Origin of the sequence: Neobacillus niacini (assembly GCF_000759675.1) — a bacterium.
Lineage (GTDB): Bacteria > Bacillota > Bacilli > Bacillales > Cytobacillaceae > Neobacillus > Neobacillus niacini_A.
Genome location: NZ_BAWM01000020.1, coordinates 455,197 through 570,539, shown reverse-complemented (window position 1 = coordinate 570,539; position 115,343 = coordinate 455,197). Strand labels below are relative to the sequence as shown.

Below are 115,343 nucleotides of genomic sequence, written 5' to 3'. Positions count from 1 at the left end.
ACAGAGTATTCTTATCGAATAAGAGCAACGAATACAAAAGGGTCATCCGGCTGGAGTGATGAGATCAAAGTAAGAACAAAGCTTGACCGATACAGAAATGTCCCTAAGGATATTACGGCAAAAGCAAATAGTGAGCAGCCAGGGGAAGAAGCATCTCTAGCTGTCGATGGAAAGGATGAAACAATGTGGCATACAAGATGGGGAGATGAAGGGAATAAACTGCCACATACCTTTGAGATTGATATGAAGTTAGCTTATGAATTAGATAAGCTTGAGTATCTTCCAAGACCAAATGCAGGGAATGGGACAATATTAAAATACAATTTAGACGTAAGTCTAGATGGCAAAACGTATAAAAATATCATCACTGATGGAACATTTGAGAGAAATAATGAAACAAAAGTCATCGATTTTATGGATAATATTACGGCAAGGTATATTAAGTTAACCATTACAAACTCTGTAGGCGGCTTTGGCAGTGCACAGGAATTCAGACCATACAAAAAGGATAAAACAGAAGGGTTTGTTGTAGGAGAGAACATACCTAATGGTGTCATTGATGAAGATGACCTACTCTTCTTTGCAAGCTATATGGGTGTCGATCAAACAGATACTGCTTGGGGACAGGTATCAAGGGTTGATATTAATTTCAATGGTGTAATAGACGCATACGATTTAATGTATGTATCATCACAATTGGGTCAAAACCCACTTCAAGCAACAGGCAGACCGGTTGCCGGATTATTGGATATTAGACCTAGTAAGCTAGAGTTAAAAGCAGGAGAGGAATTTTTAGTAGAAATAATCGGGGTAGGATTAAAGGATATTAATGCATTCAACTTAGAGCTAAAGCTAGACCCGAACAAGTATGAATTAGTAAAAGAGTGTAAGCCTGACGGGACCTGTGGTGAAAATATAGTTTCAGCTTCCAATGAAACTGCTAATATGTTAAATTACTCCTCACTTGCGGGTATTGGAAAACCTGAACAACGAATTATGGCTGCATTTTCCAACAAAGGAACTCAAAATACTTTAGAAGGTACGAAGACTTTAGCCACGATTAAGTTGAAGGCTAGGAAAGATATTCAATTTGATATCCCGATCACCAGATCCTTACTGATTAATACAGCCTTTAACACCATTGATAAAATCGGAGAGGTTTTAAATCCTGGCCAAGAACCTGGAGAGGTTGAACAACCACAAGAGCCTATGGAACTACAATTATCGGATAAAGATATGACGGTTACTGGTGAAGAGGAAAAGATGCAGAGCGGTGCAGAAGCTTTTGCCAAGCTGATTGACGGTGAGATAAGTGAAAGTTCATTGGCGGAATTGAAATGGAGTCTCACTGGAAATGAAGGAATTTCACTGCCGTTATCCATTGATTTTAACTTTACTAAACCACAAGAATTGACTAAATTTATCGTTTATAATCGCCCGCAATATACGAACGGCAAAATTAAAACACTAAGTGCCAAAGCCTATACTGAAGCAGGAAAGGAATATGATTTAGGCGCAAAAACTGTTCAATTTGACGATAAATCGGTCATTTTCGACCTTGCTGAAGCTGCGATACCTACTGGAACTAAATTTACAAAGTTATCGATTAACTTTGAGGAATCGCACAGCGGGCCGCTTATGCTGTCTGTTGCAGAAGTAGAGGTTTTTGCAAAGAATCCTGCTTATGTAGCTAAATAAAAATAAAAGTCTCTTATTACTTTAGTGATGTTAGGGTTAACCCATTAACCCTAACACCCAATCTTTATTATATTCAATTTTTGGGTTATTCAATTCGATTCATTTGGGAATAGCTCCAGATAACCCATCACCATCTGGAATGGTAAACCGGGTTGTTAAAGGAGTTAATATATATCCAATTCATCAATCATTTTACTAGGGGGTAATATCATGCCGAATATTTTGCTAACAAGAATCGACAACCGATTGGTTCATGGTCAAGTAGGAGTTACATGGGTTAATCATTTAGGAGCTAATTTAATTGTCGTTGCAAATGATGAAGTGTCTGAAGATGAGGTACAGCAGGATTTAATGGAAATGGTTGTTCCGGGGTCAATCGGAATTCGCTTTTTCTCAATCCAGACAACCATTGATGTGATTCACAATGCAGCAGATGAACAGTATATCTTTTTAGTTGTAAAAACACCACAGGATGTGTTGCGGCTTGTGGAGGGAGGCGTGCCAATTGACGAGGTAAATATTGGGAATATGCATTTTTCCCAAGGGAAAACACAATTATTCTCCACCGTTTCCGTTGATGAAGATGATAAAGAAGCCTTTAGTAAGCTCCGTGACTTGGGAGTGAAACTTGAGGTACGCCGTGTTCCGGATGAAAGACCAGATGATATTTATAAACACTTAAAGAAAGAAGTGAGAAAGAATGGATAATCACATACTGCTTCAAGCTTTATTAGTTGCCATATGGGCTGGAATTGCAGGAATAGACCTGTTTAACGGGTTGTTCCACATTCACCGGCCAATTGTAACCGGTGTTATTATTGGCTTGATTTTTGGGGATTTAAAAACAGGGGTTATGACAGGTGCTGCCATTGAGTTAGTGTGGGCCGGAATGGTGCCGCTCGCTGGGGCACAGCCGCCAAACGTTGTTATTGGGGGAATAATCGGAACGTCGTTTGCAATTCTGACAGGACAAGAGCCAAAAGTGGCAATCGGTATTGCTGTTCCGTTTGCAGTTGCCGTTCAGGCATGTATCACCCTTATGTTTACTGCTTTTTCGCCGGTTATGCATAAAGCTGACCAATATGCACAAGAGGCGAATACAAAGGGAATTGAACGAATCAATTATTTAGGAATTCTTACATTATTTGTATTCTATTTCGTTATTGCTTTTTTACCAATTTATTTTGGCGCAGATGCTGCCAAAGGGGTTGTAGAGACTTTACCAAAATGGCTTATTAGCGGCCTTGGTGTTGCTGGTGGAATGATGGCCGCAATTGGTTTTGCGATGCTATTAAAAATTATGTTGAAAAAACAATATGTTGCCTTTATGATCGTTGGATTTATTTTAGTCACATATATGAACATGCCAGTCATTGCTGTTGCTTTAATTGGGATTGCCATCGCGCTATACGATTACTTCAAAGCAAATTCTGGTGATGGATCAGTGAGAGGGGTTGCAAAACGTGGAATCTAAACAAGTAGTAACGACAATAAACCATACGAGCAGTCCGGATTATTATCAAAACGGTGCCACAGAACAGGTCGTGACCAAAAAAGATTTAAACAAGATGGTATGGCGCTCCCTTTTACTTCAAGCGTCATTTAACTATGAAAGAATGCAGGCCGCAGGATGGTTATATTCGATTTTGCCAGGTTTGAAAAAGATTCACAAAAATAAGCACGATTTAAGTGAATCGATGAAAAGTCATATGGAATTCTTCAACACGCATCCATTCCTTGTAAACATTATTATGGGGATTGTCCTCGCAATGGAGGAAAAGAAGCAAAACCGAAATACGATTAGAGCTATTCGGGTAGCCATGATGGGACCGCTTGGAGGAATTGGTGATGCCCTTTTCTGGCTGACCCTCCTTCCCATTTGCGTTGGTATAGGTGCTTCACTTGGGCAAGATGGAAACCCAATGGGGGCAGTGATCTTCCTATTAATCTTTAACGCAGTTCATTTTGCGCTCCGATTTGGATTAATGCATTACGGTTATAAAGCCGGAACAAATGCGATCAGTTCTTTAAAGGAAAATACTAAAAAAGTAGCACATGCAGCATCAATTGTAGGGTTAACAGTTGTTGGCGCATTGATTGCCGCATTCGTAAGGTTAGAATCAAGTTTAGTGATCCATGCTGGTAAGGCAAAAATTGCCCTGCAAAAGGATTTACTCGATAAAGTCATGCCAAACCTATTGCCTTTAGCCTATACCTTATTAATGTACTATCTATTAAAAAAGGGATTTTCTCCAGTTAAGCTAATTATCATTACCGTTATCATCGGTATTATTGGTAAAATTCCATTTCCTTTTGGAACCATTTTATAAAATTTGGCATGTTAGGAGGCTTTTTAAAATGAATGGTTTGATCATTAGCGGTCATGGATCGTTTGCAACGGGTCTTCGATCTTCGGTAAAACTAATCGCTGGAGATCAACCCAATGTGGAATACGTGGATTTTCTTGAAAGCGATTCAACAGGCGACCTTGAGAAAAAGCTGTTTGAGGCTTTTTCAAGATTACAAGAATGTGAATCTATCTTAGTCTTATGTGATTTAGTTGGCGGTTCACCGTTTAAAACGGCTGTTTCGCTTACGAATGGGAAAGAAGGTTCTGCTGTGGTTGGCGGAACAAATCTTGCGATGGTCATCGAAACTGCTTTACTAAAGGACGGACTCCAAATCGATGGATTAAGAGATTTAGCGATCAATACTGGTAAAGAAGCGATTAAAGGTTTTCAAAAGTCGGAACGTCCAAGAGTCAAAGAGTCGGGCATATAATGAAAGCGATAAAGGGTAGAACAATCTATAAGTCTAACAATTGTGACTCCCACGCACCGATAAGGAATATGATAGAACGGAACTACAACTGAATATTGTAAGGGTGGATAGGTTGTCGGTCTTCTTTCCTTGAAAATTAAAACATTTAATGCGGACGGATTCGGCCGCATTAAACGTTTTAATATTGTTGGGTTAACCCTTCAATTTACGGTGATATAATAGAATTACTTAAAACAATCTAACTTTTATTCTCATAATCTAGCTTCTATGAGTTTTTCTTTTGTTTTAACTTATACCAACAACCCGACGTTACAATTGGTTTTTTGGAAGAAAAACTCGTCTTCCTGATTACATCAATTTTTTAAAACAGATGAGCAGGAAGCAAGGAGTCAATAAAAAACCTTAGAAGCTGTAATTGCAAAAGCTGAGGCAATAAAGCTTGCTGCTGCAAAAGCAGTTGCTGCCAATACAAATGCTACACAAACTTAGGTAGACAAGACACTGACAGAATTGCAGGAAGCCATTAATGGTTTACAGAAAAAAGTACAATCAGGCGATAAGGTTAATGCCAAGGAGTTAGAAGCGTTAATTAAAAAAGCAAAAACTATTTTAAAAGAAACAGCTATATCTTGCTAATAAAAGAAAGAGAATAATTTAATGAAGTGAGCACTGTCAAGTAGCCAGTAAAAAAAGCGAATTAAGTAGCCTGAGTCTTCTAAATTCAATAGGACTCAGGTTGTTTTATTTTTTCTGGAACCGTTCGTGATTATAGAATTTTCTATATTGTTTTACGGCAGATATAACTTCTTCAGCTGTACGGAAAGAGTAAAGAGTTTTTGACCATTGAAAATTAAGTAGGTAAAAATAATTTCAAAGATCTATATGCTTGTTGGGTTGACACTACAATCGGCGGTGATATAATTTGTTAAAAGAATGTAAGTATGTTTGAAAGGTGGGCTAATTATATGAAACCACTGCAGCATGAAAGTGTAATCCCGCTTTATCACCAACTAAAGGAACGGTTAACGGATTCGATTGATAAAGGACATTGGACACCTGGAGATAAAATCCTATCGGAAAATCAGTTAATGGACCACTTTGGTGTGAGCCGTAACACGGCCAAAAAAGCGATTGAGGAGCTTGTGCAGGAAGGAATCCTATACCGAATCCAAGGAAAAGGAACCTTCGTGGCAAAACCGAAATTGCAGCAGTCATTGATGGGTTTCTACAGCTTTAGCAAAGTATTAAAAGAAAAAGGATTAAATCCTAAGGATATCATTTTGAAAATAGAAGAAGTCAAACCGACTTCAAAAATACGCGAAGCGCTTCAACTTGGAGAAGATGAGTATGTCATTGAAATGAAACGCCTTCGCTGTGCAAATCATGAACCGTATATTTTGGAATCATCTTTCATTCCGAAAAACGTGGTTTCAGATACGGAGCAGCTTAAAAAAGTTGGCGAAATTTCCTTATATGATTTGTTTTCACAACAGTTTAATATCGTAGTAACGAGAGCAAAAGAGGCATTTGAACCCGTCCTAATTCGTCCTGACGAAAGTGAGTACCTTCAAACGGAAGAAGGACGCCCAGCACTGTTACTTGAACGAACAGCCTTTGATGCTAATGGTTTGCCTGTTGAATTTTGCATATCCATTGTACGAGGCGATCGCTGCCGTTTTTATACGGAACTAACATAATTGTTTTAAAACTCATAGCATATGTCTATGAGTTTTTTTTTAATTTTATAAAAATAAAAACTCATTTCAACTTGATGGGTTGACAGGTCATTATATTCTGGTTCAACTAAGTCTCGCGCAAATGAGAAAATGGAAAATTATTGTTCTGTAATTAAAAAAGCAATATTTCTAAAAATTTGGACAATATATTTATTGTTTCAGGGTTTCAATAATAGTAATCTATAAGAATAAGTAGATGGTAAATACTTGCCTCTAATTTTGGTTTATCTTGCCTATTTGCAGATATCGCTTCTGAATATGCCGCTAAGCTAACATAATACGTTGAATCACTCATAGTATTTTGTCTATGAGATTTTTATAAAGTCTACTTATACCAACAACCTGTTAACCACTTGAGTAACATAGAAGAGAAAATTAAACTTCGGATAAAAATCATTTGCCATTTGAATTAGTCATTCGCGAATCATCTAAAATAAAACGGAACTAAGAGGTTCTTTTTTTAATTACTTTCAGGAAAACGTTTAGATGAAAAAGTGGAAAACAACCATTAAAAAGAGGAAAGACATTTTCTAAATTAGGGGAAAAGTGTAAATATAATCAAGAAATCACGCAGAATTCTTATTTGCTAAATGATAATCTGTAAGATTAGAAAATGGATAACTAGTTATAAAAGCGATTATAAAGAAATAGTCTTCTTAATTCGTTTTCCTTTTTTTTAGGAAAACGTTTAGATATTAATAGGAAAATAATTTGCTGATGCTCTAGGGAAGTGGATCACCTAGAGTAAACCATCAAAAGTAGCAAGTCAAAAAATAGGAGTGAATTACAAATGGAAACTGTAAGAATTGGTATCATCGGTGCGGGACTTCGAAGTGGTATCGCGAAGTACTGGCACAATCCTGGTGGGAAATCTGTTGTTGTCGCTGCTGCCGATGTTTCAATGGAAAGATTGAAGACATTTCAAGAAAAGATTAATGAACATGCTTACATTACTACAGATTATAAAGAGCTTTTAGCCCGCACGGATGTGGATGCAGTCGCTATTCTTTCACCAGATCATTTGCATGAGGAGCATGCTATCGCGGCCCTTCAAGCAGGAAAACATGTCTATTGTGAAAAGCCATTAGCGATCACAGTTGAAGGCTGCGATCGGATTATTGAACAAGCAGAAAAATCAGGAAAACATTTAATGGTTGGTTTCAATATGCGCTATATGAGCATGTATCAAACGATGAAAGAGATTATCGACTCCGGTGTGATTGGCGATCTTAAAGCTGTTTGGGTAAGGCATTTTGTTGGATTAGGCGGCTACTACTATTATCATGACTGGCATGGAACCGCCCAAAACACTACTTCACTGTTGCTGCAAAAGGGTTCACATGATCTCGATGTCATCCATTGGATTACAGGAAAATATACAAAAAGAGTTTCTGCTTTTGGCGGTCTTGACTACTTCGGAGGGGATAAGCCCAATCACCTAACTTGCCCTGCTTGTGAAATAAAAGACACTTGCCCGGAAGCGAGTCTACATACGTTAACACAATGTGCTTTCCGTGAAGAAATCGATGTTGAGGATAATAATATGCTAATCATGGAGCTTGAAGGCGGGATTAAAGCATCGTACTTACAATGTCATTTTACACCAGATTATTCTAGGAACTATACCTTTATTGGGACTAAAGGCAGAGTTGAAAACGATGATGTAAATGAAAAGGTATACGTCAAGACAAGAAAATCCAACTCCTGGAACGAATTTAGCGATATCACCTATGACATGAAAAAAGAACAGGGCAGCCACGGCGGCGCCGATCCGAAAATCACGAATGATTTTGTTAATCTCGTGTTATACAACAAACAACCTTTAACCTCACCTATTGCAGGAAGAATGAGCGTTGCAGTTGGCTGTGCAGCAACTGAATCCATCCGCTCCGGTGGTAAAGTGGTAGAAATCAGTCCAGATCCAAGCATAACGATTGTTTAAACTTCTATCCTTAAGAAAAGGAGAATGATAGATGGAAAGTAACAGTATGATAGGGAAAATTTTTCATTTTGCTGAAAAGGTCATGAGAATCGCACAATTTCAATTACTCTGGGTAGTATTTTCTCTTTGCGGAGGAGTGGTCTTAGGGATCATGCCCGCTACCGCAGGTCTATATACGGTATTACGCAAATGGATGCAGGGAAATGATGAACAACAATCATACGTAAAAGTATTTTGGACTGCCTTTCGGAAGGAGTTCTGGAAAACCAATGTATTAGGCCTCATGCTTACGATTATTGGTTATCTCATTTACTTAAACTTTTCGCTAATTCGCATATCTCAAGGCGTGTCCTATTGGCTTCTATTAATCTTTGTTTTTATGCTAAGTATTTTATTTTTTATTCTTCTATTATATATCTTCCCTGTTTATGTACATCTTGAAACTAAGTTTAGTAGATACTTTAGCCTTTCAATATTAATAGGTATTGCATTCCCTTTTCATACACTTCTTATAGCAATTGGGTACTATGTAATATATTTGTTGTTCATAAACGTACCAGGGCTTATTCCATTCTTCGGTATTAGCCTGTTCTCGACACTTTCCATGTGGGTGTCAATGAAGGTATTTAACAGTATGGAACAGACAAAGGAAAGCGATTCAATGAACAAACAATTAAGTTTAAAAGGGTTATTTCAGAAAAATTTAAAGCCTGTAACAAATAACAAATGAAATTTATGGTCAAATACTTGAGCCAAAAATATTTGAAAGGAAGTGAAGGAGAGAATGGAAGATTTACAAAGAACACCAGAATTAATAGGGGATTTAAACACAAATGTAACCATCCAACCAAAGAAAAGTATCCTGAAAAGAATGTGGAAAGAACGTTATTTATATCTATTGTTATTGCCGGGTCTTCTCTATTTTATTATCTATCGGTATATCCCTATGGCTGGGAACATTATTGCTTTTCAAGATTTTAGCGCTTTTCAAGGTTTCTTCAATAGTGAGTGGGTCGGACTAAAGCATTTTAGAACGATTTTTGAAGATCAAGAAGTGATTCGGGTACTGTGGAATACGTTATCCCTATCTTTTCTTCAAATCATCTTTGCCTTTCCCATTTCTATTATTCTAGCAATTATGCTAAATGAAGTGAGATCCAGTATATATAAACGAGTCATCCAATCGATCGTTTATCTTCCTCACTTTTTATCGTGGGTCGTTGTGATCGGTATTGTAACGATTTTATTAAAATCAGACGGAATTGTTAATAAAATCATTGGCAGCGCTTTCGGTATGGAACCGATCGCCTTTTTACAGGATCCCAGCTGGTTTATGCCATTGGTAATTCTTGAGGTCATCTGGAAGGAGTCTGGATGGGGGACCATCATCTTCCTTGCTGCATTATCTGGAATTAGTCCAAGTCTTTACGAAGCTGCTGCTGTTGATGGAGCCAACCGCTGGCAGCAGATATGGCATATTACACTGCCTGCGCTAAAAAGCACCATCATAATTCTATTAATTCTACGATTAGGTAGTGTACTAGATGTAGGTTTCGAACAAATTTACTTAATGTTAACTCCTTTCACAATGGAAGTTGGAAACGTGCTTGATACCTTCGTCTATTTAAAGGGGATTCAAAATTCTGACTTCAGTTTTGCAACAGCAGTAGGATTGTTTAAATCTGTGATTGGATTAATCTTAATTGTCGGTGCGAACCGATTAGCAAAACGATTCGGCGATCAAGGAGTCTACTAAGAAATGAGGGAGTATTCGTGCTAAATAGTAGAAAACCATCAGAGAAAATAGTTGATATGACCAATGTCATTCTTCTTGCTCTTATCGCACTGACCATGCTGTTTCCGTTTTATTATATGTTTGTTGTTTCCTTTGCAACATATGAAGAATTTGTAAAAACGGATTTGCTGCTATTTCCAAAGACATGGGTGCTAGATGCATATGAATATATTTTAGGTTCTAAAGAATTCATCCGTTCTCTTGGAGTGACCATTTATGTTACGGTAGTTGGAACATTAGTTAGTTTAATGCTGACGGCTATGATGGCCTATGCACTCTCTAGAAATATTCTTGGCCAGAAATTCTATGTATTTCTCGTATTATTTACTTTTGTATTTGGTGCGGGAATGATTCCAACCTATATGATTGTTCAGGCAACAGGTTTAATGGACTCATTATGGGCCTTAATTATTCCAGGCGCGATAAGCTCATTTAATTTAATTGTCATGAGGCAATTTTTCATGGGCTTGCCGATGGATTTAACGGAAGCTGCTATTATCGATGGAGCCAATGATTTGCAGATTTTCTCAAAGATCATTCTCCCATTATCGAAGCCTGCATTAGCCGCCTTTGGCTTGTTCTATGCTGTTGGAATTTGGAACTCCTATTTTACCGCACTTCTTTATTTGAGTGATCCGGCTAAATGGACAGTTCAAGTCGTACTCAGGCAGATTGTCATTTTAAACCAAGGAAATTTACTTGACGCTGGTATGCAAGCGGGTATGGATAATCCTCCGCCGGCAGAGACAGTTGGTATGGCTGCCATTCTCATTGCAACGATTCCGATCTTGATAGTCTATCCATTTCTTCAAAAGCATTTCGCGAAAGGAGTGATGCTTGGTTCGGTAAAAGAATAGCATTCATTCTGTTTGAAAGTTTTTAAAAGAATAATAGTACAAGGGGGAAATACTTAGATGAAACGTTTCATGTCCATTACTTTATCTACTGTTCTGTTAGCAGGTGCACTTGCTGCCTGTTCACCAGGCGGTGAAAAATCTTCAACTAGTACAAAAGATGGAAAAGATAGTAAAATTTCAATCAGTTGGTTTGATGGGACGTGGGAGACACCTGTACCGGAGCCTGGAAACGAAGCAGTGAAAAAAGTAAATGAAAAGTTCAACGTGGATTTTCAGCCACAATACATTCCATTTGATTTGTATACAGATAAGCTAACCGTAAAAATGGCTTCAGGCGATATCCCTGATGTTGTCGGGACAGAAGCGGCAGATGCAAACTTTGTGAAGTGGTCGAATCAAGGTGCCTTTTTACCATTAAATGATTATGTAGATAAGTATGAAACCTTTAAAGATATTCCACAATCTGTCTGGGACGTGGTATCCGTGGATGGGAAAAAATACGGAATCCCTCTTTATTTCCCATCTAAAGGGGGCAAAAAGCCGGTTATTAGACAAGACTGGCTTGATAAGCTAGGGCTAGAGATGCCGACGAACTTTGAAGAATTAACAGAAGTAGCGATTGCTTTCGCAACGAAGGATCCTGATGGTAATGGCAAGAATGATACAGTAGGGCTGGGACTTGCGAAAGGGTTGGTATATGACCCAAGCTTTGGCGTTTACTGGGGCAACTCTTGGTATCATGAAAATAAAGATGGTCAATTAATTCCAGGACAAATTTCCGATGGAAGTAAAGAAAAGGTTACCTATTTGAATGAAATGTTTAAAGCAGGAGCCATTGATAAAGACTGGGCGATTAAACCTTATAATGATGTATTTAAAGAATTTAATGCAGGGAAAGTCGGAATTTGGTATGAACAACCTGGAAATGACAAAGGTTCACAACCACAAAGTCTGGATTTAGCTACTTTAAGAAAATCTGTTCCAGATGCTAAAATTGCAGGGATTCCTCCTTTTACGGCTCCTGATAATTCCCAAGGTTTTGCAGGAGGAAGCGGGTATTATCGGATTTGGATGCTAAGCGCCGAACTGAAGAACGATCCGAAAAAGGTCGAGAAAATATTAGAAATGATGAATTATATGGCTAAGTATGTACCAGCAGAAGAACAAACAGCTGATAACGAGTATTTTGATTGGATCATGGGTGGATCTGGTAAAGGTTATAACATTGTCGATGGTGCCCCGCAGTTAACAGAGGAATTTAGCCAAGTTGCTCCAATTGCTCTTTTCAACCAGAAACAAGGCGGATGGGACATGGATGATCAATCCATGCAGGACTATGTTAAACAATCCAAGGCACCAGAAGCAAAGGAATTCAATACACTTATGGGTGAAATGTTAAGTAATACTGATTTTTATATCAGTCCTGTAGGTCGTATCCATTCTGATGCTTATAATGAAAAGAACGCTGCATTAACTGAATTTGCAACCAATGAGTTAACAAAGATGGTTGTTGGACAAAGACCTATTTCCGAATGGGATAAGTATGTTGACGAGTATTTAGCTAAAGGCGGAAAAGATGTCATTGCGGATGTTAACAAACTGATAAAAGAAAACAAAATTAAAGGTGAATGGGTTAAAGCAAAATAATCAAGGTGCAAATGGTCCCCTGAAAAGTTTCGGGGGATTGTTTTCATAAAAATATACATACAGATTCAATCTGCTATCAAGGTGAAACTAAGGTGATGGAAATGACAAAAGTCCAACTAATGAAAGCGTTAGACAACATTTGGTACCATTATAAGCCTCATATCTTAATAGGAATTCTAGTTTTTGCGGCATTAATTCCCCTCATCTTTTTTGATAAAGATCAAAAATCATCCGCATTAAATGTTACCGTTATTGGAAATACAATTGGACAAAAGGAACAGCAAGCTCTTCAAAAGGAAGCATCTTCAAAAATTCTAAAGGCAGATTCGAAATCGGAAATTAAACTTAATTTTTGGCAAATAAGTGGACAAATCACCTCGTCAACGAATGTTGATTTATATCAAAAGCTTCTTGCTCAGATTACAGCAAAAAACATAGATATTATTCTTATTGATAAAAGTGACTTTTTATTAATGTCCCAACAAAGGGCTTTCATAGAATTGGATTCAATTAAGAAATCGAACAATGACAATACTTCTAATAAATATGGACTGGATATAACCGGAAATGAAATACTCCGCAATGCCGGATACGATACGGAAAATAAGATGATGGTCATTTTATCCAACACTGAAAAGGAAGAAACCGCCATTAAATTTGTTCAATGGATTGCAAATCAGAACCCATAATTTGTGAGTAGGTATGTAAGAAGGATTCGTAAAAAATAGCAAGGGAGGCAGTTCAGTGAATAGACCTAATATATTGCTGATTACAAGTGACCAGCAGCATTGGAATACAATTGGTGCCTGGAATGATGAGATTTCAACTCCTAATTTGGACCGTTTAGTCCAAGAAGGGACCACATTTTCCCGGGCGTACTGTCCAAACCCTACCTGTACACCCAGTAGATCATCCATCATTACGGGAATGTATCCTAGTCAGCATGGAGCATGGTCATTAGGTACGAAGCTAGATGAAGAAGTCCGAACCATCGGTGATGAATTAAAGGATGGAGGCTATCAGACTGCTTTAATCGGAAAGGCTCATTTCCAGCCATTAAAATCTACTGACGAATATTCTTCGTTGGAATCCTATCCTATATTGCAAGATTTAGAGTTTTGGAGAAATTTTAATGGGCCATTTTATGGCTTTGATCATGTGGAATTAGCGAGGAACCATACGAATGAAGCACATGTCGGGCAGCATTATGCTTTATGGATGGAAGAAAAGGGCTGTGAAAATTGGAGAGACTACTATTTGCCGCCGACAGGGACGATGGATCGTTCGATTCAGTATCAATGGGCGATACCCGAAGACTATCATTACAATGCTTGGATTGCCGAGCGTTCGAATGCGGCACTTGAAAACTATACAGATCGTAATGAGAATTTTTTCTTATGGGCAAGTTTTTTCGATCCTCATCCTCCTTATCTTGTTCCTGAGCCGTGGGACACAATGTACGATCCTGAAAAATTGACTGTTCCCAAGGTTGTGCCGGGAGAGCATGATCATAATCCGCCCCATTTTCAGATGACCCAAGAAAAGAATCCGGATTTTTCCGGCTATGTGGAAGAGGGAATCGGAAATATTGGATTTTCTTCACATGTAAACATTTCTGAAAAGGAAGCTAGATATAACATGGCTGTTTACTATGGGATGATTAGTATGATGGATAAGTACATTGGCAAAATTCTCGATAAATTAGATGAACTAGGGTTGGCTGAGAACACGATTGTCGTGTTTACAACAGATCACGGACATTTTTTCGGACAGCACGGACTCCATGATAAGGGCGGTTTTCATTATGAAGATTTGTTAAAGCTTCCGTTTATCGTTCGTTACCCGGGTAAAGTACCTACTGGTCAAATTTGTCACTCGATGCAATCGCTTGTGGACTTAGCTCCTACCTTTTTAAGTTTTTCAGAAATTCCAATCCCAAGAAAAATGACAGGAATGGATCAAAAAGAAGTATGGTTAGGTCAAAATGAAAAAGTAAGGGATCACGTGATATGTGAATATCGCAATCAACCAACAAAGGTTCATCAAAAAACATTTATCGGTGAACGATATAAAATCACCTTGTATTTTAACGAAACCCACGGTGAATTATTTGATTTACAAGAGGATCCCCAAGAAATTCGAAATTTATGGAATATCCCTGAGTATCGGGAACTACGAGAGCAGCTCTTATTTCAGTACATTTGGGCAGAGCTTAAAAAAGAACCGATGCCGATGCCCAGAATCACTGGGGCATAAAGAAAACTCACCGATTGGCGAGCCGTTAGGCGGTTCATGAGGCGTAGTTGCACTTATGCCTGATAGGAAAGTTATACTTTCCTATCGGCTAAAAATATTGGAGGCGATCCGATGATTACTTATGACCAAAAAAGCTGGAAGATTAATAATGAAAGAATCTTTATCTTATCCGCTGCCATTCACTATTTCCGCCTTCCAAGAGCGGAGTGGAGCGAAGTCTTAGATAAGGCGAAAGCAGGGGGATGCAATACAATCGAAACGTACATTCCATGGAATTTTCATGAAATGAATGAAGGGGAATGGGATTTCTGTGGCGACAAAGATTTAGCTCATTTTTTTCAGTTATGTGTTGATAAAGGACTGTATGTGATTGCGAGGCCAGGGCCTTATATTTGTGCGGAATGGGATTTTGGAGGATTTCCTTGGTGGCTTTCCACGAAAAAGGGGATTCAATATCGTTCGTCCGAACCTATCTTTTTACAATATGTAGATAAATATTTTGATCAGGTCATACCAATCATTGATGAATTCCAGTTGACAAAAAACGGTACCGTCATTATGGTCCAGGTAGAAAACGAATTCCAGGCTTATGGTAAACCGGATAAAGCGTATATGGAATACCTGAGGGATGGTATGATGGCAAGGGGAATTGAGGTACCATTTGTTACATGCTACGGAGCCGTTGATGGTGCTGTGGAGTTCCGCAATTTTTGGTCGCATGCCAAACACGCCGCTGAGATCTTAGATGAGCGGTTTGCCGATCAGCCGAAAGGGGTTATGGAGTTTTGGATTGGCTGGTTCGAGCAATGGGGCGGAAATAAAGCGAATCAAAAAACACCGGAGCAGCTTGAACGTGAATGTTACCAGCTGTTGAGTAATGGATTTTCTGCAATCAATTATTACATGTATTTTGGCGGCACCAATTTTGACCATTGGGGTGGCAGGACTGGTGGAGAACAGACTTTTTCCACGACATCGTATGATTATGATGTTGCGATTGATGAATATTTACAGCCAACAAGAAAGTATGAGGTATTAAAAAGGTTTCATTCATTTACTAAGTGGCTCGAACTAGTATTCACAAATGCAGAACAAACGAGTATGGAATTAAAGCTTCCTAGTTTTCTAAAGTCTCAGTTGGTTGTCAGTCCCCATGGTGAAGTGATATTTATCGAGAATCATAGACAGGAACGAGTTCAATCTCAGGTTTTACTTGATGGTGAAACGGTTCCGTTTACGATTGAGGCGAATGCGGTTTTACCGATTGTCCGCCATGTGGACGTAGGAAACAGCTTTTCCATTGTGACACTCACTGGTCAAACGACTGGGTTCGATACCGATAAGGCGGTCATTTATCATGAGGAAGGGCAGCGTTCATTTTTGAAATTACAGCTTAATAGAAAAGCTGAAGTTCATTGTCCAATGCCGAATCGCTTTGAAATCAGTGAAGATGGCATGGTTACGTTTAATTTATTCCATGGAAGCAAGCCGCAAACCGTTCAGCTTTCCTTTGAAGATGGTACCAGCTATTCGATTGAAGTGGTTTCAAGAAAATCTTTAGAAAAAGCGGTTCCTCATTTGGAAAAGAGCTCGGCAAATCATCCTTTACATTGGGAAGCGGCAGATGAAAAGCTTTGTTTTTTAAGCGGAAACGTGAAAGAGGCTGACAAACCGCTTGATTTTAGCAGCTTCGGACAGTTTAGCGGCTATTTAGGTTATGAAAGTGAATTTTATGCTGAGGAAACGAAGGATATGACCATTGTTTTTACGAGAATCGAGGATCCTGTCATGGTTTTCTGTAATGGTCAATATGTTGGCAAGCTTAGCATGATAGGGGCTGCAGCCATTGAAGTTCCTGTTAAGAAAGGGAAAAATACATTAGCATGCCTTGTCCAGAATATGGGGCGATATAATTTCTCCCAAGCGCTTGGCGAACCAAAAGGGATGAGTGAAGCGCCTGCTCTTAATGGAAAGTATGTATCATTACGGGAAGGATGGCAGGTGGAAGGGTGTGGTAAACCTCATCATTTATCCAGCATCCCAGTAATTGATGGGCGAATTGGTTTTTTGAAATCCTTCTTCAATGACGGCTATAACCGGGCGATTATTGTTGGTGAGGGAGTTTCACGAGTTCAGGTGAATGGAAGGTCCGTAAAAATGTTGATGGAAAGTCAAACGGCGTGGTCAAGAGGCAGTGCTGTCTATGGGATTGCCGATATCAGCGATGCCTTAAAGCAGGGGGAGAACATAATCGATTTAGATGCTCAGCATCTTTCTAGTATTCGCCGGTTTGATCTTTATTTATTTAATGAAGAGGAGCAAATTAGCAACTGGAAAACAAAATCATTTGCCCAGCTTCAAGAAGAAAAAGAATGGGCGGCCGCTAATCAACGGAATCAACAAACGATTTCTCCACGTTGGTATAAAAGTCGTTTTACCTGGGACCAAGAAAACGGCACCATTGTAAAGATTCGGTTTGATCATATGAGTAAAGGGTGTTTTTGGGTAAATGGCCAATGTTTAGGACGGTACTGGAACATTGGACCACAAGAGGAATATAAGATTCCAGCAACCTTGCTAACTAAACAGAATGAAATTGTCATTTTTGATGAAGAAGGTCTGAATCCAGAACATGTGGTTATTCATTCTTACATTCCATTGGTAAAGTCAGAAAAAAAAGAGTTTGTCACTAATTGACTATTAAGGCAAGAAGCGATCAACATAATGAATCGATTTGACAAACCATGAAAGCTGGTGGCATAAAATTTATGAAACCGAATGTATTGTTAATTATGGTTGATCAAATGCGCGGTGATTGTTTGAGCGTGTTAGATCATCCCGTCGTCGACACACCCAATCTTGACCAACTTGCCCGAAATGGGGTTCTTTTTAAAAATACCTATACGGCAACGCCCTCTTGCGTTCCCGCTCGAGCGGCGGTTTTAACCGGAATGTCTCAGACGGGCACTGGGCGAGTCGGCTACCAGGATAAGGTACCATGGAATTATGAACACACGTTAGCAGGAGAATTGACAAAAGCTGGGTATCATACACAAGCCGTTGGGAAAATGCATGTCTATCCTGCAAGAAATTTAGTTGGTTTCCATAATATTGTTTTACACGATGGGTATTTGCATTATAATCGCTTTAAACATAGTAATCTCGAGACAGAATCATTTAACTACGGTGGCGATGATTATGTTCCATGGTTGAAGCAGCAGGCTGGGGCGCAAGCGGATCTGATTGATTTAGGTCTTGATTGTAACGCATCTACAGTGGCGAGACCTTGGCATCTGCCGGAAGCGATGCACCCGACCAACTGGGTGGTCACGCAGTCCATTGATTTTTTAAGAAGACGTGATCCATCGAAGCCGTTTTTCTTAAAAATGTCTTTTGTCAGGCCTCATCCGCCGTTTGATCCGCCACAGGTGTTTTTTGATATGTATAAGGATTTGGAGCTCCCCGATCCGCCAGTGGGAGATTGGGCGGAAACAGAGGATGAGGATAAAAGCGGCTTCAATCCTGTTACCTCTACAGGAATCGTACCGAAGAATCGCTTGAAGCGTGCCCAAGCCGCCTATTATGCACTAATTACACATATCGACTATCAGATTGGCAGATTTTTAATGGCCATGGAGGAACATGGAGTATTAAACAATACAGTGATTCTATTTTGTTCTGACCACGGAGAATTGCTAGGGGATCACCATTTATTCCGTAAATCCTTGGCATACGAAGGAAGCGCAAAGGTTCCGTTTATTCTAGCTGATCCTGGGAATCTGTTAAAGCTTAAGAAAAATCGGATTGTCGATGAAGTAATTGAGCTAAGAGACATCATGCCAACTTTACTAGATGCCGCTAATGTTGAAATTCCCGCAAGTGTTGAGGGACGTAGTGTGGTCCCGCTTTGTCAAGGTGCTCCGGTTGTTTGGCGTGATTATATTCATGGGGAGCATACATTTGGCCTACAATCACATCACTATTTAACAGATGGGAAGGAGAAATATATTTGGTATTCACAAACGGGAGAAGAGCAGCTGTTCAATCTTGAACAGGATCCCAAAGAATTGACCAACCTCGCCCACAAAATGGAATATGCTCATCGATTACGCTATTGGAGAGAGCGGCTTATCGAAGAGTTACACGGACGGGAAGAAGGGTTTACAGATGGGAATAGACTTATTATTGGCAGAAAAACAAAGGCCTGTTTAGATCATTTGTTGTCTGTACCCCCGAAGGCATTATCCAAGTAAAAGGAAATGGTCAACATCACTTGAGAATATTTAACTTGTTGGGTTGACACAACAAGTGGTGGTGATATAATTTAATTAAGGAAATATAAGGTGCGAGGAAATTTCTGTCTCTATGTCAATATTTAAACTCATAGATTTTTGTCTATGAGTTTTTTTAAAAGATAATTTGTACCAACAACCCGTCTACATAGAGCTTTATTTTTCAAAAGGAGAAGATTGAATATGGTGCAAGGGTGTTTAACTTCCGAGAAGAATGGTCAGATCGGCGTGATGTGGAAAACGGTATCCGAGGCTTGTAATCTCGCATGCGATTATTGCTACTATAGCGGCTGCGGCGGGCAGCTTGGGAAAATAGACAAAATTGATTCGGACGTTCTCGAGAAATTTATCAAAGAATACATGTCACTTTCCAATGGTGTTGCATCTTTTGCTTGGCAAGGGGGAGAGCCGCTGCTTGCCGGTTTGGACTTTTTTCAACAGGTTGTATTTCTCCAAGCAAAGTATGCACCTAAAAATACCATCATTAGTAACGTTTTACAAACCAATGCGACACTTATTACGGAGGATTGGGCGAGGTTCTTTAAACAATACAATTTTTTAATTGGTGTCAGCCTCGATGGTCCGAAGGAAATCAATGATGCCAGAAGGGTCACTGGTCATGGAATGGGCAGCTATGACCGAGTCATGCGTGGAATCAATATATTACGAAAATACAAGGTAGAGTTTAATATTCTCACTGTCGTTCATGAGAACAATGTTGAACGGGCAAAAGAACTGATGAAGTTTTATCAGAATGAAGGTTTTTCTCATGTTCAGTTTATTCCATGCATGGATTTTCGGGCCCAAGAACCGAATAAGCCAGGGCGATATTTGATTACACCAGAGCAATATGGCCAGTTTTTATGTGAGGCCTTTGACATTTGGTATAACGATGGAAATCCGACGATTTCTCTTAGGTTTTTTGATAATATGCTGAGTGTTTATTTACATCAGGAGGCTGAATTGTGTGTTCACCGCCAATCATGCCCGAAAACGCTTATCCTTGAACAAAACGGAGATGCCTATCCTTGTGATTTTTATATCAATGATGAATATAAGCTTGGGAATGTTGGTAAAGATGCCCTTTCTGATCTATTAAATAGTCCGATATATTCTGAGTTTCTTAGTTTAAAGCCAAACTTGCCTGATAAGTGTAAGAGTTGTAAGTATTTGAAGTTATGCCATGGGGGCTGCCCGAGAAATCGGCAAATGGATGATACCATCCATCCAGATTATTTTTGCGAGAGTTATCTTCAAATCTATAATTATGCACATGAACGAATGGAAAGGCTCGCAGAAAATATAAAACGACAATGGCTGAGCAATCATCAGAAAGCAGGACATAGAAAGCCTGAAAGGAACGATTATTGCCTTTGTGGCAGTGGGAAAAAGTTTAAGAAGTGCTGTGAATCACTTATTTAGACGAAACATTAATAAGTAGAGGTGCAAAAAAATGAAAAAGGCAATCGGGCTTGATATCGGTGGGACAAAGATTGCAGCGGGAATCATTTCGGAATCGGGAGAATTGCTTCACCGTAAGGAAGTGAAAAGTGATCCCTCCGACGGCGAAAGCATGTTTAATCAAGTAGTAATAGCCTCGTATCATATTAAGCTAGTAATAGGGCCGGTTTCATCATGAACCCGGCCTTTCGCTATTAAAATAAGTATTTTCAAGAATAGAGAGTTACCCCCAACAGTCCGGAAAGTACAATCACGTAGATGGGATTCCAACGAAGTTTTAAAAAGGCAAATAAGGATAGTGCAAAGATGAGCCATAAGCTTATGGAACGAAAAGAGATATCGAAGGCAACAAGGTGATTGGATTGGGCAAAACTTATCGCTGCAAAGATAATTAAACTAGTAACAAGCGGCTTTAACCCATAAAATATGGCTTCTACCAAGGGATTGTGATGCCATTTTATAAAAAAGGTAGCTACCGTCAGGACTAAAATCACAGAGGGAAGCAAGATGGCAACAGCAGATAGAATGGCGCCACTGATTCCAGCTGTTGAATAACCTACTAGAATGGCACTATTGGCAGCAATAGGACCTGGGGACATACCGGCAATTGCGATCATATTGGTTAACTGTTCGGAGGACATCCAGCCGTATTTCGTAACCGCTGCATCGATGAAGGGCATCATCGCGTAGCCTCCTCCAAAGGAGAGAAACCCCATGGAAAAAAATGTGTGGAATAGCTCCCATAGCACCATGCTTACCCCTCCTTGTTCTTAGATTCCAGCCCCCATAAAATAATCAGGGTTCGCGGCAGGATCATTTTTCTTTTTTTGTTGGTAGCCCATTTTCTTCTTAATAAAGACGACTAATACACCGGTTAAGGCTCCGAGCAGGATTGAAACGATCGGATGGACGAAAAACAGTGCTGGAACCCCTGCAAGCATGATGCAGAAGGTGGTTTTGTCGACGATGGCAGTTTTGGCGATTTTGATGGCTGCATAGACGATAATCGCTACAATGGTGACCCTTATTGATACAAAGGCCGCTTCTAGCTTTGGATGATCATGAATGAAAAGGTAGGAAGCTCCTAAAGCGAGAACGATTAAAAAAGTGGGAACTGAAACCCCCATCATTGCGGCTAGTGCTCCTTTAACTCCTCCAATTCTATGACCAATAAAGGTGGCCGAGTTAATTGCAACCGCTCCGGGTATCGACTGCGATAAAGCAAACACATCAGCCACTTCCTCGCTGTCTAGCCATTTTCGTTTTTCTACAATTTCTTTTTCGATGAGAGGGATCATGGCAAAGCCCCCTCCAAACGTAACAGGGCTTATTTTGAAAAAGGTCCAAAAGATTTGAAACAGCGTTTTCCAAAGTTCCTTCATTGTTATCCCTCCTTCTGCAGGAATATGAATCTATATACTAAGTTATCAGACCAGGCTCGAAGGGTAAATTGCAATAAATTTATAGGCTATAACCAATACTTATAGCCTGTGGGATATAATACTAGTTAAGATAGATGTGTTGTGGAGGGTGAGTTTTCTTGAACATAGAGAGCCTGCAAATGTTTTGTTTGGTCGTAGATGAAGGAAGTATTAGTCAGGCTGCAAGATTAAGCTATGTCTCTCAGCCTGCTGTAACAAGACAGATCCACCAACTGGAAAATTTTTATGGTGCTTTGTTATTTGACCGGACGGATGGAAAGCTGAAGGTAACAGAGGCTGGAAAAATGTTATATCCGTTTGCCAAATCAATTGTTCATGATTTTCATCGTTCCAAGGAAAGCATCAAACAGGCTATGGGTGAGTATCATGCAAACCTTCATGTCGGTGCATCTTTTACGATCGGTGAGTATTTATTGCCAAGCTTGTTGGGGCGGTATAAAAAACAAACCCCCGACATAAAAGTGACCTTGACCATTAAAAATACGCCAGGCGTTTTGGAAGACTTATCTAATGATGTAATCGACATGGCCCTGGTGGAAGGGCTGGTTGAGAATAAGGAATTTATGGTTGAGAAATTCGCCGACGATGAACTCATTGTTGTTTGTTCGCCGGAACATGTGTGGGGAGAACAGATTTTTATTGAAGAGCTGATTAATGAACGGATAATCTGGCGGGAATCTGGATCTGGAACACGACTGATTGTGGAGAACTCCTTAAGAGAATACGGGATATTAGAAAAAATGGAAAGCTATATGGAATTAGGCAGTACGCAAGCGATCAAAAGTGCCGTCGAAGCAGGACTTGGAATCAGTATCCTGCCAAGACTAACTGTTGCTAGAGAACTAAAGCTTGGACTATTACGAGAAGTAGACATTGAAGGAGTAACCATTTTCAGGAACCTATGGCTAGTAAAAAAACAACAACGCTTCAATAAAATCGGCGTCTCCCAGTTCTTAGAATTCATCCAAAATGGTGCCTGTCACTCCTCGAAGTTAAAGACGAAAAAGTAAAACCAGATCAGTATGCTATTGAGTAACTTTATTCATTGAAGGGAAAGAGGAAAATGGAATATTTATGTTAAAATATACTAAAATAGGAAAATTAGTATAGGAGGAAATGAAGGATGGTCGTTGATTATTTTAGGCCGATTTTGATTGCGATAATTGTACTTTTATTGATTTTTTTGTTAGCTTCCATAATTTATAAAGGGAAACACAAATTAGTAATTGGAGCATCTATGGTTATTGTGTCCTTGATTTGTACAATATTATCTGCAAATTATATGTGGGATATAGGGATTATAGCAGATGAAAAAGGTATGGCGGGAGACCCTGTATCATTTGTTTTGTTTTTATTCATCGTAGGATTATCATTACTTAACCCTATTATTCTTACATCAAGAAAATAATAAAATATCCCCTCCTTAAACGAAGGCATAGTTGAATGACAATAATAACGCTGAAAAAACGCTTGGAGAAATCTCCAAGCGATTTTATATACTAATGGTAATCCAGTCGGCTGTTTTAATTTTTCTTAATTACAGAATAATACATATTAATCTGATTATCCAAGTGGGAATTATCGAGAATCAAGTAGTAAAAAAGACGATTCGCCTCTCAGCGAATCGTCTATTGTTATATTTGTGATTTCATACATACCTATTACGACCGGACAACATTCCAAATATCATTACGACTACAGAAACTAAAATGAGCGTAATGATTGGGATTGTCCACGAATGCGCTATATCGAATAAATAGCCCATAAACAACGGACCTACTGCTGCAAGGAGGTAACCTGTTGATTGTGTCATTCCAGATAACTCTGCTGCTTGATTTGCATTCCGAGCCCGGAGACCTATATAGCTTAGAGCTAAGGGAAAGGCTCCTCCCAATGCGAAACCGATTAAGGCAATACTTATAATTAAAATGGGATAGGACGAGCCTAACAGTAATCCACTATAACCAACAATGGAGCATATCCCTAACATGAAGGCAATCCATATTTGTGATTGAGAACGTCCTGCGAGAACAGGAATGAAGAAACTAGCGGGTAATCCTACTAATTGGGTAAAGGATAGCAGCCATCCCGCAGCTACCATACTCAATCCATGACTATGTAAGATTTCCGGTAACCAAGAAATGGTTACATAAAATAAAAAGGACTGAAACCCCATAAAAATGGCGATTTGCCAGGCAAGTGGAGTACGCCACATTGTATTAGAGGCAGCACGCTCCTTCTGTTGTATGCCGCTGGAATCCCTTGAATTATATTTTCGAAGAAGGATCCACACTAGGATTGCCACTACTACCGGTATCGTCCATACGATTTGTGCTCCTTGCCACCCCAGGTTTAAATTGATTGCTAAAGGTATGCTGATTCCTGATGCTAAGGATGCGATTAATCCCATTGATGTAGAATAAACACTAGTCATTAACCCGAATTTCTTTGGGAACTTATCCTTAACAACGGCTGGCAACAGAACATTTCCAATGGAAATACCCAATCCAGCCAAAAGTGTCCCAGTGAAAAGGAAAAAGGTCATAGGGATCGACCGTATCGTAATACCAATTAAAAGCGATGTTAAACCAATTATTAAGGTCAATTCATTTGTTAGCCGATTCGCTATTTTTGGAACAAGGGGAGACATGATGGCGAAAACCACTAAAGGTAAGCTCATCAATAAACCTGCACTCCAATGTGTAAGACCAACATCTTCCTGAATCATACCAACTAAAGGTCCCAGAGATGTAATGGCTGGGCGTAAATTAAAAGCAATAAGTACAATCCCAATAATAAATATATATATATATGTTGACTTCGTATTCGCTTTTGACTCTAATAATTCCAAAAAAGCAACTCCTCTCTGAAAAACAAACTTTCTAAAGTATAGCATAATCATTGGGAATAGGGTTAAAGGGAAATCTCAATCCTGCTGGGTAAGCTCCGATGAACATTCAAGTGGTACCAAGAGTACTCTTCCAATAAAAAAAGACCATGTTAATCGATAAAATGGTCTATTTTGCTCTGAGTTTTTAATCGCTCACTATTATTATATGATTGGTTGTAGAATAAGGGAAATATTAGGCGAATACTTTGAACGATTCTTCGACATAAAATACTCTAAAAAACAACTTGAAGTTCATTTTAATAAAGGATTTTTACCAAATTTAATCAAACGTAATTAAAAAAGGTAATTAAAAGAGGTAAATAGTACTAAGAAAATAGATAAATATAGAAAAAGTTAGTCCCTATTTATTTTTTTATCAGCGAAACATGAGAGTGTATCAGCGAAAAACTGCTATGTATCAGAGGAATAGAATTTTATCAGCAAAATATAGGCATTTATCAGCGAAACCAAATTGTAAAAGCATCAATGACAATATTTTTAGAAAAATCCTTTAAAGAGGCTTATTCGACGATTTTTCTATTATCATTAAGTGAAATGTTCTTATTCAGAAGGCGGGAAAATGACTGATTTTCAGGGTAAGCCTTGCTCTAAAATGCTGCTAATCTAGTGTGTTCATCATTCCGTCATATCATTTCAAACAAACTGTGAACTTATCACTATGCCTATGTTATTAACTATCGATATCTAATATAGTGTAAGTATCAAGAACAAGTTAAATTTTGAAAGGCGGAATGTCTTATGTTTAACAAATTTTTAAGAGAAAATAAGATTTCAGCAGCTATTCTAACTGTTATTCGATTATACCTTGGTTACTCCTGGTTCACAGCTGGTTTTCATAAAATTACAGGCGGATTCGACGCTTCAGGCTTTCTAGGAAATGTAGTGAAGAATCCAGTAAAGGGTCCAGATGGCAACATGGTTTACGGTTGGTATGTTAACTTTTTAGAAAGCTTTGCTTTACCAAACATTGATGTGTTCAACTTCATCGTTCCTTGGGGCGAAACATTAATCGGCTTAGGACTTCTATTAGGATGCTTCACAACTGCAGCTATTGTTTTTGGTCTAGTGATGAACTTCTCTTTCTTCTTAGCAGGAACAGTTTCTCATAACCCAACAGACATATTCTTAGGCTTCATTATCTTAACAGCAGGATACAACGCAGGCAGATACGGTTTAGACCGCTGGGTAGTTCCATTCATCAACAAGACAATTGGTAAAAGTAAGGCAAAATCAGCTGTATAAGTAGTTGTAACAAAAAAGACGATTCGTCCCCCTCGGATCGTCTTTTTTTCTCTATTTTAATTCTCGTTTTAGCAGGAACAGTTCATGGAACCAAAAGTCAGATTCAAAATAGCTAAAGTGGTCACAAGCAGTGACCTTGTGACCAAACGCTGTAACTGAAATCATAAAAATGGTCACAAGAAGTGACCTTGTGACCAAACGCCGTAATTGAAATCATAAAAGTGGTCACAAGAAGTGACCTTGTGACCAAACGCCGTAATTGAAATCATAAAAGTGGTCACAAGAAGTGACCTTGTGACCAAATGCTGTAACTGAAATCATAAAAGTGGTCACAAGAAGTGACCATGTGACCAAAATCTGTATTCGAAATCGTAAAAGTGGTCACAAGAAGGTTTATTTTACTGCTTCTGCCAACAAATCTACAATATGAACAGCGCGCATTTTGCTAGATAATCCTTCGCGCTCAATCCCGAGCTGCATTTGCAACAAGCACCCAGGGTTGGCTGTTACAATAGTAGTTGCATGAGTAGCTTTTGCCTGAACCATTTTATAGTCGAGCATGACCATCGACATTTCTGACTCGACGATATTATAGATTCCAGCAGAACCACAGCAGCGGTCCGCTTCTTTCATTTCTTTGTACTGTACCCCTTTTATGGAATCCAACAGTGTTCGTGGTGCTGAAGCAGTTTTCATCACATTTCGTAAATGGCAGGAGTCTTGATAGGTAATGACCTGAGCAGGGAGCTCTAATTTCACTTTTTTATGAAAAGAAACAGCCACAAGTATTTCGGAAATATCCTTTATTTTTTCCTTGAACGCTAGTGCGCGTTCGCTCCAAATTGGGTCATCCTTCAATAGGTGATCATAATCAACTAGGAAGGCGCCGCAGCCGCCAGCATTGGTAATAATAAAGTCGGCACCTAAGTCTTCGAATGCTGCAATGTTTTTCTTGGCAAGCTCTTTCGCAACGTCCTTTTCACCACTGTGACCGTGCAAAGCTCCGCAGCACGTTTGCTGCTTCGGAATCACAATCTCGCAGCCAGCTAATTGCAATAATTTCATGGTCGCATCGTTTGTTTTCAGGAACATGGTATCCATTAAACAGCCGCTGAAAAAAGCGACTTTGTGTACTTTTTCCGCAATTGCTGGCAGGTGCTCAGGCCGGTTTTTCATTTCCTTCATGGTTGGCACTTTCGGTAGTACTTTTTCCATTGTCGCTAAATTTTTGGGCAAAAGACCTAAATAGCCTGTTTTGCGCGCAAGGGTTTGAATCCCCGAACGCTGATAAAAACCAAGAAGCCCTACCATTGTGCGCATGCGATTTTGATGAGGGAATAACCCTTCAAATACCGTTTTTCTAACGGCTCTAACAGGTAAAGAGTGTTTTTTATTTTGATTGATAATATCCCTTGCCTCTTCAAGTAAGTGACCGTAATTAACGCCGGAAGGGCAGACTGGTTCGCATGCACGGCAGCCGAGGCAGAGTTCAAGTGAACGCTCAAAATCTTCATCCGGTTCAACAATTCCGTCGACGACCGCTTTCATCATTGCAATCCTTCCGCGAGGGGAGTGGGATTCCTTGTAACCTGATTCAATATAAGTTGGACAGGTCGGCAGACAGAAGCCGCAGCGCATACAGTTTAACAGCTCATCCTCGTTCATCCGCTCTTTAAATTGTTGTTGAATTTTTTCTTGTTCTAGTAAGGTTGTCATCTTGTGATCACCACGCGTTTCTTGCTGTCTTTCGCAAAAACTTTCCCTGGGTTCATGATGTTATTCGGATCGAATGCCTGCTTAATTCCCTTCATCGCAGTGATTCCTTCTTTTTTCAGCTTCCATTCCAGGTAAGGTGCCTTCATCGCGCCTACTCCGTGCTCGCCGGTAATCGTTCCGCCTAATTCAATTGCTTTTTCAAAAATTTCAGCGAACGCCTTTTCAACGCGTTCCATTTCTTCATGGTCTCTTGCGTCTGTTGCGCAGGTTGGATGGAGATTACCATCTCCAGCGTGACCAAAGGTACAAATCGTCAGTTGATATTTTTCAGTAATTTCATTAATCGCTTTTACCATATTTGCGATCTCTGAACGTGGGACAGTTGCATCCTCAAGGATGGTTGTCGGCTTTAAGCGTGCCACTGCTGAAAGGGCAGCGCGTCGTGCCGTTCTAAGCGCCATAGCTTCCTCTTCAGTTGCGGCGATTTGAATTGAAACTGCATTTTCCTGCTTACAAACTTCTGCAATTTTTTGAATATCGCGGTCGACAACCTCAGGAGGACCATCCTGCTCAATTAAAAGAACCGCTTGGACATCTGTTGGCAGTCCGATTTGAGCATAATCCTCGACTACTTTTAATGTTGCCTGATCCAGGAACTCAAGTGTGGTCGGGATGATTTTATTGGCAATAATCTTTGAAACGGACCGAGCTGCCGCGGAAAGATCCTGATAAAGAGCCAGCATCGTTTTCCGTGTTTCTGGCATCGGAATCAGTTTCAGGGTGGCTTCGGTAATCACGCAAAGTGTTCCTTCAGAGCCAACGAAAAGTCGAGTTAAATCATATCCGGCAACATCCTTTGCTAGCTTTCCGCCCGTTCTGATGATATCGCCATTAGGAAGTACGGCTTCTAACCCGATCACATAATCTCTAGTCACACCATATTTGAGGCCGCGCAAGCCGCCTGAATTCTCATTGATATTGCCGCCAATCGTCGAGATTTTCATCGAACTTGGATCAGGTGGATAAAAAAGACCTTTTTCTTCAATCGCATTAATCAAATCGAGCGTAATGACACCTGGCTGAACGGTAATAGTTAGATTTTCTTCGTCAATCTCAAGGATTTTGTTCATATGTTTAAAAAGAAGGACCACTCCGCCCTCCGTTGGGCATGTGCCTGCACAGAGATTCGTCCCTGAGCCGCGCGGAACAATTGGAACTCCGTATTGATTACAAATCTTCAAAATTTCCGAAACTTCCTCTGCATTCCGCGGACTGACCACAGCATCCGGCATCGACTGGTAGTTTGGTGTGGCATCGTAGGAATATACTAAACGTTCTATTTTAGAATCGTCGAAGTTTTCTTTGGTTACAATCGTAATTAATTTTTCCTTTACTTCATTCGAGAGCATCTTATTTCCCCCATTTACGTACTATTTTCATGCTACTTAAAGTATAAAAAAAACAGGCCTACGCCTGCTATGGATAAACATCTAAAATATTTGTTTATTATTGTTAATTTTTTGGTTATTCATCCAAAAAGAGAACGGCGAGATACAAACAGAACAAATCATGGATCGTGTTTGGATTTAAATGAGTTAGCTCCTCGATTTTTTTCAAACGATAATGGAGCGTATTGATATGAATGTGTAACGATTGAGCCGTATTTTTCAATGAATGGTTTTGCTTAAATAGTTCAACTAAAGTTTCTAAAAGGTCTTTTTCTCGTAAGAGTGGTGCAATGGTCCGTTGAATATATTCAGCTTTTATTTCTGAAGTGAGTTCCCCTGTAACCATTTCAAGGATTAATTCTTTATCAAAAATAATACTTCGATTCCGTCTAGCTAGTTTCAACGCTCGTTCGGCCTGCGTATAGGAATGGTGCAAGTTGGACGGGGCTGCACATTGACCTACTCCAGCATAGGCGGAAATCCCAAAGCTATTTTTAATATATTGAAGAAAGTGTTCTAGACGATTATTGATGGAGGTTGGTTGAACGGAATCAGAACAATCAATTAAAACAATGATTCGTTCATTTCCAGACCTTGTTAGAACATCGTTTTTATTTTGGGAAAAGGAGTTCAAAATAGAGGACCACACATCCCTTGATAACGGGTACTCCCTTTGTTCAAACTCGATAATGAGTGCGGTGCGATTAAGTTCAAGATTGATTGTCAGCGCTCGAGCTCGTTCAAGCATGTCAGAACTTGGTTCTTTTGCCTGGAGCCACTCGAGGACGAAGGTTTCCATCGCCCGGGAATGATATTCAAACTGTTCACCATAATAATTCTCACTAATTAACAGCTCGGTCATTTTGCGAATAATTTCACCAAAAGGGGTGATGGTTTCAGGGTCACCTGTAATCCCAATGACACCAATGACATCATGCTGAAAGAAAATAGGGAGATTGATTCCGGATCTTACCCCTTTTAATTGGGGGGTTTCTTTTTCGGTGATAATCAGCTTTTTCTTCTGTTTTGAAGTGAGTAAGGCTCCTTCATGGAAGGTACCGATTCTCTCTTGGTTGGTGCTTGCCATGATCATTCCATCTGTGTTCACAACAATAATTTCTTCCGATATTAATTTTTGAACTTCCTTGACGATTTTTTCAGCAAGTTCTGGTTGAAGCATGTGCGGCACCATCCTTTGAGTTCAGCCATTGATTAAAAAGATATTTTAATAAATACTATAATCATAATGAAAAAATAGTGCAAAGGGGAGAGTAAGTTGGAATATAAATTATTAGCGACGGATTTAGATGGAACATTATTAAGTGAACAAAGGGAAATTGATATCGAAAATATTCAGGCGATTCAAGAATTCCGCCAAAAAGGAGGAAGGGTGGTCATTTGCAGCGGACGTTCTCCACTATCAACGCGCTGGATTGCCAATACGATTGGCTTACAAGGAGAGCCGATCATTGCTTATAATGGGGCGATTATCCTTGACGAAAATGGTGAGATCAGCGAGCAAGCTGTTTTCGATCATGACCATCTATTAAGTTTTTGGGAATTATGTGAAGGAGAAAGCATATATGCTCATTTTTATGAAGGAGATACTCTGCTGGTTCCGTCAGAAACGAAATGGAATAAAAACTGGATTGAGAATAATATCCCGGCCCTTGAAAAAACAGGAGGAAAAGTAGAGGACCGAGAGAGCTTTCGTGGTCAATGCCAGGTCAAGATGGTAGAAGATATTTATCAATATATTAAGTCTAATCAACCCGATATCACTAAAATTGCCGTGTTTGATGAAGATGGCAAGCTCTCTGATTTTACAAAGTTGATTGGTGAACAGGTGGAGGGGATGGAAATTAGCAGCAGTTTCAATTTTCTTAATTTGGAAATTTCACCCTCAGGTGTCAGTAAGGCTTCCTCGTTATTAAAGCTCAGTGAGAAGCTCAATATCCCTATCTCTAAGATCGCGGCGATTGGAGATAATTATAATGATTCCCTCATGCTTACCGCTGCAGGACTTGGGATTGCAATGGGGAATGCACCTGATGAAGTGAAGGCGCTTGCCAATCAGGTGACGGGAAGTAATCAAGAAGCGGGGGTTGCACAGGCAATTCGACGTTATTTACTCAAGTAATGGTTTGAAATGCCATTTCATTTTTTAAATAAAAATATTGAATTATCATTTCAATAGGAATATAATGATAGTACAGTAATCGCTTACAACTTAGAAAAGACCAAGAGGAGGTCATTATATATGAAAGAAAATCTCGAATTATTAACGACCGAGTCCCGAAATGAAGATACTATGCAGATTGATACGGCTAGCCCACTCGATATATTACGAATTATGAATGAACAAGACCAATTGGTAGCATTGGCTGTCAAAGAGGTTTTACCTGATATCGAGGCAGCGGTTCAGTTTGTATTTCAATCCTTTAAAAACGGCGGCCGTTTGATTTATTTAGGTGCCGGCACAAGCGGCAGATTAGGGGTTTTGGATGCAGTTGAATGTCCGCCTACCTTCAGCACTGAACCTGAAATGGTTGTAGGCCTTATGGCCGGAGGAGAAGGCGCCTTTTTGAAAGCCGTTGAAGGAGCAGAAGATGACCCTGAACTCGGGGTTAATGACTTGAAGCAATTGGAACTGACTGAGAATGACACAGTGATTGGCATTGCGGCAAGTGGACGAACACCATACGTAATCGGCGCCCTTCGCTATGCACGAAGCATTGGAGCGAAAACAGTCGCGCTTTCGTGTAATAAAAATGCAGCCATTAGTAAAGAAGCTGACCAAGCGATTGAGGTCATTGTCGGCCCAGAGGTTCTAACTGGTTCAACCCGTTTGAAATCAGGCACAGCTCATAAAATGATTTTGAACATGATTTCCACTTCATCGATGATTCTCATTGGGAAAGCGTATGAGAATTTAATGGTCGATGTAAAGGTGAGTAACTTAAAGTTGAAGGAACGCGCAATTGGTATTATCCGCAAAATTACTGGCGTTTCCTATGAAGTTGGTTTGGAGGCATTAGAAAAATCAGATCTGCAGGTTAAAACAGCTATTGTGATGATTATGACTGAAACAACCAAGCAGGAAGCTGAAAAATTATTAGCAGCAGCAAATGGATACGTAAAAATCGCAATCCAGAAAAAATGATTGGGTTGAAAAGGTGGTCATGAGTGTGGCAGCAGGTGGATTAAAAATGCTCCAAAATATGCTAGATCAGCTTCCGGCTTCCGAGCGGAAAATTGCTCAATACATTCTTGAGAATCCACGAAGTATTTTAAACAGTACCGTCAATGATATCGGGTCCCAAGCAAAAACAAGTGGAGCTGCCGTCATTCGATTATGTAAGTCACTTGGATTAAATGGTTTTCAGGATCTAAAGGTCAGAATTGCGAGCGATTTAGTGAAGCCTGCGGAACAAGGATATCGTGACATCGAGCCTGGTGAATCCTATTATTCCATCGTCCAGAAGACAACAAGCAATAGTATTCAGAGCATCCGCGATTCCGAGGAGATTATCAATTATGAGGAGTTGGAGGGAGCGGTTCATACGCTGCTCCCTGCTCAGAATGTCCACTTTTTCGGAATTGGCGCCTCTAATATTATTGCAAAGGATGCCCAACAGAAGTTCCTTCGAATTCAAAAAAATGCAACCGCTTTTACTGATACACATCTTGTTGCTACATTGATTGCCAATGCCAATAAGGATGATGTGGTGTTTGCCATCTCTCACTCTGGTGAAACGGCAGAGGTCATTAAAGTAATGTCATTAGCGAAAGAGCGAGGTATAAAAACGATTAGTTTGACAAAATACGGTCAATCTTCCGTTGCTTCTTTAGCAGATATAAAACTGTTTACCTCTTATTCAGGGGAACCAGCTTTCCGAAGTGCGGCGACATCATCGCGACTTGCTCAGTTATACATGATGGATATTTTATTTTTATCAATGGCAACGGTTCAATATGAGCAAACGATCCGTGCGATTGATCAAACAAGAGAAGCGATTCGGTTTATAAAAGAAGGAAATTAAACTTGCGGGGGGTGATGTGAACACTATTTATACCATGTAGATTGGGAAAATAGATCACGTGATTCAAACATTACAATAAAACAGAGAGTAGGGGGCAATAACATGGCTGGAGAAAATAATAAAATTTTAGCTGAAAAGATTCTTGAACAATTAGGCGGCTCCACAAATATTGGCAATTACACACATTGTATGACTAGACTTCGTGTAACACCGAAGGATGAGTCTGTTATCAATAAGGCTGCCCTAAAGAAAATAGACGGAGTTCTTGGAGTGGTAGAGGAAGAAACCCTTCAAATTATTCTCGGACCTGGAAAAGTAAATAAAGTAACAGAAGAGTTTGGTAAATTGATAGACGCTGAAGGCGGAATCAATTTAAAAGAGAAAGCAGCTAGCACAAAAGCAGAAATCAACAAGAAGAATGCAACACCATTTAAGCTGTTTTTACGAAAAATTGCTGGTATATTCATTCCATTAATCCCAGCCCTAGTTGCGTCAGGATTAATTACAGGGATCACAAAAGCGATTATCCAAGCTGGATGGTTAGCGGGTGATTCTCAACTTGCAACTATTCTTTCTGTCATTGGCGGTGGATTATTCGGTTATCTTGGAATTTTAGTTGGTACGAATGCAGCAAAAGAATTTGGCGGTTCACCAGCACTTGGTGCGATTGCGGGTATCTTAATTATTAACCCGGCTGTTGCAGGCATTCATTTGTTTGGCGCAGATTTACTTCCTGGACGCGGTGGTTTAATTGGGGTTCTATTTGCAGCAATCTTTATGGCTTTAGTTGAAAAACGTGTACGTAAGTTTGTTCCAACGTCTCTTGATCTTTTCATCACACCAACGGTTGCTTTATTGGTTACTGGTATTGTTACTTATCTTGTATTTATGCCGCTTGGTGGATTTGTTTCAGATGTTATCACAAAAGGTTTAACTTCTTTACTTGATATGGGTGGTGTCGTTGCCGGATTTGTCCTTGGTGCAACCTTTCTTCCACTTGTTGTAACGGGTTTACATCAAGGTTTAACACCTATCCATCTTGAATTAATTAATACAATTGGTGATGACCCACTTCTTCCAATCTTAGCAATGGGTGGGGCAGGTCAAGTAGGTGCGGCGTTTGCCATCTACCTTAAAACAAAGAAAACACGCTTAAAAAGAGCAATTGGCGGTGGTCTGCCAGCAGGTATTCTTGGAATTGGTGAGCCGTTAATCTTCGGTGTTACACTTCCATTAGGTCGTCCGTTCTTAACAGCATGTTTAGGTGCCGGTATCGGCGGCGCGTTCCAAGCAGCATTTGGAATCGCAACGGTCGCAATCGGGGTATCTGGTTTACCACTTGCGTTCCTAGTTGTTGCAGGTCAAGTTGTCCTTTATTTAGTCGGGGTGTTAATTGCCTATGCAGCTGGATTCTTGTTCACGTATTTATTCGGTTTCAATGATGATATGGCTGGTGAGTTTGATTGATCGGTATTTCCTTCTATCTAAATGATCCTTTAGCAGAAGAGCGAATTGAACTGGCTGGAAAAATGGGTGTGAAGCGGGCGTTTACCTCGCTTCATATCCCAGAAGAATCTGGAGATTTAGCTAATCGTGCGATGACACTCCTTCAAAAAGCGAAGGAATGTGGGATAGAGGTTTATGCGGATGTGTCGTTAAAAACACCGGATCACTTAGGATTAGACAGCTTGTTTGCGTTAAAATCTCTTGGGGTCAGCGGCCTCAGACTCGATGACTTTTTTGAAAATGAGTTGATTTTAAATCTTGCAAAAGAGTTTAAGCTTGCGCTGAATGCCAGCATTTTGTTTGAGGATGATGTGCGTGAACTGTTGGATGGAGGGTTAAAAGCGAGTCAGCTTTTGGCTTGGCATAATTTTTATCCAAGGGTTGAGACCGGATTGTCTGATTGGTTTTTTCATTCGCAAAATGAACTTTATAAAAAGTATGGCATTCCTGTTAGTGCTTATATTCCAGGTGACGGGGAAAAACGCGGTCCGTTGTTTGAAGGGCTGCCAACCTTGGAGGAGCACCGCGAGACGAACCCATTTGTGTCGGCTTTGGAATTGTTCCACACTGGAGTGGAGGATGTCTATATCGGTGATCCAGAGGTAAGTGAGAATCTTCTAAAGAGATTAATCGACTTTGATCGTGAGCATTGTATCGAGGTTCGAATCGAAGGGTTTCAAGAGGGAGAGTTCAAGCTTCGCCCTGATTTTTCCCGTGATGTTCTACGGTTTATGGACACTAGAAGTGTGGGTCCTGTTGTTCCGGAAAATACGCCAGATCGATTATTTGGTTCTATTACCATGGATAATGACCGCTATGGGCGATACCGTGGCGAGGTCCAAATCACGCTTTGTGACTTGCCTGCCGATGAGCGGGTCAACGTGGTGGGAAGAGTTGTGGAAGACGATTTACTGCTTCTTACACTTCTCAAGCCAGGTCAAAAGGTAAAATTAGTACGAGTTTAAAAAACTGCCTCATTTGGAGGGTACTGCAAAACACTTATATTTTTTTAGAAGAAACGCCCTTCGGGGCGTTTTTTTGTTAAAAAAATGCTATTTGATTTAGTTTCTTATATTTTATTTGGATATCTTTTATCAAGAAAATATTGGTTAGTCTTATGGAGCTAATTGAGTGCTTATCTTCAACAAGCTTGGATTAATGATCTTACACAATCAGGCGCATTTCAGGAGTAAGAAATGCGCTCTTTCTTTGTTTATAGAGCCAGAAGTTGAAAAACTGGTTGTGAACAGGTACATATGCTTCCGTTTAAAAACCTTGCTGCCATTGAAGAGGCCTATCTAATAACCAAGGTGAACTAAATATGAAACGCGAAACTAATCACATTCAATTTATAGACAATTTATAGACAATTTTTGTTCATATTGTAATCGATTTCATTAATTGCATAGTTATTATGCTAGATATATAATAAGTATGTGAAAAGATTCACAAACGTAAATCGTATTAAACCAAGGTATACAATTATTTTTTTAAATCTTTGTGTGAATTATTTCACAAGTGTCCACCCACAACCTTTCTCAAGGAGATGACAACATGCAACAGCATATCAGAAAAGTTGCTATTATCGGAACAGGATTGGTAGGATCAAGTGCAGCTTATTCTATCTTAAATCAAGGAATCTGTGATGAATTAATTATGATCGATATAAACAAAGAAAGAGCAATCGGCGAATCACTTGATTTATCTCATTGCATTGACTTCACGAACTCAAGAACAAAAGTCCATGCCGGGACATACCAGGACTTAGGTGATGTGGATATCGTCGTCATCACTGCTGGCCCGCCTCCAAAACCTGGACAAACTCGTCTGGACACATTAGGAATTGGCGCAAAAATTATGGAGGATATGATCCCGCAAATCATGGCAAGTGGCTTTAATGGAATCTTCTTAATAGCTTCCAACCCGGTGGACATTATCACATACCTTGTTTGGAAAATTTCCGGTTTGCCTAGAAATCGCGTAATCGGAACGGGAACCTCCCTCGACTCTTCAAGACTGAAAACCTACTTATCTGAAATCTTGGATGTCGACCCGCGAAGCATCTATGGATACACAATGGGTGAACATGGTGATTCTCAATTCGCAGCATGGTCCCATGTATCGATTGGCGGAAAGCCGCTACTGCAAATTTTAGATGAGCGAAAAGGAGAATTCGGCCATATTGATTTAGACCAAATCGTTGAAGATGTGAAAAAAGTAGGCTTTGAAATCCTGAAGAGGAAAGGAACAACCTACTATGGAATTGGAAATGCAATCGCCTTTATCACTAAATCCATTTTCAATGACGACCACCGTATCATTGCCTTATCCTGTGTGTTGGATGGTGAATACGGTGAAAGCGAACTTTGTACAGGGGTTCCAGCAATCATCACCCGTGAAGGTATTAAAGAAATCATCGAGCTCAGGTTGACTGTGGAAGAGCAGGAGAAGTTCAGGAAGTCTACAGCGGTCCTTCGGGATTATTTGGCAAGCCTTGGGTATGAAGAGAAGATTTTAGCAACGGTTTAACACCAACAATCCTTAAGAAAGAAGGCGCTAATAATGAAAGCTTATATTATGCCACGTATTTTTAAAGCTTCCACAGGGATAGCCCAGGGTATCTTTGTTACACTAGGAATCGGCTTGTTGATTAAAAATATAGGAACAAACTTTGGGATTGATGCTCTTGTTCAAATTGGCACGATTGCCACAAGCTTAATGGCACCAGCTGTTGGTGCCGGGGTTGCCTTGATGTTGGGGGCCAACGCTCTTGTCATTTTCTCGGCGATGATAGCCGCTGCTGTTGGTGCCGGAGCACTGACTATTACCGAAGCAGGCGTTTTAATAAAAGCAGGTGAACCGATCGGCGCCTTGCTGACTGCAACAATCGCTACTTATGTCGGCAAAAGGATCAGCGGCAAAACACCTCTCGATATGATGGTCATTCCACTTGGAACGATTCTAGTTGCTGGATTTGCCGGACTGTGGCTATCTACGGTCATTGCACCAATTTTAACAACGGTTGGCGGAGTCATCAAAGCTACTACAGCTGGAAATCCGCTTCTATCTTCAATCATTTTGGCGATGGTATGGGGCTTGTTCTTAATTTCACCTGCATCTTCAGTAGCTCTTGCAATGGCACTTGATCTAACCGGTATTGCAGGTGGAGCGGCATTAGCTGGCTGCGTGGCACACTTTATAGGTTTCTCAATCATTTCTTGGAAAGATAACCAGCTTGGTGGAGTACTTGCACAAGGCGTTTGTACTCCAAAAGTTCAATTGCCGAACATCACAAAGAATCCGTATATCCTGGTACCAACGTTGATCGCAAGTGCCATTGTCGGACCAATCTCAGCATTAGTTTTCAAAATTGAAGCTGGAAAGGAAATCGCTGGTATGGGGTTAAGCTCTTTCGTAGCACCATTGCAGCTGTTAACATCTTATGACCTGGGATTCATCCTGCCAGCAATGTTGATCACTTATATTATAGTACCTGCAACAATCTCTTATGGAATCTATTACTTGCTAAAAAGATTCGGCAAAATCAAAGAAAACGATTTAAGATTGCCGAACTAATTGGAAAGTGAACCGGGCGAAACCTCGCACGGTTCTATTTTTGTGTAGTGGAGCTAAAAAACATAGATATCTTGGTGTTGAAATTGGAAAAAAAGTCGCGAAATTTCCAGTTCACATTTATTCTACAAAATTAAGGAGGTTTTTTCTTATGGTTTGAAGGAACAATACCGTTTAAATCAATAAATTGCATTTTACTTTGATAATCATCTTTCCAACCTATCATATAAATTCTTATTAGATTGTCAACAGCACCATTTGGGGCAGTTTTTTTTATTCAGCATTGGGCGCTTATGGTGGAAATGGAAAAAACTTAATTTACATTTTGTTCAAAGGTTCGTTAACATCTTTTTATTGAATATGCTATATTTGTACAGGAACAAAATAACGATGATTTTAAGATAGCAATTTCTTTTCTTTCATGAGGGGAAACTGCTTTTTCTATTTTAAAGGAGGGAAAAGTTGTGGAAAGAAGATTTTCACAGCGACTACTATGAGTTTTTTAGGTCTATTTTTATCAGGTGCTGTTCTTTTTCTAAACGGACTTATGCTTTTAGGAAAGGCAGAAGCAAAAGCTGTTGGGTATTTTAATCTTTTCGTCGGAGTTATTCAAATCATTAATCCTTTTTATTTAATCATGACGTCTAGTCAAGGTAATTGGGATCTATATAATAATGCTGCTATCTTTTTATTTGGCTTAACTTATTTATACGTTGGGGTTACCTCAGTGAAGGGGCTCGAAGGAAACGGTCTAGGCTGGTTTAGCTTATGGGTATCCATTATTGCCGTTGTGTATACGATTATCTCTCTTATTCACTTCCATGATGTTGTCAATGCATTAACATGGGGACTGTGGGCATTCTTATGGCTGCTATTCTTTTTAACAGGCTCACTTAATAAGAAAATTGATGGCTATGTAGGTATGGTAGCAATTGTACTTTCATGGGTAACACTAACCATCCCAGCAATGCTTTACTTTTTAGGTGTTTGGAATACACCAATTGTCCAACAAATCTGGACGTATGTTTTAATTCTAGCGATTGTCTTTATCGTCGTCAGTCTTTTTAGACCGAAGTTTTCATTTACGAAAGAGAAAAGTGGACAAGAAGTTCAAGCTATATAAGATATTTTTAAAGATTTTTGAGGGAATCTATTATTCTTGTATAATCAATGGATGGATTTTTACTAATAATACATTTTAACTAGTTAAACGTAAAAGGGGCAATAGTTGTGGCGAAAAGTATGTGGATGACACCTGAAGAATCAATGCGCAAGAAAAAAATGAAGAAAAACTTGCTATATATAATTATTATGATTGGCACGATTTTACTTAGTACGTTAGTGACAATCCTAGCAAATAAAATATCATAATAGGAATCCTAATCCATGATCCGATTAGGATTCTTTTTTTTTCGAGTGATGACTGGTTGTTATGTGAAAGGAACTAGGAGTTATAATAAGAAGAAGAAAAATTAAAGGGTTGAGGTTGGAAAATGGAAAAGTCAGAGAAGGTTTTTTTAGATTACATACATGATAAGGACTTAAATCAATCGGAAAAGGATATTCTGTCCTATCTGATCCAAAAGAAGTTTGAAAATCTGCAGCTAAGCATTCGTAAAGCGGCCGATGAACTTTTTGTTTCGACGACTTCGATTATACGAGTTTGCAAAAAACTCGGTTTTAGCGGATATAGTGAATTTACATATAATTTAGGTCTAAAAGTAACGAAAATGGTGGATTCAGAATCAGAGGCTGTTGCTAGCATACACGGACCTTACCAGGAGACCCTCGAACAATTTGGTCAGAACTTTAAGCTCACTTTTAATGCAATTGGGGAAAAGAACATTGAAGATTTCTTATATGAAATTGAGCGTAATAAAATGGTTTATTTCTATGGCGCTGGGTTTTCAATATTATTTTCAAACTATCTGGCAAAAAAACTTGAGTTATTTGGCTACTATGTTTCAAACGCCTCTACAAGCGACAGCAGGGCAATCTTTTTCAATAATATCCAAAAGTATAATCTGCTGATTATCTTTTCCCGTTCAGGTGAAACAAGTAAAGTGATTGAAAAGGTTCAAATTGCGAAGGATAAAGGTTTAAAAACGGTTCTTTTTACAGGCAATAGCAAAAGTACGACAGCACAAATGGCAGATATCGTATTCTCGGTACTCGACCCCACGATTGAGTCACAGCAGGAGTTTCAAGTGACTTCGTTTGAATCCAATGTGTTTATGTTGATTGATATTATCCTCATTTTGGCGATTAAAAGAGGGATTATGAAAGAATATTAAGCCCTCCGCTGTAACATGTTACTTTATTTGTTAACATGCTACAGAATCGCCTATTCCCCTTCCTCGACTGTAAAAACCAAGCTATACTGTGAACAGTAAATGATAGCGTTTACCTATAATAGAAAGGAAGGCTGCAAATGAAACAAGTGATAAATGGTCTCCAATTATTTGGAAAATCTTTGTTTGCACCAATTTTAATACTACCGATCATCGGACTCTTTATTGCATTTGGTAATGTGTTTGGAAATGGGAACTTAGCACAATACGTTCCATTCCTTGAAAATCCAGCTATTCAAAATGTCGGAAAGTTTATTTCATCTTCAGCTGTTTCGATATTACAAAACCTTGCACTCGTTTTTGCGGTTGGGATTCCAATCGGATTAGCGAAAAAGGATAAAGGCTATGCAGCATTAACGGGTTTAGTTACTTTCGTTATTTTTATCAATGCTATGCACCAGGTTTTAAAGCTTTCTGAGCGCTTAGTAGCTCCAGAAGCTATGCAGCTTTCTGGTCAAGCAACAGTATTAAATGTTCAAGTATTAGAAATGGGTGTTTTTGCAGGAATCTTAATTGGTGCGCTAGTCGGCGTACTGCACAATAAATATTGTGATACCGAGTTTAAAGGCGTTATGCAAATCTATTCTGGACATCGCTTTGTTGCGATTCTTGCGATTCCAAGTGCGATGATCCTAGGAGCACTTGCGGCAGAGTTTTGGCCGTTTGTCCAAGACGGTATTACTGCTTTAGCAAATGGAATCAGAAACTTAGGCGATGTTGGCTTCCTCATTTATGGTTTCTTAGAGCGAATCTTGATTCCAACGGGACTTCATCACCTAGTATATACACCGTTCTTATATACAGAGCTTGGTGGAACAGCTACGGTTGCTGGCGAAGTGGTTTATGGAGCCAGAAACATTTACTTTGCGGAAATGGCTGACCCAAGTGTGGCGGTATTAAGCAGCACCGTAAACTGGGATGCCCGCGGTTTAGCGAAAATGTTTGGTTTAATGGGTGCCGCGTTAGCGATGTACGTAACAGCGGATAAAAAGAATAAGACAATGGCAAAAGCAATTCTTTTACCTGCAGCGGTTACATCCTTCTTACTTGGTGTAACAGAGCCACTTGAGTTCGCTTTTCTTTTCACAGCACCTATCTTATTCTTCACGCATGCCGTGTTAGCAGGAATCGGAATGATGTTATTAAATATCTTTGGAGTCCATGCGATTGGTGCCAATGGTGTGATTGATTTCTTACTTTACAACCTGCCACTAGGGACAACAAAGTCAAACTGGCCGATGTTTATTTTAGTAGGATTGATCATGTTTGCTGTTTACTTCGTGGTTTTCAGAACCTTAATTTTAAAAATGAACCTCAAAACTCCTGGACGAGAAGAGGGAGTAGAGGAAGCACCAAAATCTGCACCAATTGAAGTGAAATTAAGCGCAGCGCCTGGCACAAACTCTTCTCCACTTGGAGAAACGATTGTTACAGCACTTGGCGGCAGTGAAAATATTGAAAATGTTGATAACTGTTATACACGTTTACGACTTGTGTTGAAAGATCCGAATGTGGTAGACGAACAGATGCTAAAGGAAACTGGTTCAAAAGGTGTTATTAAGTCAGGTAACAATGTTCAAGTCGTTTATGGATTGAATGTGAAGTCTGTTCGAGATCAGGTCGATCAAAAATTAGGAGGACTTAACTATGAAAACGTATAAATTAGCGATTGCAGGCGGCGGAAGCACGTATACACCAGGTATTGTGAGAAGCTTAATGGATAGATTAGAAGATTTACCTTTATCTGAAATCAGATTTTACGATATTGATGGGGAACGTCAATCAAAGGTAGTAGTTGCAGCGAAAGCTGTTATTGCTGAATACACAGATTCCATTAAAGTTATCGATACAACAGATCCAGAAACAGCATTTGATGATGTAGACTTTGTGTTTGCACAAATGCGTGTGGGTAAATATGCAATGAGAGAGCTAGATGAAAAAATTCCTCTTTCTCATAGTGTAGTAGGTCAAGAAACATGTGGTCCTGGTGGTCTTGCTTACGGACTAAGAACGATTTTTCCAATGGTTGAATTGATTGATTTCGTTGAAAAATATGCAAAGGAATCTTGCTGGATTGTGAACTACTCAAATCCTGCGTCAATCGTGGCTGAGGGTGTTCGCAAACTTCGTCCAAATGCAAAAGTCATCAATATTTGTGATATGCCAGTGGCAACGATGCGTAACATGGCCGGAATCCTTGGCGTTAATCGTGAAGACCTAGTGGTCGACTACTTTGGCTTAAATCACTTTGGCTGGTTCACAAAGGTTGAGGTGGATGGTGTTGACCGTCTTCCTGAGCTTTGTGAGCACATTAGTAAGTATGGTTTATTAACAGAAGATATTTCTAAAATTGACTATCGTCATGCGGATTCTTCTTGGATTAAGACGTTTAAAAATATTAAGCCAATTATGGATTTCTTCCCAGATTATATTCCAAATCCATACTTGCAATATTATTTACTACCAGACTACATTGTCGAGAATTCTAATAAAGAATATACTCGCGCTAATGAAGTAATGGATGGTCGTGAAAAGTCATTGTTTGAAACGGTGAGGAAGTTTGAAGAAACTGGTGTACTAGATGATGCGTTCCATGTTGGTGTTCATGGTGTCTTTATCGTTGATGTAACGGTTTCAATCGCTCAGAATCTAGCAAAACGCTACCTTGTTATGGTCGAGAATAATGGAACGATTCCTAACCTGCCAGCAGATGCAATGATTGAGGTTCCTGCGTTAATCACGAGCAAAGGTCCAGTACCTGAATATGTTGGCGAAATTCCATACTTCCACAAAGCGATGATTGACCAGCAGCTTGCTTCAGAGAAAATTTTAGTAGAAGCAATCACTGAAGGTTCTTATGAGAAAGCATTACAAGCATTCACGCTAAATAGAACGATTCCATCTGCGATTGTGGCAAAGAAAATTCTTGATGATTTAATCGAAGCAAATAAAGATTACTGGCCAACGCTTACGAAAAAGTATCAAGAAGGCGTATTGGTAAAATAGGTTTTTGAAGAAGTACACGCAGCCCGCGTGTGCTTTTTTTGTTATGGATTTTTTAAAAAGGGAAAGATTGTGCCTGAAATATGGGGTAGAGCGGAAAATCAGTCACAAAAGTTTGATGATTGTGCCCGAAAATCGAGGGGAATGAATTTTTGGTCACAATAGTGTGGTTATTGTGTCCGAAAATCTAAGGGAAATGAATATTCGGTCACAATAGTGTCGTTATTCTGCCTGAAAATCGAATGGAAACGAAAGTTCGGTAACAATAAGCCTATGAAATAATTCTAACCGTCGAAAATTACCTTTTTTGGGCAAATATAAATAAAGGGGGGATTATATGGAAGAGTTGAATTATCTAAATCCGACCGAGCTATTAGAAAAGATCTATGACACGCTTTGCTCTGAGTATGAGGATGAAGCTCATTACGATAATGAAAAGGACAAACAAGATATAGAAGTTACGAAAAAGCGTTTAACCAAGAAGGTCTTTAACGAATTTGTTGTCGATGATGAGTATTTTTTAACAATGGATTCGAAAACCTTTAAAGAGCGCTATCATTTGTATGAAAAAGACTTGCTCAAAATGATTACTGGCTGCAGCGAAAATGGAGTTCCCTATGAAAAATTCATTCGGATCATTGATGATTTATTGGCCAGTGCCAAACATAGACTTAATGCATTTGAACAGCTAAACGAAGAAATAACAAGGATAAAAGCAGAAAAGGAACAGGAAGATGAGCCAGAAGAAGTGATTAAGGAAGAAGAAACAGAGGAAGAGGAAGAATAGAATTTACTTCACAAGGGAGAGCATATATGGATTTATTGATGAGTGTTTTGTTATTGATTGTTGGTTTATTAATTTCAAATATCATTAGCCATTACATACCCTCGATTCCAACGGCCTTGACTCAAATCGGTTTTGGGATATTAATCGCACTTTTATTTCCTGATATTTCACTTGAAATCGAAACAGAGTGGTTTTTATTACTTTTTGTAGCTCCACTTTTATACAATGATGGACGGCATTTTCCACGCGAAGAATTGTGGAAGATGAGAGCCCCTATTTTTGGTAATGCCGTTATTCTAGTTCTCTTAACCACGATCGGCGGCGGGTATTTTATTCATTGGCTGATTCCGAGTATTCCTTTGGCGGCAGCGTTTGCGTTAGCTGCAATTCTTTCCCCAACGGATCCTGTAGCAGTAAATGGGATTGCGAAACGGATTCGGATTCCAGAAAAAGTATTACATCTTGTTAGAGGAGAATCACTCATCAATGATGCTTCAGGGTTGGTTGCGTTTAATTATGCCGTAGCGGCCGTGGTGACAGGTTATTTTTCGCTAATAGAGGCAGTCTTTGATTTTACCTATATGTTTTTAGCAGGGGCATTATTAGGATTCTTTCTTGGGGTACTTGTTACATGGATACGATTTATCTTACGCAAACAAGGAATTAACGATGTTACCTTCCATTCGTTACTACAGATTATGACCCCGTTCGTTATTTTTATCATTACTGAGGAGCTTTTGCATGCTTCAGGAGTGATCGCGGTGGTCGTAGCTGGTATTGTTCATGCGTTGGTGAAAGAAAGAACGGAAGCCCTATCAGCGGAGGAGCAAGTACTGACAGAAAATATCTGGTCGATTATTTTATTTGTGTTAAACGGGATTGTTTTCCTTCTATTAGGACTAAATATTCCTTTCTCAATGTTGGAGACCGTCGCCAACCCCAATTATGGAAATTGGTTAATCATTGGCTATGTGTTTGCGATTGGAATTGTTATCTTGGGAATTCGCTATTTATGGTCGTATCTTTTTTCTACATATGAGTATCACTTCGTCAAAAGTAAAGAGGTAGAAAAGCCAAACAGTAAGACTACGTTGGTCACTAGTTTAACAGGGGTTCGTGGTGCTGTGACCATGGCCGGAGTCCTTTCGATTCCATATGTCATTATGAGTGGAGCGGTGTTTCCAGAGCGGTCCTTGATTCTTTTTATAGCAGCAGGTGTGATTTTGTTTACCTTACTAGCTGCAACGGTATTTTTACCGCTATTAAGTAAGGAAGAAGAAGTCGTGGGAGAATTAGAGGATGAGATAGATATAAATGAAGCTAAGAAAAAGCTTATGCTATCCGCGATTAAAAAACTCCACCTCGAAATGAATGAGGAAAACGAAGCAGTAGCGTATGAACTCATTGGGGAGTATAAGATGATGTTTCAGCGGTTTAAACCAGAACCTACTTCGGATGAACGAGACACCGATCACTATCAACAAAAATTGAGGGAAATCCGATTACTTGCGTTAAAAGCAGAGCGAAGATATATCCACGAAGAAATGGATAAAGGCGGCATGGATCAAAATGTGTTTGAGTCATTCGAAAAGGCCCTTGACCACCGGGAAGAGGCACTCTCGAACAATGCTCAATTTGGATTTCTGTATCTAATTGGGAAAATGATCAGAGGCTGGAAAAAGTTCAGAGGTCAGTATCCTCGGGACAGGGAGACTAGAATTGCAAAATTGAGGATAGGACAGCACATTCAATTAAAAGCATTGCAGGCTGCCCTTCATAGTTTAGAAAAATATGCAAAAGATCATGAAAGAGCAGAAATGGTTAATATAGTGATTTTAGATTACAAACGAATGCTCAATCGCCTAAAAACCCCAACCGCCGAATTCAACGAAAAAAGAGAAGAACAAAAAGAAGAACTGCGTCTCAAAGTCATGGACATCGAACGAGCCCAAATCCGCAGCATGTACGAATCAGGTGAAATCAACCGAGACCAAGCAAAAGAACTGCGCAGATTCATCAACTACAGCGAAAGCATCACCCTGCACGAACACGTAGAATAAGCATTGAAAAATATACAGTGATGTATAAATGGATGAAACTCCGTTTCATCCTCGGTGCCTGTCACCACTCGTGGATACTGTCCACGGGCTGTGACAGGCACCAAATATTGCCCCCAACTTATTTCTTCCTTCTATATAAATCCATTGTTTTATAGCCCTGGGATAGGATGGTTTCCATTTCGAGGAGGCGTTTTTCCTGGGTTTCTTTTCTTTTTGCACTGTATACATAACGTGCCCAGTCTTTTTGGTAGCCTGGTGTTAGTTGGTTGTATATTTTTAGTACATCCTTATTTTTATCCAAGTAATTTCTGATATCTTCAACGTTGTCGATATAGTCATCCACACATTGGCTGTTTTTTGTGCTTGCTGTTTTTAGTGTTTTCTTTGGTACCGACTTCAAGCCAATAACTGTGAATACCTCATTGAAGCTAACCATGCGGGAAAACTTTAAACTGCTTCCACGATAATAGCCTTCCTCATCATAATGTTTTTCGGTATAAATGCTGTCACGCTCTATGTATTCCGTATATTTTGGATTACCTTTCTTTGGATAGGCGAAGTAGATATAGCCGTTTTTCGTTACTAGTTGCTTTTCTACTGCTTCCTGTAAGTACGTTTGAAAATCTTCTAATTTAAAAATAAAGATAAAAATAAGGTCATATTGAGCCTTTTTAATAGAAGAGTCATAATCTAACGTCTTAAACTCTTCAATATCTTCAGGAACATTAAGAATAAATTTTGATGGATACTTACTGAAATTTAATTTCTCAATGACACTTTTTGATGAATTTATCATAAATCCTCCCCCTTTTCCTATTTTCATTTTATCCTTGGAAAATAAGCTTTTCAACTTGAAATACGTAAAATGATGCACATGGTGACAGGCACCGCTCGTGGACACTGTCCGCCCCATATGGACAGTTTCACATCTGAAAACATGCTTTCGTCATATTGCTGATTAATCTGGAAAGGCTAAGAATAAAAGGTGGTTTGATTGGAATGAAGGTGAAAAGGTTATTATTGATGTTACTTTTAAGTGGATATCTTTTCTCTTTAACGGGTTGTGGGAATGATGAGGATACTGAAGAAGGGGAGAAGATTGAAGATGTGGAAGAAGAGGATGAAATCGGTGATGGCGAGGTTGATGATGAATAAAAATTAGGGTTTATACCCTATTGTGACATCATCAAAAAAAGAAGGAGCGCCTGTTATCAAGCACTCCTTTGCAGTAAACTAGTATTATTATGGCAAAATATTCCCTGCAGCACGATAGATTTCATACCACTCTTCGCGTGTAAGATAGATCTCACTTGCTTTACTGCATTCCTTCAATCTGTCCACATTCATCGTACCAATAACTGGCTGCATTTTGGCTGGATGACGTAACAGCCACGCAATCGCGATTGTGGTATTGCTCACTTCATACTTTGCCGCAATTTCATCAATCTTCTGATTCAACTCTGGGAACTTCTCGTTTCCTAAGAACACACCTTCAAAGAATCCGTATTGAAAAGGTGACCATGGCTGAATGGTGATATCATTCAGTCTACAAAAATCGAGTACACTGCCATCTCGATTAATCGCTGAGTCATTCTCCATGTTCACATTCATACCATTTGAAATCATATTGGCGTTCGTGATACTTAATTGCAGCTGGTTGGCTACAATTGGCTGCTTCACAAATTTCTGCAGAAGTTGAATTTGCAGCGGATTTTGGTTGGAAACACCAAAATGGCGCACTTTTCCCGCGCTTTCAAGAATATCAAATGCCTCCGCCACTTCTTCAGGCTCCATTAGTGCATCCGGACGGTGTAGGAGCAGAGTATCCAAATACTCGGTGTTTAGCCGTTTCAAAATTCCATCAACGGAATGTAAAATATGCTCTTTTGAAAAATCAAACATCCCCTTGCGAATGCCGCATTTTGATTGCAGGATGATTTTTTCACGAATATCCGCATTCATATGTATGGCGTCGGCGAATATTTCCTCAGATAATCCATCCCCGTAAATATCAGCATGGTCGAAAAAATTTGCCCCCTCCTCTAACGCTGTTTGGATAAAGTTTTCCGCTTCCTTCTTTTCCAGTGAATTCATACGCATGCAGCCAACCGCTACGACAGGCACCTTTAATGTGCTGGCTCCTAGTTTCATCGTTCTCATTTTGTACGTCCTCCTCTAATAAAAATTCAACATCATACCTATTTTGACACATAGATATCCTAGTATCAAAAATTAATGATGGGTTTTCCTGACACTAAAAAAAATCTCCATTTTTTATCGGAAATCATTCTGCTACTAGATAACTAACGATTGTATAGGAAGTCCTTCCTATTGGAAAAGGGAATCATTGGGTGAATTAAAAGTAAATGCAAGGCTGGAAACCAATATGGGTGGTTTCCTGCTTTTTTGTGCAGAGGAAGTGACCGAAGTGTGAAAAGAAGAGGTAGTAGGATCACTCCAGCTCAAATCAAATGTTTATCTAAAAAAACTGATACTGTTTTTGACCGTATTCTCTGCAATTTTGTTTAATATTCCTTTGTACTATAGAGGATGGACTCCTATTTAATCAAACGTTTATGTAATAGGAGTATTTGTTGAAATATGTCTATTACAGCGCTGTTCAAACTTCTGTCAAATCATTTTGAACACATTGTGAAAATATTCACATTATCATGTTTTAAATGTTAGAAACGAGTATAGTGTAAGTATAAAGAACAAACAAATTTTGAAAGGCGGAAAGCTTTATGTTTAATAAATTTTTAAGAGAAAATAAGATCTCTGCTGCCATTTTAACCGTTATTCGTTTATATCTTGGATACTCTTGGTTCACAGCAGGTTTAGGAAAGTTAACAGGCGGCGGGTTCGACGCTTCTGGTTTCCTGAATGGAGCTATTGCAAAACCAGTAACAGGTCCGGATGGAAACATGGTTTATGGTTGGTATGTTAACTTCTTAGAAAGCTTTGCACTGCCAAACATTGATGTATTTAACTTCATCGTTCCTTGGGGCGAAACATTAATCGGTTTAGGGCTTCTACTAGGATGTTTAACAACAGCAGCGATGTTCTTCGGTCTAGTGATGAACTTCTCTTTCTTCCTAGCAGGAACAGTATCTCATAACCCAACAGACATTTTCTTAGGCTTCATCATCTTAACAGCAGGTTACAACGCAGGCAGATATGGTTTAGACCGCTGGGTGGTACCATTCATTCGTAAAACAACAAAGACGTATACGGAAAAAAATAAAGCAGCAGCCTAACTAGTAGGTACAAAAAGACGATTCGTTCCCCCCGAATCGTCTTTTTTTGTATAATCATGGGTGACAGGCACCGCCCGTGGACACTGTCCACCTGAGGCGGACAGCCTTTATTGGGAGATTTCAGCCGACTTATTTACGTTCAATAACGATTGCTTGTGAGCCCATTTGCTCCCATGAGGCGATGAATTTTTCTCTGTCTACTTTTTTGTTTTTTGTTCCATAGGGATCGTTAAGATAGATGTATTCTTGATCGTAGCCGGTGATGACGACGCTGTGCATTTTATACGTAATCCCAACGGTCCCTTGTGGAGTAGACCATGTTTCGAAATCTGGTATGGGTGAAAAGCTGCTGGTGGTAATGACCCAAACAGGCAGACCTTGACTTACTTTTTTCAGAATGGAGGAAAAGGGATGGTTTGATAGATTTTGAACCATCAATTGTTCACTAATATGTTTATTAGCCAAATAAAAAATAGGTCCCTGGTAGACACCTAATCCAGGACCATCTTCCATATTGCCGACAAATCCCATATTGGGATTTCCTTTTTTCCCATCCCCATATTGGAGAGGGACACGTGGGATTTGTTCCGCTAGTTTATTTTTCGTTACATCGATTCCCCAATATTGAAGTAACATCGCAAGGCTTGTTACTTCGCAGCCATTGTATAACCGTGGTGAATCCATTTGATTGAGTAAAGGTACATCTAATTGGATTTCCTCTGCCAACACCACTTTTGTGAAGGGAGTAGCAACTGCTTTTTCTTCGTTACGTCCTGTACCTACGTCTGCCAATATAGAAAAACACAAAATAATTAAACTAAAACCACATATAACAACCTTTTTCACAGCTGCATACTCCTCCAGTCGCGGAAAATTTTTAACTGCTTCGTAAAATCACAACAGTCACACGCCGATTTGACTGGCGGTTTTCATCCGAGTCATTTGGATAAAGAGGCTGATATTCTCCAAATCCTGAAAATTGCAGGCGATTTGCTTGGACATTTTGTGACTCAAAGTAGTGGAGAACGCTGGCCGCCCGAGCTGCAGACAATTCCCAATTGGAAGAATAGATTGTATTGTGTGCCGGAACATTGTCGGTATGCCCCTCGATGCTAATTGGATTGGGAACGGTATTTATCAGGCCGACGAGCCCGTTTAAGGTTTGATAGGAGCGTTCCTTTAAATCAGCTCTTCCAGAATCAAATAACACCACATCCTTTAAAGATACTTCAATTCCCTTTTCCGTTTCTTGGAGAGAGACCATATCCTGCAGGCTATTGTTATTGATATAGCTTTCGAGCTGTTGCCTCAATACATCCAGTTCTTTGTCATTAGTTTCTCCTTTTACTTCTTCTTCTAGCAATCCCACTTCCGGTTGTGGAGATGAAGGGTTCGGCGATAGACCCGCTTGTTGATTGTCAATTTTTGTCCCCGTTAATTCAGATTGAAAGGATTCCATGATGGATTGATATTTTTCTTTGTCAACGGTACTGGCTGCATATAGGACGATAAATAGTGCTAATAACAGCGTTAAAAGGTCGGCATATGGAATCAGCCAGGATTCATCTACATGTTCATCGTGGTCAGAATTAAAGGCTCTTTTCCGTTTTCTCATGCCGATTTCTCCTCGTAATGATCATCTTCTTCAAGTTGTTTTTCTACTTTAACGCGTTCAGACGGAGGAATATGAACCGTCAGCTTTTTCTCCAAGGCACTTGGTAAAACTCCCTGATAGATAGAGAGCAGCCCTTCAATGATAATCAACTTTAATTCTTGCTCTTGTTTGGAAAGTCTCTTTAATTTGTTCGCTACTGGATGCCATAATACATAACCGGAAAAAATCCCAAGCAAGGTAGCAATGAAAGCAGCTGAAATCGAATGACCGATTTTTTCTATTTCGGATAATGAGCCGAGTGCAGCAATTAGACCAACTACGGCCCCAAGTACACCAAGTGTCGGAGCATAAGTGCCAGCTTGGGTAAAAATAAGGGCGCCTGTTTTATGACGTTGCTCGATTGCCTCGACTTCATCGAATAACACTTCCTCAATAAAATCCACATCATAGCCGTCGATGATCATTTCGAGCCCCTTTTTAAAAAAAGGATCGTCTGTTGATTCAGCAATTTCCTCTAAAGCTAGAAAACCCTCTTTTTTGGCCATTTCCGCACATTCTATTAATCTAGCAATCTGTTCAGCTTTCGAAGGAAGTTTCGGTTCAAACAGGGCGATTTTTAACAGTTTCGGAAATTTTTTAATTTCTCGAAACGGAAAGGCAATCATCACCGCAGCGGCCGTCCCGCCAAAAATAATCAGATAGGCCGCTGGATTGTTTAAGGATGCGAGGGGTGCGCCCTTTAATATCATCCCTGCACCTATCATGAGGAGTGCCAATAAAATTCCAAAAATACTAGACATAAATTTCTCCTTTAGTTTATCTTTAATTTAGTTTTAATAAATTGCATTCTACGTGAAACGGAAAAATTCACCGTTTTCTTTTTTGAAAAAATGATGTTAACCATTCATGAAAGGGGAATCCGTTTGAAGATCCAACAAAGTCAAGCTATCAGTCAGGATCGCTTTATTCCTGTGCGGGAGAAAGGGAAAGAATCCTCTTCTTTTCAACAAATTTTTCAGGAAACACAATTTGATTTAACGCAGGATCGTTTGCAAACTCTTCTCAAAGATCTGGATCAAAACGGTAATCGGTTAAGTACTTCTCAATCTGTAAAAGATTTACTGGCGTATAAACAAAGCATTCAAGATTTTTTAAAAGAAGTCGTTCAAAATGGTTACTCCATAGAAGAGTATCGGTCATTTCACTCCAATGGTAGAGATAAAAGGCTAAAATTAATTAAACAAATTGACCAACAGTTGATCAAACTTTCGGAGCAGGTGATGGAAAAACAAACTAGTTCAGTTGACCTTTTGAAGACTATCGGTGAAATTAAAGGACTATTAGTAAACTTATACATGTAGAGAGGAGCACGACTATGCTTAGAGGAATGGATACCGCTGCATCAGGGATGATCGCGTTGCAAAGAAGACAAAATGCGCTTACGAATAATCTGGCTAATGTTGAAACCCCAGGTTTTAAACAGGATTCAAGTCCGCTGCGTTCCTTCCCGGAAATGTTACTAGAACGCATTCGTCAATCAGAAATTTCGGTAGAAGCGCCAAAAATCGGTACATTGTCCATGGGGGTGTATAATCAAGAAACCATACCGCTCTTTTCGCAGGGGAGTCTGGTGAACAGCAACATGCCTTTTGATGTCGCGATTAATGACCAAGCGCTGCCCCCCATTTTAGAAAACGGAGAATACATAAAGCCAGCTGCCTTTTTTGCCGTACAAACGGCTGATGGCAGTTTCCAATTTACTCGAAACGGAAGGTTTTCAGTCAATGAAAACGGACAGCTGATGACCTCATCCGGAGATTTGGTGTTAGGAAAAAATGGCAGACCGATATCGGACCAAGAATTGACTTCTGGAAATGTGTCAATCCAAAATAATGGGGATATTATTGTAAACCCTGATGACCCAGTACGTGCACGAACCGTTGCCTCACTTGGAATCATGGTGGTCAATAACCCGAATCAATTAGTTAAAAAAGATAATGGTCTTTATGAGCTCGAGGGGACAGCTCCAGCTATGCTTGCACAGACTCTTCCTGCAGGTTTGCAGCTGCATCATAAAATGATCGAGCAATCGAACGTTGATACATCTAAAACGATTACCGAAATGATGACAAATATTCGGTTGTATGAGGCGAATCAAAAAGTACTTCAGGCCTACGATAAAACACTAGAACAATTAAACACGATTGGAAGGGTATAAAAGCTATGAATACATCTTTATTTATTGCTTCGTCTGGTGTTCGCGCCTACCAAGGGAAGTTAGATACCATCGCCAATAATATTTCGAATGTGGAATCAACAGGTTTTAAGCGCAGAGAAGCCGCTTTTTCTGAAAACCTTACCGTCTCGATTCAAAACCAAACCGAACCGCAAAGGGAGATTGGCCGCCTATCTCCGCCTGGCATTCGAACCACCTTTGGATCGCGAATCGCCGGAACACCATTGGATCTTACTCAAGGTGCACCTAAGCAAACGGATCAACCATTTGATTTCATGGTCGAAGGAAACGGTTATTTTCAAGTACAAAGAATGACTGGTACGACTTCAGAAATTTTGTACTCGAGAGGTGGAGCCTTTCAGCAATCTCCGGTTGGCGGGGGGCGATATCAGCTGGTAAACGCCCACGGAGACGTGCTGCTTGATCAAAATCGAAATCCAATTGAATGGAGCGCGGACAATGAATTTGTGGTGGCCAGCGACGGAACCATTATGGGGACAAACCAGCAAATCAGTGTGGTCGACTTCACCAATCCACAGCTGTTAAAGGATGATGGCGGGGTTTACCGAATAACGGGGGGAGCCGTAAGGGCTGTAGATTCTAATTTTCAAATCAGACAAGGATATTTAGAATCGTCTAACGTGGATTTGAATCAGGAAATGACTGATATGATCAAAGCGCAAAGAGGCTATCAAGCTAATGCCCGCGCGCTCAGCTATGCGGATCAGATGATGGGAATCGCGAATGGGATCATGAGGTCATAACGGAATTTATACCAATCAAGCGGCGGCGTTCATGCTGCCGTTTCTTTTTTTGAAAAAAATGAGAAAAACTCTAAACATTAAACGATAAACTGCCGATACAAAAAGTATGGATAGAGTAAAAAGGAGCGGACCTATGAAAATTAATCCCTTAAATCGAATCTATACTGTTTATCAAGCCTACCAAAAACAACAACAACCGAACCGAGCAGAAGCAACGAAACAGTCTCAAACGGAAATGGTAGAACTATCGAGCGAAGCACAACTGCAAATTCAAAAAGAAAAAGATGCAAAAATAGAGCAATTGAAAAATCAAATTGCCAATGGCACATACAAAGTAGATAGTGAAAAGTTAGCGGATAAATTACTCTCAGCTTGGAAGTCAGGTGCAAAAATCGATGAATAGCCTCACGGAAGTTTTGCAGATGTTAACCGACCTGCATATCACATTATTAGAAACCGCAAAGAAAAAGCAGGAAATCTTAATTTCTGCAGAAATCAATCCGCTGCTTGCTGTCATGGCGGATGAATCCAAGCTCATCAAAAAAATTAAAGAAGCAGATGAGCTGAGAATGGAAGTATTAGAGCACGACAAGTCCTATCTTCCCCTTTCGAAGTTAATTGAACAACAGCCTGACGGAGTGACAAAAGCTGAGTGGACGTCGAAATTGAAATTACTTCAGCGTCTATTTGAAGAAATTGATAAAGTAAACAAACTTAATCAGCAATTGATTCAGCAGTCTTTAACCTATACACAATTCATGATTGAGCAAATGATACCGCAATCAAAGGATTCGGGTCTATATAGTTCAGAAGCGGAAGCCCAAGATTCAAGAGAATATGCTCGTTTGTTTGATTTAAATGCATAGGGGAGAAAAAAGATGTACTCAACCTTTCATGGGTTAGAAATCGGAAAAAGAGCGATTTTATCCCAACAAACCGCACTAAGCACAACGGGGCATAACATTGCCAATGCGAATACAATTGGTTATACGAGACAGGAAGCCGTTTTACGGGCAACACATCCGTTAGCCTCTCCGAATCCTAATAACGGGACAATTCCGATGCAGATGGGAACAGGCGTTGAGGTATCGGAGTTTCGACGGATTCGCGAATCGTATTTAGACCGTCAATTTCAGAATGAACAGAAAGAGGCTGGATATTGGGAAGGAAAGGCAAGTGCTCTTTCCAACATCGAAAATGTCTTCAACGAACTAGGAGATTCAGGTCTAACTAGTTCGCTTAACCGTTTCTGGCAGGGCTTGCAGGAGCTTTCCAAGCAGCCGGAAAATCTATCGGCCCGCGTGGTCGTGGTCGCGAACGGCAAAGAACTGGCCGGTCAACTCAATGAAATCTATACCGGCCTTGAGCAAAACGAAACATTCCTGGCCGATCAGATTCAAGGAAAAACCAATGAAATCAATACCATCGCAAACGAGGTGGCTGGGTTAAACTTGAAAATTGCCCAAAACATTGGCGCCGGCACACAGCCGAATGATTTGATGGACCGACGAGATGTACTGCTGGATCAACTTTCAAAGATGGTCGATATTCAAGTAACACCAGCACAAAATGGCAGGGTGGATGTTTCAATCGGCGGTGAAAAGCTGGTGGAGGGGAACAATGCCAGCCCATTTACTTTGGATCTGCAAACTGGCGGGGCAAAAATCGCAGGAACGGATATCGAATTAGCAGGCGGGGAAATCAAGGGATTGCTAGAAACCCATGGGTATACGGTCAACGGGACAACAGTTGGAAGCATCCCAGATTTACGAGCAAAAATCGACCTATTAGCGGTGACCATTGCTGACAGCATTAACGCCATTCATGCAGGGGATGAGGCGAGGAATTTAGATGATATCCAAGCGAGAAGTATAGATCCGAGTGCGCCTTTAGAAAAACTTCTGTTTTTTGTTGATAAAGATGATCCAACCCAGCCGCCAAAAAATGCAGGAAGTATGATGATTAACCCGATGCTGGTAGAATTTCCATCAAAGGTAGCGGCGGCTTCTTCGGATACGATTGGGGATGGCTCGAATGCGAAAGCGATGAGTGAGGCTCTTATTCAAAAAATTAATATTGGAGGAACGGATGCAACCATCGGTGATTTTTTCAAAGGGATCATCGGTCAATTAGGAACGGACGTTAAAACTGCGCAGTTGTCCGCTGAAAATGCTACCAAGATGGTGGAGCAGGTGGACCATCGACGACAGTCAGTATCTGGGGTATCAATTGATGAAGAATTGACGAATATGGTTCGCTATCAACAGGCATACAATGCGGCTGCCAGCTATGTGTCAGCAGTGAACGACATGTTAAATACATTGATTAACGGAATGAAATAAAATCATGAAAGGAGGAGAAGGATGCGAGTTACACACCAAATGGTAAGTCAGCAATTTATCAACCAATTAAATCGGAACAATAAGGCAATGGAGACTCTTCAAGGGCAAATTACTTCCGGGAAAAAATTCGAAAGAGTATCGGATAGTCCCAGTGCAGTCTTACAAGGGTTAACCCATCGCTCCTCTTTGGCACAAGTCGAACAATATCAAAAAAACGCTCAAGATGGAATTGATTGGAGTACGGCAATCGACGGTGCCCTTGGGAATGTTACCGACGTTCTTCATCGAATTCGCGAACTGACGGTCGAGGCCAGTAATGATTCGAACAATGAGAGTGACCGAAAAACATTCGCTGTTGAAATTCGCTCATTATTAGACCAGGCAGGGAATATTGCGAATACTGCTTATGGCAGCGGCTACCTCTTTTCAGGAACGGACCTAAATACCCAGCCCTATCAAGACGGTACATTACAACAGACCAATGAAAACGGAAAAGAGTGGACAATTGGTAAAGGAATCAGCGTAACTGGTAACGTTAATGCGGCCTCTGTATTTGGTTTTTCCGTAGACGGGAAAAATTTATTTGAAACGATGGATGCCCTTGCCCAATCATTAGAGAACGGTGAAAATCCAGGCTCACATTTGAATTCGATTGATCAACAACTAGAACACGTCATCACCCAACGAACAATCGTCGGCACCAATCAAAATATGCTGGAGCTGGCTGCCAATAATTTGGATCAAACCCATTTATTAAATCAAAAGATGCTTTCTAATACAGAAGATACGGATATCGCCAAAGCATTTACTGAGATGACTCTGCAAGAAACTGCCCTTAAAGCTGCACTATCTGCTGGAAGTAAGATGATGCAGATTAGTCTAGTAGACTTTTTAAGATAGTCATAGTTTTACGTGTTCCCCATCTTAAAAATAAGGTGGGGATGTCTTGTTTTATTAAAAGGCAATGATCAACATCTACATTAGAAAAGATATGAGGGAATAACATGGAAGAGTTCCAGTTCAATATTTTATTAGCAGTGGCAATGGTGGTCCTAGTTTCTTTTATCTTTTATTTAGTTATCCATAAAAGGGAAACAATAAAAAGAAATTCCAAAAAAGTGGAGGAAAAGCAGGTAAATCGGAGAGATAATTTTAGACTCCGAATAAATATGAAAGATTCACTACTGGAAGTTCTCAAAGTAGGAAGTATCAATGTTAATCAGCATGATTATTGTGAAATAGTGGATATAAGTGCAGGTGGAGTTGGAATTATTTCTTATCTTGATTTCACTTTAAAACAAAACGTATATGTAAGGGTTCATTTTTACCTCAATGAAGAGGCTTTTTCATTAAATGGGCGAATCGTTCGGAAAATCGAAAGAATTAATAGAAACAGTTTTTTATACGGCATACAATTTCTAAATCTATCAACTAAAGATGAAAACCGATTGATTAAAGAAATCGTTGCATTGGAAAACCAGAGAAGAAAAATGTCCCTTAAATAAAAAAGTTTTTTAGTTTTCCCCTCTACACCCACCTAACTCCTGTCGATACATAAAAGCAGAGAGGGAAATTATTCCTCAAAAATAGGAGGGCACATAAAATGAGAATTAACACAAACGTAGCAGCACTCAACACACATCGTCAATTAAATGCTGGATCCAATGCAGCAGCGAAAAACATGGAAAGATTATCATCTGGTCTTCGTATTAACCGTGCAAGTGACGATGCAGCAGGTCTAGCAATCTCTGAAAAAATGCGTGGTCAAATCCGCGGACTAGAAGTGGCACAGAAGAACGCACAAAATGGTGTTTCTTTACTTCAAACGGCTGAAGGTGCTTTAAATGAAACACATTCAATTTTACAACGTATGCGTGAACTATCTGTTCAATCTGCCAACGATACCAACACATCTTCTGACCGTGTAAAACTTCAAGCAGAAATTGACACACTAGCTGAAGAAGTTGGCCGTATCGGTTCAACTGCAGAATTTAATGGAAAAAAATTATTAAATGGTTCCTTTGACGGTACATTCCAAATTGGTGCAAACCAAGACCAAAACATGAGCCTTCAGATTGGTGATGCCCAGTCATTCAGCCTAGGTGTTGCAGGTAAGGTTGGAATAGAACAATCTAGCACGGTTACTGCTGGCCCTACGACAGGGGATACATTAAAGGCTGGAACTTACAGTGTTTCTCAAAATGGAGCCACTTATGAAGTAAAAGACGAAAATGGAAAAGTGGTAGCCTCAAGTGCGGATGGCTTAACATATACTACCAAAGCGTTTGATGGAACAGCTGGAGATGATACCTTTACATTTAGCCAATCCGTTAAATCTGGTACGTTAAGCTACGATGGTACAAATGTGAAAGCAACTGCACAATTCGTTAATAGCGGACTTGAAGCAGGTTCTTATAAATTCGATGCAACAGATAATGTTCTTCTAGATACACACGGGGAAGTAGTAGCACGTACAACTGATGGAATTGCATTCAAGGGAGCTGACGGTTCGACAGTATTTTCAGCAACTGTAGCATTAACCGATGGAGATGCACTTAAAGTTGGTGGTGCAGACGTTTCAACACAAGCTGCAGCTAACACATCGATCACAGCGATTAACACAGCAATTGAAACTGTTGCTGCTGAGCGTTCTAAAATGGGTGCGGTGCAAAACAGACTTGAATTTACAAACAACAGCTTAAGTACAACGGCTGAAAACTTAACATCTGCTGAGTCACGTATTCGTGATGTTGATATGGCAAAAGAAATGATGACATTCACAAAGAATAATATTCTTTCTCAAGCAGCTCAAGCAATGCTTGCTCAAGCGAATCAACAGCCACAAGCAGTACTTCAATTACTTCGTTAATATCTAAAAAAGAGATTTAAGGGAACTTAAATCTCTTTTTTAAAACTATTTTTATAAAAGGAGGGGAGTTTTATTGAGAAAAATTAAAACACTCCCAATCATTGTTAGCTTCATACTGATCGTTCAACTATTCTTTCCTATTATAGGTGTGTTGGCTGCAGAGGCACAGGCGCCTGCTAATCTAAAAATCTATGAACGTTATCCAGGCAGTGCTGTGATCGAATGGGATGCTGTGCCTTACAGCTCCGGATATAAAGTCTATAGAATGGACGGTGATACGAAAACGCTGACGTCACAACCAACTACTAACAAAGCGTTTATATCCTTAAAAGAGGGAACCTATTCATTCGCTGTTTCATCCATTGTAAGTGGATCGGAATCACCCCTCTCTCAACCAGTTTCTATTGAGATCATTTATCCAGAGATGCAAGCACCAGGTAATATTCAATCAAAGGTAGAAAGATTTTATGATGTAACATTGAGCTGGGACACGGCAAGCTATGTTCATTATTATAAAATCTATCGCGTGGTGGATGGAGTCAGGAGCTTAGTCACTACCACAGAGAAGACCACTCACGCTTTTACTACCTTACCTGAAGGATACTATGTATACGAGGTAACCACGTATAATAGTATTTTTGGAGAATCCGAACAAGCCTCCCGTGTTGAAATGGATATTGTATATCCAGATATGGCGGCCCCTGTTAATCTGAATTATACCGTGGCAAATGGTAATGACGTCACCTTAAGCTGGGATCGCTCTAACCATGCGAATAAATATAATATTTATAAGGTTGAAGATAACAAGAGAACGCTCGTAACTTCCACCACTAATTTAAATGTAACACTTACCAATGTACCAGAAGGAAACCATCTTTATGAAGTAACGTCCTACAGTTATACCTTTAAGGAATCAGAAAATGCTGCTGGTATTGAGATAAATCTAGTCCATCCAGATGTAAAGGCTCCTGGGAATTTAAATTTATCGATCACAAATGGAAATGATGGAACTTTAAGCTGGAGTAAAGTAGATTATGCTACTAATTACAAGGTTTATCAGATCATAGATGGGTCAAGGGTATTACTTAAACAGACAACCTATCCGCAGCTGAGTTTACCCAATATGGTAGAAGGAAACTATATTTACGAAGTAACTGCATATAGTGACCGTTTTGGTGAATCATTGGGAGCTAGGCTGGAACAACAAGTGACCCATCCAGATATGCAAAAGCCTGAAGGATTTACAGGCACTGTCTTAAATGTAGATACTCTTTATTTAAAATGGAACAAATCAGAATATGCAACAAGCTATAAGCTGTACCAGGTAATAAATGGCGAGCGAAAATTTGTTTCTGACATTAACAATACCTATACGGCGATTAACAATTTACCGGAAGGTGACTATGTGTATGAAATCACCTCTTATAGTGATCGCTTTGGTGAATCCGCACAGTCTTCTCGAGTAGAAGCTGCCATTGTTTATCCTGAATTATTGGCACCTATCGTGCAAGCATACGTGAATCAGGAAGCCAAGTCTGTTGCTCTATGGTGGGATGTGGTAGACTTTGCAACTTCTTACGATGTATACCAAGTAGTGAATGGAGTACGTACGCTAGTCCAACCTACACCGAATACCCGTATCGTTTTTAACAATATGCCTTATGGCAGCTATACCTATGAGGTAATCGCACATAGTAAGTATGGAGATTCACCATTTTCAAACCAAGTTACTGCTAATGTTGAACCAGTATTAGAGGCTCCAACGAATCCAAAGGGAACAGTAAATGGTGACGATGTTGATCTTAGCTGGGATCCTGTTAAGGATGCAGATTCCTATAATGTCTACGAAGAAGTTGATGGAGAGCGAGTTCTTGTCGGGAATACGAATGACCCCGAATTAGCACTAGAAGATCAGGAACCAGGAGAACATACTTATATCATCGTTCCGGTTTCTCCAACAGGTAAAGAATCCAACGAATCCACCTCGGTAACAGTCGATGTCGAGCAATCTGATACAATAGCGCCTATAACTGTATCAAATGTAGTGGATACGTGGAATCGCGAGGAAGCATCTGTAGAATTAACCGCAACAGATGATTTAAGTGGAGTTGCAAAGACATTCTATTCAATTAACGGTTCTGATTTTGTTGAAGGTACTAGTTTTGTTGTTAGTGAAGCGGGAGTTTCTACTGTTTCATTCTACAGTGTAGATAACGCGGGCAATGTAGAAGAAGTGAAAATAGTGGAAGTGAAAATTGATGAAGCTCCTCCAGTTACTACATCGAACGTAACGGACCAGTGGTTGAAGGAATCTTTCCTTGTAAAATTAACGGCCACGGATGATCTAAGCGGGGTTAAAAAAACATACTACTCTGTAAATGGTTCTGAATATGTTAGAGGGGCGACAGCTTTTGTAAGTGATCCAGGAGTGAATACAGTTTCCTTCTTCAGCGTGGACAACGCAGGTAATATAGAAGAAGTAAAAACAGTTGCAGTAAAAATTGATAAAACTGCTCCGGTGACGACCTCGAATATTATTGACCAGTGGAATCAAGGGGAAGTAGCAGTAGAATTAACGGCAACCGACAATCTAAGCGGTGTGGCGAAAACCTTCTATTCTATTAACGGATCAGAATTCGTAGAAGGAACAACGTTTACTGTTAATGAGGTAGTAGGTGAAGTATCTTTCTACAGTGAAGACAACGCAGGAAATGTAGAAGAAGTGACAACAGTCAAAGTGAAAATTGATACAGTTGCTCCAGAGACTGTCTCGAATGTTTCAGATAAGTGGAATCAGGGGGAAGTAACAGTTGAATTAACGGCAACTGACGATCTAAGTGGTGTAGCGAAAACCTTCTATTCTATTAACGACTCAGAGTATGTTAAAGGAACAACGTTTTCGGTTAATGGAGAAGGTGTAAATAAAGTATCATTCTACAGTGTTGACAATGCAGGCAATGTAGAAGACGTAAAAATTGTAGAAGTGAAGATTGATACTACAGCTCCAGAAACAACATCAAATGTTACTGACCAATGGAATCAAGGGGAAGTAGCAGTCCAACTAACTGCAACTGATGACCTAAGCGGAGTAGCGAAAACCTTCTATTCTATTAACGACTCAGAATTCGTGGAAGGAACAGCGTTTACCGTTAATGAAAAAGGTGAAAATAAAGTATCATTCTACAGCGTAGACAACGCAGGGAACGTAGAAAACGTGAAAACAGTAGAAGTGAAGATTGATACTGCAGCTCCAGAGACCTCATCAAATGTTACTGACCAATGGAATCAAGGGGAAGTGGCAGTCCAACTAACTGCAACTGATGACCTAAGCGGAGTAGCGAAAACCTTCTATTCTATTAACGGCTCAGAATTCGTGGAAGGAACAGTGTTTACGGTTACGAAAGAAGGCATCAATAAAGTATCTTTCTACAGTGTTGATGCTGCTGGAAATGTAGAAGAAGTGAAAACAGCCGAAGTGAAGATTGATAAAACCGCACCAACCGTTTCTATTGATATTGAAGTTGAACAGGAGCTTGGCTCAACTTTCTCACCTGATTACCTTGCTGCAGATAACCTGTCAGGGATAGCTATTGAAGAGGTTACGTTTAACGGGAAAACCTATCAAAAAGGAGATCTAATCGTCCTTGATGAACCAGGTGCGTACAAGCTTCTCGTTACTGTAACGGATGCTGCCGGGTGGACAACTCAAGTAGAGAAGGAATTCCTAGTTTCTATTCCTGTAACTCTTGAGGTATTGCCGAAAGTGATTAAAGGAAACAAAGGAATCTTTACGGTAAAAGCAATATTACCGAAAGAATTGCAATCATCCACCTTTGATGTTTCTAGTGTCACGCTTAATGGTGTAGAAGCTGATCCGAAAAATAATGGATTGCAAAAGCAAGCAGAAAAAGGACATTTCAAATTTGAGCGGGAAGACTTTGATTGGAAAAAAGGCGAAGTTACCCTAGAATTACGTGGTTATTTAGATAATGGTTATTTAGTTGTTGCAAAGAAAACAGTGGAAGTAAAATAATCTTGGTGGCCCTAGGAATCCCTAGGGCCATTTTTCCTAGGAGTCTGATAGAAAATAAAACCTGTCTTTATTGAAACCAGAATGGGAAAGATTCATTGTAGATAGTAAGTAGTTGGCGATAAAGGGGGAAGAAAGATGAAGAAACTCACAGCACTTTCGATTAGAAATTTTAGAGTCTAACAGAAATAAATAATCATAAATCGCTTGGACATGTGCATCTTTGGACTTCCAGCCGCATTTTGGACAAATCCAGGAACCGTGTTTTCTTAGCATTCCAAAAGAGAAACAAGTTTTGCACTGAACGCCGGTTATCACTTTTGATGGAGATATATTGTAGAACTTTAGCGGGTCATAGCATTTTGTTGTGTGGTATTTTACTAGATTCTTGCATAATTTTTTTATTTCTTTTGATCCTAATTTTTCATCAAGATAAAACTTTCTAAGTAACTCAATCCTTTCAACGAGCTCGAATGCAAAACAAACATTTCGACTAATTTGAGCACGGTTGGCTCCAGCCTCTAAAATGGTCGATGGCTTGCTGAAAACGACAAGATTTATAATTGGAAGATCAGATATCCCCCAGCCTGCCATTAATTTTTTTAAATGTCTTTGGTGGATGCCTGCTTGTGCGATGGGATCTTGATAGGCTTTCAAAATATCGTTTTTTCTTTGAATAATCTGGCGGAAATCTTCGTTAAAGGAGATGCTGCCGGAGATGTTTTTAATTTCTAAGTGGAGAGCAAAATAGTGGGTCAGAATAAGGGAATCAATTTGAAAATGGGAATGTCCAGAAGGATAGCGGAGGTCATGAAAAATATAATAATCTTTTTCGGGCAATTCGCGTAAATAGTAATCGGAAATTAATTCCCCGCGATAACCAGCCCATTTTATCGCTAAATCGGCTTCAATTTCTGGCCTTTTTGGATGGTTTTTACTTATTCTTCGTAGGACCGCCTCATTTTTTATGATCTCGATAGGTTTTGAGCGTTCTTTTACAATCAGTTTAATCTACTCCTTTCATTATATCTACATAATAATTCGCTTTTCAGTAGAAAACTCCTTTTTTAAAAAAATATCAGGAATAATTTTTATATATCAGGAAAAATATCATTTTATCAGGAAAAAATTCAAAATATCAGGAATAATCCCAACTATATCAGGAAACCGCTCCTTTTTTTCAAAAACCCCCTCTCCTTTTTCCCATCACCTGCCGATACTACTATAGAGATTATATTTATGTGAGGTGATTAGCAGTGGATTATTCCTCTATCACTAGGTTAACAGGGTTTGCTTCTGGTATGGATACAGACACTATTGTTAAAAAGCTGATGAATGCCGAGAGTATCTCGCTTAATAAACTGAAACAAAACCAACAAAAGCAAACATGGTTAAGTGATACATATCGGCAATGGAATGCTGATTTGTTAGCGTTTCGGTCGAATACGATTTTAAATATGAGTCTATCAAAAACCTATAATACGTTTGATGTTACTTCAAGCCAAGAGAATTCTGTTTCAGCCACAGCTTCAGGCACCTCCTTAGCAGGTACCTATTCTGTTTCGGTGAAACAATTAGCAGGTTCAGCCACTTTTACTGGAGATAAAGTAAGCTTAGATCCAACAAAGACACTTGGAAATTCTGTTCAAGGGACAGGGCAACTAACAGCGGATACTTCGATTGCTATCAATGTATATAATGACCCGGAAAATCCAGCATCCCTTCAATCGGTCACCATCGATGTTAAAACGACAGATACGATCAACGATGTAGTGGCAAAGATAAATGGTGCAAAGGATAGTACGGGGAAAAGCTTAGGACTGCAGGCTTTTTATGATCCAACGCTACAGCAATTTACGTTAAAAACAAAGGAAACTGGAGCAGGCACCAAAATTGACCTAAGTATGAATACAAGTGCTGAGAGTCAGGTCTTCTTAAAAAATACACTTGGTCTAAACACAACAAACTTAGTTGCAACAGGTCAAAATGCCAATGTCATTTTTAATGGAAATGAAATTACTACCTTAACATCAAATAATGCGACCATTATGGGGATTAATTTTTCTTTTAAAAGTCCAACGCTAGATGCAAACGGCAGTGTAACGGCAAGCACGGTTACTGTTTCGCAAAACATCGACGGAGTCATGAAAAATGTTAAAGAATTTGTTGATCAATATAATGGATTACTAGAAAAAATTAATAAGGCGGTAAGTGACCCTGTTTATAGGGATTACCTGCCTCTTTTGGAAGATCAGAAAAGTGAGATGAGTGAGAAACAAATTGAAATGTGGGAGGAAAAAGCGAAAAGCGGCCTGTTACGCAGTGATAGTATTCTAACTGGATTGGCTGTAAAAATGCGGAGTGCGATGACTTCTATTGTCGATAATGGCAGTTCCTACAACTCACTTTCGTCAATCGGGATTTCATCTAAAAGCTATCAGGACAAAGGCAAACTTTATTTGGATGAGACAAAATTAAGAGAGGCCATTCAAGCGGATCCTGATGCAGTTGAAAAACTGTTTTCACAACTTGGAGATCCGAGTAAAGGGACAAGTGGTATCATTAATCAAATTTCCGAGACCATACAGAACGGGATTAAAGAGTTGACTAATAAAGCGGGTTATACAGGAAATAGCCAGTATGATCAAAGTGTCATTGGAAAGGTATTATCGAACACGCAAACGGATATTACTCGCCAAACTGAGAAGCTGTATCGGAAAGAGGCACAATATTATCGCCAATTTGCAGCAATGGAGCAGGCAATGGCTCGGTTTAATTCACAAAGCTCTTGGTTATCCCAGCAAATGGGCGGAGGTATGTAGGCTTATGAATATTGGATCATTGTCTAGTAATTGGCTACTTCAAAAAAACATTATGGATACTTCGCGCCTCGGGGAAAGGAATCTTTCGAATCTATCAGGTCTAACTAGCAATTCATTCGAGCAATTGCTTGAACAAGTATTGTTGCAAACCGAATTGAATCAGAAATCTTCTAATAATCCAGATATTTCATCTCTGCTCTTGACTAGTTTGAATTCGTTTGTTTCTCAGACAGGAGTAGGAACACTACCAAATACATCCATTACTCCTGTAACGACAGGTGGGGACGAACTTAATCCCCATCTCAAGGGAGTTTTGCAGAATACAGGACACCTTTTTGCAGAGGCTGGTAAAAAGTATGACATTGATCCTGCTCTTCTGGCGGCTATCTCAATCCATGAAACGGGTAACGGATCTTCTAACGCGGCTCGCTTTAAATTTAATGTGACTGGCATGATGGGGAAAAACGGTTTAAAAACCTATTCATCCATTCAAGAGAGCATTTTTGATATGGCCCGTAACCTTCGTCAAAACTATTTAGATCAAGGGAAATTAACCATTGCTCAAATTGGGGCCAAATATGCTCCAATCGGTGCGAACAATGACCCCAATCAACTAAATAATCACTGGGTAACCGGTGTTCAGCGATACTTTGATACCTTAACAACAGGAAGTAATCTCGCTTAATGGGTACCATTATGCAAAGGAAAGATTAGGAATAGTAGGTGGCAGAACGTGATTCAGCTTTCAGGAATACAAATTAACGGCATTAATCAAACAGGCAAAATGGCAGCGAAAGAGGGAGAACAGGCTACTGGTTTTGATACGTTGTTGCAACTTATTGGGCAAACGGAAGAAGAAGATGCAGAGTCTCTGGGATTGGTTAACCAGCCTCTTATTCAACAGCAGAATCCTTTAATGGAACCTGTTCTCAAGTATATGTCATTAGAAATTCCCCCCTTTGCACAGGCGCATGGTGCACCGATATTAGCGAAACAAGTAGTAAATTCCCCTGTGTCTGAATCGTTCGTAAAAGAACCGTTGACATCAGCTGGAAAAACAGGAGAAATACAGCCGGACGCTGCAACATTTTTCCATGTAACAGATGTAACTGGAACAGCTATAGAGGAAAAGGTTAAAGGATTAGAAGGATTGATCCAAAATACTGAGGATTCTGGGCAAAATGAATCGCAGAATGCTGTCCAAACCAGCAAAAACTCTCCGGCGGATTTTTTTAACATGGTCAATTCAACGCCGACAAATCAGCCGATTATTTCAAGTGAGAAGGTAATACCTACTATTCAAACAGTAAACGCTAACCAATTTGATCAAGAAGTGGCGAAGTTTTTGATATCGTCGATAAATGTAACAGGAATGGAAGATGGAATGGAGGCTGCATTTACTCTTGCACCTGAGCATTTAGGAAAGGTCGATGTTAAGGTAACGATTCAGGATGGACAGTTGACAGCTGAATTTCTTACCAGTACGCCCTTAGGAAAGGAATTGCTTGAATCGCATGTCCAAGCGTTACGCTCAGCACTAGAAACACAAGGTTTGCAAGTAGGAAAGATCGATATTACACAGCAAACCTCCACCAGTTTAAACTTTATGGGAGCATTCTCTCAAAAGGGAGATTCGAATGGAAGACCGGGTCAGCAGGATTCACGAAAGCGCAGTGAACCAGTTCGGTTGTCAACACAAGATGAGTATCGCGATTACATAACAGAAACTGGATGGGTTTCACAAATCAATACAACCGTGTAAGGGAGGAAGAAATTATGACATCCATCAATACGATTAATTCCTATTCAGCAGCAACAACGAGCGCTCTGCCTAAGCAGGAGTTGGGAAAAGAGGCATTTTTAAAAATATTGGTTACACAGCTTCAGCAACAAGACCCAACGCAACCGCAAAAGGACGGAGAATTTGTGGCGCAAATGGCACAATTAAGCGTATTAGAGCAGCTTTCAAATTTGAATAACTCGCTGACAGTCTACTTGAATTCAAGCAATAACCTAAGTCAATATTCTTATGTCCTTGGGAATAAGGTCACCTGGACAAACCCAGAAACCAATGAGCAAGAGAGCGGAACTGTTACGGGGGTTAATTATAAGAATAATCAAGTTTACTTTAAAATCGGTGATCAAGAAATTCTATCAAGTTCAATCCATTCGATGGAAATGAATCAATAAGAGGAGGACAAACCATGCTTCGTTCATTAAATTCAGGTGTATCCGGACTAAAAGGTTTTCAAACAAAATTAGATGTTATTGGTAACAATATCGCGAACGTTAATACAGTAGGTTTTAAAAAGGGCAGAGTTGTATTTGAAGATATCTTCAGTCAGACGGTTAAGGCTGCATCTGGTCCTACAGCCACCTCTGGTGGTACCAATTCGATTCAAGTTGGCTTAGGGACAAGAGTTGGCAGCATTGATACGATTCACACACCGGGGAGTCCTACGACCACGTATATTGGTACAGACCTCTATATGGATGGAGACGGATTTTTTGTGGTTGAGAATGCTGCTGGAGAACAATTTTTAACACGAGCAGGAAACTTTAGAGTGGATAGCAGCAATCAATTGGTGAATCAGAACGGAATGTTTGTATTAGATAGTACTGGGACGCCGATTACGATCTCAGATACATATATCTCGTTTGCGATTGATGCAAATGGATCGATTATAGGTGTGAATCCTGATGGAACAAGTGTTGATACTGGTACTAAGATTGGAACAGTAGCAGTTGATAATCCTAGCGGGTTAAATAAAGCAGGCGGTTCACTCTATTCTTTAACACCTAATGCTGACTCCCTTCCTATGGCTACGCTGCTCGCAAATGGAAGTAATACGCAAATTATCTCAGGGACGCTTGAAATGTCAAATGTTGATTTATCTGAAGAAATGACCGATATGATTACTGCCCAGCGTGGATTCCAGGCAAATGCCAAAATCATCACCGTTTCCGATTCGATATTAGAAGAATTAGTGAATTTAAAAAGGTAATAATGGAGAGAATATCATTCGCGATATTCTCTCTTTTTTTACATATTTTGACAAAGTTATTTAGCTAATGTTAAATTTCTGTAAACATTCGATTTGATTCGTCATTTTGTGGGGGTATTCTACAAAATATATTTGAAAATTAATAATTGTAATGTTATGCTTTTTTAGTACTTAATATAAAAAAATCGAAAAAGGCAAATCTGAGGAAACTCAGAGACGCAAAGCTATAGGGGCTAAATTGTGGAAACAGTATGCCAGCCAGTTACCGAAATATAGATTGTCCTTATCTATTAGTTTATTTATCTATGGACGAGACTATTCTTCGGAGTGGTCTCGTCTTTTTTGTTGTTTTTTTATCAGTCAATTCGGAAGGGAGAGGGGTGATTGAATGGATTATCGTGTTTCAAATTCCCAAATTGGCGGTACCTCTACCAATTTGAAAGTATATGATTTTAAAAAAGCATTGCGGTTATCGATGGAGCAGGTGCGGGTGCTGACGAGAATCCATGAGAACTTTGCTTATCAGCTTGCATCCTTTATTTCATCTGAGTTACGTTCGTTTGTCCAAGTAGAGGTCACTACGGTGGAACAAATGCTGTATGAGGAATTTATTAACCAGCTGCCGGACACCACGATTTTAAGTGTGTTTGAATCAGGTGAACAAGGGATCCGAATGGCGATGGATATAAAGCCTGAAATGGCTTTTGTGATGATTGATCGACTATTAGGCGGCAAAGGAACTGCGGAGGGATGGGGGCGGTCTGCCTTAACTCCCATTGAAGCCAACGTATTAAAGCGTCTATTGGAGGGTGTCGTTCAAATCCTGCGGAAAGCCTGGAGTGATATTATGGTGCTCCCGCTCAAGTTTTTAAACATGGAAACAAATCCGCAGTTTTTACAATTGGGAATCCCGACGGAGACGGTCATCGTCATCGCTTTCCACCTAACAGTTGGAAAAGTGGAAGAAACCATGCATCTTTGTATTCCATACATATTGTTAGAACCGTTTATTCCCAAGTTATCCTCTCATAATTGGTACGGTCATGGAAAATGGGTAAAAAACAAGGAAGAAAGTGAATTTTTACAAGAACGGATTGAGCATTTAATTGTTCCGGTTATAACAGAGTTAGGAAGAGCGACGATTACGATGGAAGAAATTCTTGGGTTAAATGTAAATGATGTCATTCAATTAAACCAGTTGGTGGATGAGCCTCTGCAAGTAAGGGTTAATGAAGAAATGAAGTTCTTAGCCCACCCGGGAACTAAGAAGTCCAGAGTTGCCGTTAAGATTGAGCACTTGATAGAAGGAGAAGGCAAAAATGGTTGAAAAGGGGAAACTCACACAAGATGAAATGGATGCACTTCTTGGAAACAGCAAACAGAGTGTAATCAATGAACAGTTTCAATTTACGGAGCTTGCGTCGGATGATGTTGGGCAAAGCCTAAATGAAAAAATGAATTTGGACCTCCTATTAGATATTCCCTTAGAGATTGTTGTGGAGTTGGGAAGAACTAAAAAGAAAATTAGCGAAGTTCTTGAATTAACCAGTGGGTCGATTGTCGAATTAGACAAGATGGCTGGAGAACCCGTTGATGTGTATGTGAACAACAAGTTGATTGCAAAAGGTGAAGTTATTGTTATTGAAGAGCACTTCGGAGTAAGAATAAAGGAAATTTGCCAATCTCCTTTATGACAATCATTAGGGTGAGGAAAAGATGATAGAGGAAAAAGAAACGCAGTTGAAGCAATATTTTGAGCTATCGAAGGCGATATTGCACGCTTTGCATAGAGGGGAAGAGGAAAAGGTACCCGGTTTGATCGAACAGAGGGAAGTTTGTATTTCTACTATTAATAAGTTGGATGCTCAAGCTGGAATAGTCCTCATGAATGAAATAATTCAAGTGCAGCTAACCGAACTTACAGCTCTTGAAAAGGAAATTCAAAACCAGATGCAACAAACGATGAAACAACTGTCCAAACGTGTTCGTTACGCACAAAATGAACAATACCTTAGAAGTCAGTATGAAGATCGGGTCACGGTGTCAAAGGGAGTTTTTTATGACAGTAAGAAGTAAAGGAGGAGCTAAAAAGATGATAAATCCAAATGAAATCTACCAAAGAAATCAAATCATGATGGCAAAACCAGAAGAGCTGACATTCATGCTCTATAATGGCGGCGTGAAGTTTCTGAATCAGGCAAAGCTGGCGATTGAGAAAAAAGATCCAGCGAAGGCACATTCTTTGATTATGAAAACCCAAGAAATTATTACGGAACTCATGGTGACGTTAAACATGGAGATTGAAGCATCAAACTCTCTTTTTTCTCTCTATGATTATATGAAACAAAGATTGATTGAAGCGAATATGACGAAAGACATCGAGATTCTTAAGGAAATAGAGGGAATGTTTCAGGAGTTAAAAACAACTTGGGCACAAGCGATGAAATCATTGTAGTTTAAAAGATTTTTAAAAGTGGGTGAAAAAATGAATCAGATGATTGGGATTATGTCGAGAGCTTTAGATGCCTCATCTTTACGTCAAAAGTCCATTTCAAATAATATCGCCAATGTAAATACCCCTTATTTTAAACCTACGAAGGTATCCTTTGAGGAATTGCTGCAGCAAGAAGTAAAGAGTCAGTTTATTGGGAACCGCACGAATGCAAAGCATGTCCTGATCGGAGAAACATCTCGACTTCCTTCTCCTAAGCTTGAACAGGAAAATACCGTTTTCCAAAACAGCGGTAATGGTGTGGATTTAGATTATGAAATGACGAAGCTAAGTGAAAATACCATTTGGTATCAATCGTTAACATATGGATTGAATGAAGAGTTTAATTTATTAAAAACATCGATTAGGGCGAGGTGATCAGAAAAATGTCGATATTTCAATCTCTTTCGATTAGCGGATCTGCTTTAACAGCCAATCGTTTAAAGTTAGATGTCGTTTCCTCTAATATTGCGAATGCGAACACGACAAGAGGGCAATTTGTTAACGGAGAATGGGTCCCATATCGCAGAAAAATGGTAGAAGTGACCGCAAACCAGACCTCATCGTTTGCCAATTATCTGCAGAGAGAACTCTCTGGAGTCCAAGTAAATAAAATCGTAGAAGATACAAGTCCGTTTCAGGCAGTGTATGATCCCTCGAACCCTGATAGCAATGAGCAAGGCTATGTGATGATGCCGAATGTAGATGTAACAAAGGAAATGGTCGATTTAATGGCAGCATCACGTGCCTACGAAGCCAATATAACAGCGTTTAATGCAGGCAAATCGATGCTGGTGAAAGCTCTTGAGATTGGAAGATAAGGTGGGAAATAGACGATGAACATATCAAATATTCAAGCGTTTACGAATAGTTTACCAACGATTAATAAGACTCAAAGTCCGACGGATTCTTCTTCCTCTTTTGGGTCGATATTGAAACAGTATATCCAGGAAGCAAATGGTGCGGTGAAAGACTTTGAATCGAAGTCTCTATCGCTGGCAAAAGGGGAAGCCATTAATTTACACGATGTCACCATTGCCGCACAAAAAGCAAGTATTGCCGTATCACTAACGACACAAGTACGAGACAAAGCGGTTGAAGCCTATCAAGAAATGATGAGAATGCAAATCTAGTAAAATTTACAGATGAAATAGTGGAGTGAGCATGAATCAACAAATACGTGACTTTAAAGAAAAATACATATATTTTTGGAATTCGGTCAGTAAAAAAAGAAAGTTTCTATTTATTGGAATTTTTATCACCATCATAGTAGCTTTGTCTCTCTCTATCTTTTTTCTATCAAGATCCACTTATGTCCCATTATTCACAAATGAGATGAGTCAAAAGGAAATTGGCGATATCAAAGCAGAATTGGATCAAGAAGGCTATACCGGTTATAAACTGGATCGTAACGGGACAACGATTCTGGTGCCACAGGAAGATGTTGATAATTTATTAGTTTCATTGGCTTCAAAAGGTCTTCCCGAAACAGGCACCATCAGTTTTTTTGATATGACAAAGGATTTGCAGTTTGGGGCAACGGATCGTCAGTTGGATGCAATGGAAAAAGAGGCGCTTCAAGGAGAAGTGGCCGATCTGCTGCGGCATGTCGAAGGGGTAAAAAATGCTGCTGTTGTGATCACAACTCCTCAGAAAAGCTTGTTTGTCCAACCGGGTGAGAAGGATCAAGCCTCAGCCTCCGCAGTCATTGAACTGGAGCCGGGATATGAATTAGAACCAAAGGAAATTCAGGTTTTATATCATTTAGTTTCAAAGAGTGTTCCGAACCTGCCTAAAGAAAATATTGTGATGACGGACCAGGGTGGGCAAGGATTGGATCTGCCGGAACAATTGACGGGTGCATTAGATAACTATGACCAGCAACGGAAGATTCAGAAAGATATTGAAGCGGATATTCAAAAAGATCTGCAACAGATACTCGGAACGATTATGGGTCATAACAAAGTCCTCGTTCAAGCCTTTGTACGCCTAAATTTTGATCAAGTGAAAACGCGAGAGGATTTAGTAGAACCAGCAGCTGAAAATGAAGGCATTGCCGTCAGCGTCGAGGAGATATCGAAAAAATACAGTGGTAAAGATATGGCTGCCGGTGTGGATGGAACCGGAGAAACGGATATTGCCGGATATGCAGGTACGAACCCATCTCAAGAAAATACTTCTGAAGAATTAGAAAAACGTGTGAACTATGAAGTGAATCGAATTACAAATGAGATTGTTCAGAGTCCTTATAAAATTGAGGATTTGACCATCAATGTCGGTGTGGAACCCCCTGATCCAGAGAAACCTGCATCCTTAACACAGGATACGAAAGATAGTATTCAACAAATACTTTCAAATGTGGTTCAAACAGCATTAAGTTCAAATCCCGCTTTAACCGATCAAGATATACAATCACGAATTACTGTGTTCTCTCAGGAATTTAATGGGAAAGCAGAAATGCCGCAAATAGAGGAGGAATCCAGTATCCTCCCAGCAGGGGCTTGGTGGAAGTATGCCCTTATTGGTGCTGGCGGATTGGTTTTATTAATTGTCCTATTCACTTTAGTGCGCCGGAGAAAATCAAAAGAGGAAGAGGAGGATCCATTTCCTATTTTTCAAGAAGCACCGGTTAAGCCTGTTGAGTTGAAGGAAGATGAAAAAGTCGCCATTAAAAAGCAAGTGGAAGAAATGGCTATGCAACAGCCCGAAGAATTTGTTGGACTGCTGCGAAATTGGCTTTCAAGGGATTAGGGTTAAGGGAGCGATCAGATGGAACAGTATACAAACACACAAAAGGCAGCAATATTATTGCTTTCCGTCGGACCGGATGTTTCTGCGGGGATTATGAAACATTTAGAAGAGAATGAAATAGAGAGTATCACAAAGGAAATTACCGAATTGCGCAGGGTTACCTCCGATGTAAAAGAGAAGATCATAAGGGAATTTCATCAACTGGCCATCGACTCCAATATCGTTTCGTATGGAGGAATTGATACGGCAACAGAATTATTAAAACGCACCTTTGGTCCAGATAAAGCCGCAGGTTTTCTCAAACGGATGGGCAATCGGACCAATAACAGACCATTTCAGTTTATCCAGCAGGTCGAGCAATCACAAATTTTTCTTTTACTTCAATATGAAAATGCTCAAACTGTTGCCTTGGTTTTATCCTACTTAGATGCAGAAAAGGCAGCAGCGACACTTTCCACCTTTCCACCGGAAAGACAAATTGAAATTGCGAAGCGGATTGCGATGATGGACACCGCGTCACCGGAAATTATTCATCAAGTTGAGCAGGTTTTACAAGAAAAATTAACGATGACAAGCTCTCAAAAGCACGAAGCACAAAAAGGAATTGATAGTATTGTCAGTATTTTAAGCAGTGTGGACCGCGGAACGGAAAAAAATATTCTTGAAACATTGGAGAGTCAGGATCCTGAATTAGCCAATGAAATCAAACAAAGGATGTTTGTGTTCGATGATATTGCCTATCTTGATAATCGCTCCGTTCAGCGGATTCTAATGGATGTCCAAAATCAAGACCTGTATCTGGCATTAAGAATGACAACACAGGGTGTAAAAGATGCGGTTTATCGAAACATTTCAAAACGACGCGAAGAGGGTCTTGAAGAATTGTTGAACTCTAATGAACAAGTTCGTGTGAAAGATGTGGAAGATGCACAAGGCAGAATTGTAACGGTCATTCGTAAATTAGAGGAAGACGGTGTCATCATCATTTCTCGAAATGGGGAAGAGAATCGTGTCATCTAGACTCGTAAAATCATTTAATGTCGTAGCACAAAATGGTCAAAAAGTTGTCGGTGTACCTACACGAGAGCAAATGTTGGCGGAAGATATGCCGCCGTCGCCATTTGTTGATCTTGAGAAAGAAGAATTACTGTTGGAGTTAGCGCAGAAAAAGGAACGTGCACAACAAGAATTAAACGAGTGGCGAACAAGAGAAGAGGAAAGTTTTCGTTCACAGTTGGAAGAAGAAAAACGGCGGGGGTATGCAGAAGGCTATCAGCTTGGAATCGAGGATGGCATTCAGCATGCAAAGGAACAGTATCAAATCCATTTGCAAAAAGCAGCGGATATATTAGAGCAAGCGTATCAAGAAAAAGCTGCTATTATTCAAGAGGCTGACCCGTTTGTGATTGAATTGACGATGGCAATTGCCCAAAAGGTGATACAACAAGAATTGAAAACTCATCCTGACGCTTTACTCCATATTATTAAACAGACGCTATCATCTGTTTACGAGACCGACTCTATTTCAATTGGTGTGGCTCCTGAAGATTTCTCATTTGTTCAAAAGCAGAGAGAGCAATTACTCGCCATGGACAACGGACAGGTAGAGATAAAAGTTTTCCCAGATTATTCAATCCAGCAGGGTGGTTGCATTATTCGAACCTCATCTGGCAGTGTGGATGCGAGAATTGATGTACAGCTAAGTGAAATCAAAAAAGTGCTGCTTGCTTATCAACAGGGGGATTCGCGTGAGTAAATGGAATAGTAAATCCTATCTCGATATGCTAGAAACCATTAATCCAATCAAAATGAATGGAAAAGTAACACAGGTGATTGGTTTAACCATTGAGTCTCAAGGTCCTGATGTGAAACTGGGAGATATCTGTCATATCTTTTCCCCGCAGCAGCAGAAACCAATCAAAGCAGAAGTGGTAGGATTTCGTAATCATAAAGTTTTATTGATGCCGCTCGGAGAACTTCAATCGATTGCACCTGGTTGTGATGTTGTATCAACGGGAAAACCGTTAACTGTTAAGGTAGGAATGGACCTTTTAGGTAAAGTGCTGGATGGACTTGGGAATCCGATGGACGGAAGTACACTTCCAGCGGGACTCCTTACAGCTGGAACGGATAATCTCCCTCCGAACCCCTTAACTAGACCGAGGATTACAGAACCATTGAGTGTAGGTGTTCGAACGATTGACGGGCTTTTAACCGTTGGAAAAGGACAAAGGGTAGGGGTCTTTGCAGGCAGCGGTGTAGGGAAAAGTACCCTTCTTGGCATGATTGCCAGGAACACAGAAGCAGATGTCAATGTCATCGGATTAATTGGTGAACGTGGCCGGGAAGTATTGGATTTCATTGAACGGGATTTAGGTGAGGAAGGGTTGAAAAAGTCGGTTGTTGTCGCAGCCACTTCAGATCAGCCGGCGCTGATTCGAATCAAAGGAGCAATGATTGCTACTGCCATTGCTGAGTTTTTCCGTGACCAAGGGATGAATGTCAATTTAATGCTGGATTCTGTCACGCGTTATGCGATGGCACAAAGGGAAATCGGTTTGGCGATTGGTGAACCTCCAGCAACGAAAGGATACACACCCTCCGTGTTTGCTTTGCTGCCGCGATTATTGGAGAGGGCAGGAACGAATGCAAATGGCAGTATTACTGCTTTTTATACGGTATTGGTAGATGGGGACGATATGAATGAACCGATTTCCGATACAGTTCGCGGGATTTTGGATGGTCATATCGTCTTAGACCGGAACCTTGCTCGAAAAGGAGTTTATCCGGCGATTGATGTTTTATCGAGTGTAAGCCGAGTGATGAGTGAGATTGTGACTCGTGAACATTTACAAGCAGCGGAGATACTAAAGCAGCATAAAAGTGTGTATCAAAATGCCGAGGATTTAATTCAAATTGGGGCTTACAAGAGGGGAACGGACCGGGAGATTGACCGGGCTGTGGATGTGAAGGAATGGATTGATCAATTTGTGAAGCAAGGGACAAATGAATCCCCATCGATAGAATCTACCATTGAACAACTGCTAACTAAATTTGGGGAGGATGGACGACTGTGACCTTTCAATTTTCATATATTCATATTTTAAACCTTAAGGAAAAGGAAAAAGAGCAAGCTTTAGTAGAGTTGGGGCAGATTGGGAGGAAAAAGGAAGTTATCAAGGAAGAACATCGGTCCTTGGATCAGAAAAGAAACCTATTTTTACAACAGGTGGAAACGGGAAAAGGGACTGCCTCCATTGCAGATATCCAACAACGAAATGAGTATCTTACGTATTTAAACAGAAAAATGTCTAGGTTAGAAGAACAGATCAATCTGATTGATAAAGAAATCGAAGTTAAGAAACTAAATCTATTAGATAAGCAAAAAGATGAAAAAACATGGAGTCATTTGCGTGACAAATCGTTTGAGAAATATGTCCAGAAACAGAAAAAAATCGAGCAGGATCTGATGGATGAAATGGCTGCAATTCGCCATTTTCATCAACGTCTATCCATGTAGAACCCTCTTTTGAAAGGAGCGGACAAACGTGAAGGAACAGAAGACCAGATCGTATGGAGCAGTTCAATCGGTGCTGTTTTCACCACTTCCAGACCAGGCACCCGCAGCTGCCGAAAAAAAACAAATACAACTATTAACGGATGTGTCTCTTCAAGTCTCTTTTGAACTGGGAAGATCCAAAAAAACGGTTCGCGAAATTCTTCAACTGCAAAAGGGTTCGGTTATTGGCTTAAATAAACTAGCAGGAGAATACGTGGATGTGCTGGTTAATAAACATTCGATTGCTGTCGGCGAGGTAGTTGTCATGGATGACAAATTTGCTATCAGGATTACAGATGTGATCCCCGATCAGGAAAGAGAGAAAAAAATCAAGTGAGAGGGACAGTCTTGTGTGTACATGGAAAAAATGGATTAGAATACTAACGATCAGTCTGCTAGTTTCCCTTTTACCACTAACGGTCGCTAAAGCAAAAGAGGGAACCGTGTATGAACAATTCGAAAAAGAATCACCGGCAGATCAATCGGAAGCTAAAGCAAATCCCGAACCCGCAAAGGCTTCTGTGGTACCTTATGCGTTAAAATTTATCGGTTCTTTCCTGTTAATCTTGTTCCTTCTTTTTATCGTACTAAAATACCTATCTAAGAAAACGAAGATGTACTCTGGAGGGGGTCCGTTTCATGCACTGGGCGGGCATTCACTCGGTAATAATCGATCCTTACAAATGGTGATGGTGGGAGATACCTTATACCTATTAGGTGTGGGGGAAGATGTGAATCTCATTCGAACCATCCCTCCTGGTGAAGAACAAAGAAGGCTTCTCGAATCAGCTGCGGAAAAACCAATTGACACGGTAACAAAATGGGGGTCTCAACTTAAGAAGACCTCACAGGAAAAGTGGGATGAACTTCTCTTAAAGCAATTAAAAGAAGTGAAATCCGACTCTGACCAACAAAAAAGGGGGGAGAATGGATGAAAAAACTAATCCTTCTTACACCTTTACTCTTATTTTTAGGACATGATCCTGTTTTTGCTGAAATCGATACAACTTCCATTCCAGGGATTCAATTTAATATGGGAGAATCGGACGATTTAGAGGGCACTGCCTTATCGATTAAGTTAATCCTCCTGCTCACGATTTTATCGGTAGCTCCTAGTATTCTACTATTAATGACCTCGTTTACGAGGATTGCGATTGTTCTATCCTTTGTCCGGACGGCACTTGGGACGCAGCAAATGCCGCCGACTCAAGTCATTATGGGGCTGAGTATCATCTTAACCTTTTTTGTCATGGGACCGACCTTTCAAGAGGTGAACCAACAAGCTCTTCAGCCTTTTCTAGATGGAAAGATGAATCAGGAAGACGCGTTGGACAAAGGCGTTGCTCCTATGAAAGAGTTTATGGCAAAGCAAACCCGTGAAAGTGATTTAAAGCTCTTTCTAGAATACAGAAACACGAAAAACATCCAATCGATTGAAGATATTCCGCTAACCGCATTGGTTCCGGCCTTTGCGATTAGTGAGCTTAAAACAGCTTTCCAAATGGGTTTTTTAATCTTTATCCCTTTTATTATTATCGACATGATTGTCGCAAGTGTTCTGATGGCAATGGGGATGATGATGGTGCCGCCTTCGCTCATTTCACTGCCCTTTAAAATTCTCTTATTTATTTTAGTAGATGGATGGAACTTGGTCGTGCAATCTTTGTTCGTAAGCTTTAAATAAGGAGTAACTTTATGACACCAGACAGCATTATGGGGCTTGCGCAAAGCTCGATCTATTTAACCATCCTCGTTTTGGCCCCTGTTTTAGGAGTTGCCTTGGCGGTCGGATTAATTATTAGTATTTTCCAAGCGATTACGCAAATTCAAGAACAGACTCTGGCTTTCGCACCGAAAATTATTGCCGTATTTGTCAGTTTACTGTTTTTTGGACCATGGATGCTCACTCATCTTGTGGATTACACCAGGAATATCCTGTCCAACCTAACACGTTTTATAGGGTAATAGGATGAATATCTTAACTCTTTTGCCGTTATTTTTGTTAGTGTTTGTTCGCTTAACTTGCTTCTTTGTGACAGCGCCGTTATGGATGGAGCGGCAAATTCCTGCGCCATTTAAATGGGGGAGTGCTTTTTTTATCAGTTTGCTAGTGGTTGGCTTGATTCAGCCTGAACAGATGATTGAAATGGATTCTACTTTTATTCTGCTTGTTTTAAAAGAAGTCCTTGTAGGTCTATGCTTAGGATTTTTCACAAATCTTTTGTTGTATGCCGTTCAGCTGGCCGGAGGCTTTATCGACTTGCAGAGTGGTTTTGCGATGGCGACGATGTTTAATCCACAAACCGGAATCCAAGAGAATCTTACAGGAAGATATTTCTACATTTTGGCGATGTTATTTTTTTTGTCGATTGACGGTCATCATATCCTGATTAGAGGAGTATTAACAAGTTACAATTGGATTCCCATTGATGGCTGGCTGCCTTCTGGAGTTTCGGAAAACCTGGTTCAATTATCGCTAATGATTGTGAAAGACATGTTCTGGATAGCGATTTTAATAGCTGCACCGATTGTTGCTACGATTTTCTTGGTGGATATTGCGCTTGGGATTTTAGCCAAGACAGTACCACAAATGAATCTTTTTGTTGTCGGAATTCCGGTCAAAATGGTTGTTCATTTTATCGTGTTATTTATATTCATACCGGTCTTTATAATCGTAATGGAAAAGCTCGTTCAGACGATGATTCACTCCTTAGAACAAATGCTAAAGATACTAGGGGCTTAAACGATGTACCTTACATTAGATTTACAGCTATTTGCTGAGAAAACTGAAAAAGCTACGCCTCAAAAAAAGCAAGAAGCAAGGAAAAAAGGACAGGTAGCCAAAAGTGCCGATTTATCAAATGCTGTTGTCCTATTATGTTCTTTTTCTTTCCTGTCCTTTTACGGGGAGCAGATGGCTGATCGATTCTTAATTATGTATCGGCAAAGTTTCACGGATTGGCTAGTGATGGATTTAACCCAACAATCGATTTCATTGTTATTCGTTACGCTTTTAAAGGATGGTGTGATGATTGCGGGTCCCATTATATTGGCAGCCTGGCTGGGTGGTTATGTGTCTACGTTAGCGCAGGTGGGGTTTCTTGTTTCAGGCGAAGCGATCAAAATGGATCTAAAAAAAATCAATCCGGTTGAAGGTGCAAAGCGCCTTTTTTCGGCAAGAACCTTAGTGGAGTTTGTAAAATCGGTTTTAAAACTAGTGGTGATTTTGACGGTAACAGGAATTTTTCTCTGGCAGCAAAAAAATATGCTCCTCCAAATGCCGCAAATGGAACCGCTAAGGATGATACGATTTATTGGTTCCCTTACGGTGAAGCTGGGAATGGTTATTTCTGCTGTCTACATGGTCATTGGCGTAGCGGATCTGTTTTATCAACGGTTTGATCATGCTAAAAATTTGCGGATGAGTAAACAAGACATTAAAGACGAACATAAAAAATCTGAGGGTGACCCGTTAATTAAACATAAAATCAAGGAAAAACAGCGCCAGATTTCAAGTGCAAGAATGATGCAGGAAATTCCAAATGCCCAGGTAGTGGTGACCAATCCGACTCATTTTGCGGTTGCGATTGCTTATGAGGCGGGGAAAACGAAGGTGCCGGTTGTGATGGCGAAAGGTGCAGATTATTTAGCCCTTAAAATGAGGGAAGTGGCGAAGGAGCATCGGGTGGTCATCATGGAGAACAAACCATTAGCTAGAACATTATATGCAAGTGTTGAGATTGGAGAAGAAATTCCAGAAGAGCTATTTAAAGCAGTAGCGGAAGTGTTGGCTTACGTTTATAAAGTAAAAGGGACTTTAAGCAAGTAGAGGAGGGAAAGAAGTGAGTATAAAAAATCTCGGAGTATTACTCGCCGTCATCATGATCGTCGCGATGATGGTTATCCCATTACCAACGTTACTTTTAGATATATTACTGATCATTAATCTATCGCTCTCGATTATGATTCTATTAATTACAATGAACACTAAAGAACCGCTAGATTTCTCGATCTTTCCTGCACTTCTTTTGCTGACAACTCTCTTTCGTCTTGCCTTGAATGTATCAAGCACCAGGACGATTCTTTCGACAGCTAAAGCTGGAGCCGTAATCGAAACGTTTGGAGATTTTGTCATTGGCGGGAATATGGTTGTTGGATTTATTGTCTTTTTAATTCTGGTGATTATTCAATTTATAGTGATAACGAAGGGATCGGAACGGGTAGCGGAGGTGGCAGCCCGCTTTACATTAGATGCAATGCCTGGAAAACAAATGAGCATTGATGCGGATTTAAATACAGGAATGATCAATGATCAGGAAGCGCGCCTAAGAAGAAGTAAAGTCGAACGAGAAGCGGACTTTTACGGTTCGATGGATGGTGCGAGTAAATTTGTAAAAGGCGATGCGATAGCAGGTATTATTATTCTGATTATTAATATCATAGGTGGATTTATCATTGGAATGACCATGCATGGGATGGATTTTTCACAAGCTATCAATACATTTACGCTATTATCCGTTGGCGATGGTCTGGTGAGTCAGATCCCCGCTCTGTTAATTTCTACGGCAACAGGGATTATGGTAACGAGAGCAGCTTCTGAAGGTAATCTTGGTGATGATTTAACGAAGCAAATGTCTTCATACCCGAGCCTGTTGTATATTGTAGCCGGATGTATTGCATTGCTGGGAGTAGTCACACCAATTGGCATTTTCCTTACATGGGGGATTGCTGGATTGCTGGCATTTGCGGCATATAACATTCAAAATAAACGCACGAAACAGGAAGAAGCGATAGAGAGTACACAAACGGAACAAGAGCTAGAAGAAGTACGCAAGCCGGAAAATGTATTTGCCTTACTAAGAGAGGATCCGATTGAATTTGAATTTGGGATTGGTTTGATTATGCTCGCAGATGTAAATCAAGGCGGGGATTTATTGGATCGGGTTGTGGCGATTCGCCGGCAAATTGCGTTGGATTTGGGATTAGTCGTTCCGGTCATTCGCATTCGTGATAATATCCAGCTCAACCATAATGAGTACGTTATAAAAATAAAAGGGAATGAAGTAGCCAAGGGTGAAATTCTTTTGGATCATTTCTTGATGCTAAATCCTAGTGATGAGGAACATGGAATCGATGGAATTGAAACCGTAGAGCCGACGTTTGGGCTGCCTGCTTTATGGATTACCGAAGACAAGAAAGACGAGGCAGAGCTGTTCGGCTATACCGTAATCGACCCCTCATCGATTGTTAGCACTCATCTTTCAGAAACCATCCGCAAATATGCTCATGAAATTCTAGGACGGGAAGAAACGACACAATTAATTAATCATGTGAAAGAAAACCAGCCATCTTTAGTAGATGAGTTAATTCCGAATATCCTTTCTGTCGGTGATGTTCAGAAGGTGTTACAAAAGCTGTTAAAGGAGAATGTTTCGATCAGAAGCCTTACCTCCATATTCGAAGCACTCGCAGATTATTCGGTCTATACGAAAAATCCTGACATCCTAACGGAATATGTAAGGCAAGCCTTAGCCCGTCAATTAACGTCTCAATATGTACGGAATGGCGTTGTTCACGCGATTCAGGTCGGAGCCGGAATTGAAAAGAAACTAGCAGATTCGATTCAAAGGACAGAACAGGGAGATATTCTTACCATAGACCCGGAATCTTCGAACCAAATGATTCATTCTTTTTCTCAAAAAATTGAGCAAATGTCACAACTGGGAATCCGCCCGATTATCTTAACATCAGCGGGAATTCGGATGTATGTTCGGCAAATGATGGAACGAACATTAGCTGATACCCCAATCCTTTCTTATAACGAGCTGGAACCAAACGTCGAAGTGCAGAGTGTTGGAGTGATAAATATATGATCATTAAAACGTATATTGTCAACAACGTTACAGAAGCATATCCGATGATCTTTCATGATTTAGGGACCGAAGCGTTCATCTTAAATACGAAGCCAATTAAAACAAGAGGATTTTTCGGGTTTTTCGGAAAAAAACAAGTAGAAGTAGTGGCTGCCGCAGATCATTCTGCTAAAAAGCCAACTCACGTGGCAGTGCCAAAAGAAGCTGAAAAAATGATAGAGGAAACACCGGCAAATTGCGAGCCCTTTAACACCCAGCAAGAGGTGCTGAAAGAGTTGTCCGAGGTAAAGGGACTAATTACTTCGATAATAAAGGATGGAATGGCAGCTCAAAGTACCCCAAAGACGTTGGAAAAATGGATTTTGCGCCTTCGGGAACAAGAAGTGGATGAAGAAGTTATCGAGTATATCATTAAAAAACTGAAAATGAGACATGAGAACATTCAAAAACTAACATGCCAAGAAATAGAGCAACTTTTCTTGGAAATGATAGAGCAGCTTTTTGAAGAAGGAAAAGCAAAAGATACAGATTCTACCTCGTTTCTGATTACCTTAGTAGGTCCTACAGGTGTGGGGAAAACGACCACGATTGCCAAGTTAGCGGCAGCCCGTGTTTTTCAACAAAAGCAGAAGGTTGGATTGTTGACGACGGATACATACCGGATAGCAGCTGTGGAGCAGTTAAAAACGTACGCGGGGATTTTGAATATCCCGTTAGAGGTAGTTTCCAATACAGACGATTTGAAAAAATCTATGGAGGCATTGAAAGGCTGCCATATGGTTTTTATGGATAGTGCCGGGCGAAATTATCTAGAGGATGAATATGTAGAAGAAATTAACCAATATTTACGCTATGATGCACCGCAGGAAAATTATTTAGTGCTTAGTATGACAACCCGTTGGAGAGATATGCGGAAGATAGTAGAACAGATGAAATCTGTCCCAATTGACAAGCTTATTTTAACAAAGTGGGATGAAACGAGATACTTCGGAGTTGCTCTTAATATGGTCTATCACTATCCGTATCCATTGTCCTATGTGAGCTTAGGACAGGGAGTTCCTCAGGATATTATGCAGACAGACCCCCTTTTTATGGCAAAAAAGATTCTAGGAGTAGATGAGAATGAAACAGGATCAAGCACACCAATTAAGACAATTATCTAACTCACTAGTTAGCCAGGAGCGGATTTCCCGTGTTGTCACGATTGCCTCGGGTAAGGGCGGTGTGGGGAAATCAAATTTCACCTTATGTTTTGCACTTAGTTTAATGGAGCTCGGAAAAAAAGTAGTAGTGATCGATCTCGATATTGGCATGGCAAATTTAGATATTTTAATGGGGACGACCCCAAAGCATCACTTATGGGATATGATTCGAGAACGGAAAAGCATTTGGAGTGTACTAGAAAAAGGACCGAGCGGGTTGGAATATATTGCGGGGGGTTCTGGATTTCAACAACTTCTTCAATTACAGGATGAGGAGAGACAGTATTTTTTTCAGGAATTAGAAAAACTTCATGGGTATGCCGATATTATTCTGATTGATACTGGTGCAGGCTTAACCGTTGAATCCCAACAATGTCATCTGTCGGCGGATGAGATTATCCTCCTTACAACGCCTGAACCGACAGCGATAGCTGATGCTTATTCGGTAATAAAAATATTACATAGCCAAAATTCCGCGCTATCGTTTCAATTGGTCGTAAATCGGGTTTCGCGCCAAAAAGAAGGAATTGAGGTCGCAAGTAAATTGAAGTTAGCCGTTCAATCGTTTTTAAACAAAGAAATAAAGATCTTTGGAGCGATTCCAGACGACCCTGCAGTTATGCAAGCTGTATTGAAACAAGTTCCATTTTATAACGCTTTTCCACGATCTACAGCGTCATTGACGCTAAAAAATTTAGCTGAAAGATTTGTGGCAGGTACGGCGATGTCACAAGAAAACAAAGGTATTAGAGGGTTTATTCGGAATTTTTCTAGATTGCTAAAGTTATAATGTTTTGTTAGTTTACTCGAAAAACTGCTAGAACAAGTGGAAGCAATGGGAAGGGGAATATATAGTGAATTGGAATGTGGAAGAGGCAATGGATCAATATATTCCATTGGTTCATAAGGTTGTAAGGCATATGAAAAGGAGCCTATCTGATGCAGCGGATGAAAATGATCTAATTTCTTTTGGAATGACAGGTTTGTGGGATGCGGGAAAAAAGTTTGATCCTTCTCAAGGAATCAAATTTGAAACCTATGCTGCTCAGCGGATCCGTGGTGAAATTCTTGATGGAATACGACAAAATGACCATGTATCCCGTACATTGCGAAAAAAAGAGAAAACATACAAGAATGCCTTGGAGACATTAGAACAGTCCTACATGCGTCGTCCCACTCCGAAAGAAGTGAGTGAACATATGGGAATAAGCATAAAAGAATTTGAACAAACACAATTACAGCTATCCTTTATTCATCAAGACTCATTAAACGAACCGAAAAGCTTAGAAGAAAATGTAGCGGTTCAACAAATTGAAGACAACAAATCGATTAAGCAGGAAGAATGGCTAGAGGCAAAAGAACGGAAAAAAGTCCTAGCAGAGCTGATTGATACCTTGCCGGAAAGGGAAAAACTCATTTTGGCATTAGTATACTTTGAAAATTTAAGCTTTACAGACGTAAGTAAAGTTTTTGGATTACATAAATCCCGTATTTCACAGCTTCATAATCAGGCCATCAAAAGATTACGTAAAGCACTTGAGACACAGGGTGTAGAATGGTAATTATAATGTTCAAGAAAGTACCCAAGCAGTGGTATTGAGGACAAAACTAACAAGATTGTTCAGAAGATTCGTCCCCAACCGAGGATCTTGAGGACAAATCGACCAAGAGTCCCCAGGGGATTCGTCCTCAATCGGGGGTCTTGAGGACAAAACTAGGAAGAGTCCCCAGAGGATTTGTCCTCAATCGGGGGTCTTGAGGACAAAACTAGCAAGAGTCCCCAGAAGATTCGTCCTCAATCGGGGGTCTTGAGGACAGATCGACCAAGAGTCCCCAGTGGATTCGTCCTCAATCGAGGAAATTGGGAGGACAAAACCACCAAGCGTTCTCAAAAAAACATCTTGAAGACACTATCTCTTAAGGACAAAACTACAAAAAATTTACCTACCTTTTACTCATAAAAGGCCCATTGACCCAGACCAGTAATTTTAAGATTCTTTCCCAGCACTCTACTTATTCTTTTCTTAGAATTCACAATCACGCACCATTCATGAATCATATTAGTGGTGATTTTCAGCTCTGGAAAAAGAAATCTAAATTCCTCTACATTGCGCATTACAGCTAACGTTACCAGTTCCTCGTATCCACATTTACGACAGATAACTTTCTTTCCTGATATAAAAAGTGAAAAGGAGTTGCATTTTAAGCATGTCATCCCTTTTTTCATATTCTCATACGTATAGGTGGGAAGATGGATATTAGGTGGTACGGTTTGGTGCAATGAAACGAGCTTGTCCGCTAGATTAGTATGGGATTGATTGAGTTGTGACGGCTTCTGGTTTAATTTTTCCATAAAATGGTCAATCTGGGTGGGAAGTATCAAAGGCAAGTTGGGTGGGGTTTGATATAACGTAAAATGTGGGTTAATGAAAACGATATATGCTTCAATGGTTAGTTTACTTCCTAGCGATTGAAGAAGCTGCTGGAGGCATAGTTTACTTCGTTTTAGTTGGTCAAGTGGGTTCTGGATATCTTTTCCGCCGGGTGTTTTAAAATATTCAGAGTCATACACGTACTCTCCTTCATAATTTTTTACCTCAAAAAGGGAATAGGTTTCTTGAAAAATAAGTGTTGAATCGAGTTGGAAACTTGACTTATTGCTCTCAAGCTGCAAGTCATTCAAAATAAGGCAGTTATGTTGGAGCTTCTCCGTTAATAAATCAAACTGAACTTCTCCTTCAAACCCTTTTTCTTGGTTTAAATAATACCATTGCTCATCCTCAGTTAGTTTCATTCGTTTGTTTAAGATTCTTAATGTCTTTAATACGACTGATTCGCTTCGGGCTTTATACAGCATATCCCACTTCCTTTCTACCTCCAATCATATAGAAAAAACGGAACCATAAGTATGAATATTTCGTTAACAATTCAATGCAAGAGTCAAATAAGCATGTTACTAACGGTTAGATTTAAAAATACGGTTTGCTCCGACGCTTTTTGTGTGTAAAAGGAATTTAGTTGAGTAATGTAGAATTAATAATTCTTGTAACCCGAAACTATTAAGGAGAATACTACTTTATGAACATTCCCGAAGAATTTCAGGAAAAAATAATCAATGCCTTTGGCTTTGAAGGGAAAGCGTGGCTAGAGTCTTTACCGCAAACAGTCGAGACCTACCTGCAAAAATGGGAGCTTACCAGTGAAGGTCCTGTTGAGAATCTTTCCTATAATTATATTTTAAAAGTTACGGATTCATGTAGAACACCTTTGATTTTAAAGCTAGGGGTACCCAATTTTGATACTCGAAATGAAATGGTTACCTTGCAAATATACGGCGGTGATGGATGTGCCGTGCTTGTGAAGTCAGATATGGAAAAGGGTGTCATGCTGCTGGAACGTCTCGTCCCTGGAAGAATGCTGTCAGCTGAAAGTGATGAGCTAGTTGTTCTAGAGAATTACATAAAAGTTTGGAAAGCGATTCGCAGACCTGTGCCAGAGGGAACCTCAACACCATTCCTTACACACTGGTTCGAGGGGCTAAAACGCTATCGGAATGCCGGAGAGGGTCCTATTTCGTTGGAAATTGTTCAGTTAGCAGAGGAGTTTTTTCAACAAGTAATGGAAACATCGGAGGGACCCCAACTGCTTCACGGCGACTTGCACCATGAGAATATACTCTATTCCGAGGAAAATGGCTGGATGGCCATTGACCCAAAGGGCGTCACTGGAGATCCGTACTTTGACATAACATCTTTTTTGATCAATCAATTAGATTCGAAGTCTGATCCAAAAAGCACCTTGAAGCTCCGCGTGGATACGATTAGTGAACAAATGGGACTTGATCGACAACGCTTGTTAAAAGCTGCCATTGCATTAGGAACTCTTTATGCATGCTGGGGTGTAGAGGATCAAGCGGATTGGGAAACAACTTATCAATGTGTGAAATGGTTTATCGAATTTCTAGAATAGATTTGTTCAAGAGCGGCTTCATTTTGCGAGACTGCTCTTTTTGATTAATAAAGGAAGAATGATACCGAACCGACTAAAATAGAATGGAAGGAGGTAATTAATTTTTCAAAGTATTCATGATTGGTGGTGATGGAATGGAGGAAATAACCATTGACCCTTATATCCACGTGCGTATGGTGAAAAGTTTTGAATACGATCCAAAGGGAAAGAAGATCAGCTTTATTTCTGATTATACAGGGGTACCGCAGGTATGGGAGCTTGATCGAGGTGAAAGGTGGCCAGCCCAAACCTCTTTTACCATGAAAGGAATCACCTTTATAAAATATATTGCTGGAACGTCTGACTTGGTTTTTGGGATGGATGCGGACGGTGATGAAAAGGAGCAGCTTTACTTATTAAAGGAGAAAGGTGAAAAAATTGCTTTGACCAACTCGCCTGAACATCTTCATTCGTTCGGGGACAGCTCTCCCGATGGAAAATGGATTGCTTGGTCGAGTAACCGACGGAATGAAGCTGATTTAGATATTTATATCCAAAATCTAGAGACGTTGGAATTTCGCCGTGTTTTTACCGGAGATGGGACGTTTTTGGTTGAAAAATGGTTTCCTGATGGAAAGTCGCTTTTAGTTAAAAAAACCAACTCGCCCCTTGATCATGATTTAGGGGTATTTTCACTTTTAACGGGAAAAATGGAATGGATCACAAGAAATAAGGGTGAGGCAGGCTATAAAAATATTCATTTTAACAAAGATGGAGATCATATCTATCTATTAACCAATCAAGACAGAGAGTTCTTCGGGCTCGCCCTGATTCAGTTGGCTAGCAAACAACTTACCTGGCTGGAGCGGGGAGAGTGGGATTTCGAAGGCTTGGTCATGAACAAGGATAAAAACAAATTGGCTTTTACGATGAATGAAGCGGGAATATCCAAGGGCTTTCTAGTAGACATGGAGCGAACGAATTTGTATAACTGGGAAACCCCAATGGGTGTGATTTTCAATCTGAGATTTTCACCTGATCATCAAAAGCTGGGCTTTGTGTTAAATGGACCAGCGCATCCCCCTGAAATATGGGAGGTGGATCTTAACACCATCCAAGCGAAGCGGCTTACTTATATCTCGCGTTCACCGGTTCTAGAGGAAAAATTAATTGAGCCTGAGCCAATATCGTTCCCATCCTTTGACCAGCTTCAAATTCCTGCTTTTTACTATAAGCCCAATTATTCAGCTGAGAAATCCCCAGTGGTCGTCTATATTCATGGAGGACCGGAAAGTCAAAGCCGTGCGGTGTACAGCCCCTTTTTGCAATATTTCTTAAGCCAGGGATATGCTGTGGTCGCTCCAAATATCCGAGGAAGTACAGGTTATGGAAAAACCTACTCTCATCTTGATGATGGGCGAAAACGAATGGATGCTGTAAAGGATGTAATTCTTTTAATGGAGTGGCTTAAAAAGACAGGGGATATTCATGCAGATAAGGCAGCGATTGTTGGGGGAAGCTATGGTGGATTTATTGTCCTGGCTGCAATCAGCCACTTTCCGGATTTGTGGGCAGCCGCCATCGATATCGTAGGAATCTCAAGTATCCGAACATTCCTCCAAACAACAAGCCCTTGGCGAAAAAAACTGAGAGAGGCGGAATATGGAACCATTGAAAGTGATGGCGAATTCTTTGACCAAATCGACCCTTTGAATCATGCAGACAGAATTAAAGCCCCGCTAATGATTATTCATGGCGTAAATGACCCTCGTGTTTCAATCCAAGAATCGGATCAGATTGTTAGGAAACTAAAGGAGCGAAATCATCCTGTTCGGTATAATCGCATCGAAGGGGAAGGACATACGATGAAGAAACTAAAAAATAAAATAAGCTCCTATTCGGAGATGGCGGAGTTTCTAGAAAAATATTTAGGAAAGTAGTCATACGAGTGATTGTTAATAGCCAGGCTGCTGCCTGGCTATTTTTTCATAGGATAATAGTAGGGTTTTATAGGAAACTTCTAAACAGAACAAATGTTTTGCTGTAAGGTAAGGATTAACAACCACTGGGCTTGTATAAATTAAAAAATAATACAAAAATGTAATGAAAAGTATTTACTGAACATAAAAAACTCCTAGTGTAGAAGTTATAGACCTTAATCGTACGGAAATCAGGTTGATGCATCGCAGCTAACCACATTGCAGAGATATTTTCTACCAGTAGTTTTTCGATTCCTCTGCAGGAATACACCTTCTGGGAATTTGAGAATTAAAAAGGGGCTCCAAAAAGTCAGTTATATGATTTTTTGGACATCCCCTAGTATTTTATCTTCACTTATTTTTCTGGAACAAAGTAGATAACAGAAGGACCAGATGCTCCGCCTGGGAGACTGGTTACAAAATCATATGAATTCCCGTTCGCTCCAATATTTTCAGACGCAAACTTCCATGCATTTAAATAGCTTAGAAACCCAGTAGTGTTAAGTTTACCGTTCCATTGCATTGCAAAATGTCCGAATCCTCCAGCTGGGTTATCATAGATGGAGATCGTCTGTGGAGTATGTAAACTATTCTCCAATTTAACGTCTAAATCGTATAAAACACCATAGTTTCCATTGTTGATCACCGGTTTATTTCCATCGACTACACTGATACCTTCCTCGTATTCTCCCGGTAATTTATCGCTCCATTGACCATAAGCAGCGGAAGAGAGTCTAATATAGGCATTTCCTAATGCGGTGTCATAAGTAAGTGTACCTTCACGATCAAAATGCGGAAAACTTCCACGAACATGTGAGTCAGGTGGTAAGATTTCTATAGAAAGTGGGTCAGCTGGACGTTCTGTATAGTTGAGTGTGGTTGCAGTGACTGTGGCCGGCTGATGACCGTCTTTCGTATAGACAACATATTGGGCAATCCCGCTCACTGTTTCTCCATCGGTTGCATATGTTTCCATGTAATAGCTTTCACCAGGCTGCAGGGTTTTCACATATTTCTTTTCAGCCTTTTCTTTCAGGAATTGGACAAGTGCTTCTTTTCCGGCAACATCAGGATAAATGCTCGCTGAAGCTCCAACGCCTTTAGAAAACAGCATCACAGGTTTATCCGACGTGTTCGTAAGGGCTAGACTGACGTTTCGATTCTCTCCGCTCATATTTTGATGATGCCAAAATACGCGAAATTCTCCGGTTGCGGTGTCGCGATAAAACGCACCATTTTCAGAGTATGTTTCTGGTGAATCACTGAGTATCAATTTTCCTCCTGTAGCTTTTAATTCTGGTTTTTCTAGATGGACAGCAGGCTTAAGTGTTTCAATCGGTACATAATTTTCGTTGGCATATGACTGGTTTGGTAGTAAAAATGCCAAAAGAGCGGTACCTAAAACTAAAGCAGACTTCAATTTCATTCCTTTTCCTCCTCTCTATTCGATTGAAATCCCAAAAATGATTGAGAAATTTCCTTAAGGGGGAGAGATGGGAATTCAATCTTTAGTATATTTCTACATTTTTTGGATATATCCTCCTTTTTATAAATAAAAAAAGGATTTATTTTCCTGATATAGATAATATTTACTATATTAATAGGACTTTTTTTACTCATTACATAATGTGGCTTTGAAATAAAGTTGCAAAGTATATTAAAAAGTAAAACCGTTTTAAAAAAAGATGAAGGGTTGCTGCCTTGCTATTTTTTCATAGGATAATAGTAGGGTTTTACAGAAAACTTCTAAACAGAACAAATGTTTTGTTGTATGATAAGATTTATTATAAAAATAGAGGTGGATGTAACATTGAATGGTACCGCACATACAGCCATTGGAGCCGCAACAGGATTTATCGCTGCCAACACCTTTCATTCCTCTCCCACAGAGACGATGATTTTCGTCGGACTAGGAGCTGTTTCGGGATTAATGCCTGATTTAGATATTGATGGAAAGCTTCGCGGTAAAATCACTTTATCCCATAAGGTGATTCGGTTGGCTGCATTATTTATTGGAGTCTTGATGGTGTTTTATAGTTTTTATGAGGGGAGAGCCGCAGAGAAGTGGTTTGGTATCGTGAGTGGACTGGCGATTATAATAGTCTCATCACTCATCAAACAAAAGCATATGTTAACCATTACAGGAATTGGTGTGCTTATCGGGGGAATATCGTTGTCTGAAGTATGGTTAATTCTGCTTGGGGTTTATATCATCATTGCGTCCATCAGCTCGCATCGCAGCTATACACATTCTATCTTGGGCGTCATTTTCTTTGGGATCATCGCTTCAAAACTAGAAGGATCACTTGGCATCGAGGGTGTTTTCTATGCCTGTCTTGGGGGATACATCAGTCATTTAATTGCCGACTTGAAAATATTACCGTTTAATAAACGGGGTATTAAGCTGTTCTTACCTATTTCAAAGATAGAATTATAGTTTAAAAAGGTCACATCGAAGTTGATGTGACTTTTTTTCATGTGGATCACCCACGAGAGATGACAGGCATCGCTTTACATAGGAAGTTTTGTCTAATTTACAGAATGTTTATTAATTGGAATATTTTAGATTGACAATTTATCTAAACTTGATTAATTTGGAGATATAATCCACAAATTTAATCGAAAAAGGAGGAATAATCTTTCGTAAATGGATAAATGAGGTTGAAAAAAATAATAAGAGTGTGTCTTATCCAGCTTTGTTTATAGCACATAGGGGGAATTCCTCGGTATGTATGTGAGAGAAATTTTAAAAGGGGGTAGATGGAAATCATGAAGATAAGAAAATTAATGTACATTTTATTTTCATTTTGCTTAATCGTTTCATTGTTACCGAATCCAAGCTTTGCTGCTTATACGGAGGAGGATCTGATTGAAGTGGAGGCAGCACCTAAAGATGTCACGATTGATACGAAAGGTCCATTGAAACAAATCAATTATTTGGATAAAAGTATTGAAGGAAAAGCAGACTTTCTTTCTCTTTTTACAGAAGAGTATGCTAGTGAAATACTGGTAAAAAAGAATTGGGTGGCTGTTCAAGTAGACCAAACGAACAAAGTAGTACGGGTGGTCAATCAATCAGCAAACGGAGCCCCCCCTGTGTGGGAGGATGAGCAATATCTGGAAATTCCTGAAAGCGGTTACGTTTTATTGGCACATGATGATTCATGGGCTACGAAGGATTTCAGAAAATATCTTGCGACTAATTTTAAGCCAGGCGACATCATCAAGCTAAGAAAAAATGGTGAAGTGGTTCCAGTTACAGAATTTATGACAGGAGAAGGACTGCAGGCAGGGATTGTCTTAAATAATCAAAAGATGTATACCGTTAATGAACCACAAACGGAAATCACAGGATCTATCCGGAATTATGAAGCAGATGAAAGTTATAGATTACTAGTGAATGGACAAGAGACGGCCTTAGCAGCCGATGGAACATTTAAGCATGTATATGAATTAGCGCAGGGAACAAACTATATTGATCTCGAAATCTATAAAAATAACAGTAAGCATGAAGGACAATCATTAATCGTTTACTATAAAAAAGCTCAGGTTGAAGAAAAGGAAGTATTTTTATGGATTGAACAAGGACCTAGTGCTCGCAGATTTCAGTCCTCAGAAGATATTTATCAAATGCTCGTCGAAGCAAAGGATGCAGGTGTTACTTCGATTGCTTTGGATGTAAAAGGGGTAGAAGGATTCGCTGCCTATCAAAAAAATGACTTAACAGGCAGACCATATGTCAGTGAAATGACTTCACCATCGAGGGCAGGTTCCAATCCTAATATCGACCTTCTAGAAGAGTTTATCAAGCATTCCCATCAACTAGGTTTAACGGTTCATGCAGCAATTAATGTGTTTGCAGAGGGCTCAATTGCCCACAATGAATTTGCAGTCCTCAATGATCATCTAGATTGGGAGGAAAAAGTCTATCGTCATGAAGATGGAGGAGAAATTCTGCGTTTACGTGATAGTAAGTATGGGAAAAGCGGGGCGTTAGTTGCTTTTGTGAACCCAGCCAATCCTGAAGTAAGAGACTATCAATTAAAGACATTTGAAGAGGTCATTAAGAATTATGATGTGGACGGGGTTCTATTAGACCGTGGAAGATATGATAACTTTTTTGCTGATTTTAGTGATGAGTCGAAGAGTCAGTTTGAAGCTTATCTAGCAGAACAAGGCAAAGAGTTAAAGAATTGGCCAGAGGATATCTTTACGTATGAAGGCAGTAATCGTGTCGATGGTCCACTGATCAATGATTGGTATACCTATCGCTCAAATGTAATTAAGAGTTTTACGAGTGAAGTAAGAGAATTAGTAGATTCCTATAATGAAAATGAAAATCGAGATGTTTTGCTATCTTCCTATGTGGGTTCATGGTTTGAGACGTATTATTTAAATGGCGTCAACTGGTCAAGTCCAAGCTTTGAATATAATGAAAGACTGGAATTCCCACAAGAAAACCTATACACAGAAGAGTATGCTCAAGCAGGTTATACTGACAATTTGGATTTCTTAATGATTGGTACGTACCAAACTACTGCCAAGGAAATTGAAAAGTATATTACACAAGGAAATATTTTAACAAATGGGGAGCTTCCGCTTTACGCCGGAATGGCATTAAGTAATATTCAAGACCCAGCCGTGCAGCGAGAGGTCTTCCAATCTGGAATGCGAAATACGAATGGTCTCATGCTCTTTGATTATTCGCAGGCGAATTTTCCAGTGATTAAAGCATCGATTGAAGATGTTGAGTATGTGAAAGATTATCAATTAGGAATCAGTGATCCACGAGATCCATACCGTTCTATTGCAGGAGATTTCTTAAATATTAATCGAAATGACGCCAATATTAATGTTTACACCAATACATTTGGACCGTCAACCTCCACTAGTAAATGGGGTGTAGAAGCAGTAGTAGATGCTTCCGGTAACGTCATTAAAATGGTCAATAAAAAACAAGCGGCGAACTGGAACTGGGCCAATGTAGAGGATAATAATAGTCTCATTCCTGAAGGAGGTTTCGTTATTTCATCTCAGGATGTCTCTGGAGTAAGAGAGAAACGTCAATTGGTTGCGAATGCGTTTGACATTGGGGATTCTGTAAGAGCTTCATTGTTAAGAGGATTTCTAGATTACGAGGGGCAGACATTTAATCGCAGATACCTTGATTTCAGTGGGAACGTCCAAGTTGTCGGTCCCGGTGAGGCGACGGTAACGGTGAATGGCTCGGAAGTGCAAGTCCAAGAAAATGGATATTTTTCAAGTATGGTTGAACTCCAAGAGGGACTTAATCAGGTTGAGATTATCGTAAAAGTAGATGGATATCAAACCCATCGTCAGGTGGTAAACTTGACAGGGGCGGATTTTAATGATGTGGAAGCTTTGAAAGAAATGTTGAAGCGTGCGGATATCAATCCAAAGGGAATCCAACAATCCTTGCTTGCTCAAGTAGAACAGGCTCAACAAGATTTTGAAAAATCAGAGCAACTTCTGGAACAAGGGGAGGAAGCAGCAGCTGCTCACTTTGGGGAAAAAGGATATCAAAAGCTTTTGGATGTTCAGATTCAGATTCAAAAACATTCTGGGCGGAAATTGAATGAAGAGGACGCGGGTAAACTAATCCTCCTTATCGAGCGAATCATAGCCAATCGCAACCTATAAAATTCAATAAAAAATGGACACAAGTTTCCAATGTGAAATCTTGTGTCCATTTTTTATTGACGAAAATTTAGGTGTCGATTATGATGGAAATGGAGGAAATATTCACCATTTTTAAAATAAGAAGGATTTATCCTCCATAAATAATTATATACCATTTTATATGTGGAAGGATTTTTTACTATGAGTACATTTGGTCCATCTTCTCCGATTGGGATTATTAAGTCTACGTATAATTCTTTAACCAAATCAGAGCAAAAGGTTGCAGATATTATTTTAGAAGGTGCGAAGGAGTCTGTTTATTCTTCAGTGACCGATCTTGCGGAAAAAGCAGGTGTCGGCGAGACTACCATTATTCGCTTTTGCAGAAAATTAAAGTACCGTGGATTTCAAGAATTTAAATTAGCAGTTGCCCAATCTCTATCAAATGTTGACATACAGATTCATGGGGAAATTGCAGAATCTGATCATTTAGACGTGATTGCCAAAAAAATAACCTCCCAAAATGCGAGTGCCCTGCAGGATACGATTGATTTATTAGAAGCTCCAACCCTTGAAAAAGCAGTAGAAGCCATTCTAAAGGCAAGGAAATTGTACTTCTTTGGAGTAGGTTCCTCAGGATATACGGCGGGTGATGCGAAATATCGATTTATGCGGCTAGGCTACAACGTGGACAAAGCAACGGATGCCCATATTATTGCGATGAATGCGGCGTTAGCGGGAAAAGAGGATGTTGTTGTGGCGATTTCCTCCTCTGGTAGCACAAAGGACATTGTGGACGGAGTAAGGATTGCCAAGGAAAATAAAGCTTTGGTTATTTGCATTACCAATCATGCGAGGTCGCCGATTACGAATTATGCCGATGTCATTTTATTATCAGCATCAAAGGAAACTCCATTACAGGGAGGGGCTTTTTCTTCGAAAATTGCACAATTGCACCTGCTGGATATCTTGACAACGATCACTGGATTACGAGCGAAAGAGCGCTCCTTCAAAGCGATTGAAAAAACAGCAAAAGCGGTCCTTAATAAAATGTATTAATCTATTAGGATTGTTTTTTTTAGGGAAGAAGGTGAAGAAATAAATATGTCAGAGCAGAATAAAATTTTCCGGTTCCTAGAGGTCGTAACCGATTATGCTTACATGAATATCCTGTGGCTGTTCTTTTCCTTACCAATTATTACTTTTTTCCCGGCCACCACCGCCCTGTTTCGTATTATACGAAAACGGGCAAACGGGGAGGAAATTCCGATTTTAAAGAGTTTCTTCCACTATTTTAAAAAAGATTTCAAAAAAGGGGTTCTTTTTGGAAGCGCTGTTATTTTTGTATCGGTGATGCTCGTCGGTGATTTTTTGATTATTGTATCGTTAGAGAATCCTTGGCAAAGCGTCCTGCTGCCGATATTGATTGTGATTACGTTATTGTTCTTAATGGTGACGGTTTATTTTATTCCGTTGTGTATAAGCTATCCACTTTCGTTCAAGCATTTGCTTAGTATGGCGTTTGGATTGTCGATCAGGCGCCCGATTAGACCAGTGTTGGTGATATGCCTCTTTGTTTTATTGGCAGTCCTCACGCTGTATACGAAGTTCTTCACCATCCTGCTGGTGTTTAGTATCTGTAGTTGGATTCAGTATAAACTGATTCAGCCGGCAATTGAAAAAATCGTCGTAGCATAAAGCATTCATTTTGTAACAAAGGAGGTGATCCTAGCGAACCGTTTACCGTTATGTTTGTTAGTTTTCAGGCAGTTTATCAATAAAAAACGAATAAAAAAAGGGGAGTAGATTCATGAGTCGAGTGTTAGGCAGTGATTCCAATATCCTTTGGGTTGATTTTCTTGCAAACGCTACTAAACTATCGTTGAAATCAGAAAGAGAAAAATTAATTAAAAATGCGGTAACCTCGGGTATTACTCATTTAGTCGTGGATGCCAAAATACCATACGGGCAGACAACCTATCAAAGCCAATACGCGAAGCATGTCAGCAGTTGGTCCGATGGCCGCTTTCATATGTGGAAGGACCGCGACTTTTTACAAGAAATGCTTGATGAAGCAAAGGGTTCTGGGGTAAAGGTTTTAGCAAATATGGATGTGTTTGCAGAAGGAACCGCCTTTTCCAAAGATGGGATGGTGTATGACAAACCGGAATGGAAAGTGAAATCGTATAATGAAGCGACCGCTTCAATCGCCACTGCTGCAGAAAACGCAGGTGATAAGACGATTTTCGTGAATCCGATTCACCCGGAAGTCGTTCACTATGAAAATCAAATCATAAAAGAACTTGTTTCTTCCTATCAAATCGATGGAATTGTGTTAGACCGCTGCCGTTATCCAAATATTTATGGCGACTTTAGCGAGTTAAGTAGAGAAACATTTGAAGAATATATTGGCGAATCTATTGAAAAATGGCCACTCGATATTTTGGAAGTTGAAGAGGGCACGAAGAAGATCACGTTTGGAAAGCATTTTGCTAAATGGACCGAGTGGCGGGCCTTAAATATTAAAACCTTTGTTCAAGGTGCAAAACAAATAATGAAATCGATTAATCCCGATCTGATTTTTACTATTTATGTCGGCTCATGGTACCCGCTTTATTATAACGAAGGTGTGAACTGGGGAAGCACCACATATCAACCTTCATTGGATTGGGTGTCTGAGAACTATCACCAGTCCGGATATGCGGATGAATTAGATTTTATCATGACTGGCTGTTATTACCCGGAAGTCACAATTCAAGAAGCAGAAGCGAATCAGCGCCCAGCCTCTTGGTATAGTGTCGAGGGAGCCATTGATCTAAGTTTAGAAGCGATTAACGGACAGATCCCTGTGATTGGCAGCTTATACCTCAAGGATTATAAAGACGATCCAGAACAGTTTAAACAGGCGATTCGTATGTGTAAACAGAAATCCAGCGGCGTCATGCTATTTGATGTTGTCTATTTAGATGACTATCAATGGTGGGAAGAAATGGGCAGTATTCTGCTGCCGGAGAAATCTAGAAAAAAATAAAAAATATATTCTCCAAAATTAGTAAAAAATGTGGAATATTTCTCCAAGATGTGGTAGATTTTAGGTAAGACTATGTTTTTGGACCTATAAATTGAAAACGTTTTACATAAGGATTCAAAAACATTTCACCTTAGAAATGCACATAAAATAATCACTAAAAAAACAAAAGAGGTGCTAGTTTTATGGGGTCAAGTTTGAAGAAGTATTTGTCCGTTTTTCTCATTGTCTTGGTCATTGGAGTTCTTGCAGCATGTAACTCGAAAGAATCAACTACCGATCAAAAATCAGGAGATTCTTCCGAGAAGAAGGAAGAACAAGTAGTTGAATTCTGGACGATTGCATTACAACCTACATTTAATGATTACTTTAAAGATGTCATTGCAAAATTTGAAGAAGACAATCCTGGAGTTAAAATTGATTGGAAGGATTTCCCTTATGATGCAGTCCAAAATAAATTATTAACCAGCATTGCAAGCGGTAATGCACCGGGTGTCGTTAATCTGAATACTTCAATGGCGAACCAAATGGGAACAAAGGATGCGTTAGTTGATTTCAATGCCGAACTTTCAGATGAAGAAAAGGCAGCTTACTTTGAGGGCATCTACTCGTCTACAGAAATTGATGGAAAAGCCAATGCGCTTCCATGGTACACAGGTCTACCAGTATTATTCATCAATAAAGATCTTGTAGAAAAAGCAGGATTAGATCCAAATAATCCTCCAACAACGAAAAAGGAATTGAATGAATGGGGTAAAACCATTAAAGATAAAACGGGTGCCTATGGTTATGTGTTTACAATGGAATCTCGTTCTATTTTAGAAGAAGGCTATCAGCTTCTTTCTGATGACTTTAGCAAAGCTGCTTTTAATACGGGAGAAGTAAAAGACTACATTAAGGGCAATATCGACCTTATGAAAGCAGGAGTCATTCCGAAAGATGTATTAAACTACGATAAACAAGTTCAGTTATTCGGCAGTGAGCAAGTTGGGATGATTCTTTCCAGTGCATCATTTATCAACCAAATTAAAACGGCTTCTCCAGATGTTTATGAAAAAATGGTTGCAGTTCCAAGTCCAGTTGGAGATGCAGGAATCCGCTTCTCTAACACCATGAATCTTGTTGTTCCAGCAAAAACTAAGAATAAAGACGCAGCTGTTGATTTTGCGGTATATGTTTCAAATGCAGAAAATCAATTAGCTTTCTCAAAGGTTGCCAGCACTCTTCCTTCAACGGTTGAAAGTGCAAAAGACGCATTCTTCTCTAAAAATGATGGCAGCATCGAAGGTCAAGCGTTGACCGCTTCTGCTGGCAGTTTAGATAAAGCAACTGATTTCTACATAGGAATTGCGGCTGCAAGTGATGTCAATGCATCAATCACGAAGCATTTACAAAACATCTACTTGAATGAAGCCGATATCGATGCAGAATTATCTGCTGCTGAAAAAGAAGTTAATGATATTATTGCGAAAAATAAATAGTTTAGTAGTGAATTGGGTAGATTCTTTGTATTCTGCCCAATTTCTCTAAGGGGGGGGTCATGTTGAATACTCAGCTTTTGAAGGAACAAGAAATAAAAAAGGCAGGCATCAAGAGCGAACGAAAGCGGAAGAGCTCAGAGGCAAAAATCGCCTGGCTCTTTATGGCTCCAGGACTAGTTTTACTCTGTCTCTTTGTGTTTTGGCCAATCATATACAGTGTGCCGCTCGCTTTTACGAATTACTCGGTAATTTCAGAAACGAAATTTATTGGCTTAGAAAACTTTACCCGTGCTTTTACTGATACAAACTTTATCGTTTCCTTAAAAAACTCGATGCTATACGTGATTGTCGTTCCATTTATTCAACTTTTTTCTATCTTAATGGCCATTCTCGTTAATCGAAAAATGGCAGGAATTAAATTTTTTAGAAGTGCGTATTACATACCTGTTGTCACGTCGATGGTAGCTGTCGCCATCATCTGGGGCTGGTTATTAAGTCAAAATGGTGTAGTGAACTATATATTAATGTCTGTCGGAATTATTGACGAAAAAATCAGCTGGTTATCGAACTTTGATACTGCCTTGTGGGCACTGATGTTCATTACCCTTTGGAAGGGCCTAGGTTATTACATGATGATTTACTTAGCTGGTCTTCAGGCGATACCCCAGGATTTAGTCGAAGCAGCGCAAATTGATGGCGCGAATCGCTGGCAAGTCATTCGTCATATTACCATCCCACTATTAAAACCATATGTATTCTTTTGCAGTTTGATTTCATTGATGGGCGCCATCCGGGTATTTGATGAAGTGTTTGTCTTAACATCAGGTGGACCTGGGAATGCTACATTAACTTCAAGTGTCTATATCTATCAGCAAGGGTTCCAACAGTTTGATTTTGGATATTCGTCCGCTTTAGGATTAATTGTCAGTGCGATTATTATGGTGATTAGTATTGTGATCTTTGCTTTTAACAAAAAAGGTGGTGTGAATCCATATTAATGGATGACTGCTTATGAGAATCATATCGAAATCCCTTAAAAAACTATTTCTCTATTTTTGGCTGATTGTTTTTGCTTTGTTTATGATGGGGCCGTTTTTGTGGCTGGTCAGTGTTTCCTTAATGCCGGGTGAGAATGTATTTAGCTTCCCGCCTAAGATTTTTCCAACCTTTATTGATTTTAAAAATTACATTGAAGTTTGGGAGTTTATGGACTTCTTTAAATATATTTGGAACACTGTGGTGATGGCTGTTATAGGTGTCGTCTTGAGTATTTTCTTCTCTTGTTTAACGGCTTACCCTCTCGCTGTTTTTAAATTTAAAGGTAGAGATACCATTTTCCTCTTGTTGGTGGCGACAATGATAATACCAGCCGCAGCTGGTTTGGTGGTAAATTATCTTACGATTAATGCCTTAGGGCTCATGGATACTTATTTAGGGGTGATACTGCCATCGATCATATCGGTTTTTAATATTTTCCTAATGAGACAGGCATACATGGGCGTGCCGCTGGAAATCCGCGATTCCGGGAAAATGGATGGTGCTTCTGAGTTTAGAATCTGGTTCCAATTGATCATGCCAATGGTAAAACCAGCTATTGCTGTTATTGGATTATTAGAATTCATGGCTTTCTGGAACAATTTTTTATGGCCGATTATTGTGCTGAATGATACCTCGAAGTATCCGATAGCATCCGCACTAAGTTTCCTAAACGGACAATTTTCGTTTAACTTTGGCTGGATTGCTGCCGGAACAGTTATCTCCGTCATTCCGATTATTGTGGTGTTCTTGTTCACACAAAAATATTATATGGAAGGGATTTCTGGAGCGGTTAAAGGATAAGGCATTAATAGTATCTATTGGAGGTTTGAAGGATGAAAAAAATAGTATATGTTCCATTAGATGAACGGCCATGCAATTATCATTTTCCCGCTGCGCTGGCGAAAGGAACGGAATTCAACATTGTACAGCCAGACATAGTGCTAATGGGACAAAAGAAAACTCCTGGGAATGTGGCAGGATTATGGAACTGGCTATTGGAGGAAATTAAGGACGCGGACGGAGCGATTGTTTCGCTTGATACGCTTTTATATGGCGGGATTATTCCCTCCCGACTTCATTCCTTAACGAAAGAGGAAGGTGTGGAACGGTTAGCCAACCTCAAAAAGATAAGGGAAATCAACCCAGACATAAAATTGTTTGCGTTCCAACTGATCATGCGCTGTCCGCAGTACTCTAGCAGTGATGAGGAACCGGATTATTATGAAGATTGGGGCACAGAAATCTTTCAAAAAGGCTATATCAAGCATCGACTAGAGCTGGGGATAGCAACTGAGGAAGAAATATCTAGATTAGAAAAAGTTGAGGCTAAATTGCCAGCCCATTTTTTAGAAGATTATTTATCAAGACGAAAGGTTAATTTAGCTGTTAATCAGGCAGCGGTTGACTATGTGAAGGATCAAACGATTGACTTTATGATTATTCCTCAAGATGACTCTGCTCCATACGGTTTAACGGCCCTTGATCAACAAACATTGAGGGAGTCGATCTCCACTCTGGGAACGGAATTAAATGTCTATATGTATCCAGGTGCAGATGAAGTAGGCTGTACACTTCTAGCACGAATGATCAATCATTTTAATGGGAATCGTCCACTCCTTTATCCTCATTTTTCGAGCATAAAAGGGCCATATGTGATTCCTAAATATGAGGATCGTCCTTTATATGAAAGTTTAAAGTATCAAATTCTCGCAGCCGGCGGTTTACTGGCTACTTCTATCCGTGATGCGGATATAGTTCTGTTGGTCAATACACCAGGTGCGACGATGGTCGAAGCTATCTCGCAAAAAGACACTCCTGTCAGCTACAATGTTGAACGAAATATTGTCGAGTTAACAGAATATGCGGATTATGTTACTCGTACCTTGATGAAGTCTTGTGTTGTAGCGGATATTGCCTATGCTAATGGTGGGGATCTCAGCTTATTGAAGCTATTAAAAGAAAAAGGACTTCTGTTCGAATTGGCAGGGTATGCCGGCTGGAATACGAGTTCGAACACGTTAGGTACGTGCATTGCACAAGGGATGATTTATCAACAATACGGAAAACAAAAAGGGCATCTGGACTTTTTATCGCTTCGTTATGTGGAGGATGGCGGGTATTGCGGTCACGTCCGCGCCTATGTTACGCAACAGGTATTACCTGAGAGGGGTTTTAACTACTTTCAGGTAGATGGACAAAAGGGTGAAGTAGCAGATATTGTGAAAGAACAATTAGAACAGTTTATTCATGATCATCTTCAGGATGACACCTATCAAGTGATCATAGACGATTGCTATATGCCTTGGAGCAGGATGTTTGAAGTCGGTTTGAAAACACATGTTCAAGCGAAGACAACCAATTAAAAAAGGTCGTGCTGTGGTGGAAATCAAACATTTTGAAGTAATGAGAGACGGATTGACCATCAGGGGAATGATGACAAAGCCAGACGGGGATGGTCCGTTTCCAGCGGTCATTTATAACCATGGATTTACCGGGCATAAAGGCGAATCTCATTTTTTATTTAAAAAGCTGGCGGATGCATTAGCGGCTAGGGGATTCGCGAGTTTTCGCTTTGATTTTATTGGCAGCGGAGAAAGTGATGGCAAGTTTATAGAGATGACGATGACCTCTGAGGTGAAAGACTGCCTAGCGGTCTTTCACTATGCTGAAAATTGCGAGTTAATAGATGCGAATTCTATGAATCTGCTTGGATTTAGTATGGGCGGTGCGGTTTCCATCTTAGCTGCTTCGAGTTTGCGGGAACGGGTAAAGAAGCTGATTTTGCTCAGTCCAGCAGCCAATATGCAGGATGTTTTAACAAGAAAATTACAAGGAGAAGCGTTACTCCATTACATCGAAACGGGAACCATTGATTTCGGCGGCAATGTGATCGGAAAAGCCTTACTCGATGATGTGTTCGAACTCGATATTTATGAGGCGGCAAAGCAGGTTACCGCTGAAGTGAAGCTGATTCATGGCACACATGATGATGCTGTACCGCCTTTTGTTTCATGGAAGCTGGCTGAAATTTTTGCCGAAAAGGGGTCGGTCCATTGGATTCATGGGAGTGACCATTGCTATACAACCGCTCGTTTTGAGACAAATGTGATGGATGCAGTGAAGAGCTTCTTTGATTAATGGAGTTTTAAACATTTGAATAGTGGATTTGTGAATGAAATGATAAGTGATAACTTCTAATAGAAGGCAAGAGAAGGAGATTTAGGGGAGATGATAAAATGAGCGATTCATTTTTTGGACAGGTCAAAAAGGGATTAATCGTTTCATGTCAAGCTTTAGAGGATGAACCCTTGCATGGTGCCGACGTGATGGCGAAAATGGCAAAAGCAGCAGAAATAGGCGGAGCAAGAGCAATTCGTGCCAACGGGGCAGCTGATATTGTTGCAATTAAGAACACCGTCCATTTACCTGTGATCGGATTAATAAAAAGAAACTATCCGGATAGTGAGGTTTATATTACGCCAACTCTGATGGAGGTGAAAGAGTTAATCGAAGCTGGGGTTGATGTCATAGCTTTGGATGCGACGAATCGATTACGCCCGAATGGTGAATCATTCGAAGAACTCGTAAAGTACATTCAGAATCATGGTGTAAAAGTGATGGCGGATACTTCTACATTGGAAGAAGCTCTTATGGCCGAAGCACTACATGTGGATTGTATTTCGACCACATTATCTGGATACACCTCCTATACAGAAAGAGAACAATATGGACCGGATTTTCAACTCATAAAAGAGGTATATGATGCAGTTAAAATCCCTGTTATTGCCGAAGGTCAATTTCATTTGCCGAGCCAAGTGACTGAGGCTTTGTGTCTTGGAGCACATGCGGTAGTTGTGGGGTCGGCGATTACGAGACCACAGCTGATTACAGAAATGTATGTGTCTGAAATCAAAAAAATGAAAGAGAAAACCCAAAATTAACCTGGATACTCTACATTGAATCGAAAGGTAAGTGAAATTTGTGAAGGTTGCTGGGATTGATATTGGCGGCACTTCGATAAAAGGAATGGTAATTGATGATCATGGGAAAATGCTGCATTCCTTAAAAATCGATACAGAGTCATCTCTTGGAAGAGATCATATTGTTGAAAACCTGAAGAAGATCGTTGGAGAGTTGCACAGTGCCCATCAGGATATTGCAGGGGTTGGAATTGGTACAGCGGGAAGAGTCAATGTAGCCACTGGTGAAGTGGTTTATGCAACCGCTAATCTGCCTGGCTGGCAGGGAACGAATGTAAAAAAGATCATAGAGCATCATCTAAATCTCCCTGTGGTGGTGGATAATGATGCCAATACTGCCCTTATGGGTGAACAATGGTTAGGTGCTGGAAGGAACTTAAAAGATATTACGATGTTAACGCTTGGTACGGGTGTTGGTGGAGCAAACCTTGTGAACGGAGAAATTTTTCGAGGGGCACACTGGAGTGGCGGCGAGTGGGGGCATGTAATCTTGATTCCCAATGGCCTTCCCTGCAATTGTGGCCAAAAGGGCTGTATGGAGCAGTATTTGTCTGGGAATGCACTCGTTCGTTTTGCCGAGAAAGCAACAAACCAATCCTATGAGTCAGGGGTAAAGGTAATGGAAGATTACCAGAATAGCAGAAAAGAAATTGTTTCTGTCATTGAAGAGTACATTGCCCATTTGTCCGTGGTGATCACTAATCTCTCGAATGGTTTAGATCCACAAGCTGTCATTATTGGCGGCGGGGTGATCGAATCAAAGGAGTTTTGGTGGGATGCCTTTTTGAAAGCGTTGAAGAAAAGTGCTGTACCGGTTGAGGTAAGACCTGCACTTCTTGGTAATATGGCTGGTTCCATCGGAGCGGCAAAACTCATCATCGACACGATTCGTAACACACATGAGAATGGATTCTAGATGGAGAAGTATGAAGCAATGGAGGATATCGGGATGAAAGAGCGTCAAGCAGATGTGATTGTGATAGGCGGGGGTCTTGGCGGATGTATGGCCGCTTTGGCTGTGGCCAAAAAGGGACTGCGTGTCATCATGACAGAAGTAACGGATTGGATCGGTGGCCAATTAACGAGTCAAGCGGTTCCACCAGATGAACATCAGTGGATCGAACGCTTTGGCTGCACAGGGACTTATCGAGAATTTCGAAATCGTGTCCGTCAATACTATAGGGATAATTATCCATTGACGGAGGAAAGTAAACAGAATGAAACTTTAAATCCAGGGAATGGCTGGGTGAGCAGGCTAGCTCATGAACCGAAAGTAGCCTTGCAGGTAATGGAGGATATGCTGGCACCTTACGTAAATAGCGGTCGCATTACTATCCTGCATGAATATAAACCTATAGCAGCTGATACCGATATGGATAGGGTACAATCCGTTACGGTTCAGCATATACCTACGAAAACTACCGTTTTACTAAAAGGCAGCTATTATTTAGATGCCACAGATTGTGGTGATGTTTTACCCTTAGCCCAAGTGGAGTATGTAACTGGGGCGGAATCGAAATCGGAAAACGGTGAACCGCATGGATTGGAAGAAGCGAATCCACTTGATATGCAATCGATTACCCATGTGTTCGCGGTTGAATATTTTGAAGGGGAAGACTTTACGATTGAAAAACCCGCTCAATATGATTTTTGGCGCCAGTATATTCCTAGTTTTTCTACCTTGCCGATCTTCAGCTGGTCTGCAACGGATGTAGATGATACGGAAACCATGAAGGAATTTACGCTTTTTCCAAATGATAAGGGCATCCCGTCATTATGGGATTATCGGAGAATTGTCGACCCTTCCATTTTCGAAGGAGATTTATTTAACAGCGAAATTACCTTGATTAATTGGGAACAGAATGATTATTATATAGAACCGATTTATGACGTACCGGAAGAAGATAGATTGAAAAATTTAGAGGGTGCCAGACAACTAAGTCTTTCGCTGCTTTACTGGCTGCAAACAGAGGCGCCTCATTTGGACGGAAGAAAAGGCTTCCCAGGGTTACGGCTTTGCAAGCATGTTCTGGGAACTGAGGATGGATTGGCGAAACACCCTTATATTCGTGAATCGCGGAGAATTAAAGCGGTGTACACGATTACGGAACACGATGTAAGCAAGGAATTACGAGGTGAAAAGGGAATTTGTCAGTATTTCGACAGTGTCGGCGTTGGAAGCTATCACTTAGACATTCACCCAACGACGGTCTCCAATCGGACTTTCTATATTCCAAACAATCCGTATGAAATCCCATTGGGCGCCTTGCTGCCGGTCCGGGTAAAAAATCTCCTCCCGGCTTGTAAAAATATCGGCACCACTCAAATCACAAATGGCTGTTACCGATTACACCCGACTGAGTGGAATATTGGTGAAGCAGCAGGCTATTTGGCGGCGTATGCTATTCTTCACCATGTCACACCGCATGAGGTGCGTGAAAATCCACAACACCTAGAAGCCTTTCAAACAATGTTAGAAGAACAAAAGCTTCAATTGCATTGGCCTGAAGAAGTCGTCGAACAAGCAAAGATTAGGTAATGGGTTATTGGTTGTTATGACCATTTCAAGTTACTTTTATAAGCAACTCAAAAGGGAAAAGAAGCTGTCAGTTCATTGAGCTCGTGCAGGCTTCTTTTTTCCCGCTTTAGGAGGTATTGTGAATGATAGTAAAACTGCAAGGATTAACGGATCAACAAGTTTCAGCTGTTACGGAAATTCTGCCTTTATTAGGGATTCAATTGTCTGAGGAGGGAATTCCGGTTCAATTTGGGAAAACAGAAGCCGGTATCCATATTACATATGATGGAAACACTGGTACCATCCTCTATCAAGAGATTCATCAAATCTATCGTGCACTGGGATTGTTCATCGAAGAGGTGAAAAAAGGGGAAGTCTTTGACAGGAAAGAGAACCCCGTATATGTAAGTCTCGGAGTGATGATCGACTGCTCCAGAAATGCTGTGATTAAGGTTGAAACGTTTCAAGAGATGATTAAACACCTGGCATTAATGGGGTATACGACCGTCCAGCTTTATACCGAGGATACCTATGAAATCGAGGGTTATCCGTATTTTGGCTATATGCGCGGCCGTTACACTGGAGAAGAACTAAAAAGTATGGATCGATACGCAAGTTTGTTTGGGATTGAGCTTGTTCCTTGTATTCAAACATTGGCACATTTAGGTGGAGCTCTTAAATGGAATGCTTTTTCCGATATAGTCGATTGTAATGATATTTTATTAATAGACGAAGAGAAAACCTATCAATTGATTGATCGGATGTTCGAAACGATGGCTGCTAATCTATCGAGCAGAAAAATCAATATAGGCATGGATGAAGCACATATGATGGGGCTTGGCAAGTATCTTAATCAGCATGGTTACCAAGAACGATCGATGCTGATGGTAAAGCATTTTGGCAGAGTGATGGAAATTGCCAGGAAATATGGCTACAAGCCTATGATGTGGAGCGATATGTTTTTCCGGCTTGCGAATGCTGGGGAATATTATGATGTGAATAGCCCAATCAGGCAGGATGTGATCGAAATGATTCCTAATGATATCTCGTTAGTCTACTGGGATTACTATTCTGTGGACCCGGAAAAATACGATGGGATGATGAAAAAGCATAAGCAGCTAAGCGACCGGATTGTTTTTGCCGGTGGTGCTTGGAAGTGGATGGGCTTTTCGCCAAACAATCAATTCAGTAGATATATTGGGGAAATGGCTCATCAAAGCTGTGTGAATAATGGAATTAAAGAAGTTTTCCTAACCGCATGGGGAGACAATGGTGCCGAGGCTTCAATCTATTCCATCCTTCCGACCTTACAGCTATGGGCAGAGCTTTGTTATGCCGGCAACCAGGATACAAGCAGCCTTTCCGCCCGTTTTCAAACATGTGTGGGCGGTAGCTATGAGGACTTTATGAATCTGGATCGGACCATGCTGGTACCAGACCATACTTCGACAGACCGACATTCCCTTAACCCGCCTAAATACTTATTATACCAGGATATTTTGTGTGGTTTATTTGACAAGCATGTTATCCCTAAGGCTTATGCCGAGCATTTCCGGGATTGTGCTCAGTATTTTGGCGAATGTATGATGAGAAATCCTAAATGGGAAACATTGTTTCAAACACAGTTTGCATTGAGCCAGGTGTTAGCGATAAAGTCTGAAATCGGAATTGGGATTCGCAATGCTTATCTGGTTCAAGATCAGGAGGCTTTAGCGGAATATAGCCAGTTCGTTTTGCCAGAATTGAAGAAACGAGTAGAGCAATTCATCGAGGTCTATCATAACCAATGGATGGAAGAAAATAAAATCTTTGGCCTTGATGTATTCGATCTTCGGATCGGCGGTCTATTGAGGAGAATCGAAACCGCCGTCCTAAGAATCAATGCCTACCTAACAGGCCAAAACACCAAAATAGAAGAGCTAGAACAAGAAATCTTGTATTTTGACAGCCAGCAGCTAAAAGGAGAAACCAAAGCCATAAGCGCAAACCTATGGCACACCATCGCAACCTCATCCGTTATAGATGGTGTCTAACCGGAAATTAATTTCGGGTGCCTGTCACCATAGGTCTAATGCCCTTTAAAGCTTAAAATCAAGAAAAATGGTCACGTAGATAAGTTCATGTGACCTTTTTTCATGGAAGTTCCGCAAATCATGTACATGCCACAGTCTGCAGGTCATTCTCGATTATTTCGTTGTTTGCTTCCATATATACACGTGGAACACGTTTCCCGATTAAGCAGACAACCTCATAGTTAATGGTCCCCATAAGTAGTGCAATTTCATCAATGGATTGAAAGGCTTCATCATCTCCCCCGAAAACAATCACTTCATCTCCCTGCTGGCAGGAGGGGACGCTCGTTACATCAATCATGGTTTGGTCCATGCAGACTCGGCCAGCCACTAAAACCCTTTGTCCATGTAAAAGGAATTGCCCGCAGTTGGAAAGGTGTCTGGAGAGTCCGTCTGCATAACCGATTGGCAGTGTGGCAATTAACCTATCTGTTGATGGAGTATAGGTACATCCATAGCTAATCGACTGCGACTTTGATACCTTTTTAAGCCCAACAATTTTCGTTTTAAGTGTCATGGCTTGCTGGAATGAGATCGTATGATTCTTTAACGAGTCGTCAGGGTAAAGTCCATACAATCCAATTCCTACACGGACCATATCGAGGTGCATCTCAGGAAAGTTCATCGTCCCTGCACTATTGCAGCAATGCTTTAATGGAATACGAATATGTTGATAGTTTAAAAACGAAATGACCGATTGAAATCGTTCATATTGCTGAAGCGTATAGGATGGATCGGTGCTATCTGCGTTGGCAAAGTGAGTAAAAATGCCTTCAAGCGTGACATAAGGTGCTGCTTTTGCTTTTTTTGCTAAAATGTATGCTTCTTCACGTGTTTGAACACCTATTCTAGTCATTCCAGTATCAATTTTTAAATGGATCGCTGCCCGTCTTTGCAGTTGCTGGGATTGGAAAATTACCTCGTTAAGAACGTCTTCCGTAAAAACAGCCAAATCAATTCCTTCTAAGATTGCCTGCCTTACTGAGCGAATGGGAGTATACCCTAATACTAGAATAGGATGGGTAATTCCTGCCTCTCTCAGCTGGATGGCTTCATCCAAAATGGCCACCCCTAAGTAATCGGCGCCGGCTTGTAATGCTGCTTTAGCGACCGGGACAGCTCCGTGACCGTACCCATCGGCTTTCACTACAGCCATTAATTTAACCGTTGGTCCAATATATTTATTAAATTGGTCCGTATTATGTTTAATCGCGTCTAACGAAATTTCTGCCCATGTATCGCGGTAACTCTGAAGTATCACAAATTTCCCTCCCCGGATTTGACCCTATAAAAAACCCCTCAAGCATGAACTTGAGGGGAACTTAATTGTTTAGATTGCTGTAACTTCTTTTTCCAATGCTGCTTCAACTGAAACATAATTATAGTTAAGGTCTCTAGCAACCGCTTCGTACGTAATTTCCCCATTCGCCACATTCACACCAAGCTTTAATGCTGGATTTTCAGAGATCGCCTTCACAACACCCTTATTGGCAATTTGTAATGCATATGGAACAGTCGCATTCGTAAGAGCCATTGTAGATGTTCTTGGAACAGCTCCAGGCATGTTCGCAACGGAGTAGTGAACAACACCATGTTTTTCAAATGTTGGGTTATCGTGTGTTGTTACATGATCAATGGTTTCGACGCTTCCACCTTGGTCAATCGCAACGTCGACGATAACAGAACCAGGCTTCATGGTTTTAACCATATCCTCTGTAACTAGTTTAGGAGCTTTTGCTCCAGGAATTAATACGGCACCGATTACTAGGTCAGCATCCTGCACTGCTTCTGCAATGTTAAATGGATTTGAAATTAATGTTTTAATTTGGTTTCCAAAGACATCATCTAAATAACGAAGACGATCTGCACTTAAGTCAATAATTGTTACATCTGCTCCTAAACCAATCGCCATTTTTGCTGCATTTGTTCCAACAATACCGCCGCCAATGATGGTTACTTTACCACGGCTAACCCCTGGAACGCCTGCAAGCAGGATACCTTTACCACCATTAAGTTTTTGTAAAAATTGTGCTCCGATTTGTGCAGACATACGACCAGCTACTTCACTCATTGGTGTAAGAAGCGGAAGCGTACGGTTAACAGAAACTGTTTCGTAGGCAATCGCGATGACGCCGCTGTCTTTAAGTGCTTGCGCTAAAGCAGGCTCTGCAGCTAAATGCAGGTAGGTAAATAATACTAATCCTTGACGGAAGTATTTGTATTCACTTTCTAGAGGTTCTTTAACTTTCATGATCATTTCAGACTGTGTCCAAACATCAGCAGCCAACTCGATTATTTCGGCACCAGCTTGAGTGTAATCTACATCTAGGAAACCGCTTCCAATTCCGGCCCCTTTTTCGATTAAAACTTTATGTCCAGCCTGTACAAATGAAACCACTCCTGCTGGAGTTAGTGCAACACGGTTTTCATTGTTTTTAATTTCTTTCACTACGCCAATAATCATTTTCGTTATCCCCCTTAGAAGTATGAGATGATTTTTTCTGTTTTTAGAATAATCCTTCTGAAACGATTTTTCTTTGTTTAGAAAGCAGAATCAACATAACTCTATTTGTGAATTTACACAAAACGTTCACAAATTCCTTGATATAAAAGGAAAAATGGTAGGGTTTACATTTTAAAAAAACAATATTTCGTTTTGTTTAAATTTTCAAACAGCAGGTGCCTGTCACCTGCATTTCCTATTTGTACTTTTCAAGCTTGAGATCTATAAAGAGGGTAATCTTTTGGTTGGGATCTCTTAGATTAATCTCACCAATTTCAGATATTCTCTTGAGTCGATAATTTAATGTGTTGGTATGGACATTTAATTCATTTGCGGCTTCATGAACATTGCTGTCTTTGTTTAAATAAACTTCTAATGTTTCTACGAGATCGGTGTTATTTTTCTTATCATATTCTTGAAGCTTTTTCAGAGAATAGTTTTCATTTGGGTCTGTACCTGCTTTTTCTATCAATACATCTATATACTTATAGATTCCTAAGCTTTGGTAGCCGTGGATTTCTTTTGCTTCATCAGGGAATTTTCTTTTTACAGATAAAACGGTTCGAGCCTCTTTATATGATTTCTCTACTTTTCGTAAATCACTATTAACACCGCTGTAGCCTTGAACAATCGATTCAATTCCAAATCGTTCTTTCATTTTATCAACAAACAGCTCACAAAATGTATTTAGTTTATTCACAGGCTGCCCAATTCCATCAAGTGAAATAAACAAGATTAATTGTTGATGGTCGATGGTGTAAAGTAAAATCTTTGGCTGTTGAATGGTTTTTAACAGATAGGCTATATGCTTTTCATCATCTCTACCTAATTCCTTTGAAAATTGAAATACAGCTGCCGCAAATAAAGAAGGGGTCGAAATTTGCAGTGAATGAAACTTATTAATGATTTCTTCATTGGAAGAAAGATGACTCGTTAACAGCTGCCAGAAAAACTCTTGAAATTGCTCCTCTTTTTTATTTTTACGGGTTTGCAGTTGAATCAGTTTATTTTTTGTAGCATCCGCAGCTCGTTTTAAACATTCCATTTCTTCTTCGCCTAATGTCTTTTCAATTTCTAACGCCCAGATAAAACCAAGAACTTCATCATTTTTCCAAACGGATACCGCCACCCGATTTCCTAAACCAATTTCATCCACGGTTTTCACTCGTACGGGATCCCGACTCGTTAACAATAATGGAATGACGCCTTCTTTCCATAATGAATTGATGACTTTTTCAGGGACACGACGGCCAATAATCGTGGCAATTCTGGCAGGGTCTGTTCGATCATCATGTGTGCTGTAGGCAAGGAGCCGATGGTTGGCGTCTTCTATTGTTATCGGACATCGTAAAACTTCACTTACCATATCTGCAAATTCTTCTAGAGTATCAAAACTTGCGCGAAACGGATCGTTTTTCATCTATACCACCTCTATCATTAGATTGTGCATTTTGTAACATATTTGTCATTTAAAACAATAATCTTTTAATAAATTTGTATTTATTCTACAATATAAATCGTTCACAAATATGTTATATTAATTTCACAAAGTTTTCACTTTTATTTCTTACAGAGTAAATGTAAACGCTATCAACGCTAAAAAAGGATAGGGGGATATTATTTAAATAAAAACAGTATGTTTTATTCGAATAATATTTTATCTTTTCTGCAGTAAAAGGGGAATAGGATATTTCAACCAAACTAGGGGGAAGAATATGCAAAAAAATCAACCAACAAATCAAAATCAACTGCAAAGGGGTTTAGAAGAAAGACATATTACGCTTATGTCTCTA

Annotated in this window: 105 protein-coding genes, 2 pseudogenes and 1 riboswitch (2 of these 108 only partly in view); of the genes and pseudogenes, 90 read left to right on the top strand and 17 right to left on the bottom strand. The window is 40.0% G+C overall.

Going from position 1 to position 115,343, the window contains the following annotated elements; all coding sequences use genetic code 11:
- The 17 genes and pseudogenes from TR08_RS12510 to TR08_RS12430 form a co-directional block, all read left to right on the top strand.
- A protein-coding gene (locus tag TR08_RS12510; RefSeq protein WP_045518494.1) for a discoidin domain-containing protein crosses the window boundary here: on the top strand, positions 1-1,698 show its 3' portion. Its footprint begins 2,736 nt before the window's first position; 1,698 of the gene's 4,434 nt are visible here — the last part of the coding sequence; its start codon lies off the left edge, out of view; its stop codon occupies positions 1,696-1,698.
- 210 nt (positions 1,699-1,908) lie between these two features.
- Entirely contained in the window at positions 1,909-2,406 is a 498-nt protein-coding gene (gene agaV, locus TR08_RS12505; protein WP_045518493.1) for a PTS N-acetylgalactosamine transporter subunit IIB, read from the top strand.
- Positions 2,399-3,172 (top strand): PTS N-acetylgalactosamine transporter subunit IIC, encoded by a 774-nt coding sequence (gene agaW / locus TR08_RS12500; RefSeq protein ID WP_052427445.1) that lies wholly within the window; start codon positions 2,399-2,401, stop codon positions 3,170-3,172. The genes agaV and agaW overlap by 8 nt, the downstream gene beginning before the upstream one ends.
- Positions 3,162-4,028, top strand: a complete 867-nt coding sequence (locus tag TR08_RS12495) for a PTS system mannose/fructose/sorbose family transporter subunit IID (RefSeq protein WP_202964967.1) — start codon at positions 3,162-3,164, stop codon at positions 4,026-4,028. Before agaW ends, TR08_RS12495 begins: the two co-directional genes overlap by 11 nt.
- A 28-nt stretch (positions 4,029-4,056) precedes the next feature.
- A complete protein-coding gene (gene agaF, locus TR08_RS12490) occupies positions 4,057-4,479 on the top strand; it encodes a PTS galactosamine/N-acetylgalactosamine transporter subunit IIA (protein ID WP_045518492.1) in 423 nt (140 codons plus the stop codon).
- Positions 4,480-5,444: 965 nt separating this feature from the next.
- A complete protein-coding gene (locus TR08_RS12485) occupies positions 5,445-6,176 on the top strand; it encodes a GntR family transcriptional regulator (RefSeq protein WP_045518491.1) in 732 nt (243 codons plus the stop codon).
- A gap of 829 nt (positions 6,177-7,005) precedes the next feature.
- Complete coding sequence (locus TR08_RS12480) at positions 7,006-8,157, top strand: Gfo/Idh/MocA family protein (RefSeq protein ID WP_045518490.1); 1,152 nt, start codon at positions 7,006-7,008, stop codon at positions 8,155-8,157.
- Between the two features lie 31 nt (positions 8,158-8,188).
- Entirely contained in the window at positions 8,189-8,887 is a 699-nt protein-coding gene (locus TR08_RS12475; RefSeq protein ID WP_045518489.1) for a YesL family protein, read from the top strand.
- A gap of 54 nt (positions 8,888-8,941) precedes the next feature.
- A complete protein-coding gene (locus TR08_RS12470; protein WP_081954457.1) occupies positions 8,942-9,913 on the top strand; it encodes an ABC transporter permease in 972 nt (323 codons plus the stop codon).
- Between the two features lie 17 nt (positions 9,914-9,930).
- Positions 9,931-10,809, top strand: coding sequence for a carbohydrate ABC transporter permease (locus TR08_RS12465; RefSeq protein ID WP_081954456.1), 879 nt, complete (start codon positions 9,931-9,933; stop codon positions 10,807-10,809).
- A gap of 57 nt (positions 10,810-10,866) precedes the next feature.
- Entirely contained in the window at positions 10,867-12,456 is a 1,590-nt protein-coding gene (locus TR08_RS12460; protein WP_045518488.1) for an extracellular solute-binding protein, read from the top strand.
- A gap of 101 nt (positions 12,457-12,557) precedes the next feature.
- Positions 12,558-13,145, top strand: coding sequence for a hypothetical protein (locus TR08_RS12455; protein WP_152597399.1), 588 nt, complete (start codon positions 12,558-12,560; stop codon positions 13,143-13,145).
- Positions 13,146-13,200: 55 nt separating this feature from the next.
- Entirely contained in the window at positions 13,201-14,712 is a 1,512-nt protein-coding gene (locus TR08_RS12450) for a sulfatase family protein (protein ID WP_045518486.1), read from the top strand.
- A gap of 111 nt (positions 14,713-14,823) precedes the next feature.
- Positions 14,824-17,409, top strand: a complete 2,586-nt coding sequence (locus TR08_RS12445; protein WP_045518485.1) for a beta-galactosidase — start codon at positions 14,824-14,826, stop codon at positions 17,407-17,409.
- A gap of 71 nt (positions 17,410-17,480) precedes the next feature.
- A complete protein-coding gene (locus TR08_RS12440; RefSeq protein ID WP_045518484.1) occupies positions 17,481-18,965 on the top strand; it encodes an arylsulfatase in 1,485 nt (494 codons plus the stop codon).
- 222 nt (positions 18,966-19,187) lie between these two features.
- Positions 19,188-20,426: an anaerobic sulfatase maturase gene (locus TR08_RS12435; protein ID WP_045518483.1), complete on the top strand. Its 1,239-nt coding sequence runs from the start codon at positions 19,188-19,190 to the stop codon at positions 20,424-20,426.
- Between the two features lie 31 nt (positions 20,427-20,457).
- Positions 20,458-20,601 (top strand): annotated as a pseudogene (locus TR08_RS12430) (ROK family protein); the annotation flags it as partial.
- 73 nt (positions 20,602-20,674) lie between these two features.
- Here TR08_RS12430 and TR08_RS12425 read toward each other — a convergent pair.
- A complete protein-coding gene (locus tag TR08_RS12425; protein ID WP_045518481.1) occupies positions 20,675-21,217 on the bottom strand; it encodes a chromate transporter in 543 nt (180 codons plus the stop codon).
- 18 nt (positions 21,218-21,235) lie between these two features.
- Entirely contained in the window at positions 21,236-21,847 is a 612-nt protein-coding gene (locus TR08_RS12420) for a chromate transporter (protein ID WP_045518480.1), read from the bottom strand.
- A gap of 158 nt (positions 21,848-22,005) precedes the next feature.
- On the opposite strand from TR08_RS12420, the gene TR08_RS12415 reads away from it, so the two are divergent.
- Both TR08_RS12415 and TR08_RS12410 read left to right on the top strand, forming a co-directional pair.
- Positions 22,006-22,917, top strand: a complete 912-nt coding sequence (locus TR08_RS12415) for a LysR family transcriptional regulator (protein ID WP_045518479.1) — start codon at positions 22,006-22,008, stop codon at positions 22,915-22,917.
- A gap of 113 nt (positions 22,918-23,030) precedes the next feature.
- Positions 23,031-23,315 carry a hypothetical protein gene (locus tag TR08_RS12410; protein WP_045518478.1) on the top strand — a complete coding sequence of 95 codons (285 nt, stop codon included), beginning with the start codon at positions 23,031-23,033 and terminating at the stop codon, positions 23,313-23,315.
- Between the two features lie 240 nt (positions 23,316-23,555).
- Here TR08_RS12410 and TR08_RS12405 read toward each other — a convergent pair whose 3' ends face one another.
- On the bottom strand, positions 23,556-24,758 hold the full coding sequence (locus TR08_RS12405) for a CynX/NimT family MFS transporter (RefSeq protein ID WP_238579125.1): 1,203 nt from the start codon (positions 24,756-24,758) through the stop codon (positions 23,556-23,558).
- Positions 24,759-25,556: 798 nt separating this feature from the next.
- On the opposite strand from TR08_RS12405, the gene TR08_RS12400 reads away from it, so the two are divergent.
- Positions 25,557-26,060: a DoxX family membrane protein gene (locus TR08_RS12400; protein WP_045518477.1), complete on the top strand. Its 504-nt coding sequence runs from the start codon at positions 25,557-25,559 to the stop codon at positions 26,058-26,060.
- Positions 26,061-26,453: 393 nt separating this feature from the next.
- On the opposite strand, the gene TR08_RS12395 is transcribed toward TR08_RS12400, so the two are convergent.
- From TR08_RS12395 to TR08_RS12385, 3 genes are all read right to left on the bottom strand, one after another.
- Positions 26,454-27,776 (bottom strand): (Fe-S)-binding protein, encoded by a 1,323-nt coding sequence (locus TR08_RS12395; protein WP_045518476.1) that lies wholly within the window; start codon positions 27,774-27,776, stop codon positions 26,454-26,456.
- Positions 27,773-29,185: a glycolate oxidase subunit GlcD gene (glcD, locus tag TR08_RS12390; RefSeq protein WP_045518475.1), complete on the bottom strand. Its 1,413-nt coding sequence runs from the start codon at positions 29,183-29,185 to the stop codon at positions 27,773-27,775. The genes TR08_RS12395 and glcD overlap by 4 nt, the downstream gene beginning before the upstream one ends.
- A gap of 115 nt (positions 29,186-29,300) precedes the next feature.
- Positions 29,301-30,404 (bottom strand): CdaR family transcriptional regulator, encoded by a 1,104-nt coding sequence (locus TR08_RS12385; RefSeq protein ID WP_045518474.1) that lies wholly within the window; start codon positions 30,402-30,404, stop codon positions 29,301-29,303.
- A 96-nt stretch (positions 30,405-30,500) separates the two neighbouring features.
- Here TR08_RS12385 and TR08_RS12380 point away from each other — a divergent pair, with 96 nt between their 5' ends.
- The 14 genes from TR08_RS12380 (at position 30,501) to TR08_RS12320 (ending at position 46,547) form a co-directional block, all read left to right on the top strand.
- Positions 30,501-31,364 carry a Cof-type HAD-IIB family hydrolase gene (locus TR08_RS12380; RefSeq protein WP_045518473.1) on the top strand — a complete coding sequence of 288 codons (864 nt, stop codon included), beginning with the start codon at positions 30,501-30,503 and terminating at the stop codon, positions 31,362-31,364.
- 120 nt (positions 31,365-31,484) lie between these two features.
- A complete protein-coding gene (murQ, locus tag TR08_RS12375) occupies positions 31,485-32,387 on the top strand; it encodes an N-acetylmuramic acid 6-phosphate etherase (RefSeq protein WP_045518472.1) in 903 nt (300 codons plus the stop codon).
- A 25-nt stretch (positions 32,388-32,412) separates the two neighbouring features.
- Positions 32,413-33,267 carry a MurR/RpiR family transcriptional regulator gene (locus TR08_RS12370; RefSeq protein ID WP_045518471.1) on the top strand — a complete coding sequence of 285 codons (855 nt, stop codon included), beginning with the start codon at positions 32,413-32,415 and terminating at the stop codon, positions 33,265-33,267.
- A 102-nt stretch (positions 33,268-33,369) separates the two neighbouring features.
- Positions 33,370-34,734 (top strand): PTS transporter subunit EIIC, encoded by a 1,365-nt coding sequence (locus TR08_RS12365; RefSeq protein WP_045518470.1) that lies wholly within the window; start codon positions 33,370-33,372, stop codon positions 34,732-34,734.
- A complete protein-coding gene (locus TR08_RS12360) occupies positions 34,731-35,738 on the top strand; it encodes a MupG family TIM beta-alpha barrel fold protein (RefSeq protein WP_045518469.1) in 1,008 nt (335 codons plus the stop codon). The genes TR08_RS12365 and TR08_RS12360 overlap by 4 nt, the downstream gene beginning before the upstream one ends.
- A gap of 589 nt (positions 35,739-36,327) precedes the next feature.
- Entirely contained in the window at positions 36,328-37,302 is a 975-nt protein-coding gene (locus tag TR08_RS12355) for an L-lactate dehydrogenase (protein WP_045518468.1), read from the top strand.
- A gap of 33 nt (positions 37,303-37,335) precedes the next feature.
- On the top strand, positions 37,336-38,349 hold the full coding sequence (locus TR08_RS12350; RefSeq protein WP_045518467.1) for a PTS transporter subunit IIC: 1,014 nt from the start codon (positions 37,336-37,338) through the stop codon (positions 38,347-38,349).
- Between the two features lie 490 nt (positions 38,350-38,839).
- Positions 38,840-39,469 (top strand): AmiS/UreI family transporter, encoded by a 630-nt coding sequence (locus TR08_RS12345; protein WP_045518466.1) that lies wholly within the window; start codon positions 38,840-38,842, stop codon positions 39,467-39,469.
- A gap of 107 nt (positions 39,470-39,576) precedes the next feature.
- Positions 39,577-39,717, top strand: coding sequence for a hypothetical protein (locus TR08_RS32515; RefSeq protein WP_193747728.1), 141 nt, complete (start codon positions 39,577-39,579; stop codon positions 39,715-39,717).
- Positions 39,718-39,839: 122 nt separating this feature from the next.
- A complete protein-coding gene (locus TR08_RS12340; RefSeq protein ID WP_045518465.1) occupies positions 39,840-40,640 on the top strand; it encodes a MurR/RpiR family transcriptional regulator in 801 nt (266 codons plus the stop codon).
- Between the two features lie 137 nt (positions 40,641-40,777).
- Positions 40,778-42,358, top strand: coding sequence for a PTS transporter subunit EIIC (locus TR08_RS12335; RefSeq protein WP_045518464.1), 1,581 nt, complete (start codon positions 40,778-40,780; stop codon positions 42,356-42,358).
- A complete protein-coding gene (locus TR08_RS12330) occupies positions 42,345-43,703 on the top strand; it encodes a 6-phospho-alpha-glucosidase (protein ID WP_045518463.1) in 1,359 nt (452 codons plus the stop codon). Before TR08_RS12335 ends, TR08_RS12330 begins: the two co-directional genes overlap by 14 nt.
- A gap of 334 nt (positions 43,704-44,037) precedes the next feature.
- Positions 44,038-44,487: a hypothetical protein gene (locus TR08_RS12325; protein ID WP_045518462.1), complete on the top strand. Its 450-nt coding sequence runs from the start codon at positions 44,038-44,040 to the stop codon at positions 44,485-44,487.
- Between the two features lie 26 nt (positions 44,488-44,513).
- Complete coding sequence (locus TR08_RS12320) at positions 44,514-46,547, top strand: Na+/H+ antiporter (protein WP_045518461.1); 2,034 nt, start codon at positions 44,514-44,516, stop codon at positions 46,545-46,547.
- A 118-nt stretch (positions 46,548-46,665) separates the two neighbouring features.
- Here TR08_RS12320 and TR08_RS12315 read toward each other — a convergent pair whose 3' ends face one another.
- On the bottom strand, positions 46,666-47,343 hold the full coding sequence (locus TR08_RS12315; RefSeq protein WP_045518460.1) for a YdeI/OmpD-associated family protein: 678 nt from the start codon (positions 47,341-47,343) through the stop codon (positions 46,666-46,668).
- Between the two features lie 203 nt (positions 47,344-47,546).
- On the opposite strand from TR08_RS12315, the gene TR08_RS32510 reads away from it, so the two are divergent.
- Positions 47,547-47,702 (top strand): hypothetical protein, encoded by a 156-nt coding sequence (locus TR08_RS32510; RefSeq protein WP_193747736.1) that lies wholly within the window; start codon positions 47,547-47,549, stop codon positions 47,700-47,702.
- A gap of 87 nt (positions 47,703-47,789) precedes the next feature.
- On the opposite strand, the gene TR08_RS12310 is transcribed toward TR08_RS32510, so the two are convergent.
- Complete coding sequence (locus TR08_RS12310) at positions 47,790-48,707, bottom strand: aldo/keto reductase (RefSeq protein ID WP_045518459.1); 918 nt, start codon at positions 48,705-48,707, stop codon at positions 47,790-47,792.
- A gap of 584 nt (positions 48,708-49,291) precedes the next feature.
- Between TR08_RS12310 and TR08_RS12305 the strand changes: the two genes are divergently transcribed.
- Entirely contained in the window at positions 49,292-49,804 is a 513-nt protein-coding gene (locus TR08_RS12305; protein WP_045518458.1) for a DoxX family membrane protein, read from the top strand.
- A 129-nt stretch (positions 49,805-49,933) separates the two neighbouring features.
- Here TR08_RS12305 and TR08_RS12300 read toward each other — a convergent pair whose 3' ends face one another.
- The 3 genes from TR08_RS12300 to motA are packed head-to-tail and all read right to left on the bottom strand — an operon-like array spanning position 49,934 to position 52,219.
- Entirely contained in the window at positions 49,934-50,650 is a 717-nt protein-coding gene (locus TR08_RS12300) for a C39 family peptidase (RefSeq protein WP_052427444.1), read from the bottom strand.
- A 31-nt stretch (positions 50,651-50,681) separates the two neighbouring features.
- Complete coding sequence (locus tag TR08_RS12295; protein WP_045518457.1) at positions 50,682-51,419, bottom strand: flagellar motor protein MotB; 738 nt, start codon at positions 51,417-51,419, stop codon at positions 50,682-50,684.
- Entirely contained in the window at positions 51,416-52,219 is an 804-nt protein-coding gene (gene motA, locus TR08_RS12290; protein ID WP_045518456.1) for a flagellar motor stator protein MotA, read from the bottom strand. The genes TR08_RS12295 and motA overlap by 4 nt, the downstream gene beginning before the upstream one ends.
- 123 nt (positions 52,220-52,342) lie before the next feature.
- On the opposite strand from motA, the gene TR08_RS12285 reads away from it, so the two are divergent.
- The 10 genes from TR08_RS12285 to TR08_RS12240 all read left to right on the top strand — a co-directional run bounded on the left by TR08_RS12285 (position 52,343) and on the right by TR08_RS12240 (position 63,663).
- Complete coding sequence (locus TR08_RS12285) at positions 52,343-52,780, top strand: YaaR family protein (protein ID WP_045518455.1); 438 nt, start codon at positions 52,343-52,345, stop codon at positions 52,778-52,780.
- 14 nt (positions 52,781-52,794) lie between these two features.
- A complete protein-coding gene (locus tag TR08_RS12280; protein WP_045518454.1) occupies positions 52,795-53,637 on the top strand; it encodes a flagellar hook-basal body protein in 843 nt (280 codons plus the stop codon).
- A gap of 5 nt (positions 53,638-53,642) precedes the next feature.
- A complete protein-coding gene (locus TR08_RS30290) occupies positions 53,643-54,419 on the top strand; it encodes a flagellar hook-basal body protein (protein WP_052427443.1) in 777 nt (258 codons plus the stop codon).
- A 133-nt stretch (positions 54,420-54,552) separates the two neighbouring features.
- Positions 54,553-54,822: a flagellar biosynthesis anti-sigma factor FlgM gene (flgM, locus tag TR08_RS12270; protein WP_045518453.1), complete on the top strand. Its 270-nt coding sequence runs from the start codon at positions 54,553-54,555 to the stop codon at positions 54,820-54,822.
- Positions 54,815-55,285 (top strand): flagellar protein FlgN, encoded by a 471-nt coding sequence (locus tag TR08_RS12265; RefSeq protein WP_045518452.1) that lies wholly within the window; start codon positions 54,815-54,817, stop codon positions 55,283-55,285. Before flgM ends, TR08_RS12265 begins: the two co-directional genes overlap by 8 nt.
- A 12-nt stretch (positions 55,286-55,297) precedes the next feature.
- Positions 55,298-56,761: a flagellar hook-associated protein FlgK gene (gene flgK, locus TR08_RS12260; RefSeq protein WP_045518451.1), complete on the top strand. Its 1,464-nt coding sequence runs from the start codon at positions 55,298-55,300 to the stop codon at positions 56,759-56,761.
- 21 nt (positions 56,762-56,782) lie between these two features.
- Positions 56,783-57,661, top strand: a complete 879-nt coding sequence (flgL, locus tag TR08_RS12255; RefSeq protein ID WP_045518450.1) for a flagellar hook-associated protein FlgL — start codon at positions 56,783-56,785, stop codon at positions 57,659-57,661.
- Positions 57,662-57,765: 104 nt separating this feature from the next.
- Positions 57,766-58,266, top strand: coding sequence for a PilZ domain-containing protein (locus TR08_RS12250; RefSeq protein WP_045518449.1), 501 nt, complete (start codon positions 57,766-57,768; stop codon positions 58,264-58,266).
- 98 nt (positions 58,267-58,364) lie between these two features.
- A complete protein-coding gene (locus TR08_RS12245) occupies positions 58,365-59,630 on the top strand; it encodes a flagellin N-terminal helical domain-containing protein (RefSeq protein ID WP_045518448.1) in 1,266 nt (421 codons plus the stop codon).
- A 73-nt stretch (positions 59,631-59,703) separates the two neighbouring features.
- Positions 59,704-63,663: an OmpL47-type beta-barrel domain-containing protein gene (locus tag TR08_RS12240; RefSeq protein WP_052427442.1), complete on the top strand. Its 3,960-nt coding sequence runs from the start codon at positions 59,704-59,706 to the stop codon at positions 63,661-63,663.
- A 36-nt stretch (positions 63,664-63,699) separates the two neighbouring features.
- Here the strand turns inward: TR08_RS12240 and TR08_RS12235 are convergent, their stop codons facing one another.
- Positions 63,700-64,554 (bottom strand): nuclease-related domain-containing protein, encoded by an 855-nt coding sequence (locus tag TR08_RS12235; RefSeq protein ID WP_274521004.1) that lies wholly within the window; start codon positions 64,552-64,554, stop codon positions 63,700-63,702.
- A gap of 362 nt (positions 64,555-64,916) precedes the next feature.
- Between TR08_RS12235 and fliD the strand changes: the two genes are divergently transcribed.
- From fliD to TR08_RS12100, 27 genes and pseudogenes are all read left to right on the top strand, one after another.
- Complete coding sequence (fliD, locus tag TR08_RS12230; RefSeq protein ID WP_045518446.1) at positions 64,917-66,482, top strand: flagellar filament capping protein FliD; 1,566 nt, start codon at positions 64,917-64,919, stop codon at positions 66,480-66,482.
- A gap of 4 nt (positions 66,483-66,486) precedes the next feature.
- Positions 66,487-67,167, top strand: coding sequence for a glucosaminidase domain-containing protein (locus tag TR08_RS30285; RefSeq protein WP_052427440.1), 681 nt, complete (start codon positions 66,487-66,489; stop codon positions 67,165-67,167).
- Positions 67,168-67,215: 48 nt separating this feature from the next.
- Positions 67,216-68,244, top strand: coding sequence for a flagellar hook-length control protein FliK (locus TR08_RS12220; protein ID WP_045518445.1), 1,029 nt, complete (start codon positions 67,216-67,218; stop codon positions 68,242-68,244).
- A 14-nt stretch (positions 68,245-68,258) separates the two neighbouring features.
- On the top strand, positions 68,259-68,672 hold the full coding sequence (locus tag TR08_RS12215; protein WP_045518444.1) for a flagellar hook capping FlgD N-terminal domain-containing protein: 414 nt from the start codon (positions 68,259-68,261) through the stop codon (positions 68,670-68,672).
- A 14-nt stretch (positions 68,673-68,686) separates the two neighbouring features.
- Positions 68,687-69,487 (top strand): flagellar hook-basal body complex protein, encoded by an 801-nt coding sequence (locus TR08_RS12210; protein ID WP_045518443.1) that lies wholly within the window; start codon positions 68,687-68,689, stop codon positions 69,485-69,487.
- Between the two features lie 183 nt (positions 69,488-69,670).
- Positions 69,671-69,757: riboswitch (cyclic di-GMP riboswitch) on the top strand.
- Between the two features lie 118 nt (positions 69,758-69,875).
- A complete protein-coding gene (gene fliM / locus TR08_RS12205; protein WP_045518442.1) occupies positions 69,876-70,814 on the top strand; it encodes a flagellar motor switch protein FliM in 939 nt (312 codons plus the stop codon).
- Positions 70,815-70,935: 121 nt separating this feature from the next.
- Positions 70,936-71,181, top strand: a pseudogene (gene fliN, locus TR08_RS12200) (flagellar motor switch protein FliN); the annotation flags it as partial.
- 22 nt (positions 71,182-71,203) lie between these two features.
- A complete protein-coding gene (locus TR08_RS12195) occupies positions 71,204-71,563 on the top strand; it encodes a hypothetical protein (protein ID WP_045518440.1) in 360 nt (119 codons plus the stop codon).
- A 16-nt stretch (positions 71,564-71,579) separates the two neighbouring features.
- Complete coding sequence (gene fliS, locus TR08_RS12190; protein WP_045518654.1) at positions 71,580-71,942, top strand: flagellar export chaperone FliS; 363 nt, start codon at positions 71,580-71,582, stop codon at positions 71,940-71,942.
- A 30-nt stretch (positions 71,943-71,972) separates the two neighbouring features.
- The gene (gene flgB / locus TR08_RS12185; RefSeq protein WP_045518439.1) at positions 71,973-72,356 is read left to right on the top strand and encodes a flagellar basal body rod protein FlgB; all 384 of its coding nucleotides are present in this window, start codon (positions 71,973-71,975) and stop codon (positions 72,354-72,356) included.
- Between the two features lie 8 nt (positions 72,357-72,364).
- Positions 72,365-72,799: a flagellar basal body rod protein FlgC gene (flgC, locus tag TR08_RS12180; RefSeq protein WP_045518438.1), complete on the top strand. Its 435-nt coding sequence runs from the start codon at positions 72,365-72,367 to the stop codon at positions 72,797-72,799.
- A 15-nt stretch (positions 72,800-72,814) separates the two neighbouring features.
- A complete protein-coding gene (gene fliE / locus TR08_RS12175) occupies positions 72,815-73,111 on the top strand; it encodes a flagellar hook-basal body complex protein FliE (protein WP_045518437.1) in 297 nt (98 codons plus the stop codon).
- 31 nt (positions 73,112-73,142) lie between these two features.
- On the top strand, positions 73,143-74,729 hold the full coding sequence (gene fliF, locus TR08_RS12170; RefSeq protein ID WP_045518436.1) for a flagellar basal-body MS-ring/collar protein FliF: 1,587 nt from the start codon (positions 73,143-73,145) through the stop codon (positions 74,727-74,729).
- 18 nt (positions 74,730-74,747) lie between these two features.
- Complete coding sequence (gene fliG / locus TR08_RS12165; protein WP_045518435.1) at positions 74,748-75,749, top strand: flagellar motor switch protein FliG; 1,002 nt, start codon at positions 74,748-74,750, stop codon at positions 75,747-75,749.
- Positions 75,739-76,485: a FliH/SctL family protein gene (locus tag TR08_RS12160; protein WP_052427439.1), complete on the top strand. Its 747-nt coding sequence runs from the start codon at positions 75,739-75,741 to the stop codon at positions 76,483-76,485. The genes fliG and TR08_RS12160 overlap by 11 nt, the downstream gene beginning before the upstream one ends.
- A 25-nt stretch (positions 76,486-76,510) precedes the next feature.
- Positions 76,511-77,806 carry a flagellar protein export ATPase FliI gene (gene fliI / locus TR08_RS12155; RefSeq protein WP_045518650.1) on the top strand — a complete coding sequence of 432 codons (1,296 nt, stop codon included), beginning with the start codon at positions 76,511-76,513 and terminating at the stop codon, positions 77,804-77,806.
- Complete coding sequence (gene fliJ / locus TR08_RS12150) at positions 77,803-78,249, top strand: flagellar export protein FliJ (protein WP_045518434.1); 447 nt, start codon at positions 77,803-77,805, stop codon at positions 78,247-78,249. The genes fliI and fliJ overlap by 4 nt, the downstream gene beginning before the upstream one ends.
- A 28-nt stretch (positions 78,250-78,277) precedes the next feature.
- A complete protein-coding gene (gene fliN / locus TR08_RS12145) occupies positions 78,278-78,625 on the top strand; it encodes a flagellar motor switch protein FliN (RefSeq protein ID WP_045518433.1) in 348 nt (115 codons plus the stop codon).
- A 13-nt stretch (positions 78,626-78,638) separates the two neighbouring features.
- On the top strand, positions 78,639-79,223 hold the full coding sequence (locus TR08_RS12140; protein WP_045518432.1) for a flagellar biosynthetic protein FliO: 585 nt from the start codon (positions 78,639-78,641) through the stop codon (positions 79,221-79,223).
- Positions 79,220-79,972 carry a flagellar type III secretion system pore protein FliP gene (gene fliP, locus TR08_RS12135; RefSeq protein WP_045518431.1) on the top strand — a complete coding sequence of 251 codons (753 nt, stop codon included), beginning with the start codon at positions 79,220-79,222 and terminating at the stop codon, positions 79,970-79,972. The genes TR08_RS12140 and fliP overlap by 4 nt, the downstream gene beginning before the upstream one ends.
- Before the next feature lie 11 nt (positions 79,973-79,983).
- Positions 79,984-80,253 (top strand): flagellar biosynthesis protein FliQ, encoded by a 270-nt coding sequence (fliQ, locus tag TR08_RS12130; protein ID WP_045518430.1) that lies wholly within the window; start codon positions 79,984-79,986, stop codon positions 80,251-80,253.
- 4 nt (positions 80,254-80,257) lie between these two features.
- Positions 80,258-81,031: a flagellar biosynthetic protein FliR gene (fliR, locus tag TR08_RS31915; RefSeq protein ID WP_045518429.1), complete on the top strand. Its 774-nt coding sequence runs from the start codon at positions 80,258-80,260 to the stop codon at positions 81,029-81,031.
- A 3-nt stretch (positions 81,032-81,034) separates the two neighbouring features.
- The gene (flhB, locus tag TR08_RS31910) at positions 81,035-82,117 is read left to right on the top strand and encodes a flagellar biosynthesis protein FlhB (protein ID WP_045518428.1); all 1,083 of its coding nucleotides are present in this window, start codon (positions 81,035-81,037) and stop codon (positions 82,115-82,117) included.
- Between the two features lie 13 nt (positions 82,118-82,130).
- Positions 82,131-84,161 carry a flagellar biosynthesis protein FlhA gene (flhA, locus tag TR08_RS12115; protein ID WP_045518427.1) on the top strand — a complete coding sequence of 677 codons (2,031 nt, stop codon included), beginning with the start codon at positions 82,131-82,133 and terminating at the stop codon, positions 84,159-84,161.
- Positions 84,158-85,324 carry a flagellar biosynthesis protein FlhF gene (gene flhF, locus TR08_RS12110; protein WP_045518426.1) on the top strand — a complete coding sequence of 389 codons (1,167 nt, stop codon included), beginning with the start codon at positions 84,158-84,160 and terminating at the stop codon, positions 85,322-85,324. The genes flhA and flhF overlap by 4 nt, the downstream gene beginning before the upstream one ends.
- Positions 85,284-86,153 (top strand): MinD/ParA family protein, encoded by an 870-nt coding sequence (locus tag TR08_RS12105; RefSeq protein ID WP_045518425.1) that lies wholly within the window; start codon positions 85,284-85,286, stop codon positions 86,151-86,153. The genes flhF and TR08_RS12105 overlap by 41 nt, the downstream gene beginning before the upstream one ends.
- A gap of 64 nt (positions 86,154-86,217) precedes the next feature.
- Entirely contained in the window at positions 86,218-86,925 is a 708-nt protein-coding gene (locus TR08_RS12100; protein ID WP_052427438.1) for a sigma-70 family RNA polymerase sigma factor, read from the top strand.
- 389 nt (positions 86,926-87,314) lie between these two features.
- On the opposite strand, the gene TR08_RS12095 is transcribed toward TR08_RS12100, so the two are convergent.
- Positions 87,315-88,220, bottom strand: coding sequence for a nuclease-related domain-containing protein (locus tag TR08_RS12095; protein ID WP_045518423.1), 906 nt, complete (start codon positions 88,218-88,220; stop codon positions 87,315-87,317).
- Positions 88,221-88,441: 221 nt separating this feature from the next.
- Between TR08_RS12095 and TR08_RS12090 the strand changes: the two genes are divergently transcribed.
- Together TR08_RS12090 and TR08_RS12085 are read left to right on the top strand one after the other, a co-directional pair.
- The gene (locus TR08_RS12090) at positions 88,442-89,332 is read left to right on the top strand and encodes an aminoglycoside phosphotransferase family protein (RefSeq protein WP_045518422.1); all 891 of its coding nucleotides are present in this window, start codon (positions 88,442-88,444) and stop codon (positions 89,330-89,332) included.
- Between the two features lie 134 nt (positions 89,333-89,466).
- On the top strand, positions 89,467-91,251 hold the full coding sequence (locus tag TR08_RS12085) for a S9 family peptidase (protein WP_045518648.1): 1,785 nt from the start codon (positions 89,467-89,469) through the stop codon (positions 91,249-91,251).
- Between the two features lie 394 nt (positions 91,252-91,645).
- Here the strand turns inward: TR08_RS12085 and TR08_RS12080 are convergent, their stop codons facing one another.
- Entirely contained in the window at positions 91,646-92,716 is a 1,071-nt protein-coding gene (locus tag TR08_RS12080) for a hypothetical protein (protein ID WP_045518421.1), read from the bottom strand.
- 384 nt (positions 92,717-93,100) lie between these two features.
- On the opposite strand from TR08_RS12080, the gene TR08_RS12075 reads away from it, so the two are divergent.
- The 14 genes from TR08_RS12075 (at position 93,101) to TR08_RS12010 (ending at position 111,008) form a co-directional block, all read left to right on the top strand.
- A complete protein-coding gene (locus tag TR08_RS12075; protein ID WP_045518420.1) occupies positions 93,101-93,727 on the top strand; it encodes a metal-dependent hydrolase in 627 nt (208 codons plus the stop codon).
- 332 nt (positions 93,728-94,059) lie between these two features.
- Positions 94,060-96,951, top strand: coding sequence for a family 10 glycosylhydrolase (locus TR08_RS12070; protein WP_193747727.1), 2,892 nt, complete (start codon positions 94,060-94,062; stop codon positions 96,949-96,951).
- A gap of 180 nt (positions 96,952-97,131) precedes the next feature.
- Positions 97,132-97,989 carry a MurR/RpiR family transcriptional regulator gene (locus tag TR08_RS12065; RefSeq protein WP_045518419.1) on the top strand — a complete coding sequence of 286 codons (858 nt, stop codon included), beginning with the start codon at positions 97,132-97,134 and terminating at the stop codon, positions 97,987-97,989.
- Between the two features lie 45 nt (positions 97,990-98,034).
- Positions 98,035-98,628, top strand: coding sequence for a YesL family protein (locus tag TR08_RS12060; RefSeq protein WP_045518418.1), 594 nt, complete (start codon positions 98,035-98,037; stop codon positions 98,626-98,628).
- 112 nt (positions 98,629-98,740) lie between these two features.
- On the top strand, positions 98,741-99,961 hold the full coding sequence (locus tag TR08_RS12055; protein ID WP_052427436.1) for an alpha amylase family protein: 1,221 nt from the start codon (positions 98,741-98,743) through the stop codon (positions 99,959-99,961).
- 182 nt (positions 99,962-100,143) lie between these two features.
- Positions 100,144-101,439 carry an ABC transporter substrate-binding protein gene (locus TR08_RS12050; protein WP_045518417.1) on the top strand — a complete coding sequence of 432 codons (1,296 nt, stop codon included), beginning with the start codon at positions 100,144-100,146 and terminating at the stop codon, positions 101,437-101,439.
- A 62-nt stretch (positions 101,440-101,501) separates the two neighbouring features.
- Positions 101,502-102,437 carry a carbohydrate ABC transporter permease gene (locus TR08_RS12045; protein WP_238579124.1) on the top strand — a complete coding sequence of 312 codons (936 nt, stop codon included), beginning with the start codon at positions 101,502-101,504 and terminating at the stop codon, positions 102,435-102,437.
- Positions 102,438-102,450: 13 nt separating this feature from the next.
- On the top strand, positions 102,451-103,278 hold the full coding sequence (locus tag TR08_RS12040) for a carbohydrate ABC transporter permease (protein WP_081954447.1): 828 nt from the start codon (positions 102,451-102,453) through the stop codon (positions 103,276-103,278).
- A 32-nt stretch (positions 103,279-103,310) separates the two neighbouring features.
- Positions 103,311-104,840, top strand: coding sequence for a DUF4127 family protein (locus tag TR08_RS12035; RefSeq protein ID WP_045518415.1), 1,530 nt, complete (start codon positions 103,311-103,313; stop codon positions 104,838-104,840).
- A 16-nt stretch (positions 104,841-104,856) separates the two neighbouring features.
- Positions 104,857-105,615, top strand: coding sequence for an alpha/beta hydrolase (locus TR08_RS12030; protein ID WP_193747726.1), 759 nt, complete (start codon positions 104,857-104,859; stop codon positions 105,613-105,615).
- A gap of 98 nt (positions 105,616-105,713) precedes the next feature.
- Positions 105,714-106,418, top strand: coding sequence for an N-acetylmannosamine-6-phosphate 2-epimerase (locus TR08_RS12025; protein ID WP_045518414.1), 705 nt, complete (start codon positions 105,714-105,716; stop codon positions 106,416-106,418).
- A 40-nt stretch (positions 106,419-106,458) separates the two neighbouring features.
- A complete protein-coding gene (locus tag TR08_RS12020; RefSeq protein ID WP_238579123.1) occupies positions 106,459-107,373 on the top strand; it encodes an ROK family protein in 915 nt (304 codons plus the stop codon).
- The gene (locus TR08_RS12015; protein ID WP_238579122.1) at positions 107,374-108,996 is read left to right on the top strand and encodes an FAD-dependent oxidoreductase; all 1,623 of its coding nucleotides are present in this window, start codon (positions 107,374-107,376) and stop codon (positions 108,994-108,996) included. It abuts the gene before it with no gap.
- Between the two features lie 122 nt (positions 108,997-109,118).
- On the top strand, positions 109,119-111,008 hold the full coding sequence (locus tag TR08_RS12010) for a family 20 glycosylhydrolase (RefSeq protein WP_052427434.1): 1,890 nt from the start codon (positions 109,119-109,121) through the stop codon (positions 111,006-111,008).
- A gap of 118 nt (positions 111,009-111,126) precedes the next feature.
- Here the strand turns inward: TR08_RS12010 and alr are convergent, their stop codons facing one another.
- The 3 genes from alr to TR08_RS11995 form a co-directional block, all read right to left on the bottom strand.
- A complete protein-coding gene (gene alr, locus TR08_RS12005) occupies positions 111,127-112,308 on the bottom strand; it encodes an alanine racemase (protein ID WP_045518412.1) in 1,182 nt (393 codons plus the stop codon).
- A gap of 69 nt (positions 112,309-112,377) precedes the next feature.
- Complete coding sequence (gene ald / locus TR08_RS12000) at positions 112,378-113,511, bottom strand: alanine dehydrogenase (protein WP_045518411.1); 1,134 nt, start codon at positions 113,509-113,511, stop codon at positions 112,378-112,380.
- Between the two features lie 235 nt (positions 113,512-113,746).
- Positions 113,747-114,970, bottom strand: a complete 1,224-nt coding sequence (locus TR08_RS11995) for a PucR family transcriptional regulator (RefSeq protein WP_045518410.1) — start codon at positions 114,968-114,970, stop codon at positions 113,747-113,749.
- Between the two features lie 295 nt (positions 114,971-115,265).
- Between TR08_RS11995 and TR08_RS11990 the strand changes: the two genes are divergently transcribed.
- On the top strand, positions 115,266-115,343 hold the beginning of the coding sequence (locus TR08_RS11990; protein ID WP_045518409.1) for an amino acid permease. Its footprint extends 1,329 nt past the window's final position; only the first 78 of its 1,407 coding nucleotides appear in the window; the start codon lies at positions 115,266-115,268; the stop codon falls past the right edge of the window.

Coding starts and splice junctions, on each gene's coding strand:
- TR08_RS12400 (WP_045518477.1), top strand. CDS start 25,557: ATGTTTAACAAATTTTTAAGAGAAAATAAGATTTCAGCAGCTATTCTA.
- TR08_RS12385 (WP_045518474.1), bottom strand. CDS start 30,404: ATGCTTCAACCAGAACTTGCTGAAAAAATCGTCAAGGAAGTTCAAAAA.
- fliF (WP_045518436.1), top strand. CDS start 73,143: ATGAATCAACAAATACGTGACTTTAAAGAAAAATACATATATTTTTGG.
- agaF (WP_045518492.1), top strand. CDS start 4,057: ATGAATGGTTTGATCATTAGCGGTCATGGATCGTTTGCAACGGGTCTT.
- ald (WP_045518411.1), bottom strand. CDS start 113,511: ATGATTATTGGCGTAGTGAAAGAAATTAAAAACAATGAAAACCGTGTT.
- TR08_RS12355 (WP_045518468.1), top strand. CDS start 36,328: ATGCAACAGCATATCAGAAAAGTTGCTATTATCGGAACAGGATTGGTA.
- TR08_RS12325 (WP_045518462.1), top strand. CDS start 44,038: ATGGAAGAGTTGAATTATCTAAATCCGACCGAGCTATTAGAAAAGATC.
- TR08_RS12015 (WP_238579122.1), top strand. CDS start 107,374: ATGGAGAAGTATGAAGCAATGGAGGATATCGGGATGAAAGAGCGTCAA.
- agaV (WP_045518493.1), top strand. CDS start 1,909: ATGCCGAATATTTTGCTAACAAGAATCGACAACCGATTGGTTCATGGT.
- TR08_RS12065 (WP_045518419.1), top strand. CDS start 97,132: ATGAGTACATTTGGTCCATCTTCTCCGATTGGGATTATTAAGTCTACG.
- TR08_RS12435 (WP_045518483.1), top strand. CDS start 19,188: ATGGTGCAAGGGTGTTTAACTTCCGAGAAGAATGGTCAGATCGGCGTG.
- TR08_RS12090 (WP_045518422.1), top strand. CDS start 88,442: ATGAACATTCCCGAAGAATTTCAGGAAAAAATAATCAATGCCTTTGGC.
- TR08_RS12055 (WP_052427436.1), top strand. CDS start 98,741: ATGAGTCGAGTGTTAGGCAGTGATTCCAATATCCTTTGGGTTGATTTT.
- TR08_RS12345 (WP_045518466.1), top strand. CDS start 38,840: ATGAGTTTTTTAGGTCTATTTTTATCAGGTGCTGTTCTTTTTCTAAAC.
- glcD (WP_045518475.1), bottom strand. CDS start 29,185: ATGCTCTCGAATGAAGTAAAGGAAAAATTAATTACGATTGTAACCAAA.
- flhB (WP_045518428.1), top strand. CDS start 81,035: ATGTACCTTACATTAGATTTACAGCTATTTGCTGAGAAAACTGAAAAA.
- fliS (WP_045518654.1), top strand. CDS start 71,580: ATGATAAATCCAAATGAAATCTACCAAAGAAATCAAATCATGATGGCA.
- fliE (WP_045518437.1), top strand. CDS start 72,815: ATGAACATATCAAATATTCAAGCGTTTACGAATAGTTTACCAACGATT.
- TR08_RS12470 (WP_081954457.1), top strand. CDS start 8,942: ATGGAAGATTTACAAAGAACACCAGAATTAATAGGGGATTTAAACACA.
- fliQ (WP_045518430.1), top strand. CDS start 79,984: ATGACACCAGACAGCATTATGGGGCTTGCGCAAAGCTCGATCTATTTA.
- TR08_RS12095 (WP_045518423.1), bottom strand. CDS start 88,220: ATGCTGTATAAAGCCCGAAGCGAATCAGTCGTATTAAAGACATTAAGA.
- agaW (WP_052427445.1), top strand. CDS start 2,399: ATGGATAATCACATACTGCTTCAAGCTTTATTAGTTGCCATATGGGCT.
- TR08_RS32510 (WP_193747736.1), top strand. CDS start 47,547: ATGAAGGTGAAAAGGTTATTATTGATGTTACTTTTAAGTGGATATCTT.
- TR08_RS12480 (WP_045518490.1), top strand. CDS start 7,006: ATGGAAACTGTAAGAATTGGTATCATCGGTGCGGGACTTCGAAGTGGT.
- TR08_RS12195 (WP_045518440.1), top strand. CDS start 71,204: ATGATAGAGGAAAAAGAAACGCAGTTGAAGCAATATTTTGAGCTATCG.
- fliM (WP_045518442.1), top strand. CDS start 69,876: ATGGATTATCGTGTTTCAAATTCCCAAATTGGCGGTACCTCTACCAAT.
- flgL (WP_045518450.1), top strand. CDS start 56,783: ATGCGAGTTACACACCAAATGGTAAGTCAGCAATTTATCAACCAATTA.
- TR08_RS12245 (WP_045518448.1), top strand. CDS start 58,365: ATGAGAATTAACACAAACGTAGCAGCACTCAACACACATCGTCAATTA.
- TR08_RS12085 (WP_045518648.1), top strand. CDS start 89,467: ATGGAGGAAATAACCATTGACCCTTATATCCACGTGCGTATGGTGAAA.
- TR08_RS12035 (WP_045518415.1), top strand. CDS start 103,311: ATGAAAAAAATAGTATATGTTCCATTAGATGAACGGCCATGCAATTAT.
- motA (WP_045518456.1), bottom strand. CDS start 52,219: ATGTCTAGTATTTTTGGAATTTTATTGGCACTCCTCATGATAGGTGCA.
- fliP (WP_045518431.1), top strand. CDS start 79,220: ATGAAAAAACTAATCCTTCTTACACCTTTACTCTTATTTTTAGGACAT.
- flgM (WP_045518453.1), top strand. CDS start 54,553: ATGAAAATTAATCCCTTAAATCGAATCTATACTGTTTATCAAGCCTAC.
- TR08_RS11995 (WP_045518410.1), bottom strand. CDS start 114,970: ATGAAAAACGATCCGTTTCGCGCAAGTTTTGATACTCTAGAAGAATTT.
- flgK (WP_045518451.1), top strand. CDS start 55,298: ATGTACTCAACCTTTCATGGGTTAGAAATCGGAAAAAGAGCGATTTTA.
- TR08_RS12335 (WP_045518464.1), top strand. CDS start 40,778: ATGAAACAAGTGATAAATGGTCTCCAATTATTTGGAAAATCTTTGTTT.
- fliI (WP_045518650.1), top strand. CDS start 76,511: ATGCTAGAAACCATTAATCCAATCAAAATGAATGGAAAAGTAACACAG.
- TR08_RS12280 (WP_045518454.1), top strand. CDS start 52,795: ATGCTTAGAGGAATGGATACCGCTGCATCAGGGATGATCGCGTTGCAA.
- TR08_RS12485 (WP_045518491.1), top strand. CDS start 5,445: ATGAAACCACTGCAGCATGAAAGTGTAATCCCGCTTTATCACCAACTA.
- TR08_RS30290 (WP_052427443.1), top strand. CDS start 53,643: ATGAATACATCTTTATTTATTGCTTCGTCTGGTGTTCGCGCCTACCAA.
- TR08_RS12440 (WP_045518484.1), top strand. CDS start 17,481: ATGAAACCGAATGTATTGTTAATTATGGTTGATCAAATGCGCGGTGAT.
- flgC (WP_045518438.1), top strand. CDS start 72,365: ATGTCGATATTTCAATCTCTTTCGATTAGCGGATCTGCTTTAACAGCC.
- TR08_RS12250 (WP_045518449.1), top strand. CDS start 57,766: ATGGAAGAGTTCCAGTTCAATATTTTATTAGCAGTGGCAATGGTGGTC.
- TR08_RS12310 (WP_045518459.1), bottom strand. CDS start 48,707: ATGAGAACGATGAAACTAGGAGCCAGCACATTAAAGGTGCCTGTCGTA.
- TR08_RS12265 (WP_045518452.1), top strand. CDS start 54,815: ATGAATAGCCTCACGGAAGTTTTGCAGATGTTAACCGACCTGCATATC.
- TR08_RS12350 (WP_045518467.1), top strand. CDS start 37,336: ATGAAAGCTTATATTATGCCACGTATTTTTAAAGCTTCCACAGGGATA.
- TR08_RS12105 (WP_045518425.1), top strand. CDS start 85,284: ATGAAACAGGATCAAGCACACCAATTAAGACAATTATCTAACTCACTA.
- TR08_RS12025 (WP_045518414.1), top strand. CDS start 105,714: ATGAGCGATTCATTTTTTGGACAGGTCAAAAAGGGATTAATCGTTTCA.
- TR08_RS12040 (WP_081954447.1), top strand. CDS start 102,451: ATGAGAATCATATCGAAATCCCTTAAAAAACTATTTCTCTATTTTTGG.
- fliG (WP_045518435.1), top strand. CDS start 74,748: ATGGAACAGTATACAAACACACAAAAGGCAGCAATATTATTGCTTTCC.
- TR08_RS12420 (WP_045518480.1), bottom strand. CDS start 21,847: ATGAAGGAACTTTGGAAAACGCTGTTTCAAATCTTTTGGACCTTTTTC.
- TR08_RS12010 (WP_052427434.1), top strand. CDS start 109,119: ATGATAGTAAAACTGCAAGGATTAACGGATCAACAAGTTTCAGCTGTT.
- flhF (WP_045518426.1), top strand. CDS start 84,158: ATGATCATTAAAACGTATATTGTCAACAACGTTACAGAAGCATATCCG.
- TR08_RS12215 (WP_045518444.1), top strand. CDS start 68,259: ATGACATCCATCAATACGATTAATTCCTATTCAGCAGCAACAACGAGC.
- TR08_RS12320 (WP_045518461.1), top strand. CDS start 44,514: ATGGATTTATTGATGAGTGTTTTGTTATTGATTGTTGGTTTATTAATT.
- TR08_RS12395 (WP_045518476.1), bottom strand. CDS start 27,776: ATGACAACCTTACTAGAACAAGAAAAAATTCAACAACAATTTAAAGAG.
- TR08_RS12330 (WP_045518463.1), top strand. CDS start 42,345: ATGAAAACGTATAAATTAGCGATTGCAGGCGGCGGAAGCACGTATACA.
- TR08_RS12060 (WP_045518418.1), top strand. CDS start 98,035: ATGTCAGAGCAGAATAAAATTTTCCGGTTCCTAGAGGTCGTAACCGAT.
- TR08_RS30285 (WP_052427440.1), top strand. CDS start 66,487: ATGAATATTGGATCATTGTCTAGTAATTGGCTACTTCAAAAAAACATT.
- TR08_RS12210 (WP_045518443.1), top strand. CDS start 68,687: ATGCTTCGTTCATTAAATTCAGGTGTATCCGGACTAAAAGGTTTTCAA.
- TR08_RS12460 (WP_045518488.1), top strand. CDS start 10,867: ATGAAACGTTTCATGTCCATTACTTTATCTACTGTTCTGTTAGCAGGT.
- TR08_RS12475 (WP_045518489.1), top strand. CDS start 8,189: ATGGAAAGTAACAGTATGATAGGGAAAATTTTTCATTTTGCTGAAAAG.
- TR08_RS12425 (WP_045518481.1), bottom strand. CDS start 21,217: ATGGTGCTATGGGAGCTATTCCACACATTTTTTTCCATGGGGTTTCTC.
- TR08_RS12080 (WP_045518421.1), bottom strand. CDS start 92,716: ATGAAATTGAAGTCTGCTTTAGTTTTAGGTACCGCTCTTTTGGCATTT.
- TR08_RS12050 (WP_045518417.1), top strand. CDS start 100,144: ATGGGGTCAAGTTTGAAGAAGTATTTGTCCGTTTTTCTCATTGTCTTG.
- TR08_RS12365 (WP_045518470.1), top strand. CDS start 33,370: ATGGCTGGAGAAAATAATAAAATTTTAGCTGAAAAGATTCTTGAACAA.
- murQ (WP_045518472.1), top strand. CDS start 31,485: ATGAAAGAAAATCTCGAATTATTAACGACCGAGTCCCGAAATGAAGAT.
- TR08_RS12455 (WP_152597399.1), top strand. CDS start 12,558: ATGACAAAAGTCCAACTAATGAAAGCGTTAGACAACATTTGGTACCAT.
- TR08_RS12445 (WP_045518485.1), top strand. CDS start 14,824: ATGATTACTTATGACCAAAAAAGCTGGAAGATTAATAATGAAAGAATC.
- TR08_RS12410 (WP_045518478.1), top strand. CDS start 23,031: ATGGTCGTTGATTATTTTAGGCCGATTTTGATTGCGATAATTGTACTT.
- TR08_RS12295 (WP_045518457.1), bottom strand. CDS start 51,419: ATGAGAAAACGGAAAAGAGCCTTTAATTCTGACCACGATGAACATGTA.
- TR08_RS12315 (WP_045518460.1), bottom strand. CDS start 47,343: ATGATAAATTCATCAAAAAGTGTCATTGAGAAATTAAATTTCAGTAAG.
- fliR (WP_045518429.1), top strand. CDS start 80,258: ATGAATATCTTAACTCTTTTGCCGTTATTTTTGTTAGTGTTTGTTCGC.
- TR08_RS12340 (WP_045518465.1), top strand. CDS start 39,840: ATGGAAAAGTCAGAGAAGGTTTTTTTAGATTACATACATGATAAGGAC.
- TR08_RS12070 (WP_193747727.1), top strand. CDS start 94,060: ATGAAGATAAGAAAATTAATGTACATTTTATTTTCATTTTGCTTAATC.
- TR08_RS12305 (WP_045518458.1), top strand. CDS start 49,292: ATGTTTAATAAATTTTTAAGAGAAAATAAGATCTCTGCTGCCATTTTA.
- flgB (WP_045518439.1), top strand. CDS start 71,973: ATGAATCAGATGATTGGGATTATGTCGAGAGCTTTAGATGCCTCATCT.